Here is a 110,963-nt window from a genome sequence, read left to right as displayed (position 1 = left end):
CCTCTCCGTTCATCCCAGCGACGAAAGATAGGATAGCGCAGACAGTTAATTTTCCCTCATCGGCAGCGGCGCGCCCCGCAACTCCCGCGCCAGGTCGGGCCAGTGCGACCGTCCCGCCGCGCTCGCCGCGGCCTTCTGCAATCCGCGATATTGGGAAAGCACGCTAAGCCCCAGTTCCGTCAGCACCGCGCCTTCGCTCGACGTCGCCACCAGTGGCGCAGACCAGCACCGGTTCATCACGTCCACCAGCATCCAGCAGCGGCGATAGCTCATCTTCAGCTTCCGCCCGGCCGCCGAAATCGATCCCTCGCTGACGATCGCGTCGAGCAGGTCGGCCTTGCCCGGCCCCATGGCGATCTCGTCGCCACAATAAAGCTGTATCTTGATCTTGAGGCCCGGCCCGCTCATCCGCTCTCTATGGCATGGGCGGGCCGCACCGCCAATGCCGCGTCAGGGCCGCCGTTCCAGCACCGCGCCGATCATGCTGCGCCACACGGCAACGTCGCCCGCCTGCGCCATCTGCTCATCGGGTTCGCGCAGCGTGTGGAGGATCGCATAGGCATCATCCACATGGTCCTGCCAGCTCGCATCCACCGCGCCCGACGCGTGCGGATCGCTGCCCTCGCCATTCAGGCTCAGCTGGCGTCCGGCCAGCACCCGGGCAATGCGTTCGATCGCGGGAGTAGCGGAAGTCGGCATCAATAAGGCTCCTCTCACCTTTTTCAGCGTCGTGCGCTCGGCGAACCGCCCGGCCACCGCCGATCCGGTTCGCCTCGCCCATCGATCATATCATCAATATCGCCGCCGTCTATCGCCCGGCCTTCTCATCCTCATCATCTTCTTCCTGGAAGCCCGATGAAGGAACCGGATCGCCATGATCGCCCGGCTTGGTCGCCGATGGCGGATCGGACGCATCCATGCTGTCCATCAATCCTTCTTCCAGCTGCTCCTCGGCGGTGACGGCATGGTCCTGCGCATCCGTGGGGCGCTCATCATGCGCCTCTTCACGGCTGTTGGGACGAATATCGGTCTTGTCGCTCATCTTTCTCTCCTTGGCGCAGCGAACACCGCGCGCCACGCAGGATCAACGGCCATTCCCGATGGCCGGTTCCAAGGGAGCATCTTCATACAGACAGCTTCAGACTAGCTTCATTGTCCCCCCTCCCGCAGGCGGGAGGGGGTTAGGGGGTGGGCCAGCGCAACGCCAGCGACGAAGAGCTGGTCACCCTTTAAACGCGGACGCTCAATTCCCCGCGCCCGGCACCTTGTCCTTGCCAACCTCAGCAAAGCGGCTCGCATCCCCGCCCTGCGCCTTTGCGATCGCGATAGCCATCGGCTCACGGACATGATCCACCGCCGCGATCTGGCAGGCGCGCAGATCCTTCATCGTACGCCCCGGACAGACCTTCACGGCAGCGCGGCGGACACGCGCGGTCAGCTCCCGCTGACCCGACTTCTTCGACAGGTCCAGATCGCCATAGCGCACCTCCACGGTACGGCCGTTGGATTCGAACGGAATGGCGCCAGCCTGTGCCGCCGCGCCCATGAACAGGGTCGCAGACAAAGCGGCGAGCAACGCGCCGCTGCGCTTGGCAAAAAAAGTCATGATTGGTCCCCCTCAATTGAACTGCTGCGGCCTTGTCGCTCTTGAAGGCGACCTTGCCCGCGATCAACCGGAGGGCTGGGACCCGTCAGTCCTTCCGGCGGGTGCCGAAATACTCCCAACAAAAGCAGCTGTCGACCCGGAAAAGCCTTGTTGTCGTAGCGTAAAACACCGTTCACCGAAATCGGCGTGAACAGTAAAACGCCCCCGGCGCAAGGGATGGCCGGGGGCGTATCCGGGATGCTGTCGGGCTATCCGGGATTTCTCATGTCTCTGGACTCGGAAGACGCCGCCGTTACGGCCTTCCCATGAAGTTCCTTATACACCTAAACAGGTTAATTTCGCTTTCTCTTTCGACGATCCGCCGCACGCTCGCGCCGGAAGGCATGCCCCGCTTGCGAGCCGCCATCCGCTATCCCATATCCGCGCGATAAACTTGCCCCATCAGAACAAATCTGGAACAACACGCCCCCATGAGTCTGACCACAATCTCCGTACGCGGCGCGCGCGAACATAATCTCAAGGGCGTGGACGTCGATCTCCCCCGCGACAGCCTGATCGTCATCACCGGGCTTTCGGGCTCGGGCAAATCCTCCCTCGCCTTCGACACCATCTATGCCGAGGGTCAGCGCCGCTATGTGGAGTCCCTCTCCGCCTACGCCCGCCAGTTCCTTGAGATGATGCAGAAGCCGGACGTCGAGCATATCGACGGCCTCTCCCCCGCCATCTCGATCGAACAAAAGACGACCAGCCGCAACCCGCGCTCCACCGTCGCGACCGTCACGGAAATCTACGACTATATGCGCCTCCTCTGGGCGCGCGTCGGCGTCCCCTATTCCCCCGCGACCGGCGAGCCGATCAGCGCCCAGACCGTCAGCCAGATGGTCGATCGCGTCATGCAGCTCCCCGAAGGCACCCGCTTCTACCTCCTCGCCCCCGTCGTGCGCGGCCGCAAGGGCGAGTATAAGAAGGAGCTGCTGGAGTGGCAGAAGGCGGGCTACACCCGCGTCCGCATCGACGGCGAAATGTACCTGATCGAGGACGCCCCCGCCCTCGACAAGAAATACAAGCATGACATCGAAGTCGTCGTCGATCGCCTAGCCGTGGACGCCGACATGGGCACCCGACTAGCCGACAGCTTCGAACAGGCGCTCAAGCTCGCCGACGGCCTGGCTTATGTGGACCTGGCGGACGGGACCGTGGCCGACATTCTCCCCTCCCCTTCAGGGGAGGGGCCGGGGGTGGGGGCTATCCCCAAGCGCGAAGGCACCCTGAAAGGCGCCGAAGCCCCCCCCAACCGCATCGTCTTCAGCGAAAAATTCGCCTGCCCCGTCAGCGGCTTCACCATCCCGGAAATCGAACCCCGCCTTTTCTCCTTCAACGCCCCGCAAGGCGCCTGCCCAGCCTGCGACGGCCTCGGAGAACGGCAGGAGTTCGACCCCGAACTCGTAGTCCCCAACGAGCATCTCACCCTCAAGAAGGGCGCCATCGTCCCCTGGGCCAAATCCAATCCGCCCAGCCCCTATTATATGCAAGTCCTCGGCTCCCTCGCCAAGGAGTTCGGCTTCAACCTTGAAACGCCCTGGATTGATCTCCCCCAGGAGGTCAAAATCATCATCCTCCACGGCACCGCAGGCAAGCCCGTCACCCTGCGCTTCGTCGACGGCAAAAAATCCTACGAGGTCAAGAAACCCTTCGAAGGCGTCATCGGCAACCTGAACCGTCGCCTCCTCCAGACGGACTCCGCCTGGATGCGCGAGGAACTGAGCAAGTACCAGACCGCCATGCCGTGCGAGACCTGCCACGGCGCCCGCCTCAAGCCCGAAGCCCGCGCCGTCAAGATCGCGGGCGAGGACATCTCCATGTCCACCCGCCGCTCGGTGGTGGACGCGCTCGGCTTCTTCTCCACCCTCCCCGCCCAGCTCACCGACCAGCAGAACCAGATCGCCAAGGCCATCCTCAAGGAAATTGTCGAGCGCCTCGGCTTCCTCAACAATGTCGGCCTCGACTATCTGAACCTCGACCGCACCAGCGGCACCCTGTCGGGCGGCGAGTCCCAGCGCATCCGCCTTGCGTCCCAGATCGGCAGCGGGCTGTCGGGCGTCCTCTACGTCCTCGACGAACCCTCCATCGGCCTGCACCAGCGCGACAATGACCGCCTGCTCATCACCTTGAAGCGCCTGCGCGACCTCGGCAACACCGTCATCGTCGTGGAGCATGACGAGGACGCGATCCGCACCGCCGACTATATCGTCGACATGGGGCCGGGCGCAGGCGTCCACGGCGGCACCATCGTCGCGCAGGGCACGCTCAACGAACTGCTCGCCCACCGCGACAGCCTGACCGCGGACTATCTCAACGGCACCCGCCGCATCGAAGTCCCGCCTAAGCGCCGCAAGGGCAACGGCAAGAAGCTCACCGTCCACAACGCCCGCGCCAACAATCTGCAGAATGTCACCGCCAGCATCCCGCTCGGCACCTTCACCTGCATCACTGGCGTGTCGGGATCGGGCAAGTCCAGCTTCACCATCGACACCCTCTACGCCGCGTCGGCACGCGCCCTCAACGGCGCGCGCATCGTCGCGGGGCCGCATGACAAGGTCACCGGCCTTGAACATTGCGACAAGGTGATCGACATCGACCAGTCGCCCATCGGCCGCACCCCGCGCTCCAACCCGGCGACCTATACGGGAGCCTTCACCAACATCCGCGACTGGTTCGCGGGCCTCCCCGAAGCGCAGGCGCGCGGCTACAAGCCCGGCCGCTTCAGCTTCAACGTCAAGGGCGGCCGCTGCGAAGCCTGCCAGGGCGACGGCGTGCTCAAGATCGAGATGCACTTCCTCCCCGACGTCTATGTCACCTGCGACGTCTGCCACGGCGCCCGCTACAATCGCGAGACGCTGGAGGTGAAGTTCAAGGGCCACAGCATCGCCGACGTGCTCGACATGACGGTCGAGGACGCGGTGGAATTCTTCAAGGCCGTCCCCCCCATCCGCGACAAGATGGCGATGCTCGCCGAAGTCGGCCTGGGCTATATCAAGGTCGGCCAGCAGGCCACCACCCTGTCCGGCGGCGAAGCCCAGCGCGTCAAGCTCGCCAAGGAACTCTCCCGCCGCGCCACCGGCCAGACCCTCTACATATTGGACGAGCCCACCACCGGCCTCCACTTCGAAGACGTCCGCAAACTGCTCGAAGTCCTCCACGCCCTGGTCGAACAGGGCAACAGCGTGGTCGTGATCGAGCATAACCTCGACGTCATCAAGACCGCCGACTGGATCATCGACATGGGCCCCGAAGGCGGCGTCAAAGGCGGTGAAGTCGTCGCCGAAGGCACGCCGGAGAAGGTCGCGAAGAACGCCCGGAGCTTTACCGGGCGCTATCTCGCGCCGCTGTTAGGGTTGGAGGCTGTGGCGGCGGAGTGAAGAAGAGAAACCAGAGCAAAACACAAGGCGCAAAAAGCGTTCTGGACGGACACAAGAAAATTGGGAACCGCTTAAAACCTGAATTTCTCACTAAAATAAATTTCCAGTTTGTGAGCTACGTCGATAACACCATTCCAGAGATCATTCTCCTTGGACTGTTGAATGACGCACATGGTTACGCTCGGGGCGCCGAGCTTTCGCTCGCGCTATCTCAATCTATCCTTAAGATACTCCCCGACAAAGCTCTGATCTCTTCTGACCTTTTGGATATGTCTCGAGAGGATGCGGCGAGAGTTATCGGGTCTTTAGCTCCTGAGGGACGGACAGCCGTCCAGACTGCTCTTACGCCGTTCATGACGATTTTTCCGGATCATCCGGTCAGTTACTTTGGCTCCGTAGGCATGGATGAAAGTGTTTCTATTGGACATTTCAAGACTTGCGTGGGTCGCTTGTATGACCGCTATTCCGTTCCAGCTTGTGCTGCCTTAGCTAATTTATACTACACGCAGGCATGCGCTGGCCGTATACACATCGCAGAAGGCTTACGCGTCCCCAATCTGGACGCAATTATTGCAAGTCCGGACTCTGATGACGGTCAGCATGCATCCTCTTCAGTACGGATGCACGCTCAAATGTTTATTGGTCACTTGCATGAAAATCGCGGGGAATGGCCTCAACAGTTTTGGAACCGGTGCTACACCGTATCAGAATGCGATTTAGAGAGCCACGATGAATAAACGCGAACTTCTTATTAATTTTATAGAAAAATATATAGAAAATGTTCTTGATGGTCTCGATCATCGAAAAAATTCCAAGGTCAATCAGCCTTGGTATAGTGGAGAAGTTTCTTCCGTCCTGAATGGATTGCTCGGCCGTCAGGCCACACTCTCGATTAAGTTAGCTCAATCTCCTACGAACTGGGACGGACATATCGCGCCCCTAGTGCTGCGATCTATGATCGATTGCCACATTAGCTTCGAATGGATTTTGGGTGACCCGGTGTCACGATCACAAGAATATATTGGATATGCTCTCGGGCAGGCCAAACTCACCTTATCTCATTTGGAAGAGCGTTCAATTAACCAGCCTGGCGATGAAATTTTAAACACTCTCATTGAGGCCAAAAAACACTGGATTGGGTATCATAAGATGCTGCCGTTCGTTGAAGTAAATTTAGGAAGCTGGTCAGGATCTTCTGTGAGAGCGATGGCAAAGGAAATCGGTGACGAGGATTTTTATAAATATTCCTTCTCGCCATTCTCATCGTGTGTTCACAACACTTGGGAACACATACACCTTTACAACACTATTCAGTGCACCAATCCTTTGCACAAATATCATCATTTACCTTCGATGAATGATGCACCCACTGATCCCGACTACCTTTATCGGTCAGCTAAATATGTTTCTATGTCTTTTTCGGCATATGACAGAGTAGCTAATGTGTCTGGTGGTCCAATGCTCCCAAAGGCATTCTTCAACGAACATGTCCAAAATATTTTCGACGAATGATGCAGTTCCTCATCCTCATTTCCATATCCGATCCGCTCTGATAAATATAACTCATGACCAAACTCACTCCTATCGAGTCCGAGTTCGCGACTACCGAGGAAGCCGAGGCATATGACGCCTGGCTCCGCTCGGAAGTCGAGGCGTCGTTGGCCGATCCTCGGCCCAGCATCCCGCACGATCAGGTCATGGCAGAGCTACGCGCGATCATCGCGGCCAAGAAATCCAGCCAAGCATAATGCCGCACATAATCTGGCGTCCGAAGGCGCGCGAAGAAGCGCGCCAGATCATCGACTATATTTCCGATCGCAATCCCTCCGCAGCCGCTCGGCTTGCTGAACTGATCGAATATGCTGCCGAACGACTGGCGGATCACCCCTATATGCACCGGGCCGGGCGCGTTCCCGATACGCGCGAAGCGATAATCACCCCCCACTATATGCTCGTCTACCGCGTCGGCACCGAAGTCGTGGAGATACTGGCCGTAAAGCACACCCGCCAACAATATCCCTCCCACCGCCGTTCCCATTTTGTTCTGTCCTACAACCCCTCACCTTTGATACCCTCCCGGCAAACCCTCCCCTAAACCGGAGCTTTGCCCATGTCCTACCACTTCCCCCCGCTCCCCACCGCCGCCGAGCAAATCCGCGCCGACGGCTGGAGCCCCGCGCGGCAGCGGCAGTTTCTGGAAACCCTCGCCGCCACCGGCGTCATCACCACGGCCTGCGACGCCGTCCACATCTCCCCCCGCGCCGCCTATGCCTTGCGCATCCGCCGCGACGGCGCGGCCTTTCGCCTCGGCTGGGACGCGGCCATCCTCATCGCCCGCGCGCGCCTCGCCGACGAACTGCTCGCCCGCGCCCTCACCGGCCATGAGGAAGTGATCCACAAGGACGAAGACACCATCACCCGCCGCCGCCACGACAATCGCCTCGCCATGTCGATGCTCTCCCGCCTCGACCGCATGGCCGACAATCCGCCCGAAGGCAGTGACGCCGCGCTCGCCCGCGTCGTCGCGCAGGATTTCGCCGCCTATCTCGACATGCTCTGCCCGGATGAGCAATCAGGCCAATCCGCGCCCGAACAAGCCCCGGCACAGCAGGACCAGCCCGGCCTCGCCCCGCCCTCAACCCCCGTCACGCCGGACATGGACGAAGCCTCCTCACACGACGCCAGCCTGCGCGATCCCGCGCTTGGGCCATGCATCGATTCCACCGCCACCGCCCTTTCCCCCGGCGCCTCCGCCGCGCTCTTCATCGCCGCCCGCATGGCACTGCATGACGGCAAAAGGGCCGCCAATGCGGGTCACGCCCACCCCTTCCATGAACGGTGTGAACTTCGCCCTCCGCTGGTCGATCGCGCCACCCTTCCGCCCGACGAAGCCGCCGCCCGCCTGCGCGGCGCATGGTGGGATGAGGAGCGCGAAGCCTGGCGCACCGACTATCCCGCCCCGCCCGGCTTCGACGGCGAAGAGAGCGGCGACATCTACGACATAGACGGTTATGAGCGCGACCTGACCCCACGGGAAAGCGAAGCCCTGGCCGCGCTGGAGGAAGCCCAGCGCCGCCCCTATGAAGCCGCCGCAGCCTTGGCGCGCGACGCCTTTTTCGGTTTCACGGCGTTGGAACAGGCGGGGTGATGGGATGGCAGGAGGCTTGCGGCAAATTCACCGTGCTCCTGCGTAGGCAGGAGCCTAGTCCAGACGCTGAGTTTCCAAACAAGGGCGGGACTGGGTTCCTGCCTTCGCAGGAACACGCTCTACCATTTCAGCACCCCAGCAATCCCCCGCCCTTGCAATCCGCCCACCCCCTCCCCACATCTCCACTGCTACAGACGCAAATCGACGGTCTTTCGGCGCTTTGCGGCACCAAACTTCCTTCTTTCCCTGCCCCTCTAGCGACCGGTCCGTCCACGCTGGATGGGCCGTACGAACGAAGGAACTACCATGAGCATCACCGGAACCGTCAAATTCTTCAACGCCGACAAGGGCTATGGCTTCATCGCCCCTGACGACGGCACCCCCGACGCGTTCGTCCACATCACCGCTGTCGAGCGCGCTGGCCTTGCCACGCTGCGCGAAAAGGACCGCGTATCCTATGATCTGGAACAGGACCGCCGCGGCAAGATGGCGGCCGTCAACCTTCAGCACGCTGAATAAGCCTCTGCCGAACCGTCCGGGCGCGGCTTTCAGCAGCGCCCGGGCACCCTCATTCGAAAAAGGAGCGCCCATGACCCACCCCGACTATCGCGCCCTCGCCGCCCAGGCCCGCAGCGAAGCGGACGCCGCCACTCTCGCCAATGTCCGCGACCGCTGCCTCCGATCGGAAGCCGGCTTCCTCGCCATGGCAGAGCGGCAGGACCTCGCCGACCGCAACCGCGCCCGCCGCGAAGCCGCCGCCGCAGCGCTCGCTGAAGAAAATGCTGCCGCTGCGCCGTCCGACGAGGCTTCTAACGAATTGCGGCCCCAGCAGGCCCCCGCCGACGCCTGATCATAGCGGGGCCATGCTGCCAACCTCCCCTGGCCGGCGAAGGCAGGGCGCACCTCCTACGCATTGCGGGCCACCGCGCGACGGCTCACCCCGCCGCTCCCGATGATGGCGGCGATGCTGGCAACAGCCTCCCCAAATCGCGCTTTTCCGCCATTTCGCTCTAGCCGCTCGCAATCGCCATCCGGAAATCGCCACAGCCGCTCATCTTGTCGATTACTCCCAAAGCGCCCGGAACTCGACGCCTCCTGACCGGTTATCCCCGCGAACCTGGCAGATATTATCCGGTAAGGAGCTATACCAAATGATCCGCACTCTGATTTTCGGCGCCATCGCCGGTTATGTCGGCAAAAAGCTGTATGACGAAGGCAAGCTGACCGAGTTCAAGGATGACCTCGTCGGTCGCTACAATCAGGTACGCGGCGACCTTTCCAGCCGCACCGGCAGCTCCAGCAGCAGCAGCCTGAGCGGCAGCGACATGTCCCCCGCGGTCACCCCCACCGCCCCGCGCCAGACGCCGTCCAGCTCGCCCCTCGTCAGCTGAACGGAACAGCGTTCCGCCGCGCCGTTACATTCCAGCGGCGCGGCGCTGGCTGACCGGCGGCAAAACCGCTGATCGACGTCACGTCGAAAGCTGACGCTTCAAAAATTCTCTTCCGGCGGCTCATCCCTCTGGCCGCTGGCCACCGCCCGCCCGGCCCCGCGTTCTCCCCCCTTTCGCGGCGCTGTGGCGGGCGGACTAATGTCCCTCTCCGCAATTGCGCGATGCCATCCTCTCCGAACGCAAAAAAGGGCGCAGCCCCGCCACGCCCTTTCAATGCCGAAACAGCGACCGGAGAGAGCAAGCCCCCTCCGGCACCATAATCACAGCTTGCCAGTCAACTCCGGCACGACCTTGAACAGGTCACCGACCAGTCCGATGTCCGCCACCTGGAAGATCGGCGCGTCCTCGTCCTTGTTGATGGCGATGATGGTCTTGCTATCCTTCATCCCCGCCAGATGCTGGATCGCCCCGGAAATGCCCACGGCGATGTAAACTTCCGGTGCCACGATCTTGCCCGTCTGCCCGACCTGATAGTCATTCGGCACATAGCCAGCGTCCACCGCCGCACGCGAAGCGCCGACTGCTGCACCCAGCTTGTCCGCCAGCGGATAGATCACCTCTTCAAAAGTCGGCCCATCCTTCAGCGCACGGCCACCTGACACGATGATCTTGGCAGAGGTCAGTTCCGGACGCTCCTGCTTGGCGATCTCCGCGCCGACAAAGCTGCTGAGACCCTTGTCACCGGTCGAAGCAACCGCTTCCACCGCACCCGAACCACCCTCGCGCGACGCCTTTTCAAAAGCAGTGCCACGAACGGTGATGACCTTCTTGGCATCCTTCGACTTGACGGTCGCGATCGCGTTACCCGCATAGATGGGCCGCGTGAACGTGTCTTCGCTCTCCACCGACAGAATGTCGCTGATCTGCATGACGTCCAGCAGAGCCGCAACGCGGGGCGCGATATTCTTGCCGTTGCTGGTGGCGGGCGCGACGAACGCGTCATGATGGCCCATCAGCTCGACGATCAGCGGCGCGACGTTCTCGGCCAGCGCATGACCAAAGGCCGCGTCATCGGCGACATGGACCTTGCCCACGCCCGCAATCTTCGCGGCAGCCTCGCCCACGCCGCCGACGCCAGCGCCAGCGACCAGCAGATGCACTTCACCCAGCTTTGCAGCGGCGGTGACGGCGGAAAGGGTCGCGTCCTTGACGGCGCCGCCCTCATGTTCAACCCAAACGAGCGTCTTCATGCTGCAACTCCCAGAGCCTTGAGCTTCGCGACCAGTTCATCGACATCGGCAACCTTGACGCCAGCCGAACGCTTGGCGGGCTCGGTGACCTTCAGCGTCTCCAGGCGCGGCGCGATATCGACACCATAGTCGGCAGGCGTCTTGGTGCTAAGCGGCTTGCTCTTCGCCTTCATGATGTTGGGCAGCGACGCATAGCGCGGCTCATTGAGGCGCAGGTCGGTGGTGACGATCGCCGGACCGTTCAGCTTCACCGTCTCCAGCCCACCATCGACTTCGCGGGTCACGCTGACCTTGTCACCCTCTACCTCGACCTTCGAGGCGAAGGTGCCCTGCGGCAGGTTCAGCAGAGCGGCCAGCATCTGACCAGTCTGGTTGCTGTCATCGTCGATCGCCTGCTTGCCCAGGATGATCAGGCCAGCGCCTTCCTCTTCCTGTACCTTGGCGAGCAGCTTGGCCACGCCCAGCGGCTCGACTTCATCGTCGGTCTGGATCAGGATCGCGCGGTCCGCACCCATGGCCAGCGCCGTGCGCAGCGTTTCCTGCGCCTTGGCAACGCCGATCGACACCGCCACCACCTCGGTCGCCACGCCCTTTTCCTTCAGGCGGATGGCTTCCTCGACCGCAATCTCGTCGAACGGGTTCATGCTCATCTTGACGTTCGCCAGATCAACGCCCGTCCCATCCGCCTTCACCCGCGGCTTCACATTATAGTCAATGACCCGCTTCACGGGCACAAGGATCTTCATCGCAACATCCTTTCGTTTCACGCCACAGCCCGCATATGCGGACAAGGACGCAGGCGGCCCTCAAAAGACCGCCTGCGCCCCATGGTGTCTGTTCAAATGGCTGGAAAGTGCCTCAGGCTGCCTTCCTCACTTCCGCCACGATCTTCTTGGCTGCGTCGCCCAGGTCGTCCGCAGGGACGATCGCCAGGCCCGACGAGGCCAGAATGTCCTTGCCCTGCTGGACGTTGGTGCCTTCGAGGCGCACGACCAGCGGGACCGAGAGGTCAACTTCCTTGGCGGCGGCAACAATGCCCTCGGCAATGATGTCGCACTTCATGATGCCACCGAAGATGTTGACGAGAATGCCCTTCACCGCCGGGTCCTTCAGGATGATCTTGAAGGCCGCGGTCACCTTCTCCTTGGAAGCGCCGCCACCGACGTCCAGGAAGTTGGCGGGGAATTCGCCGTTCAGCTTGATGATGTCCATCGTCGCCATGGCCAGGCCAGCGCCGTTCACCATGCAGCCGATATTGCCGTCCAGCTTGATGTAGGCGAGGTCATATTCCGAAGCCTCAACCTCCGCCGGATCTTCCTCGGTCAGGTCGCGCAGTTCGGCGATGTCCTTGTGACGGAACATGGCGTTGCCGTCGAAGCCGACCTTGGCGTCCAGCACCAGCAGATTGCCCTGCTCGGTCAGAGCCAGCGGATTGACTTCGATCTGCTCGGCGTCGGTGTCGAGAAACGCGGCGTAGAGCGACGAGGCGACCTTGGCGGCCTGCTTCGCCTGATCGCCGGTCAGGCCCAAAGCGGCCGCGACCGAGCGGCCATGGTGCGGCTGGAAACCGGTTGCAGGGTCGACGGTGAAGGTATGGATCTTCTCCGGGGTCGAATGAGCGACCTCTTCAATGTCCATGCCACCTTCGGTCGAAACAACAAAAGCGATGCGGCTGGTGGCGCGATCGACCAGCAGGGCGAGGTAGAATTCCTTCGCAATGTCGGCGCCGTCGGTGATGTAAAGACGGTTGACCTGCTTCCCCGCTGCGCCGGTCTGGATCGTGACCAGCGTGTTGCCGAGCATGTCGGCCGAGTGCGCCTTCACTTCGTCCAGGTTGAAGGCAAGGCGAACGCCGCCCTTCGCTTCAGAGGCCAGTTCCTTGAACTTGCCCTTGCCGCGACCACCAGCGTGGATCTGCGACTTCACGACATAAAGCGGCCCAGGCAGCTTCTTGGCAGCTTCGACGGCCTCATCGACCGAGAATGCCGCGAAACCCTGCGCGATCGGCGCGCCATATTTCGCCAGCAATTCCTTCGCCTGATATTCGTGAATGTTCATGGGCTCGGCCCGTCCTTTCGCCTGAAAAGCTATTGGAGGGGCTAAAGCACATGGAGCCCTGTCACTCCAGCATCATTTCGCAAAACCACTTTGCAAAATTGCAAAGCTGCTGAACCGATATAATCCCGGCAGGAGGATCAGTCGAGCAGGGCGCAGGCAACCGCAGCCTTGCTGGTCACCGCGAATATCTCCGGATCCTCCAGCGCGCGCAGCTTGTAAAGAAACCGGTCGACCGTCAGATCGCCGATGTGCGAATTGCGGATCGAGGCGAGCGACTGGACCCGCCGCAGTTGCACCAAGCTCAACCGATCCACCATCCGCTCTGCCATGCAGCTGGCCATCCTTGGGGAAAGCCCCGCTTCTATCAGCCCCGTCCGCACTTTCGATTCGGGCGATACCGTCGCGCAAGAGGACAAGAACAGAGCCGCTGCGGGCAAGGTGAGCGCAAAGGCGCGGAGCGATATGGCCGTCATCGCTACTTCATGGCAATCACTGCATGAACGCAGGGTAAATAGATCGAAACGGGGTAGCCATTCATGGACAGGATTTTCGGAATCTTCGCGCATCGAATCGCCAGCTGGTCCGGCCAACCCCTCGCTTTCATACTGGCATCCGCGGTCATCATCGGCTGGATAGTGACGGGCCCATTCTTCCACTATTCCGACACGTGGCAGCTCATAATCAACACGAGCACGACGATCGTGACCTTTCTGATGGTGTTCCTGATTCAAAACGCCCAAAACAGGGATGGATCAGCCATTCAGGCAAAGCTGGACGAACTCATCCGCGCAGTCACGGACGCGCGCAACGACTTCATCGGCATCGAACATCTGACCGAAGCTGACCTTGAGCGGATCAAGACCGCGCTTGAGAAGGAATGCGGCCCCGACGCCGCGCACCACCAATCGCTGGAGCGATTGATCCGACGGCGATAGGTCCGGCCAAGCCGATCAATGCGCCGGGTTCACCAGGCGCGCATTCTCTTCGCGATATGCGTCGATCTGGTCACCATAGCCACGAGCCAGGCCTTCATACGCCGCCCGGCCCTTTTTGGACCGGCTCATCTGCGCTCGTATCAGTGACACCTGCTGCCTGTGCAGCAGGTAGTTGACATCCATCTCTCCGGTCATTCACGCCCTCCTACCTATCGCTCACGAGACTGGCTGGGGTGCCGCAACTCTTGTCGAGTCGTCTTTCCGGCAGTTGAGACGATAGCATCCCCCAAGCGATGCAACGATTCCATCCAACGCATCCTTGGAGCAGCTTGGCGGAAAACACACGAACGATGCTCCTTCAAGGGAATGGCGCCACTCTTTCAGCCTTTTTGAAAAAATGTTGACAAAGGTCTATGAAATGTAACGCTATTTTGCCAATCCCCTGCGCCAACTCGGGGGTTTCTCATCATGGCGCAATCGCTGGCCACGGTTTTAGTGGTCATCTACCAGGAGATTTTGCTGTTCGCGGTTGTCGGGCTGACCATTGGCGGCATCGACGATTTTCTGGTCGATATCATGTTTCTCGCGCGCCGCTGTTGGAGGAACATCGCGGTGTATTCGCGTCATCCACGCATGACGACCGCCACGCTGCCAGCCTCGTCAAGGCCCGGGACCATCGCCGTCTTCGTCCCTGCCTGGGGCGAAGCGGACGTGATCGGGCCTATGCTGCGCAATGCGCTCAGCCAATGGTCGATCGGACGCTATCGCATCTTCGTTGGCGTCTATCCCAACGACCTGGCTACCCTTGCAGCAGTCAACCCGATAGCGGATCAGGATGACCGGCTGGTCATATGCGTCAATGAACGCCCCGGCCCGACGACGAAGGCGGATTGCCTCAACGTCCTGTGGCGGACCATGCTGGAAGAGGAAGAGCGCACAGGCACGAAGTTCAAGGCGATTGTTCTCCACGATGCGGAAGACGTCGTGCACGCCGACGAAATCCGCCTGTTCGACCTGATGATCGACCGGTTTCAACTGGTACAGCTGCCGGTCCTTCCGCTGACGGGCGAAGGCGGGTGGTGGTCGCGCGCGATCGCCAACCATTACTGCGATGAGTTCGCCGAGAGCCACGGAAAATATCTGACCATTCGCGAAGCCATGGGCGCGTCCGTCCCCTCGGCCGGCGTCGCTTGCGCGTTTGAACGGCTGATGCTCGAACGCCTCGTAAATCCGGCAAATGGCGGGCCCTTCGATCCCGACTCCCTCACGGAAGACTATGAAGTCGGCCTGCGCATCAGGAATATGGGCGGGCGCGGCGTCTTCGTACGGATGCGCGACGCAGCAGGGGAGCTTGTCGCCACCCGGGAATATTTCCCGGACAGCCTGGACGGCGCCGTGCGGCAAAAGGCGCGCTGGATGGTGGGAATTTCGCTCGCCGGGTGGGACCGCATGGGCTGGCAAGGCGGCCTTGCAGAGTGGTGGATGCGCGTCCGCGACCGGCGGGCGGCGATTGCCGCCGTCATTCTCTTTGCTGCCTATGTCGCATTCCTGCTCTGGGGCTTGCTCGTCGTGGCACGCTGGCTGGGGCTTGAGGCCGACCACCGGCCATCCTCCGCTGTAGAGTTGCTCCTCTGGCTGAACTTCGCCTTCATGACTTGGCGTGCAGCCATGCGTGCCATCTTCGTGGGCCGTAGCTATGGCTGGATGCACGGCGTCGGAGCCATCCCCCGCGCGATCATTGCCAACCTGATCGCGATGCTCGCAGCACGGCGCGCAGTGTTTCTCTACCTCAAATCCTTGTTCGGAAAGCCGCTGGTCTGGGACAAGACGCAGCATCGTTTTCCCAATCTTTGACGGTCATCATGCACAGTATGACACGCGGACGACCCGTCCGTTTTTTTGCGATCCTCATGGCCGGCTGGGTATCATTGCGCATCGCCAGCACCGTGATGGGCGGAGATACGGCACCACCCTCACCATTGCAGCTGGAAGCGGTCGCTGCCGCCGAACTGGTCACGCCTCCGCTGCAACGAAAGGTATTGACGACCTCATCACCAATCCGCCCGTATTTTGCGCGATCGGCGGTGAGCAAGGGGGTCGTCGCTGCGGAAAAGGCGCCGATCACAAGGGCTGAAAGCGTAGGATCGAGACCCGAGGCAAGCTTTGCACCGCTAATGGCAGAAGCCGCTCAGCCCGACCAATCCCCTTCACCTGATCAACCGGCGCCGCCCGCATTTCCCATGTCTTCCCCGGCAAGCGCACAGGGTGATCGTTGGCGTGCCAGCGCTTGGATCCTCTGGCGCGAAGGCAGCGGAAACCCCCGAGACCTCGTCACCGCTGGCAGGCTCGGCGGATCGCAGGCTGGCCTTCGCCTCGACTATGACATGACGCCAGCAAGCATCAGCCGCACCGCCTTGTACGGCCGCCTGAGCAGCGCCCTCAATCGCCCCGCCTCGCCTGAAGGTGCGGTGGGTGTCGCTTGGCAGCCTGCAAGGTCTGTCCCGCTTACGATCGCTGCGGAACGGCGCATGGCATTGGGAGACGGCGCGCGCAATGCTAACGCGGTATTTGCGGTGGGCGGCTTCGGCCCCCGGCCCCTGCTCGGCAAGGTGGAAGCCCAAGCCTATGCCCAGGCAGGCATGGTGGGGTTCAACCGGCGCGATCTTTTCGCCGACGGCAAACTCTCCCTGCTGGCACCGGTGACCCGAACGCCGGTGCGTACGGGGATCAGTCTTTCAGGAGGCGCGCAGCCTCAGGTGGAACGGCTCGACATCGGGCCCGAAGTACAGCTCCGCCTGCCAATGCCTCGCGCAGCATCGCGGCTCAGCATAGAGTGGCGGGAGCGCGTAGCTGGCAAAGCCTCACCCTCATCCGGCCTCGCGGTGACGCTCGGCGGCGATTTTTAAGGCCGATCCAGCCCTCTACACCTTTATCTTGCCACCCGATCAGCCTAACCCTGCAGGCACATGGATCTCTACCTGCCTATCGCCAATCTATCGGTGAACGCGTTGGTGATCATAGCCCTTGGCGGTGTGGTCGGCCTGCTTTCCGGCATGTTCGGCGTCGGCGGCGGGTTCCTGACGACGCCGCTGCTCATCTTCTATGGCATCCCGCCCACCGTCGCGGCTGCATCTGCCGCCTCTCAAGTCACCGGCGCGAGCGTTTCAGGCGTGGTCACCCACATGGCCAGAGGCACGGTGGATTTCCGGATGGGCGGCGTCCTCATCGGGGGCGGCGTCATCGGCGCTGGCATTGGCGTGCTGCTGTTCCGGCTACTCCAGTCCATCGGACAGATCGATACGGCGATCGGCATCCTCTATGTGCTGATGCTTGGCGGCATCGGCATCTTGATGGCGAAGGAATCGATCCAGGCGCTCGTCATGCTGAAAACTGGCAAGCGTTTGCAAGCGCGCAAGCGCCGGCATCACCCCCTGGTCGCGGCGTTGCCCATGCGGTGGCGCTTCTATCGGTCCGGACTTTACATCTCTCCGCTCGCGCCTTTGCTGCTCGGCGTCGCGACCGGGATATTGACCACCCTCCTTGGCGTCGGCGGCGGCTTTATCCTTGTGCCCGCGATGTTGTACCTGCTCGGCATGACTACCCAATCCGTGGTCGGCACCTCACTGTTCCAGATCCTTTTCGTCACCATGGCGACCACCATGATGCACGCCATGACCACCAAGGCGGTCGATCTTGTCCTTGCCCTGCTGCTGCTGATCGGCAGCGTGACCGGCGCGCAGATCGGCACCCGCATCTCGATGACGGTGCGGCCGGAATATCTGCGCATATTATTGTCGGTGATCGTGCTGCTGGTCGCCGCGCGCATGGCGCTTGGCCTGGGCTTTCGCCCCGACGAAATCTACACGGTGGAAGTGCGTTGAGATCGCGCGTCCCTCTCGCTCTTCTTCCTGCCGTCCTTATGCTGGTCGGCGCGGCCGGGGAGCCGATGCTCGTCCCCGATGTCTCGCAACGGGAGGTCGAAATCCAGTACAGCTTCACCGGAGCCGACCTGCTGCTATTCGGCGCGATCGTCTATCCGGACGGGCGAATGCCCAGCAAGCCAGCGGATATATTGGTGGTCCTCAAAGGGCCCGACCAGTCCATCACGATGCGCGAAAAGCAAAAGGTCGCTGGCATCTGGGTCAATGCCGACAGCGCCCGCTTCCGATCCGCGCCCAGCTTCTATGCGGTCGCTTCGTCGCGCCCCATCGCGAAGCTGGTCGATGAACGAACGGCCGCCATCTACGAACTCGGCGTGGACAAGCTGCAATTATCCCCGTCCTCTCTCAACGACAGCGCGGAGCTGAACCGCTTCCAGGCCGGGTTGATCGACCTGCGCGAACGCACCGGCCTCTTCGCCGAGCATCAGGGTTCGGTCGAAATCACCGAAGGCGTGTTGTACCGCGCTCGCATCCCGCTCCCGGCACGTGTCATCGTTGGTGACTATACGGCGGAAACCTTCCTTGTGCAGGACGGCAGGGTCGTTGCCGCTGCCGTCCGCGACATCACCATACGCAAATCGGGGTTCGAGCGCTTCATGGCTGTCGCCGCCGAACGATGGTCCTTCCTCTACGGCCTCACCGCGATCCTGCTGGCCGTTGGCATGGGCTGGACCGCCGGAGCCATTGCCCGACGCCTCTGAAGATCAGGGCTTCAGGTCCACCCGCTCATCGTCGGGGAAAAGATATTCCAGCAGCAAGGAGCGATGGCATCCATCCGCCTCCCGCTCGAAACATAGCAGAGCAGTAGGCCGCTCTCCCGCCATCTCACGCAGTTGCTCCGCCTGTACGATGGCTTCAGGCAGGTCGAGCTGGCCCGAGTAAATCTCCCGCAGCTTCGCATGATTGCCCTTGCGCGCTGCTTCCCGGCCCTCGGCAGGCGTGCCCAGCGCCTTCAGCCCGACATAGTCGATCCCTGCCTCCTTCAACCCCGCCGCCAGGATGTTCTTGGAAAAGCCCGGCCGCCGCGACAGCGGAACCGCCCTTATGTCCGCCAGCAGCGTGACGCCCGCCTCCTGCAACGCCGCTATCAGCTCGGCCTGCGTAGCCCCTTCATACCCGATCGTGAAAATGCGCATGACATTGAGATAGGAAGGCGGCAGCGACTTCCAAGCTTCCTGCCTTGCCCTCTTTCCTGCCCTCGCCTAAAGGGTCCGTTCATGCCCGACATCACCGTTCCATCCGCCTCGCCCGATCTGACTGGCCGGGCGTTGTTCCCGCATCGGCATCTTCTCTCCATCGCCGACCTGAAGCCCTGGGAAATCCGCTTCCTGCTGGACGAGGCGGAACATTGGGCGAAGAGCAACAGAGGCGGCGCGCGCAAGCATGACGATCGGCTGGCGGGCATGACGCAGATCAACGCCTTCTTCGAAAATAGCACCCGCACCCTCCTGTCCTTCGAGATCGCAGGCAAGCGTCTGGGCGCGGACGTGGTGAACATGCATGCCGGGCAGTCGAGCGTGAAGAAAGGCGAAACGCTGATCGATACTGCCATGACGCTGAACGCCATGGCCGCCGACGTCATCGTCATCCGTCACGCCAGCTCGGGCGCGGTGGCGCTGATTGCCGACAAGGTGGACTGTCCGGTCCTGAACGCGGGCGACGGCTGGCACCAGCATCCGACGCAAGCGCTGCTGGATGCACTCACCATCCGCCGCCGCAAGGGCGGGTTCGAAGGTCTGGTCGTCGCCATCTGCGGCGATGTGCTGCACAGCCGCGTCGCTCGTTCCAACATGCTCTGCCTGGCGGCTTTGGGCGCACAGGTGCGCGCGGTCGCGCCCCCCACGCTGATGCCGCCGGAAGTCGAAATGCTCGGCGCCACGCCCTATAACCGCATGGACGAAGGTCTGAACGGCGCCGACGTCGTCATGATGCTGCGCCTTCAAAATGAGCGGATGGACGGCGCCTTCATACCCTCGCCGCGGGAATATCATATGCTCTACGGCTTGACGCCGGAACGCCTCGCCATCGCCAAGCCCGACGCGCTGGTCATGCATCCTGGTCCCATGAACCGGGGCGTCGAAATCTCGAGCGTGGTCGCCGACCATCCGGAACGCTCGGCCATCACGGAGCAGGTTGAAATGGGGGTCGCCATCCGCATGGCCTGCCTCGACGTTCTGACGCGGAGTGCGCGCGGCGTGGAGGGTTGGGTATGACAAAGATCGCCATCATCAACGGACAGCTGGCTGACCCCGCCACCGCCGACCTCTGTCCCGGCACGATCCTCATAGAAGGCGATCGCATCCTGGCCGCCGGCAACATCGATGTACCCGGCGACGCGGAACAGGTCGATGCCGCAGGCCTCGTAGTCGCGCCCGGCCTCATCGACCTGGGCGTGTTCGCAACGGACAAGCCCGCCTTCCATTTCGGCGGCATCACCCGGGCGGCGCTGATGCCCGACCAGTCCTCCATACTCGACGAGGCCGGGCTCATCCGTCAGGCCGCGCGCGCAGGCAAGCCCGACTTCTGGGTCCACCCCATCGCCGCAGCCACACGCGGCCTCAAGGGCACCGAACTCGCTGAAATCGGCATGATGCAGGCGGCGGGCGCAAAGGCCGTGGCCACCGGCCGTCAGTGGATCGCCGATTCCGGCGTCATGATGCGCGTCCTTGCCTATGCATCAGGCCTCGGCCTCACCGTCATCACCCATGCCGAGGATAGCGGGCTTGCGGGCAAGGCGGTGGCGACGAGCGGCGAAACCGCTACACGACTTGGCCTGTCCCACGCCCCCGCCAGCGCCGAAGCCATCGCGATTGCCCGCGACATCATGCTCGCGCGGGAAACCGGCGCTGCGGTCCACTTCCGGCTGGTGACGACGGAGGCAGGCTTCGACCTCATCAGGGCGGCGAAGGCAGAGGGGCTGAGGATCAGCTGCGGGATCAGCCCCGCTTATCTCTACCTTGCGGACAATGCCGTCACTGATTTCCGCACCTTTGCCCGCCTGTCCCCTCCGCTACGATCGGAGGATGACCGCAAAGCAGCCATCGCGGCGGTGGCTGACGGCACCATCGACGTCATCACCTCCAGCCATGATCCGCGCGGCCCTGAGGACAAGAGGCTCCCCTTCGCCGACGCCGCGCCCGGCATGGCGGGGGCGGAGACATTGCTCGCCCTGTCGCTCAACCTCGTGCGCGAAGGCCATCTCTCGATGACGCGCCTGATGACGTTGCTCAGCGCCAATCCGGCGCGCATCCTGGGCATCGACGCGGGCAGTTTCGCTAGCGGCAGCGCGGCCGACCTCATCTTCATCGATCCCGGCGCACCCTGGATCGTGGATTCCGCCAGGATGGCTGCGCAGGCAGGCAACACCCCCTTCAATCGCATGCCAGTGCAGGGCCGCGCCCGCCGGGTCATGAAGGGCGGGCTTTTCCTCTAAAGTTTCCTGCTTGCCCTCCCACGCATGCCACGCTAAAGCGCCCTCCTTCGCCGGCACAGGAGTGTAGCTCAGCTGGTAGAGCGTCGGTCTCCAAAACCGAATGCCGGGGGTTCGAGTCCCTCCACTCCTGCCAAGCAACTGGTCGCGATCCTTGATTTTTCAACGGTTCGCGGCTAGCTGCCCGAGCGAAGATGGGTCGCGAAGCCAGCGGCCGCACCCCGGGACGCCGACATGGCGGGGTCCGGAGGGCGGACTGTTGCTTCGCGCTTTGGTGTTTGTTCGAACGTTTTTTGAGGCAGTGATGGCGAAGGTTTCTCCGGGCGAATTCGTCAATCAGGTGAAGACCGAAGCGTCTAAGATCGTGTGGCCCACCGGCCGCGAAACGGTCATGACCGCGGTCATGGTCGGGATCATGACCACGCTGCTCGGCCTCTTCTTCTTCGGCATCGACACCTTCTTCGGCGCGGTCGTTCAGTGGCTGCTGAGCTTCGCTGCCGGACAGGCTTGAGTTTTTTATCTGCCGCGGTTTCCCGGGAAATCGCTTGTGGGAGTTTGAAACGGTAACATGGCGCGCTGGTACATCATCCACGCCTATTCGGGCTTCGAAAACAAGGTCAAGGAATCGATCCTGTCCGAAGCCGAGCGCATGGGCCTCTCCCAGCTGGTCGAGCAGGTGGAAGTCCCCACCGAGACCGTCACCGAGGTGAAGCGCGGCAAGAAGGTGCAGGTCGAACGCAAGTTCATGCCCGGCTACGTCCTCGCCAAGCTGGCGATGAACGACGACATCTACCACCTCGTCAAGAACACGCCGAAGGTGACCGGTTTCCTGGGTAGCTCAGGCAAGCCGCAGGCGATCAGCGAAACCGAAGCCGCCCGCTATTTCGGTGCGCAGAAGGCCGCCGAAGCCGCGCCCAAGCACAAGGTCAATGTCGATTACGAAATCGGCGACAGCGTCAAGGTGCTGGACGGCCCCTTCGCCAGCTTCAACGGCACGGTCGAGGAACTGGATTTCGAAAAGAACCGCGTCAAGGTGTCCGTGTCGATCTTCGGCCGCGCTACCCCGGTCGAACTGGACTTCGAACAGGTCGAACTGTCGAAGTAAATTATTCCCCTCTCCCGCAGGCGGGAGAGGGCAGCGAGACTTGGCGGCTCAGCCGCCTAGTCGCAGCGGTAGAGGGCATAGCCCCTCTCCAACCTACGCTAGCCAGAAAACTGGCAAGCTACGGTATCCTCTCCCCTGAAGGGGCGAGGATAATGCAGTGCGGGAGGCTTGCTCTTAGCAAGCTGTCTGACCGCTAAACTTGAACCGGTGGATTTGCCCGCAAGTCCGCCAGCAACAGAGTGAGTGAAAATGGCCAAGAAGATTACGGGCTATATCAAGCTCCAGGTGCCCGCTGGAGCCGCCAACCCCTCGCCGCCGATCGGTCCGGCGCTGGGTCAGCGCGGTGTGAACATCATGGAATTCTGCAAGGCGTTCAACGCCTCGACGGAAAAGATGGACAAGGGCACGCCGCTGCCGACCATCATCACCGTCTATGCGGACCGTTCGTTCAGCTTCGTCACGAAGCAGCCGCCCGCCACCTATCTCATCAAGAAGGCCGTCAACCTGAAGTCGGGCTCGAAGGAGCCGGGCAAGGTGACCGCTGGAAAGATCACCCGCGCACAGCTCGCTGAAATCGCCCAGGCCAAGATGGTTGACCTGAACGCGAACGACATCGACGCAGCGACGAAGATCATCGAAGGCTCCGCTCGCGCGATGGGCCTCGAAGTGGTGGAGGGCTAAGACATGGCAAAGCTGACGAAGAAGGCGAAGGCTCTCGCCGCTGCCGTTGACCGTGAAAAGCTGCACGGCGTCGATGAAGCGCTGGGCCTGATCAAGACCCACGCGACCGCCAAGTTCGACGAAAGCGTCGAAATCGCGATCAACCTCGGCGTTGACCCGCGTCATGCCGACCAGATGGTCCGTGGCGTCGTCACCCTGCCCGCAGGCACCGGCAAGGACGTCCGCGTCGCCGTGTTCGCCCGTGGCGACAAGGCCGAAGCCGCGACTGCCGCTGGCGCCGACATCGTGGGTGCCGAGGATCTGCTCGACAGCATCCAGGCTGGCAATATCGACTTCCAGCGCGTGATCGCCACCCCCGACATGATGGGTCTGGTCGGCCGTCTTGGTAAGGTTCTGGGTCCCAAGGGCCTGATGCCGAACCCGAAGCTCGGCACCGTCACCCCGAACGTCGCCGAAGCGGTCAAGGCTGCCAAGGGCGGTCAGATCGAGTTCCGCGTCGAAAAGGCCGGCATCATCCACGCCGGCCTCGGCAAGGCGAGCTTCTCGGCCGAAGACCTGCGCAAGAATTTCGACGCTTTCGTTGACGCAATCGTCAAGGCGAAGCCGTCGGGTTCGAAGGGCAAGTATGTGCGCAAGATCGCCCTGTCGTCCTCGATGGGCCCGGGCGTGAAGGTCGACGTGGCGGAAGTTGCTTCGGTCTAATTCTCGCTGACAAGCAATAAAGGGGCCGCCTTCCCTCTTTGCGGGGGAAGGCGGCCTTCTTATTTTGGGTATCCCGCCACCGGGGATTTCAGTCGCCTTGAACGACCCCAACAACGGTGTGAACTTCGGGGTGTGCGACCTGCATTCCGGGCTCCAGCAGCAGCCGGAGCACATAAGGTCATCCATGTATCCGTCGGGAATGGCGGGTCGCTTTACCGACGGAAAATATAATGTCTTTTGAACATCTACCCCCTCTCCTCTCGGACGCGCTGACGCGGAAAGGCTATGAAAGCCTGACCCCCGTGCAGGCCGAAGTCACCCAACCGGAAGCCGAAGGGCGCGACCTCATCGTTTCAGCGCAGACCGGCTCGGGCAAGACGGTCGCTTTCGGCCTCGCCATGGCGGGCGAACTGCTCGGCGAACAGATGCGCCTGCCCGTGGCCGGAAAGCCGCTTGCCCTCGCCATAGCTCCCACCCGCGAACTGGCGCTGCAGGTCAGCCGCGAACTGGAATGGCTCTACGGTGAAGCCCGCGCCCGCATCGCCACCTGCGTCGGCGGCATGGACGCCGCCAAGGAACGCCGCGCCCTCTCCCACGGCGCGCACATCGTCGTCGGCACCCCCGGCCGCCTGCGCGACCATCTTGAACGCGGCGCGCTGGACCTCTCCGACCTCAAGACCGTGATCCTCGACGAAGCGGACGAGATGCTCGACATGGGCTTCCGCGAAGATCTGGAGGAAATCCTCGACGGCGCGCCGGAAGGCCGCCGCACGCTGCTCTTCTCCGCCACCATGCCCAAGCCCATCGTGGCGCTCGCCAAGCGCTACCAGAAGGACGCGCTGCGCATCTCCACCGTCAGCGACGAACGCGGCCATGGCGACATCAGCTATCAGGCCGTGACCGTAGCGCCCGCCGATATCGAGAACGCGGTGGTCAACCTGCTGCGTTATCATGAAGCGGAAACCGCGATCCTCTTCTGCGCCACCCGCGACAATGTCCGTCACCTCCACGCCAGCCTGACCGAACGCGGCTTCGCAGCGGTAGCCTTGTCTGGCGAGCATAGCCAGAACGAGCGCAACCACGCCCTTCAGGCGCTCCGCGATCGCCGCGCCCGCGTCTGCGTAGCCACCGACGTCGCGGCGCGTGGCATCGACCTGCCCAACCTCAGCCTTGTCGTCCATGTCGAAATCCCGCGCGATGCCGAAACGATGCAGCACCGATCCGGCCGCACTGGCCGCGCGGGCAAGAAGGGAACGGCTGTCCTCATCGTCCCCTATCCCCGCCGCCGCCGCGTCGAATCCATGCTGCGCGGCGCGAAGATCCCGGTCGAATGGGGCACCCCACCCAGCAAGGAGGCGATCCAGCAGCAGGACAATGCCCGCCTGCGCGAGCGCCTGATGGAGCGTGCCGAGCTGGACGAGCAGGACTGGGCGCTCGGCGCCGAGCTTCTCGCCGAAAAGAGCCCCAAGGAAATCGCCGCCATGCTGGTGAAGAGCGCTCGCGCCGCCCTGCCCGCGCCCGAAGAATTGCTCGACGCCAGCGAAGCCCCTCCACGGCGCGACGGCCCGCGCCCCGGCTTCGAGGACACCGTCTGGTTCCGCATGGACATCGGCCGCCGCCAGAACGCCGATCCGCGCTGGATCCTGCCGCTCATCTGCCGCCGCGGTCACGTTTCGCGCCAGGACATTGGCGCCATCCGTATCGCCGCGAACGAGACGATGTTCGAAATCCCGTCCGCTATCGTTTCGCGCTTCATCGGCGCGGTCAAGCGTACCGGGGAAGCAAATGACGAGGGTGCGGACGTCGCTTTCGAACAGATCGAGGGCGCACCCCGGGAGGCCGCTCGCGAAAACCGCCGAGAAGGCCCACGCGGCAAGGGCCGCCCCAACGAAGGACGCGGACCCAAACCCGCTTATGGCGCCCGCCCGTTCAAGGGCGGTCCGCGCAAGGGAGGCCCTCGCAAACCCCGCGGATAGTTGCCACGGACACGGATGGGGGCTTCACGCATTAGCGCTATAATGAAGCCCCCTATCCTCATCCCGATCCTGGGCGATCAACTGGCGCCGGACATATCCTCGCTCGCCAAGGCTGATCCGGGAGACAGCGTCCTTCTGATGATGGAGGCGGCGGACGAAACCACCTATGTTCGCCATCACAAGGCCAAGATTGCCTACATCCTCTCGGCCATGCGCCACCATGCCGAACGGATGCGCGCACTTGGTTGGACCGTCGATTATGTCCGCCTCGACGACCCGGCAAACAGCGGCAGTTTCACCGGCGAAATCGCCCGCGCAATCGATCGCCACCAGCCCCGCGCCATCCACGTCACCGAAGCAGGCGAATGGCGCGTCCGTGCGATGCTGGAGGAATGGGAAGGCCGCTTCGCCCTGCCCGTCATGATCCACGAGGACGATCGCTTCTTGTGCTCCCATGCCGAGTTCGACACCTGGGCAGCCGCGCGCAAGCAACTCCGCATGGAATTCTTCTACCGCGACATGCGCCGCAAGACCGGCCTGTTAGTTGACGAAGAGGGCCAACCTGAAGGCGGCCAGTGGAATTTCGACGCCGAAAACCGCAAGCCTCCGCCCCAACGCGATCTACTGATGCCCCGCCCTCTCGCCTTCAAACCGGACGCAATCACCCGGAAGGTCATTGCATTGGTTGCGGAGCGTTTCGCCAATCACATCGGCTCGCTCGACCATTTCGCCTTTGCCGTCACCCACGAAGACGCCCAACGGCAGCAGGCGCGCTTTCTAGACGAAGCACTCCCCCGGTTCGGCGATTATCAGGACGCGATGCTCACCGGAGAGCCCTTCCTGTGGCACTCCATATTGTCCCCCTACATCAACAGCGGCCTGCTCGATCCGTTAGCCTTGGTGAAGGAGGTGGAGCAGCGCTATAAAGCAGGCAAGGTGCCGCTGAACGCTGCGGAAGGCTTCATCCGCCAGATCATCGGTTGGCGCGAATATGTGCGCGGCGTTTATTGGCATGAAGGGCCAGATTATGGCAGCCGCAATGCCTTGGAAGCCCGACGCGATCTGCCCGGCTTTTACTGGACTGGCGACACCGATATGCATTGCATGGCCCAGGCGATTGGCCAGACCATCGACCACGCCTATGCCCATCATATTCAGCGGCTGATGATCACGGGCAACTTCGCGCTGCTCGCCGGAATCGAGCCAATCCAGGTCCATGTCTGGTATCTGGAGGTTTATGCCGACGCCTATGAGTGGGTCGAGATGCCCAACACGCTCGGCATGGCGCTTTTCGCTGACGGAGGGCTATTGGGATCGAAGCCCTATGCGGCGGGCGGAGCCTATATCAACCGCATGTCGGATTATTGCCGCCATTGCCGCTATGACGTGAAGCAGCGGGTGGGCCAGGACGCGTGCCCCTTCAACGCCCTGTACTGGGACTTCCTCGCGCGTAACGAACGCAAGCTTCGCCAGAACCCGCGCCTCGGCATGCCTTATCGCAATTGGGAAAAAATGACCGAGGAAGACCGCGCCGCAATCCGGGATCAGGCGGCACGGTTCCTCAAAAGCTTAGGTTGACGTTCAGCCCGCGCCGGAAAGCTGGAGCATCCGCGCCGCCAATTCTCGTTCACCCATCACGACATGCGGCACGCCCATCCCTTCGAGATGCGCGACCTCCGCATCGCTGTGTGCCCGAGCGATCACCTGCAGCTTGGGGTTAAGATGCCGCGCATGCTCATGGATCGCGCCGCCCTCGAACCCTTCGGGTACTGCGATCAGCAATCGCCGCGCCTCGCAGATGCCTGCCGCCATCAGATGGCGGTCCTCCAGCGCGCTTCCCCGCACGACAGGGTGCCCTGCGTCCTCGGCCTCCTCTGCTCGCTCGACATCCGCCTCCAGAACCACGAAATGCGCTTTGCGTTCGGCTAGCCGTTCCGCGATCAACTTGCCGACACGTCCATAGCCGACCAGGATGACATGGCCGATATGCGGCCGTTGACGTGCCTTTTCCGCTTCTTCTTCCTCCTCGATCTCCTCCTTTTTATGTCCCCGCACGATCATCGAGAAGATGAAGGGGTTGAGGAAGATCGACACGATCGCCCCCGCTAGAATCAGGTCGCGTCCCTCCGCCGGAAGCACGCCAAGCCCCGTGCCTAGCGTCGCGAGGATGAACGAAAACTCGCCAATCTGAGCCAGGCTTGCTGCAATGGTCAGAGCCGTGTCACCTGGATATCCGAACGCACGCACTATCGCAAAGGCGGCAATGGACTTGCCGACGATGATGATCGCCACGGTGGCCAGCAGCGGTAGAGGCTGCTCGATCAGCACCGCCGGGTTGAACAGCATGCCAACCGATACGAAGAACAGCACGGCAAAGGCATCGCGCAATGGCAATGTCTCCTCCGTCGCCCGGCGGCTGAGCGGCGTCTCACCCAGGATCATGCCTGCGAAGAAGGCGCCAAGAGCGAACGACACGTCAAACGCGACCGCTGCGCCGAAGGCCACGCCCAGAGCGATGGCAAGCACCGCCAAACGAAACAGCTCGCGCGACCCCGTGTGAACCACCCAATGCAGCGCCCAGGGAATGACCCGGCGGCCCACAAGCAGCATCAAAGCCACGAACCCGGCAACCTTTAGCAAGGTGCTGAGGAGAGGTGCCAACAGATCGCCCATTCCGGCTGAAGCATCGGCGTTGTTCATTACCTTTGCCAGCGCGGGCAGCAGCACAAGCGCCAGCACCATCACCAGGTCTTCCACGATCAGCCAGCCCACGGCTATGCGTCCGCGCCGCGTTTCGACAAGGTCGGCTCCCTGTAGCGCGCGCAGCAGCACGACCGTGCTCGCCACCGATAGGGCAAGGCCGAACACGATACCGCCCATAACTGGCCAGCCCATATAGTGCGACAGCCCCAAACCAAGCAGAGTCGCGACCGCGATCTGCCCTATGGCTCCCGGCACCGCGATATTCTTAACCGACAGCAGGTCACGCAGCGAAAAGTGAAGCCCGACCCCGAACATCAGAAGGATGACGCCAATCTCGGCCAGTTCGTTAGCCAAGCTGGTGTTGGCTACAAAGCCTGGCGTGAAGGGGCCAACCATGATCCCGGCGATGAGATAGCCGACGAGCGGCGACAATTTGAGGCGATGCGCAACGGCGCCCATTATGAAAGCAACAACAAGGCCCGCGACGATTGTTCCGATCAGGGGCGTGTGGTGAGGCATAAACGTCCTTCCCTGTCTGCCGGCGGAGCGTTTATCGCCTCCACCGGCAGCATATCATATTTTCATTCTGCAACCGCCAGCATGGCGGCCGACAACAAGGCTCCAGCAGCACCCAGTCCAGCCAACACTGTGGGCATGAACCACCATGGCGGACGGCGTTTGCTGCGGCGCAACCGTCTCCGGACCATCAAAAAATCTCCTGTCCTGACGATTTAACGGAATATGCGTTAGATCAGGGCAGGTGGCGCGCGGGCGTGGAAGCCATTGGGAAAGTGCCTCTGCACGCGTTGCGTGATGGCAGGACTGGCTACGGGAAGCGGGCGCAACAGCCAGGCGACGACCAATATCGCCGTAGCGAAGACCACCCATTGTATGACCAAAGTCATGGGCGCAATGCTGTCATTGTCGCCTAGGGCGTTCACGCGCTCGCCAGGCGGGATCGACAGAGCCCGCGCTTTCAAAACTACGTCCGTAGTTGCCGGATTGAAGGCAGAACCGGTTATCTTGCTAGATGGGGGGCCCAGGGGGGTAAGGGCGCTCAACAACGCAACGCTGATCGCCATCCACAGGGTCAGCATGAAGAGCAGCCTGCCGCTCATGCTTTCTGTCCTGTCAGATTGGGGCATCATGCGCGGCGAGTTTCCTTCCGGGACCGAAGATAGGCTCTAGCCCGCGCAAAAACCACCCCCTAGAATGGGGCATCCCGGTTGACAGAAGCGAGTCAGTCCACTACCGGGCCACATTCCCGCGCGGGTCAACAGGACTTCATGTCCTCGACGATCTGCGTAAAGCAGATTTGAACGAGAAGAGAAGAGCCATGTTCGCAGTCGTGCGCACGGGCGGCAAGCAGTATCGCGTCGCCGCCGGAGACAAGATCGTCGTCGAGAAGCTGGCCGGTGAGGCTGGTGACAAGGTGACGTTGGATGACGTCCTGTTCGCCGGCGAAGGCAGCGACGTGAAGGATGCCAGCAAGCTGACCGTCGCCGCGGAGATCATCGCGCAGGCGAAGGGCGAAAAGGTTATCGTTTTCAAGAAGCGTCGTCGGCATAACTACCGCCGCCGCAACGGCCACCGCCAGAATCACACGATCCTGAAGATCGTGTCGATCGCCTGAGCCGCAGTCCAGTTTCGAGGAGTTTGAGTCATGGCACATAAAAAAGCTGGCGGTTCATCGCGTAACGGTCGCGATTCAGAATCGAAGCGCCTTGGCGTGAAGAAGTTCGGCGGTCAGGAAGTGATCGGCGGCAACATCATCATCCGCCAGCGTGGCACCCGCGTATATCCTGGCCGCAATGTCGGCATGGGTAAGGACCATACCCTCTTCGCCCTTGGCGAAGGTCGCGTGGTATTCCACACTGGCAAGCTCGGCCGCAAATATGTGTCGGTCGATGCGATGGCTGAAGCAGCCGAATAACGGACGATCAATGACGGATCGTCCCTCATCATCGGGGCGATCCTTCCGGAGAATGGTTTCAAGCCGTCTCCGGTAATCCGAGGGAAATAAGGGGCGCCCCATCAGGGAGCGCCCCTTTTTCTGTTCGGCGGCACCTCCCCTCATTTTCCCTCAAACCTCTGGAACCCTGGGGCTTCTCGCGCGTCATGCGGGCGGGGCTCAGCCAGAGGAAGAAGTCGTCAAGCCGTAACTTTTTGCGGCCATTGGCGTGTCGATCAGAGGAGAGATTTTAAAATGTTCGCCCGCACCCCCCGTTTGCTCCTGAGACCCGGTTGGATGGAAGACGCATTCGCGCTGGCCGAGGCGTTCGGCGATCCGGCGGTTCTGCGCAACCTGACCCGGGCCCCGGCGTCCTACGGCATTGATGACGCGCGCCACTTCCTCTCGCTTCCCCAGGACAACTGCCTGCCAAGCCTTCTGGCCTTTTCCCGCACCCGCGGCGCCCCGCGCCTTGTCGGCGGCTGCGGCGTTCACTTGGGTGAAGATGGCACGCCGGAGCTGGGTTACTGGATAGCACGACCCTATTGGGGCCTCGGCTTCGCGACCGAGGCGGCGCGCGCTGTATTCAGTATGGCACGGGCTGCGGGCGTCAGTGGAATTCAGGCCGTGCATTTTGCCGATAACCCTGCATCGGGCAACGTCCTCCGCAAGATCGGTTTCCGCCATACGGGCCGGGTCGAGCAACGCTATAGTCCCGCGCGGGGCACAATCGCCGATTGCCTGATCTTCGAAGAAGGTGTGGCCGGACGAATGACGATCGACCCGGCCATGGACCTTTATGAGGATGCACTGCCCGCACTCGCGGCCTGAATGAAAGGCGTGGACGGCGTTTCTATACGCCGTCCACGCTGGTGAATTGTCAGTTTGAGGTCGACAGCAGACGGCGAGGTTTAATTCCGCACCATAAGCGGCTATGGGCCAGCCCATGCATTTTCTGGATCAGGCGAAGATTTACATCAAGTCCGGCTGGGGCGGCCCCGGCGCGGTCAGTTTCCGGCGTGAGAAATATGTCGAATATGGCGGGCCCGACGGCGGCAACGGCGGCAAGGGTGGAGATATTATTTTCGAAGCGGTAGCCGGCCTCAACACCCTGATCGACTTCCGCTACACACAGCATTTCAAGGCACAGCGCGGCCTGCCGGGCGCAGGCAAGAATCGTTACGGCGCGGGCGGTAATGATCTGGTCATCAAAGTGCCTGTCGGAACGCAAATCCTGTCCGATCCCCAGCCCATAGAGGGGACGGAGGACGAGGATGGTTATCCGGAATATGAGGAACAGGAACTGCTCGCCGACTTCACCGAGGTAGGGCAGCGCCTCGTCTTTTTGCGCGGCGGCGACGGCGGCCGTGGCAACCTGTCCTACAAAACAAGCACTAACCGTGCGCCGCGACAGCATGGAACCGGTTGGCCGGGGCAGGAAATGTGGGTGTGGCTGCGCCTCAAACTGCTCGCTGATGTCGGCTTGGTCGGCATGCCGAATGCGGGCAAGTCGACCTTTATCAATCAGGTGACTAATACCAAGGCGAAGGTTGGCGCTTACGCTTTCACCACGACCAAGCCACAGCTTGGAGTCGTCACACATCGTGACCGCGAATTCGTGCTGGCGGATATCCCCGGCCTGATCGAGGGCGCGGCGGAAGGCGCGGGCATTGGCGACCGGTTTCTGGGCCATATAGAGCGCTGCCGGGTGCTGCTGCATCTGATCGATGCCACCGGAGACGATCCGGTGGAACAATTCCGCATCGTGCAGGACGAACTGGAGGCCTATGGCGAAGGGCTGGCCGACAAGCCGCAGATCGTAGCGCTCAACAAAGGCGATCTTCTCGGACAGGAGTTGATGGACGACCTCGCAGCTCAGCTTCACCGCGAGGCTGGCGTTGAGAAGATATTTATCATCTCCGGCGCCACCGGCGAAGGTGTGCAGCCACTGTTGGATGCCGTGCTGCCGCTGCTGCAACAGGACAAGCCGGACAAGGAGGAGGAGACGGGCGATGAAGGCGACTCCACATGGTCGCCGATTTGACAGCCCATTGTTCCGCATTTCCTCCTAGCGTTACCGAACGGAACTGATCCAGTGACTCCCCCTTCGTCAGGTTTCCCTCCCTCCCAGATAAGGCGGCTGGTCATCAAGATCGGTTCGGCCTTGCTCGTGGATGGAAACGGAGAGGTCCGCGAGGCTTGGCTCCGCACGCTGGTGGAAGATGTGGCTGCGCGCAAGGCTGCGGGGCAGCAGATCATCATCGTATCGTCGGGCGCCATCGCCCTGGGCGCGCGGCGGCTAAAGCTGCCTAAGGGCGGGCGCGGCAGCCTGGAGGATGCGCAGGCCGCAGCGGCGACGGGCCAGATTGCGCTATCTCAATGCTGGGCGCGCCTGTTGCAGGATAAAGGCATCACTGCCGCCCAGATGCTGGTGACGCTGGACGACCTTGAACATCGGCGGCGCTATCTCAACGCGTCGGCAACTCTGGAACGGCTGATCACGCTGGACGTCGTACCAGTCGTCAATGAAAATGACAGCGTCGCGACGGCCGAAATCCGTTTCGGCGACAATGATCGTCTGGCAGCGCGCATCGGACAGGCAGCACGGGCTGACGCAGTCGTGCTGCTTTCCGACGTTGACGGGCTTTACACCGCCAATCCGCATGTCGATGCGAGCGCCATGCTGATAGAGACAATCGAGCGCATCGATGCGCGGATCGCGGGAATGGCGGACAGCGGTTCAGCCTCAGGAATGGGGTCCGGGGGCATGACGTCCAAAATAGAGGCGGCGCGGATCGCGACCGGGGCTGGGGCCCATCTCGCGATCATATCCGGGAAGGTCGATGCACCGCTGTCTCATTGGTCGAATGAGGGCAAGGGATCGATCTTCATCGCCGCGCCAGCAAAGCGAGCCCGGAAGGGATGGCTGGCGGGGCGCCTCACCGTTCGCGGCCGCATCGTCATCGACGCGGGCGCGGAAAAGGCTTTGGACCGCGGCAACAGCTTGCTGCCCGCGGGTGTGGCCCAGATTGAAGGCAGCTTCGTGCGGGGGGATGTTGTCGACATCGTCGCGCCCGACGGCCGGGTGATCGCCCGGGGCCTCAGCGAATATGACAGCGAGGAAGCGGCGCGGATCGCGGGCAAGCGGAGCGAGGATATCGCGGCTCTGCTTGGGCATCTTCCGCGATCGGTGCTTGTTCATCGCGATCAGATGGCGATGGTCTGACATCCCATGAAATTACGTATTGCCATGACGGGCGCGACAGGTTTCGTCGGCGCCGAAACGCTGAATCAGGCTCTTGAAGCTGGTCATCATGTGACGGCTATCACCCGAAAGGCGCAGCCGCCTCGCGCCCGGCTGAAATGGGTGCATGGCTCGCTTGAAGATCGCGCGGCGCTCAACACGCTTGTGCGGGACGCTGATGTGGTGATCCATATTGCGGGTGTCGTGAACGCCCCGGACCGCGACGGCTTCGAGGCTGGCAACGCTCGTGGCACCATGGCGGTGGTCGACGCCATGCGGCAGCGGGGTGTGCGGCGGCTGGTTCATGTATCGTCCTTGGCCGCGCGCGAGCCGAAGCTGTCTGGCTATGGCTGGTCGAAGGCTTTAGCGGAGCGTCATGTCAAGGCTAGCGGCCTTGATTGGACGATCGTGCGGCCGCCCGCGATTTACGGGCCTGGCGATCGGGAAATGCTGGAACTGTTCCGCATGGCCAAGCGCGGCATCATGCTGCTGCCTCCCGGTGGACGGCTGTCGCTGATCGAGGTGAGCGATCTTGGCCGGTTGCTGCTGCGGCTTGCTGGCGAGACGGAAATCAGTCTCGCCCACTGTTACGAGGCGGATGATGGCACGCCCGGAGGGTGGGACCATCTGGACTTTGGGCAGGCTGTTGGCCGCGCGGTCGGCAAGGATGTGCGAACCTTTGCCACCCCGAACTGGGCATTGGGCCTGGGTGCCCGGCTGGACCGCATTCTACGGGGCAAGGGTGCAAAGCTCACACAAGATCGTGTCAGCTATTTCTGCCATCCCGACTGGGTAGTAACGAAGCGCAAGCAGCCTCCCAAGAAGCTGTGGGTGCCCCAAGTGTCTACCGAGGAAGGCCTCAAGGCGACCGCCGAAGCCTATCGGGTCAAAGGTTGGCTCTGAGCCATCACTGATCGCTCTGGATTGACGGCTTTCTGGAGCGGCGTTCGGCTACGAATTCACTGATGGCTTGGCCGCTGGCGTTGAGCAGCGGATAGGTGCGCGCGTCGGACAGCCAATCCGGGCGGCGTTCACCGCTGCCGTAGAAAGTGTCGTAGACCAGGCTGAATGCCAGGAAAACGAGAGTTGCGCCGATCAGTCCCTTGATCGCGCCAAAGCCGCCGCCCAGAACGCGATCGACGGGGCCGAGGATGGATTGTCGCGTGCGGCGGCCGATGGCGTGGGCGAGGAGTTTTCCTGCGCCGAAAGTGACGCCGAAAACAAGAATGAATGCAAGAATTGCCGCGCCTCCGGTTGTACCGACGAAGGGGGTGAGGAGTTCGGTCGCCGAAGGATGGAAGAGGCGGATGGCGAAGATGCCCAGGACCCAGGCGATGAGCGACAGGGTTTCAAGAACGAAACCACGAAGCAAACCCAAAACTGTGCAACCGCCGATGGCGAGAAGGACGAGGATATCGACGGCGTTCATGTTGGCCGGGCTATCCGCGGCCGAGCATCTGGTCAACCAGTTGGCTTAAGGCGCGGTAGCCGCTGACGGCGATCCCCTTCACCCCATCGGCGACCGCGGAAGGAACATGGGCGCGTTCGAAGCCGAGCTTTGCCGATTCGCGCAAGCGAAGCGGCGCATGGGCGACCGGGCGGATTTCCCCTGACAGCGCGATTTCGCCAAATAAAACCAGATCGGCGGGCACCGGCCGTTCCGCGAGCGCAGATATGAGCGCGGCAGCGACGGCAAGGTCAGCGGCAGGGTCGGACAAGCGATAGCCGCCCGCGACGTTCAGATACACTTCGCAGGTCGAGAAGCTGAGGCCGCAGCGCGCCTCCAGCACGGCGAGGATCATGGCGAGGCGGCCGCTGTCCCAGCCCACCACCGCGCGACGGGGCGTGGCGCCGCTGGATAGGCGAACGACGAGCGCCTGTATCTCGACCAGCACTGGTCTAGTGCCCTCCAGCGCGGGAAAGACGGTTGCGCCGGTCACGGTTTCGTCGCGATGGGTAAGAAACAGGGCCGAAGGGTTCGCGACTTCTTCCAACCCCTCCGCCACCATCGCGAAAACGCCGATCTCATCCGTGCCGCCAAAGCGATTCTTGATCGCGCGCAGGATGCGATATTGGTGACTGCGCTCGCCTTCGAAGCTCAGCACGGTATCGACCATATGCTCCAGCACGCGCGGCCCGGCGATGCTGCCATCCTTGGTGACATGGCCGACCAGGATGACAGCGGTGCCGCGCTGCTTGGCGAAGCGGATCAGTTCCTGGCTGGACGCACGCACCTGACTGACGGTGCCCGGTGCGCCTTCGATCAGGTCGCTGTGCATCGTCTGGATCGAATCGATGACGAGCAGCGCAGGCGGCTCCCCCTCCCCCAAGGTGGTCAATATGTCCCGGACGGAGGTTGCGCTGGCGAGCTGCACCGGCGCGTTGCCAAGGCCGAGGCGCTGCGCCCGGAGGCGGACCTGGTCCGCCGCTTCCTCACCGCTGATATAGGCAACGGAAAGACCGCGCGCGGCGATGCGGGCAGCGGCCTGAAGCAGCAGGGTCGATTTGCCGATGCCGGGATCACCGCCAATCAGCGTGGCTGATCCGGGAACGATGCCGCCGCCCAGGGCGCGATCGAACTCGGCAATCCCGGTGCTCGTCCGCTGGGGCAGTTCGACCTGGCTGTTCAGCCCGACAAGAGTCAGCGCGCGCCCGCCGGTTTGCAGATCGTGGCGCGCGGAAAAGATGGTCTCTGCCGCTTCCTCGACAATGCTGTTCCATTCGCCGCAGTCGTCGCACTGCCCCTGCCACCGGGAAGAAAGGGTGCCGCACTGCTGGCAGACGAATTTGCGCTTAGCCTTGGCCATCTGCGAGCTATGGCTTGCCACGGTGAACGTTTCAAGAACAAAGAAGCGCCTGGATCGCTCTTCCCTTTGCCGGCGGTGCGGCATGGACATGATGAACCTGCCCGAGGGCGCTGGAAACTCATGCTGATGTGGCGCATTGTTTCGCCATGAAGTCCTTTCGCGTCGCCAGCTACAATATTCGCAAAGCCATTGGCACCGACCGCCGCCGCAGCCCCGAGCGAGTATTGGAGGTGCTGGGAGAACTGAATGCGGACGTCATCGCACTTCAGGAAGCGGATCGACGCTTTGGCGTGCGCACCGCCGCCATCCCGCCCTGGCTGCTGGAATCGATGAGCCCCTACAAGCCTGTGCCCCTGAATGTGCAGGTCGATTCGATGGGATGGCATGGCAACGCGATCCTGGTGCGGAAGGAGGCCGAGATCGGCACTCATGACGTGCTGCACCTGCCCTGCCTGGAGCCCCGCGGCGCGACCATGGCGGAGGTGGAGCTGGGCAAGGCGAAGCTGCGCGTCTTTGGCATGCATCTCGACCTGTCGGGCCTGTGGCGGCGCAAGCAGGCGGCTGCGGTCATTCACGCGGCGGCGCAGCGGGACGCGATGCCCACGGTATTGATGGGCGACCTGAATGAATGGAGCGCCAACCGGGGATGTCTGGCGGACTTTGCCCGGCACTATGCTTTCGCTCCGTGCGGGCGGAGCTTTCACGCGCGGCGGCCCGTGGCGCGGCTCGACCGGATCATGCATTGCGGTCAGTTGAAGCTGGTGGACAGCGGCGTGCATGACAGCGCGGCGTCAAGAAAAGCTTCGGATCATCTGCCGATCTGGGCGGAGTTTCGGTTGTGAGGTGGCGCGTTTTCATGGGGGTGAAAGTGCAAAAACATTGCCCGCTCGCCTCGAGGAAAAGTAGAGCCCTTCGACAAGCTCAGGGCGAACGGAGGAGAGGTTTAGGGCCGGGGGGCTGCGCCGCATGAAGGAGCGCGAACTTCGGCTTGCGCTGGTCTGCTATGGGGGGATCAGCCTTGCCGTCTACATGCACGGCATCACCAAGGAAATCTGGCGGCTGGCGCGGGCGAGCCGGGGGTTTCATGACGGCACCCCCAGCAGCGAGGGAAGCGAGGCGGTTTACAGGAAGCTGCTGGAGGATCTGGAGGCGGCAAGCGGCGTGCGGTTGCGGGTGATGCCGGACATCATCGCCGGGGCAAGCGCTGGCGGGATCAACGGGATCTTTCTGGCGCAGGCGATCGAAACGGGGCAATCGCTGGAGCCGCTCACCGATCTGTGGCTGGAAAATGCCGATGTTGAGCGGCTGCTGGACCCCGATGCCCGTCCAGCAAGGCGCATCAGCAAATTCTGGGCAACCCCGCTGGTGTGGATGGCGGCGCGGCGGCCGGGCGACACGGTCGAACGCACCGTCGCGCCCGACACGCGCGAGGAGGTGCGGCAGAAGCTGTCCCACTTCATTCGGTCCAGATGGTTCGAGCCTCCCTTTGGCGGCGAAATCTTCACGGCGATGCTGTTGGATGCCTTCGATGCGATGGAGGCGGCCGAGCGCGGACCGCCCTTGCTGCCGGACGGGCACCCGCTCGACCTGTTCGTCACGGTCACTGATTTTGAGGGACACCCCCAAAGCCTGAACCTCAACAGCCCGCCCCAGGTGGTGGAAACCGAACATCGCCTGTCCGTCGGCTTCCGGGCGCGGGGACGCGGCGACCGCCTCTTCGCCGACCCGGCGGAGCTGGTATTCGCCGCGCGCGCGACGGCGAGCTTCCCTGGTGCCTTCCCGCCCTTCACCGTGCGGGAACTGGATCGGGTGCTGAAGCAGCGTCACCGTGCCTGGCCGACCCGCGACGCTTTTCTGGCCCATGCCCTGCCCCGCCACTGGGCGCGCGGCAATGCGGAAGACGCGATCCTGATCGATGGGTCGGTGCTGGCGAACGCGCCCTTTGCTCAGGCGATCGGGGCGTTGCGGAACCGCCCATCACGGCGCGAGGTCGACCGGCGTTTCGTCTATATCGATCCCAAGCCCGGCCATCGATCCATCCGGCTGAACCGGGAGGGTGAGCAGGAAGACGCCACGCCAGAGGAAAAGGCGCAATTGCCCGGCTTTTTCCGCACCATTTTCGGGGCGCTCAGCGATATTCCGCGCGAGCAGCCGATCCGCGACAATCTGGAAGCGATCGACCGTCATTCGTCGCGCATTCGACGGATGGTCCGGATTTTGAACGCGCTGAGGCCCGGGATCGAGGCGGAGGTCGAAAATACGATCGGCGGCATGCTGTTCCTCGATCGTCCGACGCCCGCGCGTTTGTCCGCGTGGCGCGCGAAGGCGCAAATGCGGGCCGCGAATTCGGCGGGTTTCGCTTTCCCGGCCTATGGTCATTTGAAGCTGTCGGGCATCGTCGAGGATCTTGCCGTCCTGCTGTTCCGCCTCAGCGGCGAAGACAGCCCGATGATGCGGGAGAATTTTCGTCAGGCCTTGTGGTCCCATGTCCGGGCGATTGGTGCGGACAAGCTGATCGAGGATGTGGGGCCGACCTCGCCCCCTGTCGCCTTCTTTCGCACCCATGACCTCAGTTTCCGCATTCGCCGCCTGCGCTTTCTGGCGCGGCGGCTCGCGGAAACATTGGAGATCGATTCGCAGGCTGATGCAGCGGCGATCCAGAAGATGCATGACGCCATCTACCAATCGATGGCGCATTATACGGAATGCGAGGGCACGGATTTCTATAACGGCGCGATCCGGGCCGCAGCCAGGGACGTGCCGTCCGATCCTGCCGCCGCGCTGGATGCGATCGCGCAGGCACGCGATTTGAAGGCGCGGGACGACGTGGCCGACATGGTGCTGGCCGAAGCGCTCGCCGGGCTGCCGAAAGCGGAGCGGCGGATCATGCTGCTCTCCTATCTTGGCTTTCCCTTTTACGACATCGCCACCCTACCGTTGCTCCAAGGCCACGCCATGGAAGAATATGATCCGGTAAAGGTGGACCGCATTTCTCCGGAAGATTGCAGCGCCATTCGGCCGGGCGGTGCCGATGCCACATTAAAAGGAATTGAATTCAACAACTTTGGCGCATTTTTCAGCCGGGCCTATCGGGAAAATGACTATTTATGGGGACGCCTTCATGGTGTCGAGCGGCTGCTGGATATCGTAATTTCCACATTACCCGCGGCAAGCCGCCTTTCGGAAGACCGTGTGCGCGATTATAGGCAAGCCGCATTCTTGGCGATTCTCGATGAGGAGGAACAGCGACTGCCGCATGTCGCTGATCTTATTGCCATTTTGCGGGAGGAAATCGGTGGGCGCACGGGTGGGGCTGTTTCCATTGATGGTGATGCTGGCGCTGACCGCCGGCTGCCGTGACGCGTCTGGCGATGCTGCGTCCTCGGAGAACGCCTCCATCCCTCAGCCCTTGCTTTCCGCCAACGCGATCGAAGGCGAGCCGATCGAAGTGGTCGCCGCGCCTCAGCGCCCGTCTGCGCAAGTGACCGTGCAGGCGCAGCCCGCGCCGCGCGGATCGCTCGACCTGCCCCCTTCTCCCGATGCTGCTCTGGCGACGGCGTTCCCGCAGGAAGTCACCAGCTTCATGGTCGATCGCGACAGCTGCGACCATTTCCGGGGGGAAGAGCCCTATGATGGGGAAAGGCGCGTGTTCCTGATGGAGAGCATCGCCGAGCTATGCACCGGCACCGACGCGAAACTCGCCATGCTGCGCCGCCGCTATGCCGGAGATTCGGCCGTCATCGCGGCGTTGCATGGCTATGAGGATCGCATCGAGGGGCAACCCTGATCGACCGATCAGGTGGTAAGTAGTGCGTCGATAGCCTTTGCAAGGTCTATGTCACGGCGCGACAGGCCATCGGCGTCATGGGTCGTCAACGTAATGTCGACGCGATTATAGACGTTGAACCATTCGGGATGGTGGTTCGCCTGTTCGGCGAGCAGCGCCACTCTGGTCATGAAACCGAACGCCTCGCTGAAGTCGGAAAAGGTGAAGCGCCGCTTGATCCCCTCCGGCTCCGCCACAAGCGTCCATTCCGGGAGGGAAGCGAGCTCTTGCGCCCGTTCATCGCCGGACAGTTTACCAATCATGGCTCTATCCTCATAATAGTGTTTCGCCTATGTCGCAGCCATGTCAGACGCCGGTCAACCCCCTCTTTTCGCGCCAACCGTGGCGCAGATCGAACGACTGGCGCTTGAGGCGCTGGGGCGTTTGCCGGACCCTTTCCGATCCCATCTGTCCAATGTCGTCCTGTTCGTTGAGGAATTTGCCGACGACCGGATATTGAAGGAGATGGAGATCGATGACCCGTTCGGGCTGACCGGGCTTTACAGCGGACGGCCCGTGCGGGAAGCAGAGCAGACGGGGGACAGCCCGCCTACCGTGCATCTTTTCCGGCGGCCGCTGCTGGATGAATGGGTGGAGACGGGCGTGCCGCTCGATGCGCTGATTACCCATGTGGTGGTGCATGAGATCGGCCATCATTTCGGGCTTTCCGACGTCGACATGCAGGTGCTGGAGGACATGGTCGCGTCATGAGCGGCGTGGCGCTGCGGTTGTCGGGCATCGCCTGCGCGCGTGGCGGGCGGTTGCTGTTCAGGGGCGTGGACCTGGCGCTGGAACAGGGTGGTAGCGCCCTGCTTCGCGGGCCGAACGGGATCGGCAAGTCGAGCCTGATGCGCATTTGCGCGGGGCTGCTGCGGCCGACGGCGGGGACGATCGAGCGGCGCGGCAGGATCGCGCTGGCGGACGAGCGGCTGGCGCTCGATCTGGAAGAGCCTTTGGCGCAAGCTCTCGGCTTTTGGGCGCGGCTGGATGGTGCGGACGGACATGCGCTTGATGGTGCATTGGAAGCTATGGCGCTGGGGCCGCTTGTGGGGATTCCGGTGCGGATGCTCTCGACCGGGCAGCGCAAGCGGGCGGCGCTGGCGCGGGTGATTGCGAGCGGCGCTGAACTGTGGCTGCTGGATGAGCCGGGCAATGGGCTCGACGACGCTTCGCTCGAGCTGCTCGGCGCGGCGGTGGCGGCGCATCTGGCGCGGGGGGGGATCATGCTGGCGGCTTCGCATCAGCCGCTGCCGATGGCGTCACCCGTGGTGATCGACCTTGCCGCCTATGTCGCGGAGGAGGCGGCGTGAGGGTGATGGCGCTGCTGGTGGCGCGGGATTTGCGGCAGGCGTGGCAATCGGCGGGGCTGTGGCTGCCGGTGGCATTCCTGCTGCTGGTGGCGAGCCTGTATCCCTTTGCCGTGGGGCCTGACGCGGCGCTGCTACGGCGGTCGGGTGGCGGCATGCTGTGGATCGCGGCGCTGCTGGCGAGCCTGTTGCCCGTGGACCGGCTAATCGCGCCTGACCGGGACGCAGGGGTGCTCGACCAGATCGCGTTGCGGGGCGTAGGCGAGGAAACGCTGATGCTGGCGCGGCTGATCGCGCATTGGCTGGGTTTTGGCCCGGCGCTGATGATCGCAACCCTGCCCGCGAGCGCGCTTCTGAAGCTGGACGGCGCGACGGTTTGGATGCTGGAATTGGGTCTGCTGATCGGCACGCCTGCGCTCGCGGCTTTGGGATTGCTGGTGGCGAGCCTGACCGCGGGGCTTCGGTCAAGCGGGGCGCTGGCAGGGTTGTTGGCCCTGCCGTTGGCGGTGCCGCTGCTGATATTCGGTGCGGGGACGCTGGGCGACGGCAGTGGAGCGGCGCTCAAGTTCCTGGGCGCGGCGTCGCTGCTGCTGGTTGCCATCACGCCCTTTGCGGCGGGGGCTGCGATCAGGGCGGGACGGGAATGATAGGGTTCGCCGCCTCGCTGTTGTTCGTCCTGATTTGGTCGACCGGGTTTATCGTTGCGCGCGGAACAGTGCCCCATGGCGCGCCGGAATTGATCCTCAGCCTGCGCATGACACTCACGGCTCTGCTGCTGGGATTTGTGGCGTGGCGTGCCGGGCAGAAGCTTCCCCGCGGCAAGCGGCTGATGCTGCATCTGGCGGCGGGCGCGATGCTGCATGGGGTTTATCTGACCGTGAGCTGGTGGGCCGTCTATCGCGGAATGCCTGCTGGCATCATGTCGTTGCTTGGCGCGCTGCAGCCGCTGATGGTGGCCGTGGCAGGCGCATTCCTGCTGGGCGACCGCCTGCTCGCGCGCGGGTGGGCGGGCCTGGCGATCGCCATCGCGGGCGTGGTCTGCGTGCTACTGCCAGCGATCGAACGGTCGGGCGCGGGCGCGGTGCCGCTGCTACCCGTGGTAGCGGGCTTGCTGTCGGTAGTAGCGATGGCGGCAGGGACGCTGGTGCAGCGCGGCTCGCTGTCAGGGGATGGCATATGGATTTCCGGCGCGGTGCAAAATGCAGGCGGCGCGTTCGTCGCCATCACCGCAGCCCTGATCGCTGGGGAGACCCGCTGGGATGGCGCGCCTATCCTGTGGCTGGGGCTCGCATGGTCAGTGCTGGGCCTGTCAGCGGGCGGCCTTTCGCTGCTGGTATGGCTGGTGCGGACGCAAGGTCCGACGCGGATGTCGATGCTGCTGCTCTTGGTGCCGCCGCTTGCTGCGGTGGAGGCGTGGCTGCTATTTGGTGAGAAGCTGGTGCCGGTTCAGTTGGCCGGCTTCGCGCTGGCGCTGGGCGGAGTGCTGCTGGGCCGGTCACAAGGCAAGCGGGAGGCGGTTAGCGAACCGGCTTAAGCTAGTGGGCGATTAGGCGAGGAGAAAAGCCCCCTTTGACTGTCTGCTTGCAGCAGGCGCCAGGACAGGCTTCGATAAGCTCAGGGCGAACGGTGATTGCGAGGCCCTGCTTCTTGCCTGGTGCGCGCCGATCTGCCTCCTTCGCGTAGCAGGTTCTCAGGCGTCCCTTAGCCGCTCGTGATGGCGGATCACTTCATCAATGATGAAGCGCAGGAATTTTTCGGTGAAATCGGGATCGAGATTGGCATCCGTCGCCAGCTGACGCAGGCGGCTGATCTGACGCTCCTCCCGGCCCGGATCGGCGGGCGGCAGGGCGTGGGTCGCCTTATATTCGCCGACAGCCTGGGTGATCTTGAAGCGTTCCGCGAGCATGAATACGAGGGCAGCATCGATATTGTCGATGCTCTCGCGATACCGCTTCAAAGTGTCGTCCACGCCGGTCCCTTCCGAATATCCGCGCGCTTTTTGCCCCATCCGTCGCTCTGTGCAAGCTATTCCCGCTTGCTATCTGCATTTTGCACCGCCACATGGGCCGGGTCATGACCGCACCTGCCCCCGGCCCCATCTCCGGCAATGTCCACCCCATCGGCCGCGCCAACGGCGAGCCTTCGCTCACCCCCATGATGGCGCTGGTTGCCGAAGGCATGAACCAGGTCAATGCGGTCATATTGGACCGGATGCAGTCGCGCATTCCCTTGATCCCGGAACTGGCCGGCCACCTGATCGCGGGCGGCGGCAAGCGGATGCGCCCGATGCTGACCCTCGCCTGCGCTCAATTGGTCGGCTATGCGGGCAGCCGCCACTATAAGCTCGCAGCGGCGGTCGAGTTCATTCACACCGCAACACTGCTGCATGATGATGTGGTCGATGGATCGGGCCTGCGCCGGGGCCGCAAGACCGCCAATATCATCTGGGGAAACAGCGCCAGCGTGCTGGTGGGCGATTTCCTCTTCTCCCGTGCCTTTGAGCTGATGGTCGAGGCGGAATCGCTCAAGGTGCTGAAGATCCTGTCCAACGCCTCGGCGGTGATCGCGGAAGGTGAGGTCAATCAATTGACCGCGCAGCGCCGCATCGACACGAGCGAAGAGCAATATCTGGACATCATCGGGGCGAAGACAGCCGCGCTGTTCGCCGCGGCCTGCCGCATATCCGCCGTCGTCGCGGACCGGGACGAGACGGAAGAAAAGGCGCTGGATGTCTATGGCCGGAACCTTGGCATCGCATTCCAGCTGATCGACGATGCGATCGATTATGAATCGGACGGCGCCACGATGGGCAAGGATGCAGGCGACGATTTCCGCGACGGCAAGGTGACGCTGCCCGTGATCCTGGCCTATGCCCGCGGTTCCGAAGAAGATCGCGCTTTCTGGAAGCAGGCGATCGCAGGCAATCGGGTCAGCGACGAGGATTTGGCGCATGCGACCGGGTTGCTGCGCAAGACGGGCGCGATCAACGATACGCTCGCGCGGGCAAGACTCTATGGCCAGCGCGCCATCGATGCGCTCGGCAGGTTCGACACGGGCAAGGCCAAGGCAGCGCTGACCGAAGCCGTCGAATTCGCCATCGCTCGCGCTTATTGAGGAACAGGCGCGCTCCGATCGTATAGGTGTGCAGGCGCATGTGGTTCTGACGACAGGGCGCGGCAGAGGCTGAAGCGGACGCGCATGGACATCATCCTATCTCCTGAAACGCTGGCCTTCCTTATGGCGGCGGCCCTGATTTCCGGATTCATCGACGCGATGGCTGGAGGCGGCGGGCTGATTTCCCTGCCTGCATTGCTGGCGGCAGGCGTGCCGCCCGTAGCAGCCGTGGGCACCAACAAGCTGCAATCATCGCTGGGTACATTTGGCGCCTGCGTCGCTTACGCGCGCGCCGGGCATATGGATCTGAAAACCTATCGCTGGCCGATCATCGCAGCATTTGTTGGGTCGGTAGGTGGCGCCTGGCTGCTTCAGCGGGTGGACCCCGGCATATTGGCGGGATTGATGCCGGGTCTGCTGATCGCGCTCGCAGGCTATTTCACCTTTTCGCCCCGCTTAAGCGAGATGGATCGGCACAGCCGGGTGGGAATGGCGGGGCTGAGCCTGTCGATCGGCGTCATTGGCATTTACGACGGCTTCTTTGGACCGGGTGCCGGAGCATTTTACGCCACCATCTTCCTGGCATTGGGCGGACTGGGCCTGGTCCGCGCGACGGCGCAGACAAAGGCGGCCAACCTTGCCAGCAATGTAGCGGGCCTGTTGACGATGGTCGCTGGCGGTCATGTGCTTTGGATCGCGGGGCTGACGATGGCTGTCGGCAGCATCACCGGCAGCCAGATCGGATCGCGCCTGGCCATGCGGTTCGGCAGCAAGCTGATACGGCCCCTGCTGATCATAATGTCCCTGGGCCTCACAGCAAAGATGCTGCTCGACCCGGACAACCCGGTCCATAGACTGCTGTTTGGATAAAGCCTGGCGTTGCAGCGGCATTGCACCGGATGACGATTGGGGCGAGAGGAGCAGATCATGAGCGCCACCCTGCCCATCCACGATATTCTCCCTCATTTGCTGAGCAGCCTGCGTGACAGGAACAGCGCGGTGCTGGTGGCACCGCCGGGCGCTGGCAAGACGACGGCTGTCGCACCTGCCTTGCTGAATGAGCCGTGGTGTACGGGGCAGGTGCTGCTGCTGTCCCCCCGCAGGCTGGCAGCGCGCGCGGCGGCCGAGCGGATTGCGGAGCTGATGGGCGGCGTGCCGGGCGGGGTCGTTGGCTATGCGACGCGGATGGACAGCAGGCAGTCGGCCGCAACGCGCCTGCTCGTCCTGACGGAGGGGATTTTCGTCCGCCGGATTCAGGATGATCCGGAGCTTGCCGGAGTATCGGCGATCCTGTTCGACGAAGTTCATGAGAGGAGTTTGGACAGCGACTTCGGGCTGGCACTGGCGCTGGATGCGCAAGCGGCGCTGCGTCCTGATCTGCGCATCGTGCCGATGTCGGCGACGCTGGATGGCGCCCGCTTTGCCGCGTTGCTGGACGATGCGCCGGTGCTGGAGAGCGAAGGCCGCATTCAGCCGCTGGAGTTGCGGCACATCGGCCGGGCGGCGGAAAAGCGGATCGAGGATGAGATGGCCGGGGCCGTGCGGCGGGCGCTGGCGGAGGAGGCCGACGGCGACCTGCTTGCGTTCCTGCCCGGCGTGGCGGAGATCGAGCGGACGGCGGAGCGGCTGGACGGGATCGGCGTCGAGCTGCATCGGCTGCACGGCAGCCTGGACCCGGCAGCGCAGCGTGCCGCCATCCGTCCTTCACGGGAGGGAAAGCGCAAGGTGATCCTTGCGACCTCGATCGCTGAAACCAGCCTGACCATCGATGGAGTGCGGATCGTGATCGACTCTGGCCTGGCTCGAAGGCCGCGTTATGACCGGGCGGCGGGGGTGACGCGGCTGGTCACGGAACGGGCGAGCCAGGCAGCCGCGACCCAACGTGCGGGGCGTGCTGCAAGGCAGAGGCCGGGCGTGGCCTATCGGCTGTGGGAAGCGGCCGCCACGGCGGGCATGCCGCCTTTCGATCCGCCCGAGATATTGGAAAGCGATCTATCGAGCCTGCTGCTTGATTGCGCGTTGTGGGGGGTGAGCGACCCGGCCAGCTTACGCTGGCTCGACCCGCCGCCCCGCCCCGCGCTGGATGAGGCGCGCAAGCGGCTGACGGTGCTGGAGGCGCTGGACGAGGATGGGCGCATAACGCCGCATGGCAAGGCGCTGGCGCGGCTGCCGGTGGAGCCGCGGATCGGGCATATGCTGGTGCGCGCGGGCGAATTGGGGCTCGCTGACGTGGCGGCGGAGATCGCGGTGCTGCTGGGCGAGCGGGGCATTGGCGGGCAGGATGTGGACCTGTCGCAACGGCGGCTACGCTGGCGGCGGGAAAGCGGAAAGCGGGCCGATGCGGCCAAGGCAATGGCCAGGCGCTGGGCGAAGCTGGTGGCTTCCGGACAAACAATGGCGGCGGGCGAGCATGATGCGGGGCTATGTCTTGCGCTGGCCTTCCCTGACCGCGTGGCCAAGCGCCGCTCTGCCGACGGCGCGGAATGGGCCAGCGTCGGCGGGCGCGGATTCCGGCTTGATCCGCTAAGCCCGCTCGCGCGTGAGGAATGGCTCGCAGTCGGGGAAGTACAGGGCAGCGCGGCGGGAGCGCGTATCCTTTCAGCCGCGCCGATCAGCGAAACTGAAGTGTTGCGGCTGTTCAGCAAGCGTGTGAAGGAGCATCGGACGGTGCGGTTCCGGGCCGGGACGGGCGGCATCGAGGCTCTGCGCGAGAGACGTCTGGGCGCGGTGCGGCTGACGTCCGGATCGGATGACCGGCCGGACCCTGATGCTGTCGTAGCAGCTTTGCTGGATGGGGTCAGGCAGGGTGGGCTTGATCTGCTGCCTTGGTCGGACGCGGCGCGATCATTGCGGATGCGGGCTGGCTTTGCGGGGGTGGAGGCGTTGGCGGATGCCGCGTTGCTGGCGACGCTCGACGAGTGGCTTTCGCCCCTGCTCGCGGGCAAGAGGCGCCTGTCGGACATCGACCGGTCGCAATTATCCGGCGTTCTTGAGGGCATCATCGGCTGGGACGGCAAGCAACAACTCGACCGCCTGGCTCCCCCGGCGTTTCAGTCACCAGCGGGGAGCAGCCATGAGATCGACTATGCAGCAGAAGGCGGGCCACGCGTGGAGCTTCGGGTGCAGGCGCTGTTCGGCCTTGCCGAGCATCCGGTCGTCGGCAGCGAGCGCATCCCGCTGGTCCTCTCCCTCACCTCTCCCGCCGGGCGACCGATACAGACGACGCGAGACCTGCCGGGCTTCTGGGCGGGAAGCTGGAGTGCGGTCGCAAAAGAGATGCGCGGGCGCTATCCCCGGCATCCATGGCCCGACGATCCGGCAGGCGCCGCCGCCACGCTCCGCACGAAACACGCCGATGCCCGCTCCAAGTCTTGACTTCCGGGCGCACGCTGGTGCAACGGACCCATCGCCCTTCCCAGGAGTTTGACGCGATAATGGCTGCGCGCATCTACCAGATTCAGAAAAATGCCCTCCAGTCCGGCAAGGCGCGGACCGACAAATGGGTATTGGAATTTGCGCCGAGCGAGGCGAAGAAGCCAGACCCGCTGACGGGCTGGGCCGGATCGGGTGATACGCAGAGCCAGGTGAAGCTGACCTTTCCGTCGCTGGACGCGGCGCGTGCCTATGCCGACAAATATGAAATCGGCTACACCTTCATTCCGACGCCGCCCAAGACGCTGAAGATTCAGGCTTACGCCGACAATTTCCGGTAAGAGCGCGCGAAGCCGCTCATAATCGGGCGCGATGCTGCCTGATTGACGCCTTATTCCCTTGCCAAGAGGCGGGACTTGGGGGCAAAAACCGCCCTTTCATGGGAAAGCTTTGAACAGATCATGACGGATCGCCAGCAGATTTTCGACAGCATCGCCGCGCAAATCGCTCCTTTCAACAAGAAGGGCGTCGACCTCAGCGAAGCGACGACCTTCGCAGGCGACCTGGAATGGGACAGCCTGACCGTCATGGATTTCGTTGCGGCGATCGAGGATGAGTTCGACATCATCATCACCATGAACATGCAGGCTGAGATCGAAAATATCGGTCAGCTTGTGGACGCTGTGGCGAAGTTGAAGGGCTGATCCAGTCCCCTCCGTTCACTTCGCCCCTCTTGCGCCTCGCGCAGGGCGGATGATGAAGAGGACGGGCAAGAATTTTCGACTGACGCATCTCGACTTGCTCGACGCTGCTCGAACCCTAACGGAAATATGCGATGACCGACGCTGTAGAGACCGCCACCGACGCCCATACGCCTGCTGAAGTCCCGGGCGCGCGCGACCTCTTTTCCAAATTCGATCCCTTGATCGCCGAGCGCGAAGCGCTGCTCGCGACCGGGGTGCGTGATCCCTTCGCGATCGTCATGGATGAGGTGAAGTCCCCTACCCAGGCTGTGATCAAGGGCAAGGACACGATCCTGCTCGGCACATATAACTATATGGGCATGACTTTCGACCCGGACGTCGTCGCGGCGGGCAAGAAGGCGCTTGACGAATTCGGAGCCGGAACCACCGGCAGCCGCGTATTGAACGGCACCTACCAGGGCCACAAGGAAGTCGAAGACGCGCTGAAGGAATTTTACGGCACGTCGGGCGCCATGGTCTTTTCGACCGGCTATCAGGCGAACCTTGGGATGATTTCCACGCTGGCTGGGAAGGGCGACTATGTCGTGCTGGACGCAGACAGCCACGCGTCCATCTATGACGGCTGCTTCCTGGGGGACGCAGAAATCGTCCGCTTCCGCCACAACAGCGTCGAGGATCTGGACAAGCGTCTCGGCCGCCTGCCTGCGGATGCGCAGAAGCTGGTGGTGCTGGAAGGCGTCTATTCAATGCTGGGCGACGTCGCCCCCCTGCCCGAGATGGTGGCTGCGGTACGCAAGCACGCCAATTGCATGATCCTGGTGGACGAAGCCCATGGCATGGGCTTTTTCGGCGCAAACGGCCGCGGCGTGTACGAGGAGCAGGGCGTAGAAAAGGATGTCGATTTCGTCGTGGGCACCTTCTCCAAGTCGGTCGGCACCGTGGGCGGCTTCTGCGTATCGAACCATCCCAAGTTCGAGGTTCTGCGCCTCGTCTGCCGTCCTTATGTCTTTACCGCCTCGCTGCCGCCGAGCGTCGTTGCAACCGCGGCGACATCGATCCGCAAGCTGATGCATGCTGGCGAAAAGCGCGCGCATCTGTGGAAGAACAGCCAGCGGCTGCACAAGGGCCTTACCGATCTTGGCTTCAAGCTGGGCACCGAAACGCCGCAGTCCGCGATCATCGCCGTCATCCTGACCGACCAGACGCAGGCCGTGGCAATGTGGCAGGCTCTCCTAGAGCTCGGACTTTACGTTAACATGGCGCGTCCTCCGGCCACTCCGGCAGGAACCTTCCTGCTGCGTTGTTCGCTTTGCGCGGAGCATAGCGACGAACAGGTTGGCCAGATCATCGGCATGTTCGAGGCAGCGGGCAAAGCCACAGGCGCGATCGCCTGATCGCGCAACGCCGTTGCGTCGGCGAAAAGAGGCGAGCGAGCGGCAACATGGGTCATCGCCTGGAACCTTTTGTGCCTTGATATTTTCGCTGTAATGCTGTTCGTCTAAGATCAGGGGTTGATGGCAGACAGCTATTACATGGACGACCAGGAGTCTGGCTGGCGGGCTGCGGTGCGACGCTCCCTTCCGCTGGTCCTCGTGATATTGCTGATAGGGTCCTTGGGAACCCTGCTCTACAGCGCCAGCAGCGCGTCGCGCGATCATGAGCGGGCGCTGCAAGAACAACGCCGCAGCTTCGAGATCATCGCGCTCGCTCGTGCATTCGAGGCCAAGACGGCACGCGCAGAGGTGACCTTGGCGCGCTATGTCATCAGCCTGGACCCAGACGTGGGCCGCCTTTTCCAGGATCAGTGGCGCACCGCATCCAGTCAGCTCAAGCTGCTGAACTACGCCACGCGCCGATCCGGTTGGCAACGCGCCAATGTGCGGGAATTGCAGGACGCCTTTCAGCAGCGGGGCAAGACGCTAAGCGAAATCGGGCTGCGCACCACTTATGACCAGAAGATGGCGGCATTGGCGCAGTTTCACCGTGCGGGCCGGTCGGAAGATTTGAAGCATATCACGGCCTTGCTTGACCGGGTGATCCAGGCGGAAAATGCCCGGCTGCAGGAGCGGAGCCTGGCCGTTAAGCTGGCGGGCAACCGGACGCAATTTGTCGATCGTACGTCCCGGCTGTTCGGGCTGGTGCTGCTGGTCTGCGTGCTCTTCGCGCTGTGGGTCGCGAATGCTGCCTATAGCGAGCGGCGCATGGCGCGGCGCATGGCCGAATCGGAGGCGGAGCGCGCCGACCGGTTGGAAGAAGCCGTGGCGGCGCGAACGGCCGAACTGTCGGATGCTTACGAGCAGTTGAAGAAGGAAACGTCGGAGCGCGCTGCCGCAGAGGAAAATCTCCGCCAGATGCAGAAGATGGACGCCGTCGGACAGTTGACCGGCGGCATTGCCCATGACTTCAACAATATGCTGGCGGTGGTGGTCGGCGGATTGGAACTGGCCAAGCGCAGGCTGCGCCTCAAGCCGCAGGAGGCGGCGCGCCATCTGGACAATGCGATGGAAGGGGCGAACCGTGCCGCCGCCCTCACCCGCCGCCTGCTCGCCTTTGCCCGATCAGAGCCGTTGTTGCCGAGCGCGGTCGATCTCGACATGCTGGTCGGCGGTATGGGTGAACTGATTGACCGGTCGATCGGCGATCAGATCATCGTGTCGATCGACAGGCAGGCGAAGGGCTGGCGCATTTTCGTCGATCAGCATCAGATGGAAAATGCCGTGCTCAATCTGTGCGTCAACGCGCGTGACGCCATGGAGGGTCGCGGGCGGCTGCTGATCCGAACCGGGCAAGCGCATCTGGCGAGCCATGAAATCGGCGAATGTGCCGAGGGCGATTATGTCACGCTGAGCGTCAAGGACGATGGCTGCGGCATGAGCCCGGATGTGTTGGCACGTGTGTTCGAACCCTTCTTCACCACCAAGCCGGTTGGCAAGGGAACGGGCCTGGGGCTGAGCCAGATTTTCGGCTTCGTCCGGCAGAGCCAAGGCGAAATCCGTATTGAATCCGAGCCAGGTGAAGGGACCAGCGTTCACATCTACCTGCCACGGAAGATTGGCATGGAGAAAGCCGCCGACGCTGAACAGTCTTTGCCAGAGGGTGAGCCGGTATTGCATCCGCCCACCCGCATCCTGGTCGTGGAAGATGATCCGCGGGTCCTGAACCAGACCATGTCCGCACTTGCGGAACTGGGCCATTTGCCCGTTGCCTGCGACCACCCGTCAAAGGCAGCGAAGCTGTTGACCAGCCATGGTGACATCGGCCTGATCATGAGCGACGTGTTGATGCCCGACATGACGGGTCCTGAAATGATCCGCACCCTGCCCCCGGCATTTGCCAGCCTGCCTGTGCTGTTCGTCACCGGCTATGCGGGTGACATCGCCGAAGGTACGGACTTTGGCGGGCATGAGGTGCTGCGCAAGCCCTACACGTTGATGGGCCTGTCCCAGGCGCTTTCCAATGCGCTCAGCGGATCGCACCACCCCGGAACAGCCGCGGCAGCAGAGTAAGCGCGCCGACAAGCGGCCAGCGCCGCTGCCAGGGCTTGATCTGGATGCTTGTGCCTGCGTGACGGTTGATCTTCCACGCCAGATAATCGATTCCGCCCGCATAGGTGAAGCTGGCCTTGGCGAGGCGGATGACGGAGAGATATTTGCCGCGCCTTTGCAGAGCGCGCCAACGCTTGGCCGGATCTGGCGGTGAAGGCGGCAAGCCTTGAGCCAGGGCGGCCTCTCCGAAGCGGCGATAGCGATCGGGATCGGCATCGACGATCGAAACCGAACGCCCCTTCTTCTCCGCCCGCAGTTCGGCATTATAGGTGAGGGTGAAACCCGCCTTCCAAAGCGACAGCGCGTCCTGCGCCTGGGTCATCGGACGAGCAAGCGACAGGAGCGTAGGGGCGGCGCCCGCGACCGCGCTGATCGCGCGCTGGCGGGCGAGATCGTCTGCGGCCCAGAGCAACCGCGCAGGCTGCGCGAAGCGGGCCCAGACCGAGACATTGTCGGCGGCGGGGCTGTTCAGGCGCGCGAAGTCAGCCTCCGAGAGTATGGCATATTTGGCGATCAGGCCATTATGTTCGAACGGAAAGACATTGGGCGGGATCAGCCGGTTGGCGGTGGCAAGCCAGCTTCTTCCGTAAGCGGCGCGATAGCTGGACACGATGAGGTAGAAGTCGAGCATCAACCCGTCGAGATTGCGCTCCCGCAGACAGGAGCCGTAGAACAGCACCGCCCGCGCCGCTTCTGGATATTGCGCCGCCAGCGCCCCGGCCATCGCCGCAGCGCGCGGGTCGGCGGATGCTGTGAGTTCGGCTGTGACAAGGCGGAGGAGCGGGTTGGGCATCGCGTTCGCCATATCCGGTCCGGCAGAACTTGTCGAAGGGTCAGCCATCAAAGGCCGTCAGGCGCCACCTTTCGGAACAGCAGCGACAGATTATTGGCGGGCATTTCGATCAGCTTGTCCAGCGAGAAGCCTCGCGCCTCGGCGGCAGCCGAAACCTCATCGATGCGACGCAAGCCCCATTGTGGGTCGCGCGCCTTGAGCGAAGCATCGAAGGCGAGATTGCTAGGGGCGGTTTCCACCTCGTCCCGGATGAAGGGGCCGTAAAGGTAGAGGAGACCGCCTGCAGGAAGCGTTTTCCCGGCACCTTCCATCAGGCCGAGCGTCGCGGACCAAGGGCTGATGTGCGCCATGTTGATGCATATGATCGCGTCGGCCCTGTTGACCGGCCAGGGAGCAGCCGCATCGAGCATGACCGGCGGGAGGAGATTGGGAAGTTTGGCCTCCGCCCGCCATGCGCCGATCGATGCCAGCGCCGAAGGGTCAGGGTCGCTGGGCTGCCAATTGAGGTAAGACAAAGCGGCGGCGAAGTAAGCGGCATGCTCACCGCTGCCGCTCGCCACCTCCAGCACAAGTCCGGAAGATGGCAGCGCGTCACGGAGTACCTCGAGGATGGCGTCGCGGTTCCGCAGCGTTGCGGGGGCGTGAAGCTTGTTGCTCGCCGCCCCCGCGTCGCCCGAAACCCAGACGCTCACTCCGCCGCCTGCGCCAGCGCCGGGTCTGTCCAGCTGAGGACCGGCTTGCGGGCGGCCAGCGTTTCATCGAGACGGCGGCGAGGGGCGAAATAGGGCGCGCCCTTCAACGCCTCGTCCCCGGCCTTGGCGCGTTCCGCGAGGCTGCGGAGCGCCATGATGAACTGGTCGAGCGCTGCCTTGCTTTCCGTTTCGGTGGGCTCGACCAACATCGCGCCGTGGACGACCAGCGGGAAATACATGGTCATCGGATGGAAGCCCTCGTCGATCAGCCCCTTGGCGATGTCGAGCGTGGTGAAGCCTTCGGCCAGGCCCTTGTCGCTGAACAGCGCCTCATGCATGCACGGGCCGCTTTGGCCGAACGGGGCATCCAGCACATCGTCCAGGCTGCGAAGGATATAATTGGCGTTCAGCACCGCGTCGCTTGCGACTTGGCGCAGACCGTCCGCGCCATGGCTGAGGATGTAGGTCAGCGCGCGCGTGAACATGCCCATCTGGCCATGGAAGGCGACCATGCGGCCGAAGCTGCTGGCATGATGTTCGTCCGCCGTTTCTTCCTCGACCAGCACGAAGCTGTCGCCTTGACGCTCCACGAAGGGCAGCGGCGCGAAAGGAGTGAGCGCTTGGCTGAGCACCACCGGCCCGGAGCCGGGACCACCGCCGCCATGGGGCGTCGAGAAGGTCTTGTGCAAGTTGATGTGCATCGCGTCGACGCCGAGGTCGCCGGGGCGGACTCGGCCTACGATGGCGTTGAAGTTCGCGCCGTCGCAATAGACGAAGGCTCCGGCGGCATGCACCGCGTCGGAAATCGTCTTCATGTCACGCTCAAACAGGCCGCAGGTGTTGGGGTTGGTGATCATCACCGCCGCGACGTCCGGGCCGAGCCGGGCCTTCAAGGCTTGCAGATCGACGCGGCCGTCCGGGGTCGCCGGAATATCCTCGACCTTATAGCCGCAGAAGGCCGCCGTGGCGGGGTTGGTGCCGTGCGCGCTTTCGGGCACGAGAATGACGCTCCGCGCGTCGCCCCGGGCTTCCAGTGCGGCGCGGATCGCGAGCAAGCCGCACAGCTCGCCATGCGCGCCCGCCTTGGGGCTCATCGCGACCGAGTGCATGCCGGTCAGCTTGACCAGCCATTCGGCAAGCTCATGGATCACCGCGAGCGCACCCTGCACCGTCGATTGCGGCGCAAGCGGGTGAAGGTCAGCGAAGCCGGGCATCCGCGCGACCTTCTCGTTGAGGCGCGGGTTATGCTTCATCGTGCAGCTGCCAAGCGGGAACAGGCCAAGGTCGATGGCGTAATTCTGGCGACTGAGGCGGGTGTAATGGCGCACCGTCTCCTGCTCGGACAAGCCGGGCAAGCCGATCCCGTCAGTGCGAGCAAGGGTGCCGAGGCGGCTTTCCACCTTGGGCGCTTCTGCGAAATCGACGCCGGTGGTGTCGGTCGAGCCAATCTCGAAGATCAGCGCCTCCTCCAGCATCAACGCGCGGTTGCCGGTGGCGGTTGCAGCAATCCCAGCTTCTTGGGTCACGGCTTGCGGCGCGGTGGGGCGGCCTTCCTTGAGCATGGTCATGCCAGTTCCTCCTCAAGCGCCCTGGCCAGGGCTTCGATATCTTCGGCGGTCACGGTTTCGGTGACGGCGACGACAAGGCCGTTTCCGATCTCCGGAGCATCCGGGAACAGGCGTCCCAAAGACACGCCCCCAAGCACCCCCTTGTCGGCGAGATTGCGCACGGTTTCGCGGGCATCCTTGGAAAGCACCAGCGTGAATTCGTTGAAGAAGCTGCCGTTGAGCAGCTTGACACCGGGCACCTGCGCCAACCGTTCGGCGGCCTGAACGGCAAGGCCATGGTTCAACATCGCCAATTCGCGCAGTCCCTTCTCACCCAGCAGCGTCATGTGGATGCTGAACGCCAGGGCGCAGAGGCCTGAATTGGTGCAGATGTTGGACGTCGCCTTCTCACGCCGGATATGCTGTTCACGGGTGGAGAGGGTCAACACGAAGCCACGCTTGCCCGCGGCATCCACCGTTTCGCCACACAGGCGGCCGGGCATCTGGCGGACATATTTCTGCTTGCACGCGAAGAGGCCGAGATAAGGGCCGCCAAATTGCAGGCCGACCCCGATCGACTGACCCTCGCCTACGACGATGTCGGCGCCCATGTGACCCGGCGCCTTGATCGCGCCCAAAGCCACAGGCTCGGTCACGACGGCAACCAGCAACGCGCCCGCTTCATGCGCGGCATCGGCAAGTGGGGTGAGATCGGCTATGCGGCCCAGAATGTCTGGATATTGGACGACGACGCAGCTCGTATCCTTGTCAATCCCGGCAATCAGCGCGTCGATGTCGGTTTCGGCATCCAATGTCGGTGCCTCATGCACGAGCGCATCACCGGTGAACTTCGCCATGGTCTTTGCGACCGAGACATAATGGGGGTGTAGGCCCGATGACAGGATCGCCTTGCCACGCTTGGTGATGCGGCGAGCCATGCCGATCGCTTCCCAGCAGGCGGTGGAGCCATCATACATGGACGCATTGGCCACATCGCAGCCGAGCAGGCGCGCGACCTGCGTCTGAAATTCGAAAAGCACCTGCAACGTGCCTTGCGCGATTTCCGGCTGATAGGGGGTATAGGCCGTCAGGAACTCGCCGCGCTGGATCAGATGATCCACGCTGGCGGGAACATGGTGACGATAGGCCCCGGCGCCGAGAAAGAAGGGCGCTTCCCCTGCCGACAAATTCTTCCGAGCCAACGCCGCCATATGCCGTTCGACGGACAGTTCGCTGGCATGATCCGGCAAGCCGGGGATCTTGCCGGAAAGACGGGCTTCTGCGGGGACGTCGATGAACAGGTCATCGATCGAAGACGCGCCGATGACGGACAGCATGTCCTGCCGGTCTGAGTCGGTAAGGGGTAGGTAGCGCATATTCCGTAAACTCCGCCCTCCCCCCTTTTGATCTCCCCATCCGCGTGCGGGAGGGGCCGGGGGGACGGTTTGTTGAGGAGACGGCAACACTCGCCCTCCCCCAAACCCCTCCCCCAAGCGGGAGGGGAATATTGCTCAAAGGGAAGCCACGAGCTTCTTGTAGGCTGCTTCGTTCATCAGGCCTTCGAGCTCGCTCGCATCCGTCACGCGCAGCTTGAAGAACCAGCCATCTTCTTCCGCATCGCTGTTGACCAGGGCGGGCTCGTCTTCCAGCGCGCCGTTGGTTTCCACGACCTCGCCCGAAATCGGCGCATAGACGTCAGACGCAGCTTTGACCGATTCCACGACGGCCGCATCATCGCCCTTTTCGAAGGTCGTGCCTTCGGCAGGCAACTCCACGAATACGATGTCGCCCAGCTGTTCCTGCGCATAGTCCGTGATGCCGACCGTGGCGATTTCGCCCTCTACGTCGATCCATTCATGTTCGTCGGTGAAGTAACGGCTCATCTTACTGCTCTCCTCGGAGTGCTTGCTTGACCATAAAATCAGGAAATCAGGCCTTGCGGCGGTAGCGGTGTGGCACGAACGGCATGGGCGCTACGGTCGCCGCCACGCGCTTGCCACGCACTTCGATCTCCAATGCGGTGTCGATCGCGCTGTGGGGCAAGCTGACCCAGCCCATGGCGATAGGCGCGCCAACGGTCGGCGCAAAACCACCGGAGGTCACCTCTCCCACCCTGATCCCGTCGGCAAAGATCGGCGCGCCATCGCGAACCGGCAGGCGACCTTCAATCTTCAATCCCACGCGCTTCGAACCTGGGCCATCGGCCAGTTCCTTCATCACACGCGCATGGCCGATGAAACCGCCCTCCTCGCGGCGGCGCTTCTGGATGGCGAAGCCAAGATCCGCGCCGATCGTGCTGACGGCGGGTGTCAGGTCGTGGCCGTAGAGCGGAAGCCCGGCCTCAAGCCGCAAGGAATCCCGCGCGCCAAGGCCGATCGGCTTCACTTGCGGCAAAGCGCACAGAGCGTCCGCCAGCAGCACAGCGCTGTCTGCGGGAACGCTGATCTCAAAGCCGTCCTCCCCCGTGTAGCCCGACCGGCTGATCCACAGTGGGACGCCGCGCCAGGTGAAAAGACCCGACTGCATGAAAACAAGATCGCCTGTTTCGGGGATCAGGCTGGCCAGCGCCTCGCCTGCCTCAGGACCCTGAAGGGCGAGCAGCGCCTGCTCGTCCATATGGTTCATGACGACCTCGTCCGGCAGATGCTCGATCATCCAGCCAATGTCGTCATATTTGGTCGCGCCGTTGACGACCATGTAGATGTCCGCACCGTCGAACGCGCCCGCGCCCAGGCGAGAGACCATGAGGTCGTCGAGAATACCGCCTTCTTCATCAAGCAGCATCGAATAACGCTGGCGGAAAGGCTTCAGCCCCTTGACATCGCTCGGCAGCAGATATTCCAGCGCTTCGTCCACGCCGTCACCGGAGAAGGTGAGCTGGCCCATATGGCTGACATCGAACAGCCCGGCATGCTCGCGGACCCAGCCATGTTCGGCCATGATGCCTTCATATTGGATCGGCATGTGATAGCCCGCAAAGCCGACCATCCGCGCGCCTCGCGCACGATGCCAGGTATCGAGCGGCAGGTCCTGCAGCGGCAATTCTTCTTCGATATGTGCGATGTCGTCATTGCCGGACATGAGAGCGGCCTTTCGTGGCAAGGATATGGCGACAAACGCGTGGGTCCGGAAACGGACTCGTGACGTCTGCCACCCCCTCTGTCACGGAACCTGAGAGCTTTGACCACCAGCCGCGCGGCCGGATGGCTTACCCCTTCGGTGGGACGGCGCGAACCGTCCGCTTTCCAGAGTGCCTGCCCATGATGCGGTCCTTTGGCCTGAGAGATTCCGGGGCGGTTGCTCCTTCGGCGACGGGGTGGCCTGAAAGGCTTCCCATGCTCTCCCGCATCATGTCCGGACCCGAATCTGTCGGGCGCCGGTGACCCCGTTGCATTGCGGGAAATGACGTGCGCCGTCAATTGCTCAATCGGCTGCACCTTCTTCGCGCGCCAACCGTTGCGCCAATGCACGGGTCACCTTGCGCAGCTCGTCGAGACGATTGTCACTTACCGGGTCGCCCAGGACGAGATGCGCCAGGCTGTCATCGCCTTCGAACAGGCGCAGGAAATGGTCGACGCCGGTGAAATTGGAGTCCGCCACCAGATGGGCGCATAGCTCCACCCTGCCCGACCATTTGCGATCACCCCGGCTGCGCAGAAATGCGGCGAGATCTTCGAGTTGTGCCGCAAGGGCGGCTATCTGCGGATGAAGGGCCATATGGCAAAGGCTAGGGCGCGTTCAGGGCCAGCGCAACCGGCTCTTCAGGCGAGCGCCACTTCTCCGAAAATCTCCGCATGCCGCTTTTCCGCGTAGCGATCAGTCATGCCAGCGATGAAATCGCCGATGTGCCTGCTCCGGCGCGGCTCATCGAGCAGGCGATCATCCTGCCACTCGGCTGGCATCAGCTGCGGCTCCTGTTGATAGGCGCGGAACAGATCCCGCACGATGATGCGGGCGCGGTCGGCGGCGGCCAGTTGGGATGGATGATGATAGAGCGAAGCGTACATGAAGCGCTTCAGTTCACGTTCCTGCGCCGCCAGTTCGGGGGAGAAGCAGACGAGCGCGCGTCCGGCGTTGCGCACATCCTCGACCGCTTCGATGCGTTCGTCCGCGATGTTCCGGCGGGTGGACGCGATGAGGTCATTCGCCATGAGGCCAATCTGTTCACGCACCAACTCGCGCAGCAGGCGTTCCTGCGGAATATCAGGATAGCGCGCACGCACCCGCTCCCAGCAATGCCTGACGACCGCGACCTCCATCAGTTGCTCGAGCGTCAGCAAGCCAGCGCGCAGGCCATCGTCGATGTCGTGATTGTCATAGGCGATATCGTCGGCAATCGCGGCCAACTGCGCCTCCAGCGAGGCGTGGGAGGACAGTTCCAACGGAAATAGCCCATCCACTTCCCGCATTGCCCAACCGGGATAATCGACCGGGCCATTATGCTTGGCGAGCCCTTCCAGCATTTCCCAGCTGAGGTTGAGCCCGGCGAAACAGGGATAGGGCGACTCCAGCAGCATGAGCGTGCGGAGGGTGTGCGCATTGTGGTCGAAACCGCCATGATCCTCCAGGGCCGCTTCCAGCGCCTCCTCACCCGCATGACCAAAGGGGGGATGGCCTATGTCATGGGCGAGGCACAGTGCTTCGGTCAGATCCTCATTGAGGCCGAGGGTGCGCGCCGTTGTCCGGCCGATTTGCGCGACTTCCAGACTGTGGGTCAGGCGGACGCGGAAATGGTCGCCATCCGGGGAAACGAACACCTGCGTCTTGTGCCGCAACCGGCGAAAGGCGATCGAGTGAATGATGCGATCACGATCCCGCTGAAAGATGTCACGCGGGCCACGCAATTCGCCGCCGGGTTCAGGATGCAGGCGGCCGCGGCTGCGGCTGGGGTGCGAAGCATAAGGGGCAAGGGTCGTCATGGGGACGCCCTTACTTCCCTCCTAGCCGTTCGACCACCTCGCCCGCGTCGCTTTGCCACGCGAAGGCGTCAGCACCGGCGGATTTCAGCTTGGCCTCTACCGCCTTGGCGCGGGTGAAGCTGGCAAATGGGCCGATCAACAGGCGGTTGGTGCGGCCCCAGCTGGCCACCCAGCCATCCTGCGGCTTCACATCATCATATTTGCGGCGAAGGCTCTTGAGCGTGAAGCCAAGGGCGCTGCGATCCGCACCCGTGCCGATCTGCACCCAGCTGCGTGCCGGATTGGCGGCAAGCCGGGCTTTTTCCTCGGCCGCTTTCTTCGCCTTGAGATCCGCTTCCGCTTTCGCCTTGGCCTTTGCCGCTGCATCAGCCTTTTCCTTGGCTGCCGCGGCCGCCTTCTTCGCCTTCTCCGCTGCCGCCTGCCGCTCCGCACGGCGCGCAGCCTGAAGCGCTTCGATTTCGGAAAGATCGACCGCTGCCACGCTCACCTGGCGTTCCGACGCAGGAACATCGATGGCGTGGATGATGTCGGCCAAGGTCCGTGTCGCTTCCGGATTGGGTTGCGGACGCGGCGCTGGCGCAACAGCGAGCGGCTGTGGCGTTGGCGCGGATGTTGGCGCTGGCGTCGCCGCACTGGGCCGATTTGGCTGTGCAGGCAGCGAAGCAGCCGGGCGAGCGAGAGGAGCGGAAAATGGCGCAGGCGGCCCCTGCACCTGTGCCGGGCGCGTTTCCGTCGATGTCTGCGCGAAGGTGGATGGCGCAGGATTGGGTGGAACGGGACGGGCAACTGTTGCGGAGGGTTGAGGCGATGAGGGCGTTGCCGTGAAGGAAGGCCTGCTCGGCTGTTGCGTTTGCGCGCTTGGTACGGGCATCGCTGGCCGGACGGCAGTGGACGGCGCCGTCTGGGCTGGAGCCGGAATTGGCCTTGGCGCCGGTGCAGCCGTCGGCGCAGGCGCGGGGCCCGCCCTGGGAGTTGCAGCTGCCAAGGATGTGCCGACGCTGGTCGGGAAATGACCGAAATGCACCGCCGCAGCCTTTTGCGCGGGAGTCAGATAAGGCATCTTCTCCATGTAAGGCGTGAGCGCAGATGCGAGCTGCGCTGGCAAAGTCTGGCTGGCGATCTTTCGCGCATCGGCCTGCTTGTTGTTCATGGCCAGGATGAAAGCGCGATAACGCCATGCAGCGCGGTCACTCTTGTAAAGCAGCGGCTGAAGCACCTTCTCGGCCGCATCAACCTGGCCCGAAATACCGAGCGACGCGGCATAGCGGTAGATAAGATCCGGATCTGCCGGAGCACGCTTGAGCGCCGCCTGATAATCCTGCTGCGCTCCGGCCTGATCACCGGTCATGTCGCGCGCAAGCCCTCGATCTCCGAGTAGCGTGGCCTCGCCAAAGCCAAGGCGGGTTGCCTGATCGAACAGGCGAAGCGCTTCGGCAGGGTTCTGCGCCTTGAGCGCTACTCGTCCAAGCCCCGCCTTCACTCGTCCATTATTGGGCTGGATCGCATCGGCGCGCGCGAAGAAGCCTGCGGCGGCCCGGGTGTCATCCATGTCGATCGCCGCCTCACCTGCCCCGATCAGCGCATCAACATCGCGCGGATTGGATGCCAGACGGGACAGGTTGCGGCTGAGATTTTCAGCGCCCGAGGGGCGGAGCGGTTGGATTTGAGCGGGCTGTGCCTGCGCGGTTCCCGCAACAAGCAGGCCGCCAAGGATCCATAAAGCTGAGCGTTTCACACTAGCCCTTTACCGGATCGATGGGTGAATGGGAAATTTATCGAAGTAAAAAGCGCGCCCGGCCGCCCGATGCAGCCGATGGCGCGCTTTCATATCAAATCGAGCTTCGACCCGCCTTCTTACTGGTTGCTCTGGCGGTTGAGGAAGCGCGGGATGTCCGGCGTCGATGCCGCATCATCGCTGAGGCCAGCATTCTTGTCGGAACCCCGGGTAAGACCGGCCATGCGTTCGAACAAAGTCCCGCCCGAAGCGACGCGGGGCGCAGCCTGAGGTGCGGGAGCAGGGGCTGGAGCAGGCTGCGCTTCGGCTTCCTCGGCGCCGAGCAGTAGTTCATCCTGCGACGGGTCCTCATCCGAAAATACGGCGGCTGGCCGCGCAGGCGCCGCAGCAGCAGGCTTGGGAGCAGGAGCAGCCGCCCGCTCTTCGACCGGAGCCGGAATGGGCGCGGGCGCTGGAGCCGCCGGAACATCCAGTTCCAGCGTTTCCGGCTCGGGCTCAGGTGCTGCAGCCGGAGCGGCCTGCGGCACCGGCCGCGAAGCGGCGGCGGGAACGGCGACGGCGGGACGGCTGGCGAAGCTGAACGGCTGGGTCAGCGGAGCAGCGGCACCCGTGGCCTCGCTGTCGATGCCAGTCGCTACGACCGAGACGCGGATCTTGCCGTTGAGACCATCGTTGAAGGCCGAACCCCAGATGATGTTCGCATCCGGATCGACCAGCTCGCGGATATGATTGGCGGCTTCGTCGACTTCCATCAGGCGCATGTCGTCGCCGCCGACGATGGACACGATGACGCCCTTCGCGCCACGCATCGACACGCCGTCGAGCAACGGGTTGGCGATCGCCTTTTCCGCTGCCTGAAGCGCGCGGCCGTCGCCTTCGGCTTCGCCCGTGCCCATCATCGCCTTGCCCATCTCGCCCATCACCGAGCGGACGTCCGCGAAGTCAAGGTTGATGAGGCCCGGCATCACCATGAGGTCAGTGATGCCGCGAACGCCCTGCTGCAGCACCTCGTCAGCCATCTGGAAGGCTTCCTTGAAGGTGGTGTTGGGGTTCGCGATCAGGAACAGATTCTGGTTCGGGATGACGATGAGGGTATCGACATGCTTCTGCAGCTCCTCGATCCCGCTCTCCGCCGATTTCATGCGGCGATTGCCCTCGAAGGTGAAAGGCTTCGTCACGACGCCGACGGTCAGGATGCCTCGTTCACGCGCAGCCTTCGCAATGACAGGCGCAGCGCCGGTGCCGGTGCCGCCGCCCATGCCAGCGGCAATGAAGCACATATGCGCGCCGTTAAGCGCCTCTTCGACCGAGGTGATCGTTTCTTCAGCAGCAGCCTTGCCGATTTCAGGGCGCGAACCAGCGCCAAGACCTTCAGTGATTTGCGGCCCAAGTTGTATGCGCCGCTCGGCAGGCGAGGCGTTCAGCGCCTGCGCGTCGGTATTGGCGACGATGAAATCCACGCCCTCAACCGACGCGGCGATCATGTTCGCGATGGCGTTGCCGCCCGCGCCGCCGACGCCGATCACCGCGATGCGAGGCTTCAACTCGTCTACATGCGGCGGGCTGATCTCAATGCTCATAAATTCTAGCTCCCTCCAGCTTCGGCGACATGAGCGAAACTGTCATCGAAAGTTAATGCAACAGAAAATAGCGTATTTCACTAGCAAATTTCGTCTGGCTTTAGATTTGTTCAATAGTTCGTCTTCATCGCCCGCACCATGCGCTGCCACCATTGCGGCGCGTTGATACGATGAACGGTCTGTGGCGCAGGCGCTATCGTTCTAAGATCAACCGGGTTTGATGCGCCATAAAGCGCTAGCCCGGCCAGCGTAGCGAAAGCGGGGCCGCTATGCGCCTCCGGCAGAGCGGCAAGGCCACGCGGCCTGCCGATGCGGACGGCGCGGCCCAACGCGCCCTGCGCATAGTCGGCAATGCCCTTCATCTCCGCGCCGCCGCCGGTCAGCACGACCTGGCGTCCCGTCGGCGTATTGAAGCCCATGCCCGCAAGCGCCGCGTTGATTTCGGTCATCAACTGGTTCAGCCGTTCGCAGATGACCGCGACCAGCGCAGCGCGTGTGATTTTGCCACCATCGGCGTTCGGCCCTGCGCTCTGTCCCGGCACGGCGACATCGCCATGCGGGGGCGCGATCTCGATCATTTCGCGGAAGTCCCGGCGGTTTTGCATTGCCGACCCGTAGAAGCATTTGATCCGCTCGGCCTGGCTGCGGCGGATGCCGAAGGCCGACGCAATGTCGTCCGTGATGTCGGACGCGCCGATCGGTATGCTGTGCAGGCCGACCAGCATGCCGCCCGCGTAGAGGGAGACGTTGGTCACGCCAGCGCCCAGTTCCACCAGCGCGACGCCCAGATCACGCTCTTCTTCAGAAAGGCAGGCGAGACCCGTCGCGATTGGCGAGGCGACGATCGAATTGACGTTGAGATAGGCTCCCCGCACGCACAGGTCGAGGTTGGCGAGCGGCGCGCCATCGGCCAGCACGACATGGATATCGACGCCCAGCAAGTCGGCATGCATGCCGAGCGGCTTCTTGACGGGCACCTTGCCATTGATGGTGAAGCAAGTGGGCTGGGCATGCAGCACGACGCGCCCATCGGGATCGATCCCCTGCTGCCCTGTCGCAAGCAGATCGTCGATGTCGGCCTGTTCGACGCGATAGCCGCCCATGTCGCGCTCGACCGTCACTACGTCACTAACCAGGCTGCCGCCGGAAAAGCTGACCCACACATCCTCGATGTTGGTGCCCGCCACCCGCTCTGCCTGCTCGACAGTTTCGCGCACGGCCAATTCGGTCCGCTCCATGTCGGCGATAAAGCCGCGTCGGACACCACGGCTTTCCCGCTGGCCGGTCCCCAATATCGCCAACTCACCCGTCTCGGTCCGGCCTGCGATGAGCGCCGAAACCTTCCACGATCCAATGTCGATCGCGGTGACGAGCTTGTCGACCTTGGGCTGGGCCATGCGCGTCAGCCTTCCTCGCCCTGAGGCTGGGCCTCGGCGCTCGCCGCAGCCTTGTCGTTCACCTGATTTTGCGGGAGCCGCAGGACGAAGCGATCGGGATCGCGCATGTCGAACTTCACGATGCCGCGCCCCAGCAGGCGGTTGACGCCATCCATGCGCGCGAAATTGACCAGCGCGGTTGCAGAGGCCCTGTCTCCCTCAGGCAGCGAAAGCGTTTCACCCGACTGAAAGCGCAAATCCCAGCGACGGTTCCCGACCCAGGTCGCACCGGCCAGCATGGGTTTCAGCGCGGGCGCATTTTCCATGAGCTTGTTGAGGCCCGCAGTCTGGCGATTGGCATCCGGGCCGACGACCAGCGGCAGGTCCGGCATCGCGTCGGTGGATACGGACTGAAGCACCACGCCCTGTACGTCGATGAGGTGCAATTGCCCGTCATGCTGCCAGACCGCCACCGGGTCGCGCTCGACGATATCGACCACCAGAGTGTCAGGCAGGCGGCGCGAAATGCGCGCGTCCTTGACCCAGCCGAGCTTCAGCATTTCATCACGAACCTTGGGCAGGTCGAGCGACAGCATGGAGCGGTCCACTTGGCCGAGCGCGATATTATAGACCGGCAACTCGTCCATGCGCTCGACGCCGCGCACTTCGACCTTCTGCACCTCGAACCCGGCGCTGGCGGCGACTTCGGCTGCCTTCTGCCCAGCCATGGCGGGGACGCCCATCAGCATGGCGATGCCACCAAGTGCGAGGACGACGATACCGACAATCGCCCAGCTCGCCATGCGCTGAAGCGTGTCGTCGCTGACCGGCAGCGCGTGCAGCATACGGCCAAACCAGGAACGACGCTTGCCTGGCTTTCCCCGGCCGGGGCCGGTGCGGCCGCGCGGTCCGGTCGTCCGCGTCAGTCGCGCCGTCCCTCCGCGCCGGATGCGTGCTTCAGCCATGCCCTGCCCCCTTTGCGCCCTGCTTTTGCGTCAGCGCATCCTCGACAATACGCTCGACCAGCTCGGCATAGTCAATGCCCAGTTTCGCCGCCTGCTCGGGCACGAGGCTGAGCGGTGTCATGCCGGGCTGCGTGTTCACCTCCAGCAGGTAAAGCCCGTCCACCCCCTGCGTGTCGTCCCAGCGGAAATCGGACCGCGAAGCCCCCTTGCAGCCCAAAAGCTGATGCGCGCGAAGGGCGATGGCCTTGCAGGCTTCACCGATCTCGTTCGGGATTTCGGCCGGGCAGACATGCTCTGTCATACCATCGGTATATTTGGCGTCGAAATCATAGAAGCCGCTCTTGGGGCGCAGTTCCGTCACCAGCAGCGCCTCGTCACCGAGAACGGCAGTCGTCAGTTCGCGCCCGCGAATATAGGGTTCGGCAAGCAGCTGATCGAAATGCTGCCAGGGCCCTTCTACGTCACGGCCGATGGGCGAACCATAGTTACCATCCTGAGTGACGATGGCGACGCCGACGGAGCTGCCTTCATTGACGGGCTTCACGACATAGGGGCGCGGCAGGGGATCGGCTTCGAACAGGCTGGCGCTGTCCACGATATGACCGCCGGGCATCGGAATGCCGTTGGGCACCAGCGCTTGCTTGGTCAGCTGCTTGTCGATCGCGATGACGGAGGTGGCGAGGCCCGAATGGGTGTAAGTGAGACCCATCAGGTCCATCATGCCTTGAACCGTCCCGTCCTCCCCCGGAACGCCATGGAGCGCGTTGAACACGACATCGGCCTTGGCTTCCGCAAGCCGGGCAGCAACGTTGCGATCCATATCGATCCGCGTGACCTTGTGCCCGCGCGATTCCAGCGCCTTGGCCACGCCCTCGCCGCTCATCAGCGACACCGGGCGCTCGGCGGACCAGCCTCCCATGAGAACGGCGACATGCCAGGGGCCACGGGTCATTCCATTATCTCCGTCATCCCGGCGGAAGCTGGGATCTGGTTGGTCTTGTAAAGAAAGCGAGAACCCAGCTTTTGCTGAGGTGACATGAGGGTGGAGAGCATCACCTCTTCACTCCCACCCGCTGGATTTCCCATTCAAGTTCGATGCCGCTCTTTGCCTTCACCCGGCGGCGGACTTCCTCACCCAGCGCTTCGATATCGGCGCTGCTGGCGTCGCCCAAGTTGAGGAGGAAATTGGTATGCTTTTGCGAAACCTGTGCACCGCCCAGTTGCAGCCCCCGGCAGCCGGCCTCATCGACCAGCGCCCAAGCCTTATGGCCTTCGGGATTCTTGAATGTCGACCCACCGGTCTTGCTGCGGAGCGGCTGGCTTTCCTCACGCGCGGCGGCGATCCGGTCCATCTCCGTCTGAATCTCGGCAGGCTCGCCGGGAACGCCCCGGAACAAGGCGCTGACCACGACCGCGCCTTCGGGCAGGCTGCTGTGACGGTAAGTATAGCCCAACGCATCAAGCGGCAGCGTCACCCGCTCACCAGAGCGCAGTATGACGTCGCATTCGACCAGAATATCGCATGTCTCGCGCCCATAAGCGCCGCCATTCATCCGCACGAAACCGCCCACCGTGCCCGGAATCGAGCGCAGGAACTCCATCCCTGCGATGCCAGCATCCCGCGCGGTGGAGGAGACCAGGATGCCCGACGCCCCGCCCCCACAACGAAGTGTGGTGGCGTCGGCTTGCTCGACCTTCGCGAAGGGCTTGCCCAGACGCACGACGACGCCGGGAACGCCGCCGTCCCGCACGATCAGGTTGGAGCCGAGGCCGAGCGCCATCACCGGTATCGCCGGATCGAGGCGCACCAGAAAATCCGACAGATCTTCTGCATCCTTGGGTTCGAACAGCCATTGCGCCGCACCGCCCGCCTTGAACCAGACGAGCGGAGCCAGCGGGGCGCCAGCCTTCAATGACCCGCGAACCGGAGGAAGGGAGGCCAACGCGGTGGTCACCCCAGTGCTTTCCATGCAGAAGATCGGTCCAACTGCGCCATCATGCCGCTTCTTTGGCTGCGATAGCGGGAGCCAGGCCCGCAGCCCATTTGGTGATATCGCCCGCGCCCAGGCAGATGATCATGTCATCGGCCTGAACGTCGCTAGCAATTACGCGGGCAAGATCGTCCGCGCCCTCGACTGTGGCGGCCGAACGATGTCCGCGCCGCTTCAAGCCCGCTACCAGTTCAGCGCTGTCCACGCCCTCGATCGGCTGCTCGCCCGCCGGATAGACCGGGGCGGCATAGACGATGTCGGCATCGTTGAACGCCTGCTGGAACTCGTCCATCAAGTCGCGAAGCCGGGTGTAACGGTGCGGCTGCACCACAGCGATGACGCGGCCCTTGGCTCCCTCGCGCGCGGCCGCCAGCACAGCCTTGATCTCGACCGGGTGGTGGCCATAATCGTCGATCACCGTCGCGATCCCCTGCCCCGCCGGTATCTCCCCAACCTTGGTAAAGCGACGCTTCACGCCGCCGAACTTTGCAAAGCCGGTCTGGATCGTCGCGTCGTCGATGCCCATCTGCAACGCCACGCCTATCGCCGCCATGGCGTTCAGCACATTATGGCGGCCGGGCATCGGCATTTCGATGCCCTCGATGCGGCGGAGAGAACCGTCGCGCTCGCGGATCTGCACATCGAAGCGATTGCCGCCGGGGATCGGCTGAACATTTTCGCCGCGAATATCAGCCTGCGCCGAAAAGCCATAGGTGACGATGCGCCGGTCCTGCACGCGCGGCAGAATCGCCTGCACTTCCGGATGATCGAGGCAGAGCATCGCAGCGCCGTAGAAGGGCACATTTTCGACAAATTCGACAAAGGCATCCTTTACCTTCTCGAAGCTGCCATAATGGTCGAGATGCTCAGGATCGATGTTGGTGACGACCGCTAGCGTACCGTCGAGGCGTAGGAAGCTCCCGTCGCTCTCGTCCGCTTCGACAACCATCCAGTCGCTCTTGCCGAGGCGCGCGTTCGAGCCATAGCTGTTGATGATGCCGCCATTGATCACGGTCGGATCAACTCCGCCCGCGTCGAGCAAGGCCGCGACCATCGATGTCGTCGTGGTTTTCCCGTGGGTGCCTGCGACCGCGACCGTGGATTTGAGACGCATCAGCTCGGCAAGCATTTCCGCGCGGCGGATCACGGGAACGCGGCGTTCCAGCGCCAGATCGACTTCCGGGTTGCCCTTCTTGATCGCGGTGGAGGTCACGACCACGGCGGCGTCGCCCAGATTTTCAGCCTTATGGCCGATCATCACGTCGATGCCCTTCTTGCGCAGCCCTTCAACGACATAGCCCTCGGCGACGTCGGAACCCTGAACCTTGTAACCCAGGTTGTGCATCACCTCGGCGATGCCGGACATGCCGATGCCGCCAATGCCGATGAAATGGATCGTGCCGATGTCGGTGCCGACACCCTTCATGCGATAGTCTCCAGAATGCGAACAGCACCGCCTCCCGGTCCCTTGGGAGCGACGGCGCGAGAAGGAATGAGATTCCAGCTTTCGCTGGGATGACTTGAGGGGTTCATGGTCATGCAGGAACACCCTGCAAGTTCAAGCTCGTCGGCACCGGACCGACCTTGAGCGGATCGTTCATGATCGGCGCAGGGCCGATGCTTTCGAGCAGGTCGGCCATGTCGCGCGCGGCATTCGGGCGACCGCAGGCTCTGGCGCGCTTGGCGGCGTTCTGAAGCGCGCCCGGCTCCATCGCCATCTTCTGCATCTGCTTGGCGAGTTCGACGGCAGTGAAACGCGACTGCGCTATCGTCCGCGCGCCGCCTGCCTCCGTCATTTCACGGGCATTGGCCGTCTGGTGATCATCCATTGCGCTCGGCAGCGGGACAAGGATGGCCGGCCGGCCTGCACAGGTCAGTTCCGCCAGCGTCGATGCGCCAGCGCGCGCGATCACAAGATGCGACCAACTCAGCTTTTCCGGCACATCGTTGAAATAGGTCGCGAGGTCAGCGGGTATCTCAAGCTCCGCGTAGAAGCGCCGCACCCGCTCGATATCCTCCGCGCGGCACTGCTGCGTGACCTGCAATCGGCGGCGCAGGCTGAGCGGCAACATGCCAAGACCATCCGGGACCACGGAAGAAAGGATGCTGGCGCCCTGGCTGCCGCCGATGACGAGCACACGGAAGACGCTTTCATCCGTCAGTGCAGGAAATTCCTCATCCCGCAGCGCCCTCACTTCCTCGCGAACCGGATTGCCGACCAGATGCACCTTGCCCGCATATCTGTCGCGCAGGCGCTCGACCTTTGGATAAGCCGTCGCGATCGCGTCGACGCGGCGCGCGAGCAGGCGGTTCACCCGGCCCAGGACGGCGTTCTGCTCATGGATGGCGGTGGGGATGCCATCAGCCAGCGCGCCCAACAGCGCAGGCATCGCGGGATAGCCGCCGAAGCCGACGACAGCGGTAGGGCGAAAGGTTTCGTTGAGGCGACGCGCCATGGCGCGGCCTGCAAGGATGGCTTTCAGCGCGCCCGGCCAGCTTTTCGGGTTCTTCGTCATGCGCCCGGCAGGGAGGACATGGACCTGCGCGCGATCGAAAATGCCCGGGATCTTCGCCCCACGCTCGTCGGTGACCAGCGCGACATGATGGCCGCGCGCCATCAACTCTTCGGCGACGGCATGCGCCGGGATCATGTGACCGCCCGTCCCACCCGCGGCCAGGACGAAGTGACGGGAAATGCTCATCGACCACTCCATTTGACGACGGTATGCCGCCCCATGAAGGGATTGCGCCGTGTGAACGCAAGCAGCAGGCCGACCCCGATACAAAGCGCCAGCATAGAGGAGCCGCCATAGCTGATAAAGGGCAGCGTCATGCCCTTCGATGGAAATATCTGGGCATTGACGCCCATGTTGATGATCGCCTGCAACCCGAACTGAGTGGTGAGGCCCGCAGCCGCGAGGATCGTGAAATTATCGTCCTCGTCGAGCATGCGCAGCAGCACGCGGACGATGACCGCCAGATAGACGCAGGCGATGCCGATGCAGGCGAGAAGCCCGAATTCTTCCCCGATCACCGAGAAGATATAATCAGTGTGCGCTTCGGGCAGGCGGAACTTCTGCTGGCCGCCGCCCGGCCCTACGCCGGTGAAGCCCCCATGGGTGATGGTGCGGAAAGCCAGCTCCGTCTGATCAGGCCCCGTGTCTTGCGCAACGCCGATGCCAAGGAAGTCGTTGATGCGCTGACGGCCGTTTTCGTAGAACATGTACATGGCGACCAGGCCCGCCAGCGCCACCCCGCCCATCATGCCGATGAACCGCATCGACACGCCCGAGAGCAGAAGCAGGCATCCCCAGCAGGCGAGGAAGATCACCGTCTGGCCGAAATCCGGCTGCTTCATCAGGATTGCCGCTATCAGCAGCGTCAGGGCGCCCGTCAGCGGGATGACCGGCAAGCTCATGTCCTTGCCGCGCAGAGACAAAAGCCAGGCCATGGTCACGACATAGACCGGCTTCAAAAACTCGGACGGCTGGAAGCGGAAACCGGGCAAGTCGATCCAGCGCCGCGCGCCGTTCACGGTCGATCCCAATATGGGCACGCACAGCAGCATCAAGGCAAAGAAGATCGTCATGAATATGGCGAGCCGGCGCGCCTGCTGCCGGGGCAACATTGATATGACGAGCATGATGGGCAGGCCGATGAACACCCAGATCAACTGGCGGTAGAAATAGATAAGCGGCGTCACCGACACGCTGCTGGTCGACCGATCGATCGCCGCGACGGGGGACGCCGCCGCGACGGCAACCAAGCCGATCGCCATCAGCGCGACGATCAGCGAGAGGAGGACGCGGTCGATCTCCCAGAACCAGATGGCCAGGGCCGTACGCTCGCGCGGAACGGTGCGGTTCTTGAACCCCTTCACCAGTTCGCCTGCCCTGAACATTTTTCTGTCGCCCCTTCTTCGCCCCTGCCCTGCCTTTAGCCGTCCACGCCCCCTTCTTCCAGCGCCGCGACCGCGGCAACGAAGGCATCACCTCTCGCCTCGAAATCCCGGAATTGGTCGAAACTGGCACAGGCTGGCGAAAGCAGCACAACGTCGCCAGGCTGTGCCACGCGAGCGGCCCGGCGGACGGCGGCCGATAGCATCTCGCTATCATCCACCGCCATATGATCTTTCAGCAGATCAGCGAACATATGGCCCGCTTCACCGATGGTGTAAGCGGCAGCGACATTGCCGAACCATGGCGCGCATTCGTCCAGATTGTCCGTCTTTGCAAGGCCGCCGACGATCCAATGCAGACGCTGCCGGCCGTCGACAGGTGGATAGGCGGCGAGCGCGGGCGCCGTGGAGGCAGGGTTGGTCGCCTTGCTGTCATTGACGTAGAGGACGCCATTCAGCTCGCGAACGCGCTGCATGCGGTGGGGCAGGCTGGCATAGCTTTGCAGCGCGGCCTCGATCGTCGCCTCGTCAATGCCGAGCGCTTTGGCGACCGCAATGGCGACAGCAGCATTCTGCGCATTGTGCGGCCCTTGAAGCGATGGCCATCGCGCCTGCTCCGCAGGATCGATGTCGTCGGCCCTTACCTCGACCCGCTGAGCGCCCGCCTGAGCGGCAATCGACCGGCTCGGCTCATCTTCGGTCGCAATCACCGCGACATGGCCGGACGACTGCATGCCAAAGAGCCGCGCCTTGGAGGCCACATAGCCTTCAAAGCCGTTATAGCGATCAAGATGATCCGGCGTGATGTTGAGCAACACCGCGACATCGCAGTCCAGGCTCTGCGTCAGGTCGATCTGGTAGCTCGACAGCTCAAGCACATAGACACCACCTTCCGGCAGCGGCTCCTGTCCCAGGATCGGCAATCCGATATTGCCGCCCATCCGGGTCGGAATGCCCGCCGCCTCGATAATGTGGTGCACCAGCGCCGTCGTCGTCGACTTGCCATTAGTGCCCGTGATCCCGACGACGCGATGGGGAGGAAGCGTCGGCCGGGCCAGTGCGAACAGCTCGATATCGCCGATGACCGGCACGCCCGCGAGCTTCGCATGCATCGCGATTGGATGCTTGTTGAGGGGGACGCCCGGCGAAACGACCACGCCGTCGAAACCGGCAAGGTCGATCTCCAGCGGGTCCGCCAACTCAGCCTTATCAGCGACAGCGGCGCGCGCTTCATCGCGATTGTCCCAGGCGACAACTCGCGCCCCGCTCGCCACCAGCGCTTCGACGGTGGCAAGGCCGGACCGCGCTAGGCCCAGGACAGCGTAGCTTTTGCCAGCAAAGGCTGAAGAGGCAAGTGCCATATCGCTCACCGCAGCTTCAGCGTTGCAAGACCGGCAAGCGCCAACACGAAGGAGATGATCCAGAAGCGGATCACGACTGTCGGCTCAGCCCAGCCCAGCTGCTCGAAATGATGGTGGATCGGCGCCATTTTGAACACCCGCTTGCCCGTCCGCTTGTAGAAGAAAACCTGGATGATGACGCTCATTGCTTCAACGACGAACAGGCCGCCGATGACGCCGAGCACGATTTCATGATGCGCGGTGACCGCGATCACGCCGATCGTGCCGCCGAGCGCCAGGCTGCCAGTGTCGCCCATGAAAACGGCGGCAGGCGGGGCGTTGAACCAGAGGAAGGCCAGACCCGCCCCGATAATCGCGCCGCACAATATGGTGAGATTGCCCGCGCCCGGCACATGCGGAATGCCGAGATAAGAGGCAAAGTCGGCACGACCAACGAGATAGACGATCGCCATGAAGGCCATGCAGGCGATTATCACCGGCATGGTCGCCAGCCCATCGAGCCCATCGGTTAGGTTCACGGCATTGCCAAACGCCACGATCACAAAGGCTGCGAAAAGGAAATAGAAGGGGCCAAGTTCGATCGCAGGCCCATTGTAGAAGGGTAGATAAAGCGCAGTGTTGCCATGCTGGTTGACGATCAACCAGGCCGCCACGCCAGCAATCAGAAATTCGAACGCAAGGCGCATCTTGCCTGACAGCCCCTTGTGGCTCGCCTTCGTCACCTTGTCATAATCGTCGAGAAAGCCGATCGCGCCGAAGCCCAGCGTCACGAACAGGCAAGCCCAGACATAGATGGACGACAGGTCCATCCAGAGCAGCACCGATGTGATCATCGACGTGAGGATCATGAGGCCGCCCATGGTCGGCGTACCCCGCTTGGCAAGATGGCTCTGCGGGCCATCGTCGCGGATCGGCTGGCCCTTGCCCTGCCGCACCCGCAGCCAACCAATGAACCGGGGGCCAAGGAGCAGGCCAATGATAAGCGCAGTCGCAATCGTCGCGCCCGCGCGAAAGCTCAAATAGCGGACAAGGTTGAACACCCCCGCAAAATCCATGGTCTGGGCGAGCCAGTAGAGCATTAGTTCTTATGTTCCCCAAGCGCGGCGACCAGGCGCGACAGGCCGATGCCGTTCGAGCCCTTGACCAGGATCGCGTCGCCAGCGCGCATTTCCGTCTGGATGAGATTGGTGGCGGCCGCCGTATCCGGCACATGAGCAAAGGCCAACCGCTGCCCCTGCAGTGTGTCGGCCAGCGGTGTCATTTCATCGCCCACCAGAATGGCATAATCGACTTTCCCGGCCGCGAGGGAGCCGGCAAGCCCCGCGTGCAGTTCGTAGCTGCGATCGCCCAACTCGCGCATGCCGCCCAACACCGCAATGCGACGGCTGGCGTCTTCCTTGCCCAACTGCTTGAGCGTGGCTGCCATGCTGAGCGGATTGGCATTGTAGCTTTCGTCGATGAGCAGCGCTTCTCCGCCCGCAACGGCAATCATCCGCCGTTCGCCCCGCCCCGGCAGGCCCGGCAGTTCGGCCAGCGCAAGTCCCGCAGCCGCAAGATCGCCGCCCAATGCTTCGACCGCCGCCAACACCGCCAGCGCGTTCGACACCCAATGTTCACCCGGCGCGCCCACGGTAAAGCAGAGTTCGGCGCTGGGCAGCGTGGCCGTGACCAACGTCCCGCCATTTGCCGCCGGAACCATGTCACGCGCGCGTACATCCGCCTCTTCATCGAAACCGAAGGTCAGGATACGGGCGGCATGCTGCTCCGCCTTGGCGTAGAGCGCGGCTACATGCGGACTGTCATAGGGAATGACGGCGGTGCCATCGGGCTCAAGCCCTTCGAATATCTCCGCCTTGGCCTCTGCGATCTTCTCTTCGGTGCCGAAAAATTCGATATGCGCGGGGGCGATGGCAGTGACGATGGCGACATGGGGCCGGACTTGCCGCGTCAGCTCCGCCAGCTCGCCTGCGTGGTTCATGCCCATCTCGAACACGCCGAAGGCCGACGCACGAGGCATGCGCGAAAGGCTGAGCGGCACGCCGACATGGTTGTTGTAGCTCTTGACCGAACGATGCACCTGAACCGGACAGATGCGATCGAGCGCATGGAACAGCGCTTCCTTGGTTCCCGTCTTGCCGACCGAGCCCGTCACCCCGACGACCTTGCCCTGCATGCGCGCGCGGGAGGCGCGGCCCAATGCTTCCAGCGCGGCGGCACTGTCGGGAACGAGGATATGAGGCTGCGAAACCGGTTCGCTGACGATTGCCCCAGCCGCGCCTTGACCAAAGGCCTTGTCGATGAAGCGATGGCCATCCGTCGTCTCGCCCTTCATCGCGACGAACAGGTCACCGCCCGTCACTTCGCGGCTGTCGAAGGCGACACCTGAAACGGCGAAGGGCGCCGAAGCGACGCCCCCTGTGGCTTGCGCTATTTCCTCGGAGGTCCAGAGGTCGCTCACCCTGCGCACTCCCGGGCAACGGTGACATCGTCGAAGGGCAGCACCCGGTCGCCGATAATCTGTCCCTGTTCGTGCCCCTTGCCTGCCAGCAGCACGATGTCATCGGCTCCGGCCTGCGCGATCGCTGCGGCGATGGCAGCGCGGCGGCCGCCGATTTCCTCGGCGCTTGGTGCCCCAGCCATGACGGCAGCGCGAATGGCGGAAGGATCCTCCGACCGGGGATTGTCGTCAGTGATGATGACATGATCGGCCAACTCGGCCGCCACCTTGCCCATCTGCGGACGTTTGCCGGCATCACGGTCGCCGCCCGCGCCAAACAGTGCGATCAGCTTGCCGCGCGTATGCGGCCGCAGCGCTTCGATGGCGGCCCGCAAGCCCTCTGGCGTATGGGCGTAATCGACATAGACGGGCGCACCCGCTTTGGTAATCACCGCGCGTTCCAGGCGACCACGAACCGGCTGTACCCGGCCAAGCAGTTCCAGGACCTTCGCCGCATCCTCGCCGCCAGCGATAACGAGCCCCGCAGCAGTCAAGGCATTAGCGGACTGATAGGCACCAATCAGCGGCAGATTGACCTTGTAGAGCCTGCCCTCGACCTCGATTTCCAGCGTCTGGCCCAACTGGGTCGGGGTGCGGTTGGCAAGACGCAATGCCTGCCCCTGCACCCCGACGCTCAGCACACGAAGCCCCCGCTTCGTAGCTCGCTGGATAACCTTGCCCGACCATAAGTCATCGGCCCACACGACGGCCGCGCCGTCGGGAGCGACCACCTCATCGAACAGCCGCATCTTGGCATCGAAATAACTGTCCATGTCGCCATGATAATCAAGATGATCGCGCGACAGGTTTGTGAAGGCGGCGGCAGATACCGGCAGGCCCTCGGTTCGATATTGCGCAAGACCATGGCTAGACGCTTCGAAGGCGGCGTGGGTGATGCCCTCACGCTTCAGACCGGACATGTTGGAAAGGAAGGTGACGATGTCCGGCGTCGTCAGCCCGGTCGATACCTGATCCACGGAGGTGGTGACGCCCAGCGTCCCGATAGACGCCGAATGATGGCCAAGCATCCGCCAAAGCTGACGGGCCAGCTCGACCGTAGACGTCTTGCCATTGGTGCCGGTGACGGCAACCGTCACCTCGGGGAAGGGCGCGAAATAGCGGGCGGCGAGCAGCGCGAAGAGGCGGCGGGGATTGTCATGCGCGATATGCGTCGCCCCCTCCACCTTGGCTTCCGGCCGGGCGACCACTGCGACGGCCCCGGCGCGCACGGCATCGGCAATGAAGTCCTCGCCATTCACCCGAAGCCCCTGAAAGGCGCCGAAGACCGTGCCAGGCGCAACCTTCCGATTATCGATCGCGAAGCCCGACACTGCGGCGTCAAGCGGCACCGCAGCGTCGAGCTTCACATCCAGCCCCTCGATGAGCGACCCGAGGCGCATCTCAATGCTTTTCCTTCTGCCCGAGCAGGGGCATGAGGTCCGATATATCCACGTCCCGCCGCTCGTCGGGCAGCACGCCAAGCATCGGGGCGGTGCGCTCGACAACGCGCTTCACCACGGGCGCGGCAGTCCAGGCAGCGGTACGCAGGCCGAAAGTCTGCGCGTTGCCCTTGGGCTCGTCCATCATCGTCAGCACGACGTAGCGGGGATTATCCATCGGAAATGCGGACGCGAAAGTCGTCACCAGTGAACTCTTGTTGTACCGGCCTTCTTCAGGCTTCTCGGCTGAACCCGTCTTGCCGCCCACCCGGAATCCCTTGGCGTCGGCGCTGCGACCTGTACCCGCCGCGACAATCATCCGCAACAGCTGCCGCATCCGTGCGCTGGTGGCGGCGGAAAAGACACGATGGCCCTCGGGCACTTCATTGGCGTGCAGCTTGCGCAAGGTGGCGGGCCGCCAGATGCCGCCATTCACCAGCGCCGCATAAGCGGTGGCGAGGTGCAGCGGGGTCACCGCGATGCCATGGCCATAGGATACGGTCATGGTGGTTATGCGGCCCCAATTATAGGGCCACAGGCTCTTGGCGCGCTCCTTGAGCTCGATCGGCGCGCGCTGGTCGAATTGAAGATTGCGGAACAGCTCCTGCATCGGCGCCGCGCCCATTTCATCGGCAATCCGAGCCGTGCCGATATTGGAACTGTGCACTAATATTTCCGGCACGTTGATCCAGCGGCCGAGCGAGTGGTCGTCCTTGATCCGGAACCCGGCCACTGCCAGCGGCGCGGTCGCGTCATAGCGTTTTGCCATGGACGTCACGACGCCCCGATCCATCGCTGCGGCGATCGACAACGGCTTGAAGGTCGAACCAAGCTCGTAACGCGCCTGAACCATATGGTTGCAGAGCGGCGATTCGCTGCACTTCTTGCCCGCATAATTTTGAAGCTTGTTGGGATCGAACACGGGGATAGACGCCATAGCGATCAGTTCGCCTGTGTTGGCGTCTATTATGATGCCGCCCGCACCTTTGGCATTCTGCGCGACCATCTGGGCGTAAAGCTCGCTTTCCAGCGCGCCCTGGACCCGGCTGTCGATCGAAATGGCAAAAGGCTGCCCGCGCAGCGCCGAGTCGGTCAGCCGTTCATTGAACGCAGCCTCCACCCCCATGCCGCCCTGGCCATCCGCGTTCGGCGCGAAGCCAAGCACATGCGCGGCGAGGCTGCGCTGTGGATAGAGTCGTTCCTTTTCGCGGGGAAATTCGATCCCGATTTCGCCCAGCGCGTTCACCGCTGCAACTTCCTCCGGCAGCGCGCGGCGGCGCAGATAGGCCCAGCCCTTGCCCGTCAGCTTCTTGTAGAAAGCCGCTTCGGGTTCATCGGGGAATATTTCGTGCAGCTTGCGCGCCAGCTCGGCAGGCTCGCCGATCAGCTTCGACGGGCGCACGGCGATCGAATAGGCGTCCATCGTGCGGGCGAGTGGAACGCCGTTGCGATCGACAATGTCCGCGCGCGCCGGAAGGAAGCCCGAAGCGTCGCCATTCCCGCTCGCGCCATGCGCGAAGATGCCGACCCAGGTCAGCCGCAGGATCACCACCGCCGTGATGGCCATGAACAGGATGAGCAGCAGCATCAGCCGGTTATGTGCGACAGCAGTCAGGTCGACCCGCTGCTTGCCTGCCCTTGCGCCACCGGGCTGAACGATGATCGTCGCCATCAGCGCGCTCCCTTCTTGCGCTCGCGCGCCGCCTTGTCGCTTATGTCGCCCATGGTGCTGTCATCGAGAAGCTTGGCGTCCAGCATCGCCATTCGCTCAGCGCGGCGGGCGAGCGGGTTGGGCTTCGACACGTCCGCATCGTCCTTCGCCTTTTCGGCAGCGCTCTTGGCCGCGGGCTTGGCGATCTTCTCGACATTGTCGGCGGCATGGGCTTCACGGATCACGGCGATGTCGCTGCGAATCTGCGTGGCGGCCGGACTTGCCGGGGCAGCCTGCGCGGCAGAGGGAAGGTCGGCGGGGCTCTGGACCATCGCGACCATCACCGGCGGGGCGACATAATCCGGCCCGTTGGGCTGAATGCCGTCGAGGTTCGCCAGCGCCCGCTCGCCGCCCAGATATTGCTGGGCGGTCGGGGTGGCGTACATGAAGTCGTCCTGGTTCCAGCGTTCAAGCTGCCGCATGCTCGCCCGCGCGCTGAACTCCGTTTCCAGATAGCGGATGTCGGCCCGCGCCCGCGCGATCTGCGCCTGCACCTTCATCAATTCGTTGCGCTCCGTCGCGACTTTCAGCGACACCAGATAAGCGCCAAGCGCACCCAGCGCGACGAGCAGGATCCAGATCAGGCTCTGCAACCTTTTCACCGCGATCATGGGCGAGGGCTCCTCGAAGAACTTTGCCGGGAAGGAATGGCGGCTGATGTACGAACGGCGCTGCGCAGGGTCGCGGAGCGCGCGCGCGGATTGCGGGCCAGTTCCACCTCGCCGGGGCGAACAGCCTTTGCCGGTTTGTGGAAGGTGGGTGCGGCAGCCGCCTTGCGCTCAGGCAGGTGGCGCGATCCGGCGCCTTCGCCGCCGCTACGCTGACGCAGGAATTGCTTGACGATACGATCTTCCAGGCTGTGGAACGTGACGACCGCCAAGCGGCCGCCCTCCTCCAGCATCGCCTCTGCCGCTTCCAATCCGCGCTCCAGTTCCTCAAGCTCGCGATTCACATGGATGCGGATCGCCTGGAAAGTGCGGGTGGCCGGATCCTTCTTGTCATGCGGCTTATGTCCAAGCGCCCGGCGAACGACGCTGGCCAACTGGCCTGTACGCTCCAACGGACGCGCCTCCACGATCGCGCGAGCCACACGGCGCGAGCGCGGCTCCTCTCCATAGCGATAGAGGACGTCGGCAATCTCCTGCTCAGGGGCATTGTTCAGGAAATCGGCAGCGCTCATCCCGCTCTGGCTCATGGTCATGGTGAGCGGACCGTCAGCTTGAAAAGAAAAGCCGCGTTCTGGCCGGTCGAGCTGCATCGACGACACGCCGATGTCGAGCGTCACGCCCGATACCGAGGTGATGCCGCGATCGGCCAGCAACTGCTCCATCCGGGAAAATTCCCCGGCGATCAGGGTGATGCCCTTTTCCGCCGCCAACACCTCGCCTTCGCGAATCGCGTCAGGGTCGCGGTCAAAGGCGAACACTTTCGCGCCCTTGCTCGCTATCGCGCTGGAATAGCCACCCGCACCGAACGTGCCGTCGACATGCACTTCGCCGGGGTTGATGGCGAGGGCATGCAGCACTTCATCGAGCAGAACCGGGACGTGACGATCGGGGTCGACAGCAGCGGTCACTTGCCGCCTCCCGCAGCCCGCTGGTCGAGCCAGCGCCGCACCTTGTTGCGGATCAGTTCGGGGCGATCCTTGCTCTCGGCAAGCGTTTCGGGCTTCCAGATCTGGATGTAGCGGCCGACGCCGTAGAAGAAGACCGCGTCGGTGATGCCATATTCATCCTTGATGTCCGGATGCATGGCAAAACGGCCGCCCTCGTCGAAATTCACCTCCTCGATCGTGCCGAGGCGGCGTTCCAGTTCCAGGTCGGCATTATAGTCGCGGCCGTGAGCGCGCGCTTCGCGGGCCAGTTCCTCGACCTCGGTGAACAGGAAGCGGCGGTGCGATTCTCCAAAGCCGGTGGCGCAGGGGTTGTCGCCATGGACCGAGAGATAAAGCCGCGTTTCGCCGCCGCTGGACAGCTTGACCTGTCGGCGCATCTCAAGAGGCAGGACGAAACGGCCCTTGCCGTCCGCCACGCTGAACGCGTTGCCTGTAAAGAGAATGATATCCGACACGTACGGACTGCTGCCCCTCTGTTCGTAGGGGCGCAGGCCGTCGCTCACCAACCCGCATCATCGCGGCCGGTGCGCAGGACTAGCAAAGCCTGACAAACCCCTATGCGCCTTAGATACCAAGGCGAGAGGTGCATGGAAAGGGAAAAGTCGGGAGAAGCCGGGAAATCCTGTTTTGTTCTGGTCTAACCCGGTTCGACAGCCTCCCAAGGCGGATGGGATGAGATGTCGCGCACCCGATCGTCGCGGTAAAACCAGCCGAGGAAGACGCTTCCCAGGATCGCCCAGCCAATCCCGACAAGAATCGACCAGCGGAGGGCCATCACAAGGTCGGCCGCCGATCGGAGCCAGCGGCGCCCTTCGACCATGCCGCCATCCAACGCCTCGATCACGAACCCCGGACTATCAGCGGACCAGTGCCGCGCATCCAAAGGCGCAGCAGCATCGGCCAGCCACAGTCGGTCGTCGATCAGGTCCGCGTCGGCAACCAGCACGGCGTTCCCTCTGCCGATCGCGCATCGCGCGGCCAGCCCCTCCTCTTCGATGTGACATGATGTCCCGGGCTGCAGCGCGAAGCCGGAACTGCCCATGGTCGTCAGCATGCGGCCATCCTCCAATATGCGCCGCTCTTCCGCCACGGCGACCGGCGGCAGAAGCGCGAGGCCCCAATGATTCAGCAGCGGCCCAATCATGCTGACGGCAGGCGGCCTGCGCCTGTCTCCCAGCGGCAGGGACGATGGCCAGCGCAGCAGAGGATCAGCCAGCAGCAAGACATGTCCGCCGTTGCGGACCCAATTATCCAGCACGACCAACTCTGCCGGGGAAAAGACGCGCGGCTGCGCGAGCAGCAGGGCGTTGGCATCCCTCATCGCTGGGCCAAGCGGGCTGTCAACGGGCTGTACGTCGAAGCGCCGCCGCAGGAGAGTGATGATCGGCGCATCACTCCGCGCACCGAAACCTGGCTCTCCCTCCTTCCAGAATAAGGGCAGCGCGCTGATGACCGCCAGCTTGGACCGGGGCGATGGCGCTTCCGGGAGAGGCGCCTCCCGCGCCAGCCAGCAGGACAACAGAGCAGCAGCGCACAAGGTAAGCCCTGTCCACTTCCGGCGAGGAAGGCAGATGCCAGCCACGACCGCCAGTGCGACAACGAGCGCTAACCCGCCAACATCACCTATCGCTGGATAGGATGACGCCGCCAGAACATCGAAGATCAGGACCGTCCCCAAACTTCCCGCCCCAGCCCATAGGGCATAGGGCCAGCCGCGCTTCAGGCTTAGCAACAGCGCGACGGGCATGAGCATCAGGGCAGGCCAGGTCCAGCTCTGCAGGTCCACCTGCCCCGTTTGCAACAAGGAAGGAAGTCCGCCGAGCACAACCAGCACCGGACCAAGGCCAAGCATCAGGAATGTGCGCAACGCCTTCATGGAATGCGCGCTTCGATCAAGATGATCAGCGGCCGGACGCTTGCGGATCGCGATCCATCGGCTTGCGCAAATTTGGGTCCGGCTGCAGGTCGGGCACGATCGGCTGCTGCTCGGGCGCCGGTTGCACGCCCAATTCCGCCAGCGGCTCCTTGGGCGCGACCGCATTGACGTCCAGCGTGGGCACGGTCGGCGGCGGCACCGCCGGATCGTCGATCCGCGCCTTTTCAATCACGATATTCGCCAGACCCACGAGGAGCACCACGCCCGCCAGCCCCGTCAGGCCGATCTGGACACGCTGCAACCCTTCCTGCCGGCGGGGATGTTCAGCCATCAAAGCGCTCTTTATCTTGCCGCCGCGACCCGTGCGGCGATCAGCGATTGTGCGCGAGCCAGGGGAACACCGTCAAGCCCTTCGCTTCCAGCCACTCGCGATTGTAGAGGGTGGAGAGATAGCGGAAACCCGTATCGCAAAGAATGGTGACGATCCGCTTGCCCGGGCCCAGTTCGCGCGCCAGCGCCACCGCGCCCGCCACATTGATCCCCGACGACAGGCCAAGGCAAAGCCCTTCTTCCGCCAGCAGGCGCTCGACCCAGTGCAATCCCTCCTCATCGGAAATGCGGAACTGGGTATCGATGGGCGCACCCTCCAGATTGGCGGTGATCCGGCCCTGCCCGATCCCCTCGGCCACGGACGACCCTTCCGCCTTCAGCTCGCCATGCGCGTAATAATTATAGAGCGCCGCGCCATGCGGATCGGTCAGCGCGATCGTGATATTCTCGTCATGCGCCTTGAGGCCCAGCCCCACGCCAGCGATCGTGCCGCCAGTGCCCGCCGCGCAGGTGAAGCCGTCGATCTGCCCGTCCAGCTGCTGCCAGATTTCCTCAGCCGTGCCGACGATATGGGCTTTCCGGTTGGCGATATTGTCGAACTGGTTCGCCCAGATCGCATTCTCCGTTTCTTCCGCGATGCGGCGGGACGTGTGGACGAAATGCCCCGGGTTCGAATAGGCAGCGGCAGGCACCGTCACCAGTTCAGCGCCCAACGCGCGCAACGTGTCCATCTTCTCCCGGCTCTGCGTTTCGGGCATGACGATGATCGTCCTGTAGCCCTTCGCATTGGCGACCAGGGCCAGGCCGATACCGGTATTGCCCGCCGTTCCTTCGACGATCGTGCCACCCGGCTGCAACAGCCCTTTTTCTTCCGCATCATTGACGATGAAGAGCGCCGCGCGATCCTTGACCGACGCACCGGGATTGGCGAATTCGCACTTGGCGAAAATATCGCAGCCCGTCTCTTGCGACGGACCGGCAAGGCGCACCAGCGGCGTGTTGCCAATCAGGGCGAGGCTATCATTCTGAACCAGCATGTTCCCCGCATAGCGGAGCGGATGCACGCTTGCCAAGCAAGGGAATGCTGATCCACCCAAAGACCTGATTGCAATCCGTGCGCGATAATCGCCGCCGCCGGGAAGAAAATGGCAAGGCTTTTGCGCTAGGAGTGGCGCCATGCGGCATTAAGCCGCGATCCATTGATGAGCACAGACAGCTTCGAGATGACGCGTGGACGATCCTGGCATCTGATATTGTCCGTTCTGGCGCTGACGGCGCTTGCTCTGCCGCGCCTGATCACCGCCGCGCCGCTGGACATGCTGGCGGATGTGAGGGCGCGCGACGATGTTGCCGAGCGGGCGGGAGAAAATTTCCCTGGTTCCGCCTACTTTTTCGCTGACGATATCTTCCAGGATCTCCCCGATTCGGTTGGGAACAGCCCACACGTCCTGAAACTCGCCACCATCGACGCCGCCCCAGCCGCTGCGTTTCGCGGCAAGACCCCGCTCGATAGCTACAGGGCGGTCAACTGCCTCACCTCGGCCATCTATTATGAAGCAGCCAACGAGCCGGAAGACGGCCAGCGCGCGGTTGCCCAGGTCGTCCTGAACCGCGTCCGCAATCCGCTGTGGCCGCACAGCGTCTGCGGCGTCGTCTATCAAGGATCGGAACGCACCGACTCCCTCTGCCAGTTCACGTTCAGCTGCGACGGATCGATGGGGCGGGCCAATCATGCGCAAAGCTGGGCACGTGCGCGCCGGATCGCGGAACAGGCGCTTGCGGGCCGCGTCTACGCGCCCGTTGGGCTCGCCACATTCTACCATACGCTGGCCGTGCGTCCCGGATGGGCGGCATCGAAGCGGCCCGTCGCCGTCATCGGGGCGCACATCTTCTACCAGATGCCGGGCTTCAACGGGACAGAGGCAGCGTTCCGCATCCCCTATGCGGGGCGGGAGTGGCAATCGGGCCCATCAACCAGAGCTTGGACGGTGAGGCCACCTGCGATGCAGCATCCCTTGCCGCCGGCGGGTATGGACGTCACCGTACCCCTTGCCGTCCCTCCGCCAGCGGCGAAGGACATGCTGCCACAATCAACGATCCGGCCCGAATATCGGAACAGCGGCCGCCCGCTCATCTGAATAGCGGGGCCCGCAATTATTGGCGGCCTTTTACTAACGCACTGATTCTTGGTCATAATAAAAAACTTCAGGAAGTGGAGGAACGGCGGAACCAAATGCCGCGATCGGTGGTTCTGCATACCGGATAGCAAATCTTTTGCCCCCCGCTCTTGCTATCCAAAAAAACATGAGCCCGGAACGCATCTCCCCCCCCGACGCGTTCCGGGCTCAGATTTTGTGGGACAGCCTCCTTCGAGTCTCAGATATTTCCGGTTGCGGAACGTATTTCGCCTCTGCGGGTTCTCCCCCTCAGCCGCTGGATAGCGCGGCCATCCGGCTCGAGTTTTTTCCTCAGGAGACGACCATGACCAAGAAGATTTTTGCTGCCCTGCTGCTTACCGGTTCGCTGATGGTGGCCGCGTGCAACACCGTCGAAGGCGCGGGCAAAGACGTGCAGAGCGCTGGCGCGGCGGTGGAAGACGCAGCCAAGTAAGCAGCGAAAAACAGGCTCCCACCCTAGCGGCCCGCCACTGGCGGGCCTTTTTTTAGCTGGTGGACGTGTCTGCTCCGTCCGCTGTCGCCGCGTCGCGGGCCTGTTTCCGATCGGTGAACCAGATCGCGACGATGGTGATTTCGTAGAGCAGCAGCAGGGGGATGGCGAGCATCAGCTGCGATACGACGTCGGGCGGGGTCAAGACGGCGGCGAGGACGAACGCGGCGACGATCATGTAGCGGCGCAGGCCGATGAGTTGAGCACGGGTGACGAAACCGGCGCGGTTCAGCAGCATCAGCAGGACGGGCATCAGGAAGCTGATGCCGAATGCAAGAATGAACTGCATGACTAAAGTGAGGTAGGCGTCGGTGCTGGGGAGTGCCTCGACTGCGAGGCCTCCGCTACTTCCTTGAAATTGCAGGAAAAAGTGGAACGCGGTCGGCATCACGACATAGTAAGCGAGGCTCGCGCCCATCAGGAAAAGCACCGGCGTCATCACCAGAAAGGGCAATAATGCCTTCTTTTCCTTCGCATAAAGACCCGGCGCGACGAAAGCCCAAAGCTGGTTCGCGATGATCGGGAAGGACAGGCAGAAAGCGCCGAAGATCGCCACCTTCACCTGAACGAAAAAGGCTTCGTAGAGCTTGGTATAGACCAGCCGCCCGCCGCCGTCGCCAAAGGCCTCTTTGAGCGGATGAACCAGGAAGGCGAAAAGCTTGTCGGAAAAATAAAAGCAGACCGCGCCCGTCAGGAAGAGCGCCCAGACACACTTTAACAGCCGCCCGCGCAGTTCGATCAGATGGTCGAGCAGCGGCGCCTTTGTCTCATCGATATCTTTCATGCCTGAGCATCACCCTTGGCCGCAGGATTGGACTGGGCCGCGATATAGGGCGGGCCATCGGACGCAGGGGCCGGAGCGACGGGCGCCGATTGGGCGACGAAGGCCGGGGGCGACGACGATGCGCCCGGCGCGGGGACGGCGGAGGCGGAGGAGTCCGGCAAAGGCTCCATCGCTGGGGCGGACGACGCTTCGGGCGGATGTTCCTGCATGATGCGCCGGTTCTGGTCCGCCCACTTCTTTTCCAGCTCTTCCATCTCGGCTTCGCGCACCATCGCGTCGATGCCGGTGCGGAAATGGCGCGCCATGCCGCGTGCCTTCCCGACGATCTGCCCAACCTTGTACAGGGCGCGCGGCAGATCCTTGGGACCGATCACGACAACCGCGACGATCACGATCAGCAGAAGTTCGGACGAACCGATATCGAACATGCGCGCCTACCGCTGGAGGGTGACGAAGGTCAGGCCTTGGTCTTTTCTTCGGTGGTCGCGGTCGGCGCATCCTGTTCAGGCACGCGATGTCCTTCGATCCGCGTGGCGGGCTTGGCCGGGGCGATGTCGTCATCATCGTCTGCCATGCCCTTCTTGAAGCTCTTGATGCCCTTGGCCACGTCGCCCATCAGGCCAGAGATACGGCCGCCGCCAAACAGCAGCATGACCACCAGGAGAACGATGACCCAATGCATCAAAGAAAAGGAACCCATTTTAACTTTCTCCTGAAAGGAAGCCCTTTTTAGGCTTCTTCCTCATCATTTTCCAGAACGGATTGAGCGCCGAGGCCCTCCAGCGCAAGATCGACCGGATCGAGCAATCCGGCAGCGCGCAGATCATCCAGTCCCGGCAAATCCCGGCGGCTGCTAAGTCCGAAATGTGACAGAAATTCGTGCGTCGTCGCATAAATAAGCGGACGGCCCGGAACTTCCCGCCGTCCCGCTGGCCGGACCCAGCCTGCTTCCATGAGAACGTCGAGCGTTCCCTTCGCCACCTGGACGCCGCGAATGGCCTCCACCTCCGCGCGGCTTACCGGCTCGTGATAGGCGATGATGGCCAGCGTCTCCATCGCCGCGCGGGACAGCTTGCGCGTCTCGTCCTTCTCCCGCCGCAGGATATGGGCAAGGTCCGCCGCCGTCTGGAAATGCCAGCGCCCGCCACGCTCGACCAGATTGATGCCCCGCCCGGCATAATGATCCGAGAGCATGGCCAAGGCAGCACTTAGATCACCAGCCTCCCCCACATGCTGCCGCAACTCGGCAGCCGTCAGCGGATGTTCGGCGACGAACAGGGCGGCCTCCACGGCGCGCATGAAATCGTCCGGTTCCTGCATCACAACAGACGCCTCCCACCCTGGTCCGCCCCATTTTGATCTGGCAGCGCGGCGCGCAGATAGATGGGCTCATATATGCCATCCTGCTGTATTTCCAGCCGCCCCTGCCGCGCGAGTTCCAGCGCCGCGACAAAGCTGCTCGCGAGCGCCGATCGCGCCATCGGTCCGTCCTGACCATCGGGCAGGAAGGATTCGAGCGTGGTCCAATCGATCGCGGACCCAACCAGCGTGCCGACGCGCTGGATCGCTTCATCCAGCGTCATCACCGGACGGGCGGCGACCATATGGACGGCCGGTTGCGTGCGCGCGCGCAGCTGTCCGTAGGATTGCAGCAGATCATAGAGGCTGGCGGCCCATTTTGCCTTGCGCACCAGCCGCAGTCCTTCGGGCCGAGGGCGGACGAACACGTCGCGGCCGATACGGTCCCGGGCCATCAGGCGTGCTCCCGCCTCCCGCATGGCGTGCAGGCGCTGGAGCCGCAATTGCAGGCGCAGGGCCAGTTCGTCGGGGCTAGGGTCAGGCTGAGCCTGCTTCGGCAGCAGCAGCGAGGATTTGAGATATGCGAGCCAGGCGGCCATCACCAGATAGTCGGCCGCCAGTTCCAGCTTCAGCTTCCGCGCGCCTTCGACATAAGCGAGATATTGTTCGACCAGCGCGAGGATCGAGATTTCACGCAGGTCGACCTTTTGCGAACGGGCGAGCGCCAGGAGGAGATCGAGCGGCCCTTCCCAGCTTCCGAAGCTGACGGTCAGCATGTCGGCGCGGGGCTGTGGCGGAGGGGTAAAGAGGTCTTCCATGGTCAGGCGGCTCTTTGACGCGCTGACGGTGGGAAGAGTTGTTCACGCGGAGACGCGGAGACGCGGAGGGTGACCAGGCGCCCGCGCAGCACCAAAAAATCGGCTTGGCCCGTGGGGGTGGGTTCAAAATGACAAGTGGCTTCGCCGAAGGCGCGATATCTCCGCGGCTCCGCGACTCCGCGTGAGCATTTAATTCCGTATAGCTTTGCCGGAAGGGACAGGATCACGCCTGCCCTCACGCAGCCACCACGGAGAGCAGGCTGTCGCGGGTCGCCAGCAGCTGTTCCAGGGGTGGGCTTTCGGCGGTCAGGCTGGTCGAGGCCATCGCGCGATCCAGGCGCGCCCGCGACCGGTCGCTGATGTCGGGGAGCAGATCAGCTATGCCCACCATGTCATCCATCCTCCCCCAGCAATTGAGCGCAAGGTCGCAACCCGCCGCGACCACGCCTGCCGCCAGTTCCGGGATGCTGCCGTTCAGCGCCTTCATGTCGAGATCGTCGGACATGAGGAGGCCGTCGAAACCGATGCGCTGGCGGATGATCGTGTCGATGATCGAGGCGGAAAGGCTGGCGGGAAGATCGGGGTCCCAGGCCGTATAGACGACATGGGCGGTCATGCCGATGGGCGTGTCCTTCAGCGTCTGAAAAGGCGCGAGGTCGGTGGCGAGTTCCTCTTCGCTCGCGGTCACGATGGGCAGTTCATGATGGCTGTCCACCATGGCGCGGCCATGGCCGGGCATATGCTTGATGATGCCCGCGACCCCGCCCCTCGCCAGCCCTTCGATGACTGCGCGGCCGAGCGCGGCGACGCGCATGGGCTCCGCGCCGAGCGTGCGGTCGCCCATGATGTCGCTTGCGCCATCCTGCCGCACGTCGAGCAGCGGGAGCGCATCCACGGTGATGCCGCCTTCGGCCAGGGTCAAAGCGATCGCATGGGCATTGGCGCGCGCGGCGGCGATCGCGCTAGACGGCGCGATGTCATAGAGGCGGTCGAACACGGCGCCGGGGGGGAAGCTTGGCCAGACGGGCGCCTGCATGCGGGCGACGCGGCCTCCTTCCTGATCGATCATGATGAGCAGGTCGTCGCGGCCGTGAAGCGCCCGCAGATCGTCGGTCAAGGCGCGGAGCTGGACGCGGTCCGCGATATTGCGGCGGAAGAGGATATAGCCCGCAGGCTGCGCATCAGCGAAGAAGGCGCGCTCGTCCGCCGTGAGGGTCTCGCCGGAGAGGCCGAAGATTACCGGTTTCATGAGGGCGGATGGTAGCGGCTGTGGGGCGCTGTGTCGAAGGGGTTGTTGGGATCAAGGAGTGGCGTATCCCCTCTCCCCTTTAGGGGTCGATGAGAGGCACGTGACTCTCATCGAGGTTAGGGAGAGGGGGAGGCGCTGTGCTATCGAGGACAGAACGGCTTCGAGATTGCGCATGACGTCCGTGTTGGTGAAGCGGAGGACTTGCCAGCCTTGCTGTTCTAGATAGGCGGTGCGCTCGGCGTCATACTCAGCGGTTGCGCCGTGGGTGTCGCCGTCGATCTCGATGACCAGCATGGCCGCGCGGCAGGTGAAGTCGGCGATGAAGGGGCCGATGACGGTTTGGCGGCGGAACTTCGCACCGGAGAAGCGCTTGGCGCGGAGATGATACCAGAGGCGGGCTTCTGCGGGAGTGAGATCGCGGCGAAGTTGCTTCGCGGATTTGAGCGATTTTCTATCCCGCACCTGCGTTCCCCTCTCCCGCCTTCGCTGCGCTCGGCACCTCGGCCAGAGTCACGTGCCTCTGGCCGACCCCTAAAGGGGAGAGGAGATAGACGGCTTAGTTCACGACGATGCAGCTTTCGCCGGCGACTTTCAGTCTGCCGCAGAGGGTGCTGGCTTGGGCTCCTGCCGTCGCGCGCAGGCGGTAGAGGGTGCTGCCGCCGACTTCGGTGGGTTCAATCGCCATGGTGAGCGGCGCGAGATAGGCGAAGCGCTTGGACAGGCGGGTCCAGGCGTCGCGGGCGCCGGATTGGCTGCCATAGGCGCCGAGCTGGATCACCGCGCCGCCTTTGCGGACGGGCTGCGCGGTTGCTGGCCGGACGTTGGTTTCGTCCGCCACGCGCGCGGTCACACTCTGCGAAGGCTTGCCCGGCACTGGCTGGCTGGGCTTGGCGGGCGCAGTGGCGGTTACGGGCGCTTCGGGGACACGGCTGGGATCGATGCGGCCGTCGCGCAGTACGCCTTCGCTGGCGGCGAAGCTGGCGTCGCCCTCCCCTTCGAACTTCTTGGCATCGGCCTCGCGCGCGGGCACCTTGTAGTCGCCAGCGGGCGCGGCGATCAGCTTGCCTTCGCCGCCGCCGCTCGAACGGTTGTTGAGGAACCAGACGCCAGCGACCACGCCGCCTAGCAGGACAAGGGCGACCAGTATGAAGCCGAGCAGACGGACGGGGGAGAGCCCTTCATCCTCCTCATCTTCAATGCCAGGCTCAAGCCAAGGCAGACGCTCGTCATCGTCGAGATCGAGCCGCCCCCTCGCAAAGTCGCCCATGTGTCCGTGCCTCCGCCTGGCTATTGCATTTCCGTCAACGCAGCCACGCCCATAAGGGCAAGGCCATTACGGATGATTTGCCCGATTCCGCGGCTTAAGAAAAGGCGCGCAGAAGTTACCCCCGGATCGTCCGCCAGGATCACGCGGGCGCGCGGATTGTCGTTCCCCAAATTCCACCAGCTGTGGAATGCAGAAGCCAAGTCATTGAGATAAAAGGCGATGCGGTGCGGTTCGCGCGCGAACGCAGCCCCTTCCACCACCCGTGGGAACTGTGCGGCCAACTTAACAAGGTTAAGTTCCTCCGTCCCAAGGCGGGACAGGTCAGGCGCAGGAAGATCCATTCCGGCTTCCTCCGCCCGGCGGCCGAGCGAGGAAATGCGGGCATGGGCATATTGGACGTAGAAGACCGGATTGTCCTTCGACGCTTCCACGACCTTGGCGAAGTCGAAGTCCATCTGGGCGTCGGCCTTGCGCGTCAGCATGGTGAAGCGGACGACGTCCTTGCCCACTTCGCGGACGACATCGGCGAGCGTCACGAAATTGCCCGCGCGCTTGGACATCTTCACCGGCTCGCCATCGCGCAGCAGGCGGACCATCTGGATCAACTTGACGTCGAAGCGCGCGCGCCCTTCGGTCAAGGCGGCGACGGCGGCCTGGATGCGCTTCACCGTACCAGCATGGTCCGCGCCCCAGATGTCGATCAGCTGGTCGGCGCTCTGCGCCTTCTGGAAGTGATAGGCCATGTCAGCGCCGAAATAGGTCCAGGCGCCGTTCGACTTCTTGATCGGGCGGTCCTGATCGTCGCCGAACCTGGTGGAGCGGAACAGGGGAAGTTCGACCGGCTCCCAATCTTCGGGCGTCTCGCCCTTGGGTGCTTCGAGGACGCCGTCATAGACGAGGTCATGGTCGCGCAGCCATTGCTCGGCGGCTTGCGGCTTTCCGGCGGCCTGAAGCTCGGCTTCGGAGGCGAAGATGTCGTGGTGAATGCCGAGGAGGGCCAGATCGCTGCGGATCATCTCCATCATCGCGGCGACCGCCTTGGTGCGGAAGGGGACGAGCCATTCGCTTTCGGGTGCGTTTACGTAAGCGTCGCCATATTCGGCGGCGAGCGCCTGGCCCACGGGGACGAGATAATCGCCGGGGTAGAGGCCCTCGGGAATCTCGCCCACATCCTGGCCCAGCGCCTCCCGGTAGCGGACATGTGCGGAACGGGCGAGCACGTCGACCTGGCCGCCTGCGTCGTTGATGTAATATTCGCGGATGACCTTGTGCCCGGCATATTCGAGCAGCGTGGCGAGCGCGTCGCCGACCACCGCGCCCCGGCAATGGCCCATATGCATGGGGCCGGTGGGGTTGGCGGAGACATATTCGACGTTGACGGTAACGCCCGCGCCCGCGTCGGAGCGGCCATAGTCGGCGGCCTCGGCATGGATCGCGGCCAGCTCCGCGCGCCAGGTGGCGTCAGTCAGCGTCAGGTTGATGAAGCCGGGGCCAGCGATGGTGGCGCTTTCCACCTCTTCGAGCTTTTTAAGGCCCGCGACGATCTTTTCCGCCAGCGCGCGCGGGTTGGTGCCTGCGGGCTTGGCAAGGACCATGGCGGCGTTGGTGGCAAGGTCGCCATGGCTGGGGTCGCGCGGGGGTTCTACCGTCACCGGCTTGCGGTTCAGGCCAGCAGGCAGGGTTCCGTCCGCTTCCAGCGCGTCCAGCACGGCGTTCAGATGGGCGGTGAAACGAATGTAAAGGGACAAGGGTGTTTCCTCGAAAAGCACAAGACCCGTCCGGGCTGGGCTAAAAATCGAAGCCTCATCCTTCCCTGCAAGAAGTAGAGCCCTTCGACAAGCTCAGGGCGAACGGAAGATTAAGGTTCGCTCTTAACGTGTCGCGTTGTATCGGAGCTGGTCCTGGGTCAGGTTGAAACCCACAAGCAACTCGAAGCTGGTTCGTTGCAGCGCCGCGCGGACGTCGGGCTGGGCGAAGGGATCGATCGCCGCGTCCTCATCGCCCGCCTTGCGCTTTTGCGTGATCTTCGCCTGGATGTCGGCGGGCAGCGTCGCTGCGGCCTTGTCGACGAAGGAGCCCGCCTTGGCGCTCGCGCTCGCGCGATACTGGCCGGCGGGGAAGTCGAGCACGACCTGGCCCACCCGCTTGGCGACGACGGCGTTGCCGCCACGCACGACCGCGGAGAAATAGGGCAGCGTCACCTGACGCGCGGCGGTGGCGTCGGAACGGCGGGCGTTCACGACGAAGGTCGCCTCGCTGTAGAATTGCGCGCCTTCCGAACAGGTGGCGCGCAAATCGGTGATGTTCGCCACCACGTCGATCGCGCGAGCGTCGGTGCTGCCAGCCGGATTGAACAGCGTGATGTCCCCCGTATAGGCCGGGATCGCAGCCGTCGGGCAGGCCGAGCGGACAGCGACGATGCCGCCGGTGGGATCGATTTCTCCCCGGCGCGAACAGCCCGCAAGGGCAAGGGCGATCATTCCAGTCAGCGCAAGTCGAGAAAAGGTCACGAGGCAATCCCTTGGGAACAGGCTGGGGCTTCTTATCCGCACCCCGCCGCTCACGCAACCGAAAGGAACGCAGAGCGCGCGCCTCCCCCTTCCTTCCGGCGTCACATTGGCCTAAGCGGCTGGCATGACCGCCCGTCTCCCCTTGAAGCTCCTGATCGCCGCGCCACGCGGCTTTTGCGCTGGCGTGGACCGCGCCATCGTCATCGTCGAAAGGGCGATCGAAAAATATGGCGCGCCCGTCTATGTCCGGCATGAAATCGTCCACAATAAATATGTGGTGGATAGCCTGCGGGCAAAGGGCGCGATCTTCGTAGAGGAACTGGATCAGGTGCCGGACGGCGTGCCGGTCGTCTTTTCCGCCCATGGCGTGCCCAAGGCCGTGCCCGCGAAGGCGGAAGAGCGCGGCCTCGACTATCTGGACGCGACCTGCCCGCTGGTGAGCAAGGTGCATCGGCAGGCCGAACGGCAGGTCGAGGCAGGCCGCCATATCCTGTTCATCGGCCACAAAGGGCATCCCGAAGTCATCGGCACCTTTGGTCAGGTGGACGCGGGAAGCATGACCCTGATCGAAACCGTCGAGGATGCGGAAAGCTTCGCCCCTGCCGATCCCGACAATCTCGCCTTCCTGACGCAGACCACGCTGTCGGTGGACGACACCGCCGCCATCGTTGAAACGCTTCAGCGCCGCTTCCCGACGATCCATGCGCCCAAGGGCGAAGACATCTGCTACGCGACGTCGAACCGTCAGGCGGCGGTGAAGGCGATCGCGGCCCAGTGCGACGCGCTTTACGTGATCGGCGCGCCCAACAGCTCCAATTCTTTGCGGCTCGTCGAGGTCGCCGAGCGCGAAGGCACGCCAGCCCGGCTGATCCAGCGTGCCGACGACATCGATTTTGCATGGCTGGAAAATGTCCGCACGCTCGGCCTGACCGCAGGCGCATCGGCCCCGGAAATACTGGTGCGCGAAGTGGTGGACCGGCTCGCCGCGCGTTACGACGTGACGGAGGAGCAGGTGGAGACGGCGCGTGAGACCATCGCCTTCAAGCTCCCCCGCGAACTGGGAGCGGAATAAGGCGATGGCAGTCTATACCCATGTTCCCGCCGAAGAGATTGACGCGTTCCTCGCCCGCTATGATGCCGGACGGCTGGTATCGGCGAAAGGCATCGCCGAAGGGGTGGAGAACAGCAATTATCTGCTGGAAACCACTGGTGCCGATGGGAAGGGCCATCGCTATATCCTGACCCTGTATGAAAAGCGGGTGGATGAGGCCGACCTGCCCTTCTTCATGGACCTGCTCGATCATCTGGGCGCGCGTGGATGCCTGGTGCCGCGCTTCATCGCCGACCGGGAGGGCAAGCGCCTGCAACAGCTGGGCGGAAGGCCTGCCTGCCTGATCGAGTTCCTGACCGGCATATCGGTCACTGAACCCACCGCTGCCCAATCGAAAGCCGCAGGCGCTGCACTGGGCCAGTTGCATCGAGCGGCGGAAGGATTTGCGGGCGAGCGCCGCAACGCGCTCGACATCGCTGGCTGGCATGATCTGGCGGCCAAGTGCGGCGACCATTTCGACGATATCGCGCCGGGCCTTGGCCAGCGGGTGACGGATGAGCTCGCCTATCTTGACGCGCATTGGCCCGCTGGACTGCCGCGCGCGGTGATCCACGCCGATCTTTTTCCCGACAATGTGCTGATGCTGGGCGACAAAGTGACCGGCCTCATCGACTTCTATTTCAGCTGCACCGACATTCGCGCCTATGACCTGGCCGTCACGCACAGCGCATGGGTGTTCAGCAATGACGGCGCGCACTTCTTTGCCGATCGTTCGGCGGCGCTGCTCGCTGGCTATCAGGCAGCGCATGGCCTTTCCGACGCGGAGCAGACCGCCTTCCCGATCCTGTGCCGGGGAGCGGCGCTGCGCTTCCTCCTGACCCGCGCCTATGACTGGATCAACACGCCCGCCGACGCGCTGGTGACGCGCAAGGACCCGCTGGCCTATCTACGGCGGCTCGATTTTTATGCGCGGACTGCCCCGGCAGAGTTGCTGCGGGCGTGAGCGCGCTGTCTCAGGTCGAAATCTTCACTGACGGCGCGTGCAAGGGCAATCCCGGCCCCGGCGGCTGGGGCGCGGTGCTGCGCTTTGGAGCCACGGAAAAGGAAATTTCCGGCGGAGAGGCGCAGACCACCAACAACCGCATGGAGATGATGGCCGCCATCGAAGCGCTGAATGCGCTGAAGCGCCCCTGCCAGGTGACGCTCTACACCGACAGCAAATATGTGATGGATGGCATCACCAAATGGGTGTTCGGCTGGCAGAAGAATGGCTGGAAGACGGCCGACCGCAAGCCGGTCAAGAATGCCGAGCTATGGCAGGCGCTGCTCGCCGCCGCCGCGCCGCACAAGGTCAGCTGGCAATGGGTAAAGGGTCATGCCGGTCACCCGGAAAATGAGCGCGCCGATCAACTGGCCTGCGCCGCAGCGGAACTCTTCCGCGCCTGACGGGGGGAGCGGCAGGCCACTCCCCCTGTCGGCGTCAGGGATAGCGTTCGACCCAATCGGCGGGATAAGGCGGCTGCCAGCGCGTCCCGGCGACCCATGTGGTGCCGCGCGGCGCGAAGCCTTCCTCGACTGTGCCGACCCGCGTCATCGCGTCCCTCACCGCAGCATCGCGGCAGCTGGGCACGACGGGCGAGGCATTGTCCGATTCGCCGAGTTTGCCGCACAGGTAGCGCGCCGTCAGCGCGATACGGTGGCGCAGTTCATCCTTCCCGGCCTTCGTACTGAGGTCGAGATCGGCATAGCTGACGCCCTGTGACAGCGATTGGGCGTTATTGTATCGGCCCGTGACGGTGATTTCTTCGGTCGGCTGGGCAAAGCTGATGCTACTGCTCGCCATCATTAGCCCTGACAGGATCAAGGCCGATCGTGAAAAGCATTCCATGACGGCATCCTCCTACTCCATGGATCGTGCCCAGGAACACCACATCTTTTCATGATCACCCGGTTCGAGCTGAGCCCTTCGACAGGCTCAGGGCGAACGGTCATCCAGATACCTGGCACGTTTTTTGAACGTCACGGACGCCGCTTCGTTCCGGCTGCGCCTATGCGAACCGTGCAGGCGAATAGGCGGCCGGATCTATGTCCTTGACCGCTTCGGCCATGGGATCAACCGTCAGCAGCGCCGATCCCAGCAAGGCGGCGGCGGGCGCTGTCTGGATGCCGAAACCGCCCTGCCCCGCGAACCAGAAAAAGCCGGGCGCGACTGCGTCGAAGCCGTAGACCGGCGCGCGATCCGGCGCGAAGCTGCGCAGCCCTGCCCATTTGCGTTCGACCGCCTCGACCGGCCAGTCCACGACATCTTCGAACCGGGCGATCGCCTGCGCCACTGCCAGTTCTTCGGGTGCCGCGTCGCACGGGAGCGAGGGCTCCTCATCATGCGGGGTCAGCCAGATGCGCCCTTCCCCTTCCGGCTTGAAATAGAAGCGGGAGGACAGGTCCATGACGAGCGGCAGGTCGGCTGATGGCATCGCGGGCACGCGCAGTTGCACGACGGTGCGCCGCAAAGGGGTGATGCCGATGGGCGCCACGCCGCAGCGCCGCGCGACATCGTCGGCCCATGCGCCTGCGGCATTCACGATGATGCCGCAATGGATGACGCCGTTGCTGGTCTGGATACGCCAGCCACCCGGCTCATGGGCAGCCTTGTGGAGCGCCGTTCCCAGCTGCAATTGGCCACCCTGCGCGTGGAAGCGCCGCAGATAGGCGTGATGCAGCGCCGCGACGTCGATGTCGCACACGTCTAGCTCCAATAGGCCGACCGTCCATTGCGGGCGCAGTCCCGGTATGAGTGCATGAGGGTCGACCGGGCGCAGATCGACCCGGCCGGAAAAGTCCCGCACCAGCCGATCCCGCTCCGCACGATCAGTGTCCCGCCCGACAAACAGCGTCTGCCGGGGGGTGAGGAAGGATCGGTCGGCAAAGGCAGGATCGGGGGCGCGCAGCAACGGCCCGGACGCGGTGGTGAGCGGCTGCACCTGTGGGCCGCCATAGGTCTCCTCCCAGAAGGCGACGGATCGGCCGGTGGCGTGATAGCCGGCGCTCTCCTCCTGTTCCAGGATCAGGACCGATGCCTCGCCGCCAAGCTGCGCGCCCAGGCTTGCGCCCGCTATGCCGCCCCCGACGATCACGATGTCGAAACGGCTCATGGCGCGGCGGCCTCATCCAGAAAAGCGTCGATCCGCCGCAGCGCGTCAAGGCGAACCGGGTCGATTTCCCGCAATATCTCATGCGCCGCTTCCGGCCCATAGACATGCAGGCGCGCGCCCGGAATATGCGCGGCGATGCGTCGGATCGCAGGCGTGGACACTAGCCGGTCGGCCTTGGTGGCGAGGATGAGCAGCGGCACCGCTATGCGCTGCAGCTTGCCGCTCCTCTCCAGCATGAAGGTCGATCGCAAGGCCTCCACCACCCAGCGCCAGCTTGGCGCGCCCAGCGCCACGTCCCGGCTGTGGTCGCGCCACCACAGCTCATCGGCATAGCGTTCCGGATCATGCGTCAGCCGCTTCTGCCGCATCGCGCGCTGCCGATCGGAATTCTCCTTCTGCGTCCAGGCCTGCCGCTCGGAACGCCCAAGCGCGCACATGGTCCGGGCGATCAGCACCGCCAGCCAGCGCGGCAAGGGCGAGGTATGGACACCCATCATCGGCGCGACGGCGACCGCTGCATCAGGCGGGGGCATCCCCTCGGCGAGCGCGCGCAGCAGCAGGTGCCCGCCCATGCTGTGGGCGATGATCGCGCACGGCCCTGTCGATTGCGCCCGCCAGCCGGCAACGAACGCTTCGAGGTCTGAAACCCACTGCACGAAATCCTCGATATGTCCGCAGAGCGGATCGGCGCCGACGCGGCCCGATCCGCCTTGCCCACGCCAGTCGAAGGCGGTGACCGCCCAGCCCTGGCTTGCCCAATGGGCGATGACTTCCAGATATTTCTCGATCATGTCGCCACGCCCGCCGAGCATCAGCAATTGGCCGCGCTGCCCCTCACCCAACTGGTAGCGACGCAGCGGCCAGCCATCGGGCGCTGTCCAGAAATCGAGCCGCCCGTCCATCGGCCATGCACGACGGTCAAAGGCCGGGGGAACAGACAGGGGCGAATCCATGGGGCGGATGGTTACGGTTTAGTAAGCCATGCGGTCTAGGGTTTAGATTCATGACGGGGGAATATTTCAAAATGGCGCTGCTATGCGCCCTTGGCGTGCTGCTGGTCATCGCGTGCGTGACCGATTGGCGGTCGCGGATCATCTCCAACCGGCTGAACCTTGCCATCGCGGCGCTGGCGCCGCTGTGGTGGATCGCCAACGGCTTGCCGGTCTGGCCGGGCATGTTGTTGCAGGTGGCGCTTGGCCTAGCCGTATTCGCGCTGTTCGCCGCGCTCTTTGCGATGGGATGCATGGGCGGGGGCGACGTCAAGCTGCTAGGGGCGCTTGCGCTGTGGTTTCCATGGGAAGCCGTCCTGGCGATGCTGATGATGATGGCCATGGCCGGGGGCGTGGTGACGATCGTCACCGTGGTCCACCACCGGATGACCCGACGGCTCGGACAACCCCAGATTCCTTACGGTATCGCAATATCCTTCGCCGCCCTTTGGCTGATTGGCGAACGATATCTTAACCATTTTGCGTAAAATTCGGGGCTCGGGCGCAACTCGCCTGATTGAGGGAGACGAATTTCATCATGGACGGCAAGAAAATCGTGCTGCTGGTGGGGGCGCTTGTCATAGCGGTCACAACAGCTCTTCTCGCGCGCAACATGCTGAGTTCGTCTAGCGCGCCCCAGGCCAGTGCCTCTTCCATGCCAGTAGCGGCCGACCAGCCCCATGTGCTGGTCGCGACCAAGGCACTGCCGGTTGGCACCATCCTCGACGCGGAAAGCTTCCGCTTTCAGCCCTGGCCCAAGGATCTGGTCGAGCAGGCCTATTATATCCAGGGCCAGGCCGATCCGGCGAAGCTGGTGGGCAGCGTCGTGCGCACCGCCATCTCGGCTGGTCAGCCGATGACCGTGGGTTCGGTGATCAAGCCAGGCGAGCGCGGTTTCCTCGCCGCCGCGCTCGGGCCGGGCATGCGCGCTGTCACCGTGCCGGTGTCGGCGCAGAATTCGGTCGCGGGCTTCGTCTTCCCGGGCGACCGCGTCGATTTGATGCTGACGCAGAGCGTATCGGGCGGCGGCGACGGGGAGCCGTTGAAGGTCTCCGAAACCATCCTGCGCAACCTGCGCGTGCTCGCCACCGACCAGCGCATGGACGCCATGGGCGATGACGGCAAGCCGGTCGTCCAGACCTATTCCAACGTCACCATCGAAGTGACGCCCAAGATCGCGGAGAAGATCGCGGTGGCGCAGACCATCGGATCGCTTTCGCTGACGCTGCGATCGATCGCGGACAATGCGTCGGACCTCGACGCCGCCATCGCCGGCTCCGACGTCGACCTGCCCGATGGCGCCAGCCCGAACGCGGAAAAGAAGATCATCGCAAAGCTCGCCGCTCGCCCGGTCGACAAGGGCAGCACCTTTTCAACCGGCGCAGACGTGTCTCGCTACCAGCGCAGCTCCGTCCCCGCCAAGCCGTTGCAGACCGCCGGCGTCGAAGTGCCCGCAGGGGGCGGCGCTCAGGCAGCACCGGGCAGCGTCAGCGGACCTGTGATCCGCATCGCGCGCGGCACCAATGTGACCGTCGTTCCGGTCGGGGGGAAGTAAGATGAAGTCTATCAACCTTCAGGCGGGCAAGAAGGCGGTCAAACCGCTCATCGGCCCCGCCATCGCTCTCGGCCTCGCCGCCGCCATGGCCGCCACGCCGACGACCGCGCTCAATGCAGCCCCTTCCTCGATGCAGGACAATGCGATCCTGATGTCGGTGGGCGGCAGCAAGGTCATCAACCTGGGCGCCAAGATGTCGGACGTCGTCATCGGCAATCCCGAGGTCGTCGATGTCCATGTCCGCGCCCAGAACCAGCTTTACCTGATCGCGAAGGCAGCGGGCGAAACCACCGTGTTCGCCACCGCGACCAACGGCAAGGTGCTGTTTTCCGGCACCGTCCGCGTCGGCAACAACCTGTCGAACATCGACGACATGCTGCGGCTGGCGATGCCGAACGCGCAGATCGCGGTGAACAAGATGAACGGCATGGTTCTCTTGACCGGCACCGTCGCTGCTCCCGAGGACGCCGCCGAAGCCGAGCGGCTGACGCAGGCCTTCGTGGGCAAGGACGTCACCGTCGTCAGCCGCCTGCGCACCGCCACCCCGCTTCAGGTCAACCTGCAAGTCAAGATCGCCGAAGTCAGCCGCGACCTTGGGCACCAGATCGGCGTGAACATCTCGGCATTGGCGAATGGCAATGGCCGGATCATCGACAGCATCGGCCGGGCCGACCGCAACTTCGTGACGCGCGGTACGAATGCGACTGGCGGCACGACCTACACCTTCAACAACCCGACCGACGGCAGCACCTCGCTCGGCTTCGTCGCCAACCTGCTCGGCATGGACGTAGCAGGCGCGCTGGACCTTGCCGAATCGAGCGGCCTTGCCACTGCGCTGGCTCAACCCAACCTGACCGCACTGTCGGGTGAAACAGCCAGCTTCCTGGCGGGCGGCGAATATCCCTACACAGTCAGCAACGGCACGCAGGGCAACAGCATCGAGTTCAAGCAATATGGCGTGCAGCTCGCCTTCACGCCGACGGTGCTGGCGGATGGCCGCATTTCGCTGCGCGTGCGCCCGACCGTGTCGAGCCTCGACTTCTCGGTGAACACGACCGTCCCGGCGCTCAAGAGCCGCACGGCGGAAACTACCGTCGAACTGGGTTCGGGTCAGGCCTTCATGATCGCGGGCCTGCTCAACAACGACACCGCCAACTCGATCAGCAAGACGCCGGGCTTCGGTGAAATCCCGATCCTCGGCAGCCTCTTCAAGTCGCGCCGGTTCCAGCGTCACGAAACCGAACTGGTCATCGTCGTCACCCCCTATCTGGTGAAGCCGATGAACGCGTCGGACGTGCGCCTGCCCACCGACGGTTTCCGCAATGCCAATGTCGCACAGGGCCTTCTGCTCCAGCAGGGCAGCGACGGCGTAAGCGGTGCCCGCGCGCCGATGCCGCGCCGCGATCCCGGCAGCCCGGCTCCCGCGCCCGGCCCGCAGGCGGCTGCTCCCCGCGACACGGGCAAGCGTTCGGCGAAGACCGCCGCCGCGCCCGGCTTCAGCTTCTGATCGGAAGGACGACAGTCATGACTTCCCTCTCCGCCAACACCATCGTCCGCTTTGGCGCGCTCGCCCTGATGGCGCTGCCGCTCGCCGCCTGCAATCCCGCCGTCAATCGCGGGGTCGAATCGGTGCATCAACCAGTCGTCGGCCACGACACCTACACCTATGATGTGCAGGCTGGCCCGGACGGCGGCCTCAGCGCTTCGGAAGCCCGCCGCCTGGAAGACTGGTTCGCCTCCATCGGCCTTGGCTATGGCGATCAGGTCGCGATCGTGACCGATGCCTATTACAGCCCTGAACTGCGCGAAGGCATCGCCGATGTCGTCGCCCGCCACGGCATGCTGGTGGGTGAGGACAGCTCCGCCGCCGCAGGCGCTGCGCCTTCCGGCAGCGTCCGGATGGTCGTGCGCCGCGCGACCGCGCGCGTGCCCGGCTGCCCTGACTGGTCGAGCAAGCAGGAAACCGAATCCCAGCTTGGCACTACCTCCAATTTCGGCTGCGGCGTGAACGGCAACCTTGCCGCGATGGTCGCCAATCCGGAGGATCTGGTGCGCGGCCAGAGCAGCGCAAGCGACCTGCGCACCGCCACGTCCAACCGCGCCATTTCGACCTATCGCGAAAAGACCCCGACCGGTTCGGGTGACCTCAAGTCCCTGTCGGGAGGCCGCTGATCATGAACGCACCCTGGAAACCCGCCATGTCTGGACAGCGCGATCCCTTCCACGCCTTCGTCTGCGACGATCATAGCCACGACTTGCTGGCGATGGTTGCCGCTGAAATGGGCTGGGCCCCGGAAAAGGTGAACAAGGGCGGCATGCGCAACGCCGTGCAGAGCCTGTCGGTCAGCGCCAGCCCCCAAATCCTGTTCGTCGACATGTCCGAAAGCGGCGACCCGCTCAATGACATCAACAGCCTGGCCGAAGTGTGCGAGCCCGGCACGGTGGTGATCGCCGCTGGTCAGGTGAATGACGTCCGCCTCTATCGCGACCTCATCGCCAGCGGCATTCAGGATTATCTGCTGAAGCCCTTCGGCGCCGACCAGTTGCGCGACGCGCTGGCACAGGCGCAGGCGGTGTTCTTCGCCCCGCGCGACGCGGGGCCCGAACGGCCGCACCTCACCACTGCCGTCATCGGCACCCGTGGCGGCGTGGGCGCGTCCAGCATCGCGACCTCGCTCGCCTGGCTGCTCAGCGACAAGCAGAAGCGGCCGACCGCACTGCTCGATCTTGACGTCCATTTCGGCACCAACGCGCTGGCGATGGACCTTGAACCGGGCCGTGGCCTCACCGACGCGATCGATAACCCGAGCCGCATCGATGGCCTGTTCATCGAACGCGCGATGGTGCGGGCAAGCGATACGCTGGCGATCCTGTCGGCCGAAGCGCCGATCAGCCAGCCGATGCTGACCGATGGGGGCGCCTTTTACCAGCTGCTGGAAGAATTCCGCGCCGCGTTCGAATGCAGCGTCGTCGATCTGCCGCGCCATATGCTGATCCAGCATCCGCACCTGATGGCCGACGTCAATGTCGCCGTGGTCGTCACCGAACTGACGCTGGCGGCGGCGCGCGATTCGATCCGCATCCTGTCCTGGCTGAAAAGCAACGCGCCCCAGTCGCGCGTGATCGTAGTCGCCAACCGCGTCCATGCAGGCGCGCAGGAAATCAGCCGCAAGGATTTCGAGACGTCGATCGAGCGGAAGGTGGACGTCCTCGTCCCCTTCGACCTGCGGATCGCGGCGCAGTCCGCAAAGCTCGGCAAGACATTGGCCGAAACCGCCAAGGGCAACAAGGTCGGCGCGGCTTGCGTCTCGCTGCTCGACGCGGTCATCGGGGCCGCCGAGGATGGCGATGCCGCCGATGGCAAGCCCGCAAAGAAGAAGAAAGGCGACTCCCTGCTTGGCAAGATCGGTGACCTCAAGGGGCTGATCCCGGCACGCAAGGACAAGGTCAAGGCGTGAGAATACGGCGGGCATGCCGCCATCGGGCGGGGTGCACCTATAGGAAACGGGCGATACCATGAGCAATTCGATATTGCTGATCATGCTGCTGATGACCTTGGCTGGTCTGGCTGTCGTGGCCTTTGCCGGGCCGTCGGCTGAAAAGGCCAGCAAGCGCCGTGTCGCCCTGATCCGCGAACGTCACAGCGGATCGGCGGATGCGATGATGGAAGCGCGCATGCGCAAGGCCATCTCCAACCGGCAGCCCGGCAACGACATGAAGATGCTCGTGTCGCTGGTGCCCAACCCGGAAAATCTGGCCAAGCGCCTCCGCATGACCGGCAAGAAATGGACGGTCAGCCAATATATGACCAGCTGCGCCTTCACAGCGCTTGGCATGGCCGCCTTTCTGATGCTGCGCGGCTTTGCGCCGCTGCTCGCCATCATGATGGGCCTCGCGAGCGGCCTTGCCCTGCCGCACATGTGGGTCAGCCGCCTGATCAAGAAGCGGGTGATGCAGTTCACCATGAAATTCCCCGACGCGCTCGAACTGCTGACCCGCGGTCTGCGCTCGGGCCTGCCGATCACCGAGACGCTGGGCGTCGTCGCGGGCGAAGTGCCGGGCCCCGTGGGTGAGGAATTCAAGCTGATCACCGAACGCATCAAGATCGGCAAGACGATGGACCAGGCCCTGCAGGAAACGGCCGATCGCCTCGGCACACCGGAATTCCAATTCTTCGTCATCAGCCTGGCGATTCAGCGCGAGACGGGCGGCAACCTTGCCGAAACCTTGTCGAACCTCGCCACCGTGCTGCGTCAGCGCGCGCAGATGAAGCTGAAGATCCGCGCGATGTCCTCGGAATCCAAGGCTTCGGCCTATATCATCGGCGTGCTGCCGTTCCTGGTCTTCGGCATGATCTGCTACATCAACTACGCATATATGTCGCCATTCTTCACGCCTGATCCGGCGGGCCTTTTCGGCATGTCGACGATGCAGGTCATTGGCCTCGGCGGCATGTGCTGGATGGGCATTGGCGTCTTCATCATGTCGCAGATGATCAACTTCGAAATCTGACGGGGGATAAGAGACATGGAAACCGCTTCCCCCGCAGGCACTCTCTTCGGCATGTCCGCCACGGACTTTGGCACCTTGCTCGCCGCGATGGCGACGCTCGCCATGCTGTTCGTGCTCTACACGGTGATGACCGTGCGCGACCCGATGGCCAAGCGCGTCAAGGCGCTCAACGAACGGCGTGAGCAGCTGAAGGCCGGGATCACCGCCTCCACCGCGCGCCGCCGCGCCAAGCTGGTCAAGAAGAACCAGACGACCGATCAGATGCGGGCCTTCCTGTCCAGCCTGAAGGTGCTGCAGGACGATCAGCTCAAGGATTCGCAAACCAAGCTGGCGCAGGCCGGTATCCGGTCGAAGGATCTGGCGGTCGCCGTCATCTTCGGCCGCATGGTGCTGCCGATCGTCATCGGCGGCTTGGCCGCGCTGCTGCTCTATGGCGTAGGCATCTATCCCGACTGGGGCGGTGCAAAGCGCTTCATGGCGTTCGCCGTGGCGCTGCTGCTGTCCTACAAGGCGCCCGACATCTTCATCGACAACAAGATTCAGAAGCGTTCCGCCGCCATTCGCAAGGGCCTGCCCGACGCGCTCGACCTGCTCGTCATCTGCGCCGAGGCTGGCTTGACGGTGGACGCCGCCTTCGCCCGCGTCGCCAAGGAACTGGGCAAGGCCTATCCGGAGCTGGGCGACGAGTTCCAGCTGACCGCGATCGAACTCAGCTTCCTTACCGAACGGCGCATGGCGTTCGAAAATCTCGCTAATCGTGTGAAGCTGGACGCGGTCAAGGGCGTCGTGACGACCATGATCCAGACGGAAAAATACGGCACGCCGCTTGCCTCCGCGTTGCGCGTGCTATCCGCTGAATTCCGCCATGAACGCATGATGCGCGCCGAGGAAAAGGCCGCGCGCCTGCCCGCCATCATGACGGTTCCGCTCATCCTCTTCATCCTGCCGACGCTGTTCGTCGTGATCCTTGGGCCAGCGGCCTGCTCGATCAGCTCGTCATTCTGAAACAGGCTAAAAAGGGGAGGAAGGGGACGTCCGGGGGCGTCCCCTTTTTTGTGCTCAATCCCGCAGGATCACATCGACCCCGGCCCGCGCATGGATGGCGGTGCCGTCGTAGATGGGCAGCACGTTCGCCTTCACATCGACGATCATTTCCAATTCGGTGCAGGCCAGGATCGCCGCCTGAACATTTTCCTTCGCGATGTCCGTCAGTTCCGAGCGCATATAGCGTTCGGACTCGCGGCTCACCTTGCCGATCGTCAGTTCCTCATAGACGATGCGGTCGATCCGCTCGGCGAGGTCAAGGTCCGGGGGCAGCAGCGAGATGCCGTGGCCGACCAGCCGCTGGCGGTAGAATTTCTCCGTCATGACGTTGCGGGTGCCGATCAGCGCGGCCCTTTGCACGCCATCGGCCTTCATCTTGCGGCCGACCGCATCGGCGATGTTGATGATCGGCGTGTCCACCCCGCCCTGCACCTCGTCATAGACGCGATGCATGCTGTTGGCGCAGATCAGCAGCGCCTTGGCGCCTGCCTGCTCCAGCCGCCGGGCGGATGCCGTCAGCACCTGCGCAGCATAGGCCCATTCCTCTTCGGTGGTGGAGCGGCCGATTTCGGCGAAGTCGAGGCTCTCTATCAGCAGCGGGGCGCTGTGCTGCCCGCCCTTTGCCCGGTAAACCGCCTGATTGATGATCTGATAATAGCGTGCTGTGGATGTCCAGCTGAGACCGCCGATCAGGCCGAGCTTCTGCATGGTGCGTCTTTACCCCAATTGCCGCCCGGAAACTGCCCCGGCGTCCGTCCGCTCCAGCGTTACGGACGGGACCCCGCATCGGCAAGCCCCTTCCCGCGCGCTCCGCCACATATGCGCAGCGCAACGCCCGTTCCGGCAGCAGCTGAAAGCCCTCCCGCAGCCAGGAGCCCCACATTTTCGAGCAGGAATGCGAGCGCGGCGGCGGACCAGCCTGCCATAGCGATGGCGAAGACAAGCAGCAGCACCGCCGAACGCTCTCCGCCAAGAAGCGCACCTAGCGCGCAGGTCGACGCACCGATGCCACCCATGGTCACGACTGCCAGCGCCAGCATATGCCGCGCGGCAACGCCGGTGCTTCCCTCGTCGACCAGCCCGAAAGCATAAGGATTGAGCCAGGCGGCCGCTGCTGCACACAGCATCGCCGCTGCCGAGAACCCGGTGAACATCGTCAACAGCGGCATCCATCGGCCGCGCGGCCATTCCCGTCCCAGCAGCAAGCCAAAGCCGCCGCCCACGATCAACGCGCCGATGATATCGGGTCCGTTGATCACGTCCATGTCATACACGGCCACGGCAGACAGGATGATCGTGCCAGCAAGAGCCGCATGCCGCCGCCTCTGGCCCGACATGATTGCGGAAGGCCACGAAGCGCCCAGGAAAAGCAGCGCCCCCATGGCCTGCCCGATCAGGATCAGGTCAAGGCCGGCAGTCATGGACGTTTCGCCGCCTGCCCGGCTTTGGCGCTCCGGCGCGCCGCGATGGCGCCGCCGAAGAAGGATGCGCTCGCCAACATGACCGCGACCAAACTCACATAGCGGGCGACGGGACTACTCACCTCAGCTGCGACCGTCAGCGTTGCGGCGATGGCTGCAGGCGGCAGCAGAAACAGCGGGAGGACAGCGCCGGTTTCGTCCAGGCGCAAACGCCAGGCAGAGATCGCCCCCATTGAACAGGCCAGAAGGAAACAGAGGAGGAGAAGCGCGCTCATTCCTACCCTTCAGACGCGATCGTCCGGTCCTGCCTGATCCATGGAAAGGCGCGATACGACGCCGAAGCCCTCCCCCTCAGGCTTTGCCAGAGGGGGAGGAGCATGCCGATTTACAGCAGGCGGTCGCTGACGACCTTGCCGCCCTGCGTCACGCGGATGGCGTTGCCGATTTCCTCGTCCAGCACCGGCGCATTCTGTTCCTTGTTCCAGAAGGCCGAGAGGAAATTATAGAGGTTGCGCGCGAACAGCGCCGAGGCGTCGGCGGCAAGGCGCGAGGGCACATTCTTGTGGCCCACGATCTTCACGCCATGACGCTCGACCACCTGGCCCAGCACTGCGCCTTCGACATTGCCGCCCTGTTCGACGGCGAGGTCGACGATCACGCTGCCCGGCTTCATCGTCGCGATTTGCGCATCGGTGATAAGGCGCGGCGCGGGCTTGCCCGGAATCAGCGCCGTCGTGATGACGATGTCCTGCTTGGCGATGTGGCTGGACACCAGTTCGGCCTGCGCCTTTTGGTAATCCTCGGACATTTCGGTGGCATAGCCGCCCTTGCCCTCGCCCTCGATGCCAGCGACGCTTTCGACGAAGACCGCCTTCGCGCCAAGGCTTTCAATCTGTTCCTTGGTCGCCGAGCGCACGTCGGTCGCCGACACCTGCGCGCCCAGGCGCTTGGCCGTCGCGATCGCCTGAAGCCCGGCGACGCCCACGCCCATGACGAAAGCCTTGGCCGGGGAGATCGTCCCCGCCGCCGTCATCATCATCGGGAAAGCGCGGCCATATTCGGACGCTGCGTCCAGCACCGCCTTGTAACCGGACAGGTTCGACTGCGAAGACAGGATGTCCATCGACTGCGCGCGCGTGATGCGCGGCATGAACTCCATCGCCAGCGCTTCATAGCCCGCCTGCGCATAGGCGTCGACGCGCGCGCGCTCGACAAAGGGGTTGAGGCCAGCGACGATCCACGCACCCGGCTTCGCGCCCGTGATGCTGGCGACGTCAGGACCCTGGACGCCCAGAATGATGTTCGCGCCCGCGACCGTCGCGGCGCGATCCGCAATGGTCGCGCCCATGGCGGCATAGTCGGCGTCGGCGATGGCGGCGGTCAGGCCCGCGCCCGCTTCGACGGCGACATCGGCGCCCAGCGCCTTGAACTTCTTGACGGTTTCCGGCGTACCGGCAACGCGGCGCTCACCCTCGGCGAGCTCCTTGATAATAGCGATTTTCATCGACATCCCCCTGGTGGCGCCGGTCTTTAGCTGGAGATCAGCAGAACGACGATCGCAGCGACGATCACGCTTGCAATAGTGCCCCACTTCACGAGGGCCACGAACCCTGTGTAGGTCTGGGTCGCGCTCTCCATATTTCCGTCTGACGCCATGTCCATTCCCTTGTCGCCTGTGTTTTTGAGCGGGCCCCTCTTATCGACAAGGTTCTCCCCCCTCAACCTCGAAACGGATGAAGAAAAACTTTCCGGTTAAGGGCGCCTTTACCCCCTTGGTCTAGGCTGGCGCCACGGAACAAGAAGAGGGGTAAGATGGCGCGCGACGGCGTTCCCATGCTGATGCTGATCGACGAAGAGCCCGCGCAACGCAGGCTCGTGTCCGCGCTGGCCGCCCGCGCTGGATGGCGCACGATCTTCGCCAATGACGGCGACATGGCGATCGCCATGCTCGGCACGCAGGATGGGATGCGACTGGACGCGGTGCTGCTCGACCAGTGGATTCCCGGTCCCGACGCGACCGGCCTCGTCCGCGAATTACGCAGCCGTCGGCCTGCGCTTCCCATATTGATATTGACCGCACACAACAGTGTCGCCGTTGCCGTGGACGCCATGCGTGCTGGCGCGACGGACTATCTCGCGAAGCCGGTCGCGCCGGAAAGGCTGCTCTCCGCGCTCAACGCCACCCTGTCGCAGGAGCACGGCAAGGGTGAGCTCCGCCCGCTTACGGAAAAGATATCCGCCGCCCTTTCTTTTGAAGATGTGGTCGGCGCCGCGCCGCAATTCCGCGCCGCCCTCGCGATCGCAGCCAAAGCGGCCCGCGCCCGCGTCCCCGTCCTGATCGAAGGCGAAAGCGGCGTCGGCAAGGATGTGATCGCCCGCGCCATCCACGCGGCCTCCCCCCGCCACAAGCAGGCGATGGTGACGGTGAACTGCGGCGCCATCCCCGCGAACCTCGTCGAATCGGACCTGTTCGGCCATGAGCGCGGCGCCTTTACCGGGGCCTTCGAGCGCCAGGTCGGCAAGTTCGTCGCCGCCGACATGGGCACCATCTTCCTCGATGAAGTCAGCGAAATGCCGCTCGATGCCCAGGTGAAGCTGCTGCGCGTCCTTCAGGACGGCGAGGTGCAGCCTATCGGTGCACGGCGGCCGGTCCATGTCGATGTGCGGATCATCGCCGCCACCAACAAGCGGCTGGTCGATGAGATCGAGGCGGGGCGTTTTCGCGAAGACCTTTATTACCGCCTGAACGTCGTACAGTTGACGATTCCGCCGCTGCGCGAGCGTATTGGCGACGTTCCCGCGCTTTGCCGTCATCTGCTCGCCCGCATCGCCAATCAGCCGGGGCTGCGCAGCCTGGGCCTGACCGACGATGCGCTCGCGCTGCTGATGCAGCATGAATGGCCGGGCAATGTGCGCCAGCTGCAAAACGCGCTCTTCCGCGCCGCCGTCCTGTGCGAGGGCGATGCGCTGACGCCGCAGGACTTTCCGCAGATCGCCGCGCAGATCCGGACGCGCGCCAGTGGCGAGCCGCTCCAGCCGCGCCTGCGCGCCGTGCCCGCGACTCACCGGGAAGCGGCGGGCATCACCCTGTTCGAAGGCGACGGCCATGTCCGCCAGCTTGCGGAGATCGAAGCGGACGTCATCCGCCTCGCGATCGGCCATTATCGCGGCCGCATGACGGAGGTCGCCCGCCGCCTGGGCATCGGCCGCTCGACGCTCTACCGCAAGCTCGCCGAACTCGGCATCGACAGCGCCGCCTGAACGCACCGGCGCAGCGCAACGCTCATCCTGCCGCTGCGGATATCGTTGCGCCGTTGAAATGTCGGGCTGGCTATGCTTTGGACTGGGCATGAAAAAACTCAGCCTGGCGACCGCTCTTCCCCTCCTCCTGCTGGTAGCCTGCGGGCGCGCCGAGCCGGTGGAAGATATGCCGAGCCAGGAAGAACTGGCGGCCGCCGCCAATGCCGCCGCTGCCAAGGCGCTTGCGGAGGGCAAGGCGGAAGCGGCCGAGAATCGCAATTATGTGAATGACGAACGCGGCTTTTCGATCAGCTTCCCGGAAGGCTGGGAAAAGGACAGCGGCGCCAGCACGCCGGACGGCACCGTCTATCAGGACCCGGGCGCAGGGGCCGACGTCCGCGTCTTCTGGCAGCGCAACGAGGACAAGCAATCGCTCCAGCAGGTCGTCCAGGCGATGAGCAGCGGTTCGGAAGGCGTCGACGGCGACTTCATCGGCGACAATGAATATCGCGGCACCGCCAATGACGGCGAAGGCAATAATGTCGCCGTCCGCCTCCTGCGCCAGCCTGACGGGGGCATCGTCACCGTGACGTTCGTCTATCCCGAAATGCTGAGCGAACAATATCAGCCGATCGCGAAAAGGGTGCTGGATAGCCTGCGTGTCTTTGCGACGAAGGGGGCAGCGCCGGAGATTGCAACGCCTGCTGAAGCCGGGAACGCTACGGAGCGCTGAGCGACCTCATCTCCCCTCCCGCCTGCGGGAGGGGAGATGTGATGAGGCTGCTCGCAAGATAATCCGTCATGCCAGCGCAGGCTGGCATCTCTCCCGATAGCGCTCAGCCTATCCTCACGAGATCCAAGCGTC

The 110,963-nt window shown here is 63.6% G+C and carries 118 protein-coding genes, 1 tRNA gene and 1 riboswitch; of the genes, 57 read left to right on the top strand and 62 right to left on the bottom strand.

The features are described from left to right. Positions 1-45: 45 nt before the first annotated feature. From ACYU8T_RS01765 to ACYU8T_RS01750, 4 genes are all read right to left on the bottom strand, one after another. Positions 46-408: a winged helix-turn-helix domain-containing protein gene (locus tag ACYU8T_RS01765; protein WP_097091105.1), complete on the bottom strand. Its 363-nt coding sequence runs from the start codon at positions 406-408 to the stop codon at positions 46-48. A gap of 42 nt (positions 409-450) precedes the next feature. Next, positions 451-699 (bottom strand): hypothetical protein, encoded by a 249-nt coding sequence (locus ACYU8T_RS01760; RefSeq protein WP_201513376.1) that lies wholly within the window; start codon positions 697-699, stop codon positions 451-453. A 109-nt stretch (positions 700-808) separates the two neighbouring features. After that, positions 809-1,042: a hypothetical protein gene (locus ACYU8T_RS01755; RefSeq protein WP_247233932.1), complete on the bottom strand. Its 234-nt coding sequence runs from the start codon at positions 1,040-1,042 to the stop codon at positions 809-811. A gap of 201 nt (positions 1,043-1,243) precedes the next feature. Then, entirely contained in the window at positions 1,244-1,606 is a 363-nt protein-coding gene (locus ACYU8T_RS01750; RefSeq protein ID WP_247233930.1) for a UrcA family protein, read from the bottom strand. A 470-nt stretch (positions 1,607-2,076) separates the two neighbouring features. On the opposite strand from ACYU8T_RS01750, the gene uvrA reads away from it, so the two are divergent. From uvrA to ACYU8T_RS01705, 9 genes are all read left to right on the top strand, one after another. Further along, positions 2,077-5,025, top strand: a complete 2,949-nt coding sequence (gene uvrA, locus ACYU8T_RS01745; RefSeq protein WP_461158321.1) for an excinuclease ABC subunit UvrA — start codon at positions 2,077-2,079, stop codon at positions 5,023-5,025. Beyond that, positions 5,022-5,762 (top strand): hypothetical protein, encoded by a 741-nt coding sequence (locus ACYU8T_RS01740; protein ID WP_461158320.1) that lies wholly within the window; start codon positions 5,022-5,024, stop codon positions 5,760-5,762. Before uvrA ends, ACYU8T_RS01740 begins: the two co-directional genes overlap by 4 nt. Next, entirely contained in the window at positions 5,755-6,537 is a 783-nt protein-coding gene (locus tag ACYU8T_RS01735; RefSeq protein ID WP_461158319.1) for a DUF5677 domain-containing protein, read from the top strand. Before ACYU8T_RS01740 ends, ACYU8T_RS01735 begins: the two co-directional genes overlap by 8 nt. Before the next feature lie 53 nt (positions 6,538-6,590). Next, complete coding sequence (relB, locus tag ACYU8T_RS01730; RefSeq protein WP_461158318.1) at positions 6,591-6,773, top strand: type II toxin-antitoxin system RelB family antitoxin; 183 nt, start codon at positions 6,591-6,593, stop codon at positions 6,771-6,773. Further along, a complete protein-coding gene (locus tag ACYU8T_RS01725) occupies positions 6,773-7,120 on the top strand; it encodes a type II toxin-antitoxin system RelE/ParE family toxin (RefSeq protein ID WP_461158317.1) in 348 nt (115 codons plus the stop codon). Before relB ends, ACYU8T_RS01725 begins: the two co-directional genes overlap by 1 nt. A 15-nt stretch (positions 7,121-7,135) precedes the next feature. Further along, complete coding sequence (locus ACYU8T_RS01720) at positions 7,136-8,173, top strand: hypothetical protein (RefSeq protein WP_461158316.1); 1,038 nt, start codon at positions 7,136-7,138, stop codon at positions 8,171-8,173. 306 nt (positions 8,174-8,479) lie between these two features. Continuing rightward, positions 8,480-8,692: a cold-shock protein gene (locus ACYU8T_RS01715; protein ID WP_097092702.1), complete on the top strand. Its 213-nt coding sequence runs from the start codon at positions 8,480-8,482 to the stop codon at positions 8,690-8,692. A 70-nt stretch (positions 8,693-8,762) separates the two neighbouring features. Beyond that, the gene (locus ACYU8T_RS01710; RefSeq protein WP_461158315.1) at positions 8,763-9,023 is read left to right on the top strand and encodes a hypothetical protein; all 261 of its coding nucleotides are present in this window, start codon (positions 8,763-8,765) and stop codon (positions 9,021-9,023) included. Between the two features lie 301 nt (positions 9,024-9,324). Continuing rightward, positions 9,325-9,564, top strand: coding sequence for a hypothetical protein (locus ACYU8T_RS01705; protein WP_247233919.1), 240 nt, complete (start codon positions 9,325-9,327; stop codon positions 9,562-9,564). A 320-nt stretch (positions 9,565-9,884) separates the two neighbouring features. On the opposite strand, the gene ACYU8T_RS01700 is transcribed toward ACYU8T_RS01705, so the two are convergent. The 4 genes from ACYU8T_RS01700 to ACYU8T_RS01685 form a co-directional block, all read right to left on the bottom strand. Beyond that, positions 9,885-10,814, bottom strand: coding sequence for an electron transfer flavoprotein subunit alpha/FixB family protein (locus tag ACYU8T_RS01700; protein ID WP_461158314.1), 930 nt, complete (start codon positions 10,812-10,814; stop codon positions 9,885-9,887). Continuing rightward, a complete protein-coding gene (locus ACYU8T_RS01695) occupies positions 10,811-11,560 on the bottom strand; it encodes an electron transfer flavoprotein subunit beta/FixA family protein (RefSeq protein ID WP_461158313.1) in 750 nt (249 codons plus the stop codon). The genes ACYU8T_RS01700 and ACYU8T_RS01695 overlap by 4 nt, the downstream gene beginning before the upstream one ends. A 112-nt stretch (positions 11,561-11,672) precedes the next feature. Further along, a complete protein-coding gene (gene sucC / locus ACYU8T_RS01690) occupies positions 11,673-12,872 on the bottom strand; it encodes an ADP-forming succinate--CoA ligase subunit beta (protein WP_461158312.1) in 1,200 nt (399 codons plus the stop codon). Positions 12,873-13,009: 137 nt separating this feature from the next. Then, positions 13,010-13,345: a hypothetical protein gene (locus ACYU8T_RS01685; RefSeq protein WP_461158311.1), complete on the bottom strand. Its 336-nt coding sequence runs from the start codon at positions 13,343-13,345 to the stop codon at positions 13,010-13,012. A gap of 63 nt (positions 13,346-13,408) precedes the next feature. On the opposite strand from ACYU8T_RS01685, the gene ACYU8T_RS01680 reads away from it, so the two are divergent. Next, positions 13,409-13,807, top strand: coding sequence for a low affinity iron permease family protein (locus ACYU8T_RS01680; protein WP_461158310.1), 399 nt, complete (start codon positions 13,409-13,411; stop codon positions 13,805-13,807). Positions 13,808-13,822: 15 nt separating this feature from the next. On the opposite strand, the gene ACYU8T_RS01675 is transcribed toward ACYU8T_RS01680, so the two are convergent. Next, the gene (locus tag ACYU8T_RS01675; RefSeq protein WP_097091092.1) at positions 13,823-14,002 is read right to left on the bottom strand and encodes a hypothetical protein; all 180 of its coding nucleotides are present in this window, start codon (positions 14,000-14,002) and stop codon (positions 13,823-13,825) included. Positions 14,003-14,275: 273 nt separating this feature from the next. Here ACYU8T_RS01675 and ACYU8T_RS01670 point away from each other — a divergent pair, with 273 nt between their 5' ends. From ACYU8T_RS01670 to ACYU8T_RS01655, 4 genes are read left to right on the top strand one after another with little or no spacing between them, the layout of a single operon-like run. Next, complete coding sequence (locus tag ACYU8T_RS01670; protein WP_461158309.1) at positions 14,276-15,661, top strand: glycosyl transferase family protein; 1,386 nt, start codon at positions 14,276-14,278, stop codon at positions 15,659-15,661. A 56-nt stretch (positions 15,662-15,717) separates the two neighbouring features. Continuing rightward, positions 15,718-16,713: a hypothetical protein gene (locus ACYU8T_RS01665; protein WP_461158308.1), complete on the top strand. Its 996-nt coding sequence runs from the start codon at positions 15,718-15,720 to the stop codon at positions 16,711-16,713. Positions 16,714-16,773: 60 nt separating this feature from the next. Continuing rightward, positions 16,774-17,688: a sulfite exporter TauE/SafE family protein gene (locus tag ACYU8T_RS01660; protein ID WP_461158307.1), complete on the top strand. Its 915-nt coding sequence runs from the start codon at positions 16,774-16,776 to the stop codon at positions 17,686-17,688. 38 nt (positions 17,689-17,726) lie between these two features. Further along, on the top strand, positions 17,727-18,449 hold the full coding sequence (locus ACYU8T_RS01655) for a TIGR02186 family protein (RefSeq protein WP_461158306.1): 723 nt from the start codon (positions 17,727-17,729) through the stop codon (positions 18,447-18,449). Positions 18,450-18,452: 3 nt separating this feature from the next. Here ACYU8T_RS01655 and ACYU8T_RS01650 read toward each other — a convergent pair whose 3' ends face one another. Continuing rightward, complete coding sequence (locus ACYU8T_RS01650) at positions 18,453-18,884, bottom strand: DUF488 domain-containing protein (RefSeq protein ID WP_097091088.1); 432 nt, start codon at positions 18,882-18,884, stop codon at positions 18,453-18,455. 81 nt (positions 18,885-18,965) lie between these two features. Between ACYU8T_RS01650 and ACYU8T_RS01645 the strand changes: the two genes are divergently transcribed. From ACYU8T_RS01645 to ACYU8T_RS01605, 9 genes are all read left to right on the top strand, one after another. Then, on the top strand, positions 18,966-19,961 hold the full coding sequence (locus ACYU8T_RS01645) for an aspartate carbamoyltransferase catalytic subunit (RefSeq protein ID WP_461158305.1): 996 nt from the start codon (positions 18,966-18,968) through the stop codon (positions 19,959-19,961). Next, entirely contained in the window at positions 19,958-21,181 is a 1,224-nt protein-coding gene (locus ACYU8T_RS01640) for a dihydroorotase (RefSeq protein WP_461158304.1), read from the top strand. The genes ACYU8T_RS01645 and ACYU8T_RS01640 overlap by 4 nt, the downstream gene beginning before the upstream one ends. Positions 21,182-21,238: 57 nt before the next feature. Continuing rightward, positions 21,239-21,314: transfer RNA gene (locus ACYU8T_RS01635), tRNA-Trp, on the top strand. A gap of 168 nt (positions 21,315-21,482) precedes the next feature. Then, the gene (gene secE, locus ACYU8T_RS01630; protein ID WP_066529257.1) at positions 21,483-21,689 is read left to right on the top strand and encodes a preprotein translocase subunit SecE; all 207 of its coding nucleotides are present in this window, start codon (positions 21,483-21,485) and stop codon (positions 21,687-21,689) included. A 57-nt stretch (positions 21,690-21,746) separates the two neighbouring features. Beyond that, the gene (gene nusG, locus ACYU8T_RS01625; RefSeq protein WP_097091085.1) at positions 21,747-22,283 is read left to right on the top strand and encodes a transcription termination/antitermination protein NusG; all 537 of its coding nucleotides are present in this window, start codon (positions 21,747-21,749) and stop codon (positions 22,281-22,283) included. A gap of 249 nt (positions 22,284-22,532) precedes the next feature. Next, positions 22,533-22,964: a 50S ribosomal protein L11 gene (gene rplK, locus ACYU8T_RS01620; RefSeq protein ID WP_167301861.1), complete on the top strand. Its 432-nt coding sequence runs from the start codon at positions 22,533-22,535 to the stop codon at positions 22,962-22,964. 3 nt (positions 22,965-22,967) lie between these two features. Then, a complete protein-coding gene (gene rplA / locus ACYU8T_RS01615; RefSeq protein WP_097091083.1) occupies positions 22,968-23,666 on the top strand; it encodes a 50S ribosomal protein L1 in 699 nt (232 codons plus the stop codon). 230 nt (positions 23,667-23,896) lie between these two features. Then, positions 23,897-25,642, top strand: a complete 1,746-nt coding sequence (locus ACYU8T_RS01610) for a DEAD/DEAH box helicase (protein WP_461158303.1) — start codon at positions 23,897-23,899, stop codon at positions 25,640-25,642. A 42-nt stretch (positions 25,643-25,684) separates the two neighbouring features. Continuing rightward, entirely contained in the window at positions 25,685-27,220 is a 1,536-nt protein-coding gene (locus ACYU8T_RS01605; RefSeq protein ID WP_461158302.1) for a cryptochrome/photolyase family protein, read from the top strand. A 3-nt stretch (positions 27,221-27,223) separates the two neighbouring features. Here ACYU8T_RS01605 and ybaL read toward each other — a convergent pair whose 3' ends face one another. Together ybaL and ACYU8T_RS01595 are read right to left on the bottom strand one after the other, a co-directional pair. Next, positions 27,224-28,864, bottom strand: coding sequence for a YbaL family putative K(+) efflux transporter (ybaL, locus tag ACYU8T_RS01600; RefSeq protein WP_461158301.1), 1,641 nt, complete (start codon positions 28,862-28,864; stop codon positions 27,224-27,226). A gap of 227 nt (positions 28,865-29,091) precedes the next feature. Then, positions 29,092-29,463 (bottom strand): hypothetical protein, encoded by a 372-nt coding sequence (locus ACYU8T_RS01595; RefSeq protein WP_461158300.1) that lies wholly within the window; start codon positions 29,461-29,463, stop codon positions 29,092-29,094. 218 nt (positions 29,464-29,681) lie between these two features. On the opposite strand from ACYU8T_RS01595, the gene rplU reads away from it, so the two are divergent. The 6 genes from rplU to ACYU8T_RS01565 all read left to right on the top strand — a co-directional run bounded on the left by rplU (position 29,682) and on the right by ACYU8T_RS01565 (position 34,443). After that, positions 29,682-29,978: a 50S ribosomal protein L21 gene (gene rplU, locus ACYU8T_RS01590; protein ID WP_097091078.1), complete on the top strand. Its 297-nt coding sequence runs from the start codon at positions 29,682-29,684 to the stop codon at positions 29,976-29,978. 30 nt (positions 29,979-30,008) lie between these two features. Next, the gene (rpmA, locus tag ACYU8T_RS01585) at positions 30,009-30,278 is read left to right on the top strand and encodes a 50S ribosomal protein L27 (protein ID WP_007683600.1); all 270 of its coding nucleotides are present in this window, start codon (positions 30,009-30,011) and stop codon (positions 30,276-30,278) included. Between the two features lie 273 nt (positions 30,279-30,551). Next, entirely contained in the window at positions 30,552-31,127 is a 576-nt protein-coding gene (locus tag ACYU8T_RS01580) for a GNAT family N-acetyltransferase (RefSeq protein WP_461158299.1), read from the top strand. Positions 31,128-31,242: 115 nt separating this feature from the next. Next, on the top strand, positions 31,243-32,340 hold the full coding sequence (gene obgE / locus ACYU8T_RS01575) for a GTPase ObgE (protein ID WP_097092699.1): 1,098 nt from the start codon (positions 31,243-31,245) through the stop codon (positions 32,338-32,340). Between the two features lie 51 nt (positions 32,341-32,391). After that, positions 32,392-33,522 (top strand): glutamate 5-kinase, encoded by a 1,131-nt coding sequence (gene proB / locus ACYU8T_RS01570; protein ID WP_461158298.1) that lies wholly within the window; start codon positions 32,392-32,394, stop codon positions 33,520-33,522. Between the two features lie 6 nt (positions 33,523-33,528). After that, positions 33,529-34,443, top strand: coding sequence for an NAD-dependent epimerase/dehydratase family protein (locus tag ACYU8T_RS01565; RefSeq protein WP_461158297.1), 915 nt, complete (start codon positions 33,529-33,531; stop codon positions 34,441-34,443). A gap of 4 nt (positions 34,444-34,447) precedes the next feature. Here the strand turns inward: ACYU8T_RS01565 and ACYU8T_RS01560 are convergent, their stop codons facing one another. Further along, the gene (locus tag ACYU8T_RS01560) at positions 34,448-34,969 is read right to left on the bottom strand and encodes a CvpA family protein (protein ID WP_461158296.1); all 522 of its coding nucleotides are present in this window, start codon (positions 34,967-34,969) and stop codon (positions 34,448-34,450) included. Positions 34,970-34,979: 10 nt separating this feature from the next. Continuing rightward, a complete protein-coding gene (gene radA / locus ACYU8T_RS01555) occupies positions 34,980-36,347 on the bottom strand; it encodes a DNA repair protein RadA (protein WP_461158295.1) in 1,368 nt (455 codons plus the stop codon). Between the two features lie 146 nt (positions 36,348-36,493). On the opposite strand from radA, the gene ACYU8T_RS01550 reads away from it, so the two are divergent. The 3 genes from ACYU8T_RS01550 (at position 36,494) to ACYU8T_RS01540 (ending at position 40,134) form a co-directional block, all read left to right on the top strand. Continuing rightward, positions 36,494-37,189, top strand: a complete 696-nt coding sequence (locus tag ACYU8T_RS01550; protein WP_201514919.1) for an endonuclease/exonuclease/phosphatase family protein — start codon at positions 36,494-36,496, stop codon at positions 37,187-37,189. Between the two features lie 124 nt (positions 37,190-37,313). Next, complete coding sequence (locus tag ACYU8T_RS01545) at positions 37,314-39,707, top strand: patatin-like protein (RefSeq protein ID WP_461158294.1); 2,394 nt, start codon at positions 37,314-37,316, stop codon at positions 39,705-39,707. Further along, positions 39,655-40,134 (top strand): hypothetical protein, encoded by a 480-nt coding sequence (locus ACYU8T_RS01540; protein WP_461158293.1) that lies wholly within the window; start codon positions 39,655-39,657, stop codon positions 40,132-40,134. The genes ACYU8T_RS01545 and ACYU8T_RS01540 overlap by 53 nt, the downstream gene beginning before the upstream one ends. 8 nt (positions 40,135-40,142) lie before the next feature. On the opposite strand, the gene ACYU8T_RS01535 is transcribed toward ACYU8T_RS01540, so the two are convergent. Continuing rightward, positions 40,143-40,436, bottom strand: coding sequence for a 4a-hydroxytetrahydrobiopterin dehydratase (locus ACYU8T_RS01535; RefSeq protein ID WP_461158292.1), 294 nt, complete (start codon positions 40,434-40,436; stop codon positions 40,143-40,145). Between the two features lie 40 nt (positions 40,437-40,476). On the opposite strand from ACYU8T_RS01535, the gene ACYU8T_RS01530 reads away from it, so the two are divergent. Genes ACYU8T_RS01530 through ACYU8T_RS01515 form a run of 4 tightly spaced genes read left to right on the top strand, consistent with a single transcriptional unit; the run spans position 40,477 to position 43,014 of the window. Continuing rightward, entirely contained in the window at positions 40,477-40,884 is a 408-nt protein-coding gene (locus ACYU8T_RS01530) for a metallopeptidase family protein (RefSeq protein WP_461158291.1), read from the top strand. Next, positions 40,881-41,483: a heme ABC exporter ATP-binding protein CcmA gene (gene ccmA / locus ACYU8T_RS01525; protein WP_461158290.1), complete on the top strand. Its 603-nt coding sequence runs from the start codon at positions 40,881-40,883 to the stop codon at positions 41,481-41,483. Before ACYU8T_RS01530 ends, ccmA begins: the two co-directional genes overlap by 4 nt. Positions 41,484-41,488: 5 nt before the next feature. Beyond that, positions 41,489-42,127, top strand: coding sequence for a heme exporter protein CcmB (locus ACYU8T_RS01520; RefSeq protein ID WP_441339487.1), 639 nt, complete (start codon positions 41,489-41,491; stop codon positions 42,125-42,127). Continuing rightward, the gene (locus tag ACYU8T_RS01515) at positions 42,124-43,014 is read left to right on the top strand and encodes a DMT family transporter (RefSeq protein ID WP_461158289.1); all 891 of its coding nucleotides are present in this window, start codon (positions 42,124-42,126) and stop codon (positions 43,012-43,014) included. The genes ACYU8T_RS01520 and ACYU8T_RS01515 overlap by 4 nt, the downstream gene beginning before the upstream one ends. 156 nt (positions 43,015-43,170) lie before the next feature. On the opposite strand, the gene ACYU8T_RS01510 is transcribed toward ACYU8T_RS01515, so the two are convergent. Beyond that, entirely contained in the window at positions 43,171-43,449 is a 279-nt protein-coding gene (locus ACYU8T_RS01510) for a chorismate mutase (protein WP_097092697.1), read from the bottom strand. A 104-nt stretch (positions 43,450-43,553) separates the two neighbouring features. Between ACYU8T_RS01510 and ACYU8T_RS01505 the strand changes: the two genes are divergently transcribed. From ACYU8T_RS01505 to ACYU8T_RS01475, 7 genes are all read left to right on the top strand, one after another. Continuing rightward, the gene (locus ACYU8T_RS01505; protein WP_097092696.1) at positions 43,554-44,594 is read left to right on the top strand and encodes a polyprenyl synthetase family protein; all 1,041 of its coding nucleotides are present in this window, start codon (positions 43,554-43,556) and stop codon (positions 44,592-44,594) included. Between the two features lie 90 nt (positions 44,595-44,684). Beyond that, complete coding sequence (locus ACYU8T_RS01500; RefSeq protein ID WP_461159720.1) at positions 44,685-45,464, top strand: TSUP family transporter; 780 nt, start codon at positions 44,685-44,687, stop codon at positions 45,462-45,464. Between the two features lie 57 nt (positions 45,465-45,521). Continuing rightward, positions 45,522-47,969 carry an ATP-dependent helicase HrpB gene (gene hrpB, locus ACYU8T_RS01495; RefSeq protein ID WP_461158288.1) on the top strand — a complete coding sequence of 816 codons (2,448 nt, stop codon included), beginning with the start codon at positions 45,522-45,524 and terminating at the stop codon, positions 47,967-47,969. 59 nt (positions 47,970-48,028) lie between these two features. Beyond that, the gene (locus tag ACYU8T_RS01490; protein WP_201514928.1) at positions 48,029-48,307 is read left to right on the top strand and encodes an ETC complex I subunit; all 279 of its coding nucleotides are present in this window, start codon (positions 48,029-48,031) and stop codon (positions 48,305-48,307) included. Positions 48,308-48,427: 120 nt separating this feature from the next. Continuing rightward, a complete protein-coding gene (locus ACYU8T_RS01485; RefSeq protein ID WP_097092694.1) occupies positions 48,428-48,670 on the top strand; it encodes an acyl carrier protein in 243 nt (80 codons plus the stop codon). Positions 48,671-48,801: 131 nt separating this feature from the next. Further along, positions 48,802-50,064: a serine palmitoyltransferase gene (spt, locus tag ACYU8T_RS01480; RefSeq protein WP_097091063.1), complete on the top strand. Its 1,263-nt coding sequence runs from the start codon at positions 48,802-48,804 to the stop codon at positions 50,062-50,064. Positions 50,065-50,202: 138 nt separating this feature from the next. After that, positions 50,203-52,176: an ATP-binding protein gene (locus ACYU8T_RS01475; protein WP_443018587.1), complete on the top strand. Its 1,974-nt coding sequence runs from the start codon at positions 50,203-50,205 to the stop codon at positions 52,174-52,176. Here the strand turns inward: ACYU8T_RS01475 and ACYU8T_RS01470 are convergent. From ACYU8T_RS01470 to ACYU8T_RS01335, 28 genes are all read right to left on the bottom strand, one after another. Continuing rightward, entirely contained in the window at positions 52,133-53,008 is an 876-nt protein-coding gene (locus ACYU8T_RS01470) for a hypothetical protein (protein WP_201514930.1), read from the bottom strand. The genes ACYU8T_RS01475 and ACYU8T_RS01470 overlap by 44 nt on opposite strands. 47 nt (positions 53,009-53,055) lie before the next feature. Then, complete coding sequence (locus tag ACYU8T_RS01465) at positions 53,056-53,700, bottom strand: DUF938 domain-containing protein (protein WP_461158287.1); 645 nt, start codon at positions 53,698-53,700, stop codon at positions 53,056-53,058. After that, positions 53,697-55,268: an aminomethyl-transferring glycine dehydrogenase subunit GcvPB gene (gcvPB, locus tag ACYU8T_RS01460; RefSeq protein WP_461158286.1), complete on the bottom strand. Its 1,572-nt coding sequence runs from the start codon at positions 55,266-55,268 to the stop codon at positions 53,697-53,699. The genes ACYU8T_RS01465 and gcvPB overlap by 4 nt, the downstream gene beginning before the upstream one ends. Beyond that, the gene (gene gcvPA, locus ACYU8T_RS01455; RefSeq protein WP_461158285.1) at positions 55,265-56,623 is read right to left on the bottom strand and encodes an aminomethyl-transferring glycine dehydrogenase subunit GcvPA; all 1,359 of its coding nucleotides are present in this window, start codon (positions 56,621-56,623) and stop codon (positions 55,265-55,267) included. The genes gcvPB and gcvPA overlap by 4 nt, the downstream gene beginning before the upstream one ends. A 135-nt stretch (positions 56,624-56,758) precedes the next feature. Further along, on the bottom strand, positions 56,759-57,130 hold the full coding sequence (gene gcvH, locus ACYU8T_RS01450) for a glycine cleavage system protein GcvH (RefSeq protein ID WP_461158284.1): 372 nt from the start codon (positions 57,128-57,130) through the stop codon (positions 56,759-56,761). A gap of 46 nt (positions 57,131-57,176) precedes the next feature. Continuing rightward, positions 57,177-58,328: a glycine cleavage system aminomethyltransferase GcvT gene (gene gcvT, locus ACYU8T_RS01445; RefSeq protein WP_461158283.1), complete on the bottom strand. Its 1,152-nt coding sequence runs from the start codon at positions 58,326-58,328 to the stop codon at positions 57,177-57,179. 175 nt (positions 58,329-58,503) lie between these two features. Beyond that, positions 58,504-58,603: riboswitch (glycine riboswitch) on the bottom strand. Positions 58,604-58,670: 67 nt separating this feature from the next. After that, on the bottom strand, positions 58,671-58,964 hold the full coding sequence (locus ACYU8T_RS01440) for a hypothetical protein (protein ID WP_461158282.1): 294 nt from the start codon (positions 58,962-58,964) through the stop codon (positions 58,671-58,673). A gap of 44 nt (positions 58,965-59,008) precedes the next feature. Then, on the bottom strand, positions 59,009-60,166 hold the full coding sequence (locus ACYU8T_RS01435) for a deoxyguanosinetriphosphate triphosphohydrolase (protein ID WP_461158281.1): 1,158 nt from the start codon (positions 60,164-60,166) through the stop codon (positions 59,009-59,011). Between the two features lie 10 nt (positions 60,167-60,176). Then, positions 60,177-61,901, bottom strand: coding sequence for an SPOR domain-containing protein (locus ACYU8T_RS01430; RefSeq protein WP_461158280.1), 1,725 nt, complete (start codon positions 61,899-61,901; stop codon positions 60,177-60,179). 119 nt (positions 61,902-62,020) lie between these two features. After that, entirely contained in the window at positions 62,021-63,481 is a 1,461-nt protein-coding gene (gene ftsZ / locus ACYU8T_RS01425; RefSeq protein WP_097091053.1) for a cell division protein FtsZ, read from the bottom strand. Between the two features lie 110 nt (positions 63,482-63,591). Then, positions 63,592-64,878 (bottom strand): cell division protein FtsA, encoded by a 1,287-nt coding sequence (ftsA, locus tag ACYU8T_RS01420; protein ID WP_201514938.1) that lies wholly within the window; start codon positions 64,876-64,878, stop codon positions 63,592-63,594. 5 nt (positions 64,879-64,883) lie between these two features. Continuing rightward, complete coding sequence (locus tag ACYU8T_RS01415) at positions 64,884-65,822, bottom strand: cell division protein FtsQ/DivIB (RefSeq protein WP_461158279.1); 939 nt, start codon at positions 65,820-65,822, stop codon at positions 64,884-64,886. Further along, entirely contained in the window at positions 65,815-66,774 is a 960-nt protein-coding gene (locus tag ACYU8T_RS01410; RefSeq protein ID WP_461158278.1) for a D-alanine--D-alanine ligase, read from the bottom strand. Before ACYU8T_RS01410 ends, ACYU8T_RS01415 begins: the two co-directional genes overlap by 8 nt. 100 nt (positions 66,775-66,874) lie before the next feature. Continuing rightward, on the bottom strand, positions 66,875-67,792 hold the full coding sequence (gene murB / locus ACYU8T_RS01405) for a UDP-N-acetylmuramate dehydrogenase (protein ID WP_461158277.1): 918 nt from the start codon (positions 67,790-67,792) through the stop codon (positions 66,875-66,877). 25 nt (positions 67,793-67,817) lie between these two features. Further along, positions 67,818-69,239: a UDP-N-acetylmuramate--L-alanine ligase gene (gene murC, locus ACYU8T_RS01400; protein WP_461158276.1), complete on the bottom strand. Its 1,422-nt coding sequence runs from the start codon at positions 69,237-69,239 to the stop codon at positions 67,818-67,820. 109 nt (positions 69,240-69,348) lie between these two features. Next, positions 69,349-70,515, bottom strand: a complete 1,167-nt coding sequence (murG, locus tag ACYU8T_RS01395) for an undecaprenyldiphospho-muramoylpentapeptide beta-N-acetylglucosaminyltransferase (RefSeq protein ID WP_461158275.1) — start codon at positions 70,513-70,515, stop codon at positions 69,349-69,351. Beyond that, positions 70,512-71,714 carry an FtsW/RodA/SpoVE family cell cycle protein gene (locus tag ACYU8T_RS01390; RefSeq protein WP_247234672.1) on the bottom strand — a complete coding sequence of 401 codons (1,203 nt, stop codon included), beginning with the start codon at positions 71,712-71,714 and terminating at the stop codon, positions 70,512-70,514. The genes murG and ACYU8T_RS01390 overlap by 4 nt, the downstream gene beginning before the upstream one ends. A gap of 35 nt (positions 71,715-71,749) precedes the next feature. Then, positions 71,750-73,072 carry a UDP-N-acetylmuramoyl-L-alanine--D-glutamate ligase gene (gene murD, locus ACYU8T_RS01385; protein ID WP_461159719.1) on the bottom strand — a complete coding sequence of 441 codons (1,323 nt, stop codon included), beginning with the start codon at positions 73,070-73,072 and terminating at the stop codon, positions 71,750-71,752. Between the two features lie 5 nt (positions 73,073-73,077). Then, positions 73,078-74,151, bottom strand: coding sequence for a phospho-N-acetylmuramoyl-pentapeptide-transferase (gene mraY, locus ACYU8T_RS01380; RefSeq protein WP_097091045.1), 1,074 nt, complete (start codon positions 74,149-74,151; stop codon positions 73,078-73,080). Then, complete coding sequence (locus ACYU8T_RS01375) at positions 74,151-75,530, bottom strand: UDP-N-acetylmuramoyl-tripeptide--D-alanyl-D-alanine ligase (protein ID WP_461158274.1); 1,380 nt, start codon at positions 75,528-75,530, stop codon at positions 74,151-74,153. The genes mraY and ACYU8T_RS01375 overlap by 1 nt, the downstream gene beginning before the upstream one ends. Next, complete coding sequence (locus ACYU8T_RS01370; protein ID WP_461158273.1) at positions 75,527-76,969, bottom strand: UDP-N-acetylmuramoyl-L-alanyl-D-glutamate--2,6-diaminopimelate ligase; 1,443 nt, start codon at positions 76,967-76,969, stop codon at positions 75,527-75,529. Before ACYU8T_RS01370 ends, ACYU8T_RS01375 begins: the two co-directional genes overlap by 4 nt. Before the next feature lies 1 nt (position 76,970). Beyond that, positions 76,971-78,680 (bottom strand): peptidoglycan D,D-transpeptidase FtsI family protein, encoded by a 1,710-nt coding sequence (locus ACYU8T_RS01365; protein WP_461158272.1) that lies wholly within the window; start codon positions 78,678-78,680, stop codon positions 76,971-76,973. Next, positions 78,680-79,330: a colicin transporter gene (locus ACYU8T_RS01360; RefSeq protein ID WP_097091042.1), complete on the bottom strand. Its 651-nt coding sequence runs from the start codon at positions 79,328-79,330 to the stop codon at positions 78,680-78,682. The genes ACYU8T_RS01365 and ACYU8T_RS01360 overlap by 1 nt, the downstream gene beginning before the upstream one ends. Then, a complete protein-coding gene (gene rsmH, locus ACYU8T_RS01355; RefSeq protein WP_461158271.1) occupies positions 79,327-80,295 on the bottom strand; it encodes a 16S rRNA (cytosine(1402)-N(4))-methyltransferase RsmH in 969 nt (322 codons plus the stop codon). The genes ACYU8T_RS01360 and rsmH overlap by 4 nt, the downstream gene beginning before the upstream one ends. Further along, positions 80,292-80,789 (bottom strand): division/cell wall cluster transcriptional repressor MraZ, encoded by a 498-nt coding sequence (locus ACYU8T_RS01350; RefSeq protein ID WP_461158270.1) that lies wholly within the window; start codon positions 80,787-80,789, stop codon positions 80,292-80,294. Before ACYU8T_RS01350 ends, rsmH begins: the two co-directional genes overlap by 4 nt. A gap of 182 nt (positions 80,790-80,971) precedes the next feature. After that, entirely contained in the window at positions 80,972-82,210 is a 1,239-nt protein-coding gene (locus tag ACYU8T_RS01345) for a Gldg family protein (protein ID WP_461158269.1), read from the bottom strand. Positions 82,211-82,235: 25 nt separating this feature from the next. Next, positions 82,236-82,541 carry a hypothetical protein gene (locus ACYU8T_RS01340; protein ID WP_097092689.1) on the bottom strand — a complete coding sequence of 102 codons (306 nt, stop codon included), beginning with the start codon at positions 82,539-82,541 and terminating at the stop codon, positions 82,236-82,238. 40 nt (positions 82,542-82,581) lie between these two features. Further along, positions 82,582-83,577 (bottom strand): cysteine synthase A, encoded by a 996-nt coding sequence (locus ACYU8T_RS01335; protein WP_097092688.1) that lies wholly within the window; start codon positions 83,575-83,577, stop codon positions 82,582-82,584. A 165-nt stretch (positions 83,578-83,742) separates the two neighbouring features. Between ACYU8T_RS01335 and ACYU8T_RS01330 the strand changes: the two genes are divergently transcribed. Both ACYU8T_RS01330 and ACYU8T_RS01325 read left to right on the top strand, forming a co-directional pair. Continuing rightward, positions 83,743-84,678 (top strand): cell wall hydrolase, encoded by a 936-nt coding sequence (locus ACYU8T_RS01330; RefSeq protein WP_461158268.1) that lies wholly within the window; start codon positions 83,743-83,745, stop codon positions 84,676-84,678. 343 nt (positions 84,679-85,021) lie between these two features. After that, positions 85,022-85,150 carry an entericidin A/B family lipoprotein gene (locus ACYU8T_RS01325; protein WP_097091038.1) on the top strand — a complete coding sequence of 43 codons (129 nt, stop codon included), beginning with the start codon at positions 85,022-85,024 and terminating at the stop codon, positions 85,148-85,150. Positions 85,151-85,202: 52 nt separating this feature from the next. Here the strand turns inward: ACYU8T_RS01325 and tatC are convergent, their stop codons facing one another. From tatC to ACYU8T_RS01275, 10 genes are all read right to left on the bottom strand, one after another. Continuing rightward, the gene (gene tatC / locus ACYU8T_RS01320; RefSeq protein ID WP_461158267.1) at positions 85,203-85,991 is read right to left on the bottom strand and encodes a twin-arginine translocase subunit TatC; all 789 of its coding nucleotides are present in this window, start codon (positions 85,989-85,991) and stop codon (positions 85,203-85,205) included. Beyond that, positions 85,988-86,419, bottom strand: a complete 432-nt coding sequence (gene tatB / locus ACYU8T_RS01315) for a Sec-independent protein translocase protein TatB (protein ID WP_461158266.1) — start codon at positions 86,417-86,419, stop codon at positions 85,988-85,990. The genes tatC and tatB overlap by 4 nt, the downstream gene beginning before the upstream one ends. 29 nt (positions 86,420-86,448) lie before the next feature. Next, a complete protein-coding gene (locus ACYU8T_RS01310) occupies positions 86,449-86,691 on the bottom strand; it encodes a twin-arginine translocase TatA/TatE family subunit (RefSeq protein WP_097091035.1) in 243 nt (80 codons plus the stop codon). A 29-nt stretch (positions 86,692-86,720) separates the two neighbouring features. Continuing rightward, positions 86,721-87,314 (bottom strand): SMC-Scp complex subunit ScpB, encoded by a 594-nt coding sequence (scpB, locus tag ACYU8T_RS01305; RefSeq protein ID WP_461158265.1) that lies wholly within the window; start codon positions 87,312-87,314, stop codon positions 86,721-86,723. Next, a complete protein-coding gene (locus tag ACYU8T_RS01300; RefSeq protein WP_201514954.1) occupies positions 87,311-88,108 on the bottom strand; it encodes a segregation and condensation protein A in 798 nt (265 codons plus the stop codon). The genes scpB and ACYU8T_RS01300 overlap by 4 nt, the downstream gene beginning before the upstream one ends. A 235-nt stretch (positions 88,109-88,343) precedes the next feature. Further along, a complete protein-coding gene (gene nagZ / locus ACYU8T_RS01295; protein ID WP_247234696.1) occupies positions 88,344-89,357 on the bottom strand; it encodes a beta-N-acetylhexosaminidase in 1,014 nt (337 codons plus the stop codon). Positions 89,358-89,408: 51 nt separating this feature from the next. Next, positions 89,409-89,819: an endonuclease domain-containing protein gene (locus tag ACYU8T_RS01290; protein ID WP_097091031.1), complete on the bottom strand. Its 411-nt coding sequence runs from the start codon at positions 89,817-89,819 to the stop codon at positions 89,409-89,411. Positions 89,820-89,913: 94 nt separating this feature from the next. Next, positions 89,914-90,624 carry an SPOR domain-containing protein gene (locus ACYU8T_RS01285; protein ID WP_247234700.1) on the bottom strand — a complete coding sequence of 237 codons (711 nt, stop codon included), beginning with the start codon at positions 90,622-90,624 and terminating at the stop codon, positions 89,914-89,916. Positions 90,625-90,644: 20 nt separating this feature from the next. Continuing rightward, entirely contained in the window at positions 90,645-92,372 is a 1,728-nt protein-coding gene (gene argS, locus ACYU8T_RS01280) for an arginine--tRNA ligase (RefSeq protein WP_461158264.1), read from the bottom strand. Positions 92,373-92,495: 123 nt separating this feature from the next. Continuing rightward, positions 92,496-93,104, bottom strand: a complete 609-nt coding sequence (locus tag ACYU8T_RS01275; protein ID WP_201515469.1) for a hypothetical protein — start codon at positions 93,102-93,104, stop codon at positions 92,496-92,498. A 154-nt stretch (positions 93,105-93,258) separates the two neighbouring features. On the opposite strand from ACYU8T_RS01275, the gene ispH reads away from it, so the two are divergent. The 3 genes from ispH to rnhA are packed head-to-tail and all read left to right on the top strand — an operon-like array spanning position 93,259 to position 95,631. Beyond that, positions 93,259-94,206 carry a 4-hydroxy-3-methylbut-2-enyl diphosphate reductase gene (gene ispH / locus ACYU8T_RS01270; protein ID WP_461158263.1) on the top strand — a complete coding sequence of 316 codons (948 nt, stop codon included), beginning with the start codon at positions 93,259-93,261 and terminating at the stop codon, positions 94,204-94,206. Positions 94,207-94,210: 4 nt separating this feature from the next. Then, positions 94,211-95,188: a homoserine kinase gene (thrB, locus tag ACYU8T_RS01265; RefSeq protein WP_461158262.1), complete on the top strand. Its 978-nt coding sequence runs from the start codon at positions 94,211-94,213 to the stop codon at positions 95,186-95,188. Beyond that, positions 95,185-95,631, top strand: coding sequence for a ribonuclease HI (rnhA, locus tag ACYU8T_RS01260; RefSeq protein ID WP_461158261.1), 447 nt, complete (start codon positions 95,185-95,187; stop codon positions 95,629-95,631). The genes thrB and rnhA overlap by 4 nt, the downstream gene beginning before the upstream one ends. A gap of 34 nt (positions 95,632-95,665) precedes the next feature. On the opposite strand, the gene ACYU8T_RS01255 is transcribed toward rnhA, so the two are convergent. The 3 genes from ACYU8T_RS01255 to ACYU8T_RS01245 form a co-directional block, all read right to left on the bottom strand. Next, complete coding sequence (locus ACYU8T_RS01255; protein WP_461158260.1) at positions 95,666-96,028, bottom strand: UrcA family protein; 363 nt, start codon at positions 96,026-96,028, stop codon at positions 95,666-95,668. A 205-nt stretch (positions 96,029-96,233) separates the two neighbouring features. Continuing rightward, positions 96,234-97,337 (bottom strand): NAD(P)/FAD-dependent oxidoreductase, encoded by a 1,104-nt coding sequence (locus ACYU8T_RS01250; RefSeq protein WP_461158259.1) that lies wholly within the window; start codon positions 97,335-97,337, stop codon positions 96,234-96,236. Beyond that, a complete protein-coding gene (locus tag ACYU8T_RS01245) occupies positions 97,334-98,290 on the bottom strand; it encodes an alpha/beta fold hydrolase (RefSeq protein ID WP_461158258.1) in 957 nt (318 codons plus the stop codon). Before ACYU8T_RS01245 ends, ACYU8T_RS01250 begins: the two co-directional genes overlap by 4 nt. Before the next feature lie 50 nt (positions 98,291-98,340). Here ACYU8T_RS01245 and ACYU8T_RS01240 point away from each other — a divergent pair, with 50 nt between their 5' ends. Genes ACYU8T_RS01240 through ACYU8T_RS01210 form a run of 7 tightly spaced genes read left to right on the top strand, consistent with a single transcriptional unit; the run spans position 98,341 to position 105,398 of the window. Then, positions 98,341-98,814 carry an A24 family peptidase gene (locus tag ACYU8T_RS01240; protein ID WP_461158257.1) on the top strand — a complete coding sequence of 158 codons (474 nt, stop codon included), beginning with the start codon at positions 98,341-98,343 and terminating at the stop codon, positions 98,812-98,814. Between the two features lie 50 nt (positions 98,815-98,864). Beyond that, a complete protein-coding gene (cpaB, locus tag ACYU8T_RS01235; protein ID WP_461158256.1) occupies positions 98,865-99,881 on the top strand; it encodes a Flp pilus assembly protein CpaB in 1,017 nt (338 codons plus the stop codon). A 1-nt stretch (position 99,882) separates the two neighbouring features. Next, entirely contained in the window at positions 99,883-101,388 is a 1,506-nt protein-coding gene (locus tag ACYU8T_RS01230; RefSeq protein WP_461158255.1) for a type II and III secretion system protein family protein, read from the top strand. A gap of 17 nt (positions 101,389-101,405) precedes the next feature. Further along, positions 101,406-102,053 (top strand): CpaD family pilus assembly protein, encoded by a 648-nt coding sequence (locus tag ACYU8T_RS01225; protein WP_097091020.1) that lies wholly within the window; start codon positions 101,406-101,408, stop codon positions 102,051-102,053. A gap of 2 nt (positions 102,054-102,055) precedes the next feature. After that, positions 102,056-103,339, top strand: coding sequence for a pilus assembly protein CpaE (locus ACYU8T_RS01220; RefSeq protein ID WP_247234718.1), 1,284 nt, complete (start codon positions 102,056-102,058; stop codon positions 103,337-103,339). A 58-nt stretch (positions 103,340-103,397) separates the two neighbouring features. Beyond that, the gene (locus ACYU8T_RS01215) at positions 103,398-104,393 is read left to right on the top strand and encodes a type II secretion system F family protein (RefSeq protein ID WP_201514968.1); all 996 of its coding nucleotides are present in this window, start codon (positions 103,398-103,400) and stop codon (positions 104,391-104,393) included. 15 nt (positions 104,394-104,408) lie between these two features. After that, positions 104,409-105,398 (top strand): type II secretion system F family protein, encoded by a 990-nt coding sequence (locus tag ACYU8T_RS01210; protein WP_247234720.1) that lies wholly within the window; start codon positions 104,409-104,411, stop codon positions 105,396-105,398. A 54-nt stretch (positions 105,399-105,452) separates the two neighbouring features. Here ACYU8T_RS01210 and ACYU8T_RS01205 read toward each other — a convergent pair whose 3' ends face one another. The 5 genes from ACYU8T_RS01205 to ACYU8T_RS01185 all read right to left on the bottom strand — a co-directional run bounded on the left by ACYU8T_RS01205 (position 105,453) and on the right by ACYU8T_RS01185 (position 108,514). After that, entirely contained in the window at positions 105,453-106,145 is a 693-nt protein-coding gene (locus ACYU8T_RS01205) for an aspartate/glutamate racemase family protein (RefSeq protein ID WP_461158254.1), read from the bottom strand. Between the two features lie 59 nt (positions 106,146-106,204). After that, a complete protein-coding gene (locus ACYU8T_RS01200) occupies positions 106,205-106,858 on the bottom strand; it encodes a hypothetical protein (protein WP_461158253.1) in 654 nt (217 codons plus the stop codon). Further along, the gene (locus ACYU8T_RS01195) at positions 106,855-107,133 is read right to left on the bottom strand and encodes a proton-translocating transhydrogenase family protein (protein ID WP_461158252.1); all 279 of its coding nucleotides are present in this window, start codon (positions 107,131-107,133) and stop codon (positions 106,855-106,857) included. Before ACYU8T_RS01195 ends, ACYU8T_RS01200 begins: the two co-directional genes overlap by 4 nt. A gap of 110 nt (positions 107,134-107,243) precedes the next feature. After that, on the bottom strand, positions 107,244-108,362 hold the full coding sequence (locus ACYU8T_RS01190; RefSeq protein ID WP_461158251.1) for an NAD(P) transhydrogenase subunit alpha: 1,119 nt from the start codon (positions 108,360-108,362) through the stop codon (positions 107,244-107,246). A 26-nt stretch (positions 108,363-108,388) separates the two neighbouring features. Beyond that, entirely contained in the window at positions 108,389-108,514 is a 126-nt protein-coding gene (locus tag ACYU8T_RS01185; protein WP_461158250.1) for an aa3-type cytochrome c oxidase subunit IV, read from the bottom strand. A gap of 156 nt (positions 108,515-108,670) precedes the next feature. Between ACYU8T_RS01185 and ACYU8T_RS01180 the strand changes: the two genes are divergently transcribed. Continuing rightward, positions 108,671-110,119, top strand: a complete 1,449-nt coding sequence (locus ACYU8T_RS01180; protein ID WP_097091012.1) for a sigma-54-dependent transcriptional regulator — start codon at positions 108,671-108,673, stop codon at positions 110,117-110,119. Between the two features lie 88 nt (positions 110,120-110,207). Then, positions 110,208-110,831: a hypothetical protein gene (locus ACYU8T_RS01175; protein ID WP_461158249.1), complete on the top strand. Its 624-nt coding sequence runs from the start codon at positions 110,208-110,210 to the stop codon at positions 110,829-110,831. Positions 110,832-110,963 lie beyond the last annotated feature (132 nt).

It is taken from the genome of Sphingobium sp. TomMM35A (genome assembly GCF_054771735.1).
Note: the sequence above shows the minus strand (reverse complement) of the source record. Positions and strands in the feature narration are given on the sequence as shown.

Coding starts and splice junctions, on each gene's coding strand:
- ACYU8T_RS01710 (WP_461158315.1), top strand. CDS start 8,763: ATGACCCACCCCGACTATCGCGCCCTCGCCGCCCAGGCCCGCAGCGAA.
- ACYU8T_RS01340 (WP_097092689.1), bottom strand. CDS start 82,541: ATGGCTGAACATCCCCGCCGGCAGGAAGGGTTGCAGCGTGTCCAGATC.
- ACYU8T_RS01330 (WP_461158268.1), top strand. CDS start 83,743: ATGAGCACAGACAGCTTCGAGATGACGCGTGGACGATCCTGGCATCTG.
- radA (WP_461158295.1), bottom strand. CDS start 36,347: ATGGCCAAGGCTAAGCGCAAATTCGTCTGCCAGCAGTGCGGCACCCTT.
- gcvH (WP_461158284.1), bottom strand. CDS start 57,130: ATGAGCCGTTACTTCACCGACGAACATGAATGGATCGACGTAGAGGGC.
- ACYU8T_RS01180 (WP_097091012.1), top strand. CDS start 108,671: ATGGCGCGCGACGGCGTTCCCATGCTGATGCTGATCGACGAAGAGCCC.
- ACYU8T_RS01200 (WP_461158253.1), bottom strand. CDS start 106,858: ATGACTGCCGGCCTTGACCTGATCCTGATCGGGCAGGCCATGGGGGCG.
- spt (WP_097091063.1), top strand. CDS start 48,802: ATGACCGACGCTGTAGAGACCGCCACCGACGCCCATACGCCTGCTGAA.
- ACYU8T_RS01490 (WP_201514928.1), top strand. CDS start 48,029: ATGGCTGCGCGCATCTACCAGATTCAGAAAAATGCCCTCCAGTCCGGC.
- ACYU8T_RS01300 (WP_201514954.1), bottom strand. CDS start 88,108: ATGGAAGACCTCTTTACCCCTCCGCCACAGCCCCGCGCCGACATGCTG.
- rplU (WP_097091078.1), top strand. CDS start 29,682: ATGTTCGCAGTCGTGCGCACGGGCGGCAAGCAGTATCGCGTCGCCGCC.
- nusG (WP_097091085.1), top strand. CDS start 21,747: ATGGCGCGCTGGTACATCATCCACGCCTATTCGGGCTTCGAAAACAAG.
- secE (WP_066529257.1), top strand. CDS start 21,483: ATGGCGAAGGTTTCTCCGGGCGAATTCGTCAATCAGGTGAAGACCGAA.
- ACYU8T_RS01370 (WP_461158273.1), bottom strand. CDS start 76,969: ATGCGCCTCGGGTCGCTCATCGAGGGGCTGGATGTGAAGCTCGACGCT.
- ACYU8T_RS01595 (WP_461158300.1), bottom strand. CDS start 29,463: ATGAGCGGCAGGCTGCTCTTCATGCTGACCCTGTGGATGGCGATCAGC.
- ACYU8T_RS01195 (WP_461158252.1), bottom strand. CDS start 107,133: ATGAGCGCGCTTCTCCTCCTCTGTTTCCTTCTGGCCTGTTCAATGGGG.
- gcvPB (WP_461158286.1), bottom strand. CDS start 55,268: ATGACCATGCTCAAGGAAGGCCGCCCCACCGCGCCGCAAGCCGTGACC.
- ACYU8T_RS01550 (WP_201514919.1), top strand. CDS start 36,494: ATGAAGTCCTTTCGCGTCGCCAGCTACAATATTCGCAAAGCCATTGGC.
- cpaB (WP_461158256.1), top strand. CDS start 98,865: ATGGACGGCAAGAAAATCGTGCTGCTGGTGGGGGCGCTTGTCATAGCG.
- ACYU8T_RS01190 (WP_461158251.1), bottom strand. CDS start 108,362: ATGAAAATCGCTATTATCAAGGAGCTCGCCGAGGGTGAGCGCCGCGTT.
- ACYU8T_RS01520 (WP_441339487.1), top strand. CDS start 41,489: ATGGCGCTGCTGGTGGCGCGGGATTTGCGGCAGGCGTGGCAATCGGCG.
- nagZ (WP_247234696.1), bottom strand. CDS start 89,357: ATGAAACCGGTAATCTTCGGCCTCTCCGGCGAGACCCTCACGGCGGAC.
- murB (WP_461158277.1), bottom strand. CDS start 67,792: ATGGAAAGCACTGGGGTGACCACCGCGTTGGCCTCCCTTCCTCCGGTT.
- ACYU8T_RS01720 (WP_461158316.1), top strand. CDS start 7,136: ATGTCCTACCACTTCCCCCCGCTCCCCACCGCCGCCGAGCAAATCCGC.
- rplA (WP_097091083.1), top strand. CDS start 22,968: ATGGCAAAGCTGACGAAGAAGGCGAAGGCTCTCGCCGCTGCCGTTGAC.
- ACYU8T_RS01275 (WP_201515469.1), bottom strand. CDS start 93,104: ATGATCGCCCTTGCCCTTGCGGGCTGTTCGCGCCGGGGAGAAATCGAT.
- tatB (WP_461158266.1), bottom strand. CDS start 86,419: ATGTTCGATATCGGTTCGTCCGAACTTCTGCTGATCGTGATCGTCGCG.
- ACYU8T_RS01760 (WP_201513376.1), bottom strand. CDS start 699: ATGCCGACTTCCGCTACTCCCGCGATCGAACGCATTGCCCGGGTGCTG.
- murC (WP_461158276.1), bottom strand. CDS start 69,239: ATGAAGGGTGTCGGCACCGACATCGGCACGATCCATTTCATCGGCATT.
- ACYU8T_RS01580 (WP_461158299.1), top strand. CDS start 30,552: ATGTTCGCCCGCACCCCCCGTTTGCTCCTGAGACCCGGTTGGATGGAA.
- ACYU8T_RS01560 (WP_461158296.1), bottom strand. CDS start 34,969: ATGAACGCCGTCGATATCCTCGTCCTTCTCGCCATCGGCGGTTGCACA.
- relB (WP_461158318.1), top strand. CDS start 6,591: ATGACCAAACTCACTCCTATCGAGTCCGAGTTCGCGACTACCGAGGAA.
- ACYU8T_RS01530 (WP_461158291.1), top strand. CDS start 40,477: ATGTCAGACGCCGGTCAACCCCCTCTTTTCGCGCCAACCGTGGCGCAG.
- ACYU8T_RS01475 (WP_443018587.1), top strand. CDS start 50,203: ATGGACGACCAGGAGTCTGGCTGGCGGGCTGCGGTGCGACGCTCCCTT.
- ACYU8T_RS01440 (WP_461158282.1), bottom strand. CDS start 58,964: ATGGCCCTTCATCCGCAGATAGCCGCCCTTGCGGCACAACTCGAAGAT.
- ACYU8T_RS01535 (WP_461158292.1), bottom strand. CDS start 40,436: ATGATTGGTAAACTGTCCGGCGATGAACGGGCGCAAGAGCTCGCTTCC.
- ACYU8T_RS01750 (WP_247233930.1), bottom strand. CDS start 1,606: ATGACTTTTTTTGCCAAGCGCAGCGGCGCGTTGCTCGCCGCTTTGTCT.
- murD (WP_461159719.1), bottom strand. CDS start 73,072: ATGGCACTTGCCTCTTCAGCCTTTGCTGGCAAAAGCTACGCTGTCCTG.
- ACYU8T_RS01255 (WP_461158260.1), bottom strand. CDS start 96,028: ATGGCGAGCAGTAGCATCAGCTTTGCCCAGCCGACCGAAGAAATCACC.
- ACYU8T_RS01285 (WP_247234700.1), bottom strand. CDS start 90,624: ATGGGCGACTTTGCGAGGGGGCGGCTCGATCTCGACGATGACGAGCGT.
- ACYU8T_RS01250 (WP_461158259.1), bottom strand. CDS start 97,337: ATGAGCCGTTTCGACATCGTGATCGTCGGGGGCGGCATAGCGGGCGCA.
- ACYU8T_RS01410 (WP_461158278.1), bottom strand. CDS start 66,774: ATGACCCGTGGCCCCTGGCATGTCGCCGTTCTCATGGGAGGCTGGTCC.
- ACYU8T_RS01335 (WP_097092688.1), bottom strand. CDS start 83,577: ATGCTGGTTCAGAATGATAGCCTCGCCCTGATTGGCAACACGCCGCTG.
- ACYU8T_RS01640 (WP_461158304.1), top strand. CDS start 19,958: ATGACAAAGATCGCCATCATCAACGGACAGCTGGCTGACCCCGCCACC.
- ftsA (WP_201514938.1), bottom strand. CDS start 64,878: ATGGCCCAGCCCAAGGTCGACAAGCTCGTCACCGCGATCGACATTGGA.
- obgE (WP_097092699.1), top strand. CDS start 31,243: ATGCATTTTCTGGATCAGGCGAAGATTTACATCAAGTCCGGCTGGGGC.
- ACYU8T_RS01765 (WP_097091105.1), bottom strand. CDS start 408: ATGAGCGGGCCGGGCCTCAAGATCAAGATACAGCTTTATTGTGGCGAC.
- ybaL (WP_461158301.1), bottom strand. CDS start 28,864: ATGCCTCACCACACGCCCCTGATCGGAACAATCGTCGCGGGCCTTGTT.
- ACYU8T_RS01700 (WP_461158314.1), bottom strand. CDS start 10,814: ATGAAGACGCTCGTTTGGGTTGAACATGAGGGCGGCGCCGTCAAGGAC.
- ACYU8T_RS01715 (WP_097092702.1), top strand. CDS start 8,480: ATGAGCATCACCGGAACCGTCAAATTCTTCAACGCCGACAAGGGCTAT.
- ACYU8T_RS01725 (WP_461158317.1), top strand. CDS start 6,773: ATGCCGCACATAATCTGGCGTCCGAAGGCGCGCGAAGAAGCGCGCCAG.
- ACYU8T_RS01470 (WP_201514930.1), bottom strand. CDS start 53,008: ATGCCCAACCCGCTCCTCCGCCTTGTCACAGCCGAACTCACAGCATCC.
- ACYU8T_RS01545 (WP_461158294.1), top strand. CDS start 37,314: ATGAAGGAGCGCGAACTTCGGCTTGCGCTGGTCTGCTATGGGGGGATC.
- ACYU8T_RS01215 (WP_201514968.1), top strand. CDS start 103,398: ATGAGCAATTCGATATTGCTGATCATGCTGCTGATGACCTTGGCTGGT.
- ACYU8T_RS01345 (WP_461158269.1), bottom strand. CDS start 82,210: ATGAAGGCGTTGCGCACATTCCTGATGCTTGGCCTTGGTCCGGTGCTG.
- ACYU8T_RS01310 (WP_097091035.1), bottom strand. CDS start 86,691: ATGGGTTCCTTTTCTTTGATGCATTGGGTCATCGTTCTCCTGGTGGTC.
- ACYU8T_RS01685 (WP_461158311.1), bottom strand. CDS start 13,345: ATGACGGCCATATCGCTCCGCGCCTTTGCGCTCACCTTGCCCGCAGCG.
- ACYU8T_RS01515 (WP_461158289.1), top strand. CDS start 42,124: ATGATAGGGTTCGCCGCCTCGCTGTTGTTCGTCCTGATTTGGTCGACC.
- gcvPA (WP_461158285.1), bottom strand. CDS start 56,623: ATGCGCTACCTACCCCTTACCGACTCAGACCGGCAGGACATGCTGTCC.
- ACYU8T_RS01205 (WP_461158254.1), bottom strand. CDS start 106,145: ATGCAGAAGCTCGGCCTGATCGGCGGTCTCAGCTGGACATCCACAGCA.
- ACYU8T_RS01365 (WP_461158272.1), bottom strand. CDS start 78,680: ATGGCGACGATCATCGTTCAGCCCGGTGGCGCAAGGGCAGGCAAGCAG.
- ftsZ (WP_097091053.1), bottom strand. CDS start 63,481: ATGAGCATTGAGATCAGCCCGCCGCATGTAGACGAGTTGAAGCCTCGC.
- gcvT (WP_461158283.1), bottom strand. CDS start 58,328: ATGTCCGGCAATGACGACATCGCACATATCGAAGAAGAATTGCCGCTG.
- ACYU8T_RS01565 (WP_461158297.1), top strand. CDS start 33,529: ATGAAATTACGTATTGCCATGACGGGCGCGACAGGTTTCGTCGGCGCC.
- ACYU8T_RS01415 (WP_461158279.1), bottom strand. CDS start 65,822: ATGGCTGAAGCACGCATCCGGCGCGGAGGGACGGCGCGACTGACGCGG.
- thrB (WP_461158262.1), top strand. CDS start 94,211: ATGGCAGTCTATACCCATGTTCCCGCCGAAGAGATTGACGCGTTCCTC.
- ACYU8T_RS01680 (WP_461158310.1), top strand. CDS start 13,409: ATGGACAGGATTTTCGGAATCTTCGCGCATCGAATCGCCAGCTGGTCC.
- ACYU8T_RS01325 (WP_097091038.1), top strand. CDS start 85,022: ATGACCAAGAAGATTTTTGCTGCCCTGCTGCTTACCGGTTCGCTGATG.
- ACYU8T_RS01225 (WP_097091020.1), top strand. CDS start 101,406: ATGACTTCCCTCTCCGCCAACACCATCGTCCGCTTTGGCGCGCTCGCC.
- ACYU8T_RS01645 (WP_461158305.1), top strand. CDS start 18,966: ATGCCCGACATCACCGTTCCATCCGCCTCGCCCGATCTGACTGGCCGG.
- rplK (WP_167301861.1), top strand. CDS start 22,533: ATGGCCAAGAAGATTACGGGCTATATCAAGCTCCAGGTGCCCGCTGGA.
- ACYU8T_RS01675 (WP_097091092.1), bottom strand. CDS start 14,002: ATGACCGGAGAGATGGATGTCAACTACCTGCTGCACAGGCAGCAGGTG.
- tatC (WP_461158267.1), bottom strand. CDS start 85,991: ATGAAAGATATCGATGAGACAAAGGCGCCGCTGCTCGACCATCTGATC.
- uvrA (WP_461158321.1), top strand. CDS start 2,077: ATGAGTCTGACCACAATCTCCGTACGCGGCGCGCGCGAACATAATCTC.
- ACYU8T_RS01610 (WP_461158303.1), top strand. CDS start 23,897: ATGTCTTTTGAACATCTACCCCCTCTCCTCTCGGACGCGCTGACGCGG.
- ACYU8T_RS01650 (WP_097091088.1), bottom strand. CDS start 18,884: ATGCGCATTTTCACGATCGGGTATGAAGGGGCTACGCAGGCCGAGCTG.
- ACYU8T_RS01705 (WP_247233919.1), top strand. CDS start 9,325: ATGATCCGCACTCTGATTTTCGGCGCCATCGCCGGTTATGTCGGCAAA.
- ACYU8T_RS01230 (WP_461158255.1), top strand. CDS start 99,883: ATGAAGTCTATCAACCTTCAGGCGGGCAAGAAGGCGGTCAAACCGCTC.
- ACYU8T_RS01240 (WP_461158257.1), top strand. CDS start 98,341: ATGACGGGGGAATATTTCAAAATGGCGCTGCTATGCGCCCTTGGCGTG.
- ACYU8T_RS01485 (WP_097092694.1), top strand. CDS start 48,428: ATGACGGATCGCCAGCAGATTTTCGACAGCATCGCCGCGCAAATCGCT.
- ACYU8T_RS01435 (WP_461158281.1), bottom strand. CDS start 60,166: ATGACGACCCTTGCCCCTTATGCTTCGCACCCCAGCCGCAGCCGCGGC.
- mraY (WP_097091045.1), bottom strand. CDS start 74,151: ATGCTCTACTGGCTCGCCCAGACCATGGATTTTGCGGGGGTGTTCAAC.
- ACYU8T_RS01660 (WP_461158307.1), top strand. CDS start 16,774: ATGGATCTCTACCTGCCTATCGCCAATCTATCGGTGAACGCGTTGGTG.
- ACYU8T_RS01360 (WP_097091042.1), bottom strand. CDS start 79,330: ATGATCGCGGTGAAAAGGTTGCAGAGCCTGATCTGGATCCTGCTCGTC.
- murG (WP_461158275.1), bottom strand. CDS start 70,515: ATGAGCATTTCCCGTCACTTCGTCCTGGCCGCGGGTGGGACGGGCGGT.
- ACYU8T_RS01755 (WP_247233932.1), bottom strand. CDS start 1,042: ATGAGCGACAAGACCGATATTCGTCCCAACAGCCGTGAAGAGGCGCAT.
- ACYU8T_RS01505 (WP_097092696.1), top strand. CDS start 43,554: ATGACCGCACCTGCCCCCGGCCCCATCTCCGGCAATGTCCACCCCATC.
- ACYU8T_RS01245 (WP_461158258.1), bottom strand. CDS start 98,290: ATGGATTCGCCCCTGTCTGTTCCCCCGGCCTTTGACCGTCGTGCATGG.
- ACYU8T_RS01220 (WP_247234718.1), top strand. CDS start 102,056: ATGAACGCACCCTGGAAACCCGCCATGTCTGGACAGCGCGATCCCTTC.
- hrpB (WP_461158288.1), top strand. CDS start 45,522: ATGAGCGCCACCCTGCCCATCCACGATATTCTCCCTCATTTGCTGAGC.
- ACYU8T_RS01655 (WP_461158306.1), top strand. CDS start 17,727: ATGCTGGTCGGCGCGGCCGGGGAGCCGATGCTCGTCCCCGATGTCTCG.
- ACYU8T_RS01670 (WP_461158309.1), top strand. CDS start 14,276: ATGGCGCAATCGCTGGCCACGGTTTTAGTGGTCATCTACCAGGAGATT.
- ispH (WP_461158263.1), top strand. CDS start 93,259: ATGACCGCCCGTCTCCCCTTGAAGCTCCTGATCGCCGCGCCACGCGGC.
- ACYU8T_RS01175 (WP_461158249.1), top strand. CDS start 110,208: ATGAAAAAACTCAGCCTGGCGACCGCTCTTCCCCTCCTCCTGCTGGTA.
- ACYU8T_RS01605 (WP_461158302.1), top strand. CDS start 25,685: ATGAAGCCCCCTATCCTCATCCCGATCCTGGGCGATCAACTGGCGCCG.
- ACYU8T_RS01185 (WP_461158250.1), bottom strand. CDS start 108,514: ATGGCGTCAGACGGAAATATGGAGAGCGCGACCCAGACCTACACAGGG.
- ccmA (WP_461158290.1), top strand. CDS start 40,881: ATGAGCGGCGTGGCGCTGCGGTTGTCGGGCATCGCCTGCGCGCGTGGC.
- ACYU8T_RS01210 (WP_247234720.1), top strand. CDS start 104,409: ATGGAAACCGCTTCCCCCGCAGGCACTCTCTTCGGCATGTCCGCCACG.
- ACYU8T_RS01695 (WP_461158313.1), bottom strand. CDS start 11,560: ATGAAGATCCTTGTGCCCGTGAAGCGGGTCATTGACTATAATGTGAAG.
- ACYU8T_RS01390 (WP_247234672.1), bottom strand. CDS start 71,714: ATGTTCAGGGCAGGCGAACTGGTGAAGGGGTTCAAGAACCGCACCGTT.
- rpmA (WP_007683600.1), top strand. CDS start 30,009: ATGGCACATAAAAAAGCTGGCGGTTCATCGCGTAACGGTCGCGATTCA.
- ACYU8T_RS01665 (WP_461158308.1), top strand. CDS start 15,718: ATGGCCGGCTGGGTATCATTGCGCATCGCCAGCACCGTGATGGGCGGA.
- ACYU8T_RS01735 (WP_461158319.1), top strand. CDS start 5,755: ATGAATAAACGCGAACTTCTTATTAATTTTATAGAAAAATATATAGAA.
- sucC (WP_461158312.1), bottom strand. CDS start 12,872: ATGAACATTCACGAATATCAGGCGAAGGAATTGCTGGCGAAATATGGC.